Genomic DNA, 115343 nt, shown 5'->3' on the forward strand with positions numbered 1-115343 from the left:
TCGAGGTCGATCCGGTCCACGGTGCGGTGCGCCTGGCCGCATCCCTCGTCGACGCCCACTGACCCACTGACCGGCCCACCGGCCGAGACTTCTCGAAGGAGACCCATGAACACCGTCCTCACCGACCGACCCGGACACCTGATGGCCGCCGAGATCGCCGAACAACCCGACGTCTGGCGAAATCTGTTGCGCGACGGGCATGCCGAGATTCGAGATGTTGCTGCTCGGATCGCCGCGCGTCGACCACGATTCGTGCAGTTCGTTGCACGCGGCACCAGCGACCATGCCGCGCTCTACGGCAAGTATCTGATCGAGATCCGCCACGGACTGCCCGCCGGACTGGTCTCACCGTCGACGATGACGGTGTACGGCGCCCGCCCGGACCTGCGCGACGTGCTCTACATCGCGGTCAGCCAGTCCGGCGGGTCGCCCGATCTGGTGCAGTCGGTGCAGGTGGCCCGGGAGCAGGGAGCGCTCACGGTGGCGATCACCAACGCCGCGGCGTCACCGCTGGCCGACGCCGCGGAGTTCGACCTGCAGGTCCATGCCGGAGCCGAACGGTCGGTGGCCGCCACCAAGTCCTACACCGCGGAACTGCTTGCGCTGTATCTGCTCTCGGAGTCGATCCTCGGCCGCGACGGTGCTGCTGCTGCGTCGGCGCTACCCGATCTGGGGGACCGGGTCCTCGACGGGGAGGATCGGGTGCGAGAGGTGGCGCAGCGGTATCGGTTTGCGCAGCGGCTCGTGACGACCGGCCGCGGTTACTCGTATCCGACGGCTCGCGAAGCGGCGTTGAAATTGATGGAGACTTCCTACTTGTCGGCGCAGGCGTTCTCCGGCGCCGACCTGTTGCACGGGCCGTTGGCCACCGTCGACCCGCAGGTGCCGGTGCTCGCGGTGGTTCCCGAGGGTGCCGGCGGCGCGGCAATGCAGCCGGTGCTGGAGCGGCTCGCCGAACGCGACGCCGACGTGTTCGGAGTCGGGGCCGCCGAGTATGTGTCCGGGCTGACCGGTGGCTTCGTGTTGCCGACGGGAGCGCCGGATGCGTTGTCGCCGTTGCTCGAGATCATCCCCTTCCAGCAGCTTGCCCTGCACCTCGCGGTCGCCCGCGGCGGTGATCCGGACACCCCTCGCGGTCTGCGCAAGGTCACCGAGACGCTGTAGGGAGACCGCCGATGACTGTCATCACCGTCGCCGCCGGTCGCATCATCAGCGGCGGGCGCGCGCTGGAGCCCGGCTGGTTCACCATGTATGACGGCCGGATCGTCGCCGTCTGGGAGGGGGCGCCGCCGACCCTGCCCGACCGCGAATTCCCGGACGCCACCATCGTTCCCGGCTTCATCGACATGCACGTGCACGGCGGTGGTGGCACCGGCTACACCGACGGTGTCGCCGAGGAGATCGTTGCGGCGGCGGCTTTTCACCGAACACACGGCACCACAACCACTCTCGCCAGTCTGGTGAGCGCTTCGCCGTCGGCGCTGCTCGATCAGGTTGCCGCGCTGCGCGAGCAGGTCGAGGCCGGAGTGATCGCCGGCATCCACCTGGAAGGGCCGTGGCTCTCGCACGCACGGTGCGGTGCGCACGATCCCACCACGCTGCGCGATCCGGACCCGGAGGAGATCTCCGCGCTGTTACGCGCCGGGGGCGGCGCCGTCCGCATGGTCACCATCGCCCCCGAACTCGACGGCGGTCTCGATGCCATTCGCCGTATTGCCGACGCGGGAGTCGTTGCTGCGGTGGGACATACCGAGGCGACCTACGAGCAGACCCGCGCCGCAGTCGGCGCCGGCGCACGGGTGGGCACCCACCTGTTCAATGCCATGCGGCCGCTGCGCCACCGCGAACCCGGCCCGGTACTCGCGCTCCTGGGCGACGACCGCGTCACCGTCGAGCTCGTCGGTGACGGAGTGCATGTGCACCGCGACCTCGCGTCCTACGTCGAACGGGTCGCCGGTCCGCGGCGGATCGCGCTGGTCACCGACGCCATGTCGGCGGCGGGAATGTCGGACGGCTCGTATCGTCTCGGGGTGCTCGACGTCGACGTCACCGACGGTGTCGCCCGGGTCCGGGAGACCGGGGCGATCGCCGGCAGCACCGCCACCATGGACCTGCTGTTCCGCCGCGCCGCGCAAGGCCTGTCCGACGGCGGCCCCATCACCCGCGAGGCGTTGATCGCCGCCGTCGAGATGTGTTCGCGCACACCGGCCCGCGCGATCGGCCTCGACGGCGTCGGGGATCTGCTTCCCGGATACGTCGCCGATCACCTCGTGATCGACGCCGATGCCCAGCTGGTGGAGGTCGTCGTCGGAGGGCGCCCCGGGTCGATGGTACAGACCGGTGATGGAGCCCCCGGATCGGTGGTCGAGTGCCGCTGAGCGGTAGGGAGGGTTCCCCGGTTCGATGCTCGCGTGCCGCTGAGCGGTAGGGTTCCCAGATCGGTGGTCGAGGTGTGAGGAGCGTTAGCGACGAGCCTCGAGACCGGCTGCGGTGGTGCTGGTTTCGGTCCCCGGTGGCCCGGGGATGATGGTTGGTGCGGGTGGTCTCGAGGCCCGGCGCCTTGGGCGCCGTGCACCTCGACCATCGGGGGATGGTCGCCGTCGGTCGGAGGGCTGCCCAGATCGGTGGTCGAGGTGTGAGGAGCGTTAGCGACGAGCCTCGAGACCGGCTGCGGCGGTGCTGGTTTCGGTGCGAGTGGTCTCGAGGCCCGGCGCACGGGGGTCAGCCCGCCGGGGTTGTCGTCGGCGTCTCGGTGGTTTCTTCCGTTGTCTCCGTGGTGGTTTCCTCGGTCGTCGTCGGAACCTCCGTGGTCTCCGTCGCCGTCGGGGTTTCCACCGTCGTGGTTTCGGTGGTGGTCGCGATCAGGGTCTGCCACGTGGCCGAGGTGATCGGCACCGAAGTACTACCCAAGGACAATCGCCAGATTCCGGTCGAGTCGGTGGCCGAGGTGACCGACGACTGCGACAGCGAACTCTGATAGACCGACCGCGACAGCCCGTCATTACAGGTGAGCGACACCGAGCCGGTGGTCTCCTGCGACGGCGCCTGGCACGTCACCGACTGATTGTTCTCGGTGAAGCTGAAGCTGCCGATGGAATCACCGCTACCGCTGAAAACGGTGGGCGACGGTGCCGCCGACGACGAGCTGCTCGCGCTCGAACTGGTGTCGGATGATGTCGTGGTGCTGCTCGCCGCCGAGGTCTCCTCGCTCGAGGTCGGGCCCGCGGCCGAGGTGTCGGTTCCCGATTCGGTGCCCGACGCGGCTTCGGTGGTCTGGCCCTCGGTCGGCGGGGTGTTGCCGTTGGATTCGGCCATCTGCGTGACCTCCGGCGCGGCGGCCGTCTCGCCTGCCCGGGCGAGCCCGTTCTGTGCCGCGGCCTCGTCGCTGCGCGCTGCCAACGGCACGTTGAGTGATGCCGGCGTCGGCAGCGCCTCGGTCAGCGGCGGCTGACCCGACAGATCCAGCAAGCCGCCGACCGTGCGATCGAAGAGCTGACGGGTATCGGGATTGAGTAGCGTCAGCAGCGCGGCAGCACCGGCGGCCGGCGTATTCGCCTGGGCCGGAGCCTGATTGATCACGGTCGTGGTGTTGTTGACGACGGTGACGTTCTGGGTGTTGTAGGCAACGCGGGTGATGTAGTTGACCTGATAACCCTGCCAATGGGTTCCGCGGATTCGGTATCCGCCGATGGGGGCCGAGGCGGCCGGCCCGAGCGGATTACCGCACTGGCAGCGGACCCGGGGAACGCCGGCGCTGTCGACGAGAACCGAGGTGCCGGCCTGCAGCACATCCTGGAACGGCACCGCCGAACCGCCGGTGTAGCTGTAGTTGGTCACCCAGGTGTCGGCCGAGAGGATCACCGGCGTCAGGGTGTCGAGGTAGTAGGGGATGGCCTGCGTGCTGATCCCGTAGACACTCGCCCACGCCGCCGCCTGGGAGGGGTGTTGCGCGAGGAAATTACCCAGACCGGCCGGGTCACAGGTGGTAGACCCACCGACGTACAGGCCCGGCGTGGTGCCGCTGACCAGTCGCGTGCCCTGATCCGGCGCGCCGGTCTGCGCGCTCAGGCGCAGACCGTTGTCGAGTGGCTTGTTGGTCAGATTCGGCTGCGCCATGAACGGCGCATCACCCGGTGCGTCCGCGGACGTCAGCGACAGGAAGGGGATGTGGAACTCGCCCTTCTTGTTCTTGAGCACGATCACCACGACCGAGGCGAACACGAGCGCGAGCACCGCAACGATCGCTGCGAGGATCAAGGTGAGATTGCGGCGATTACGCGGTTGCGGTTCGGGCGGCACGGCGCCGAACGGCATCGACGGATACGTGGGTGGCCCCGGTGGGTAGTACGACATCTGCTCGGTCTCCTACGAACGCCCGTGCCCGGCGCGATCGCCGCACGGATCGGTGGTGGTGTGTTCCCCGAGCCACAAGTATTGTGAGCGGCTCTGAGCAGGGGCAACCGCGTTCGGGCGGATTCGGTCGGCTGATCGGGAAATCCACCCGAACGGACTACACCGACGTAACAGGCGTCCGATTCGTCGCGATGAACACCGACCGATGCCGCCCCGACCTCAGGCCGGATCGCCGAAATCGAAGAGCGCGGCCATCGTCGTCCGGCCGTCGAGCGCCTCGCGGATGATGTCGGCGTGGCCACTGTGATGGGCGGTCTCGCGCAACATGTGCAGGGCCATCTTGCGTACCGTCCACCACTCTCGCTCGGGCTGCCATGGTGCGGTCGCCTGCGGGATCAGTTCGTCGAGTGAACCGACCTCGGCGATCACCGCGTCGTAGGCGAGCGCGGCATCCCGGTAGGCGGCGAGCCACTCCTCGAACGTCTCGCCGTCGGTGAGCTCGTATCCGTGCTCGAGATTGTCCATGTGGATCTCGGCGTTCGGGTCGCGGTCGAGGATGGTCTGCGTGTGCTCGCGCTGCACCATCGTCAGGTGCTTGAGGAGACCGCCGAGGGTCAGTTCGCTCACGGTGCTGCGGCGGCGGGCCTGCTCGTCGTCGAGATCGCGCAAGGTCACCAGGAACATCGCGCGCTGATCCTCCAACAGGGTCAAGACGTCGGCCTTCTCGCCGGTGACATCGACGGAGAGGGTGACGGAGGTGTAGGTGCCGGCCATGATGGTGCCTTTCGGAGTGGTTCGCGGTCACCACCGAAGCTACGAACCAATGCGGACATATCCGGTCCGCATTTTCTCGGGAAGGGAAATCTGTTGCCGGGAGGCCGCGCGACGCGCACCATGCCCTCATGCCCGAGTCCTCCTCGTACTCCGATGAACCCGCCGAACTGTCTGCTCTGCGCCGCAAGCCGACTCGCGGTGGCGACCGCGCGTTGCTCGACGACGTCCTCGATTCGGTCCTCGTCGGAACCCTCTCGACCGTCGTCGACGGGTGGCCGTGGTCGGTGCCGTTGCTCTTCTCCCGCGACGGTGACGACATCCTCATGCACGGATCGATCGCGGCAGGCGCACTGCGTCATGTGGCCGAGGGTGCGCCGTCGACGTTCACCGTGTTCGTCCTCGACGCAATCGTGGTGGCCGACAGTCTCTTCGACCATTCCGCGAACTATCGGTCCGCGGTGGTGCGAGGTATCCCCGAACGCGCCGACGACGACCTGGCCGCACTGGAAGCCTTGTCGGACAAGCTGATCCCGGGCCGCGTCGCCGAGACGCCGTCGATCACCGGCAAGGAGCGTGCCGCGACGGTCGCCCTGCGGATGCCGATCGTCGACGGTCAGTGGATCGCCAAGGCCCGCAGTGGAGGTCCCGGTGTCGACACCGACAACTGGACCGGCGTCGTGCCCGTCCGCACCGTCTACGACGACCCGATTCCCGCGACGGGCACCGAGATCCCCGAGTCGGTGCGGCGCCTGGCGAGCGGAGGCCGACGACGACGGTGACCTGTGATGACGGGGCCGGTACTACCTCTGCCGCAGGACGAATCGCTGGATCTTGCCGCTCGGTGTCTTGGGCAGCGCGTCGACGAAATGCACGCTGCGCGGATAGGCATGCGCGGCGAAACCCGTCTTGACCAGCTGCTGCAGCTCGGACTCCAGGGCGTCGTCGCCGACCACACCGTCGGCGAGCACGACGAAGGCCTCGAGGACCTCGCCGCGCAACTCGTCCGGCCGGCCGACGACGGCGACGTCGATCACCGACGGATGCGTGATCAGCACGCTCTCGACGTCGAATGGTCCGATCCGGTAGCCGGCCATGATGATCACATCGTCGTCCCGAGCGCTGAAGAAGTAGTTGCCGTTCTCGTCGACCCGGCCCGTGTCGCCGGTCAGATACCAACGCCGGTCCTCGGTGAACCGGGCCGCGGTCTTCTCCGGGTCGTCGAGGTATCCGGTGAACCACAGTGCCGGACTGGCCGATACATCGATCGCGATCTGTCCGTCGACGATGCCGGTGGCGAAACCGGGCATCGGTTGGCCCATCGATCCGGGGATCAGCGGTCGCCGCACTTCCGGGGCCCAGTGGTTGTTGATGAACATGCCGTGTTCGGTCTGGCCGTAGTGGTCGCGCACCTCGGTTCCCAATGCGCCTGTTGCCCAATCGATCACATCTGGCGTCAGCGGCTCGCCCGCCGACGACGCATGCCGTAGCGAAAAGCCCTCGATCGCACCGCTTTTGCTCAGCGCGCGATATACCGTTGGGGCGGCGGCGAAGTTGGTGACGCCCAGCTCGCCGAGAATGCGAGCGCTCAGCTCCGGCGTGAAACCGGCCTGCAGCAAGATGTTCGGGCGTCCGGTGGCCAGCGGACCGAGGATGCCGTAATACAGGCCGTAGGCCCAGCCCGGGTCGGCGGCATTCCAGAACACGTCGTCGTCGGTCACGTCGAGACCGAAACGCATGTACGTGACGAACGCCGCCAGTGCGCGCACCGGCACCGGAACCCCCTTGGGCGCGCCCGTGGTTCCGCTGGTGAACAGCAGGATCAGGTGCCCGTCGCCGCCGACGGCCACCGAATCCTCCCAGGGCGCACTCGCGGCGAGCAGGGTGTCGAAATCGTGGGTGCCAGACGCGCTCTCGGCCGGACTCCCGGCACCGGCGACCACCGTGGTCAGGCCCTCGATTCCGTCGAGTTTGTCGACCTGACTCGCCTCGGTCACCACGATGTCGGCGTCGCCTCCACGTAGCCGCATCTCGATCGCCGGTGTCGCGAACGCCGTGAACAGCGGGATGTAGACGGCGCCGAGGCGGGCGAGTGCCAGCAATGTGACCACCAGCTCGACGCGCTTGCCCATCAGCACACCGATTCGCGAACCGCGCTCGACGCCGAGCCCGGCCAGGGCGGTCGTGAACTTCCGTGACTGAGCGGCCAGGTCGCCGTAGGTGATGCGGGTGGTGACGAGGTCGTCGCCGCTGGTGCCGACCGTCACGAAAGCGACGGCATCCGGGTCGTGCCGGTCGACGAGCAGGGTCGCGGCATTCGCGTCGTTCGCGCCGAACTCGGCCAGCAACGCGGCCACCTCGGCCTCGGCGGAGGGATGCGCGGGAGCGGTCTGGGTCATGGTCTCACCTGGGCCTCATGAGTAAGCTGAATCACAGTCGCACGCATTGTCTGCCGCGACCAACGATGTGTGCCACCCCCCGAAGAGGGGGCGCACACGACCGGAGGAGGTGACCGAGATGCCCGAATCTCTCGCGGCGCCGGTGACCGACGCGCTGCGCCGATTGCGCCGGGCCAGCGGCGTCTCCCTCGCCTTCGGTGGTGTCGTGCAGAGCGGGCACGGACTGCGTCTGAGCCACTTCGTCGGCCACACGGTCGGTGCGCTCAACGGCGTTGCCGTCGACATCGGGCACGGACTCGGCGGCAAGGTGGTGGCCACCAACCGGCCGATGGTCGTCGACGACTACCTGAAGACGCCGCGGATCACTCACCGCTACAACGCGGTCATCGCGACGGAGGGTCTGCGGGCGATGGCCGCGGCGCCGGTGATCGTCGACCGGACACCGGTGGCGGTGATCTACGGCGCGTTGCGCACCGACGATCCGCTCGGCGACCGGGCACTCGACGCCCTCGCCGTGGAGGCTCGCACGCTCGAACAGCAGATCGTCGCCGCCCGGACGTCGGTGGAAACCGTGACCGGGCAGCCCGAGGCCGACGCGCTGCGCGTTCGGCTGACCGAGGCGTATGCACAACTGCGTGACCTCGCGCGCTCGGTCGACGACGCCGAGGTCGCCGCCGCGATCGGTCGCATCACCGACGGGCTCCTCGACGCCGCGCCCGATCACGAGTCGGTGGCGTTGACCCGCCGCGAGCAGGACGTGCTGGCGCTGGCCGCGCTCGGCTATCCCAACGCACGAATCGCCGACTCGCTGGGCATCGGCGTCCAGACCGCCAAGGGCTATGTGAAGGACGCGATGCGAAAGCTCGGTGCCACAAGCCGATTGGAGGCAGTGGTGATCGCGCGGCGCTCCGGTCTGCTGCCGTGAGTGTCATGAGCGTCCCGGGCCGCCTCGTCCGCCTGGCCGGCCCGGGCGATGCGGCGGTCGTCGGTCGGCTGCTGTTCGACTTCAACACCGAGTTCGAGAGTCCGACCCCGAGTGCCGACGAGTTCGCCGGCCGCTTCACCCGTCTGCTCGCCGGTGACGACGTGCTCGTCGTGCTGGCCGAGTCCGACGGGGAGCCCACCGGATTCGCCTACCTGACGCTCCGCCCGACCCCGTACGGCGACGGGCCGCTCGCGCAGTTGGAGGAGTTGTACGTCGTACCCGCGTTCCGGGACGGGGGCATCGGCACCGCCCTGCTCACCCAAGCTGTCGACGAGGTGCTGGACCGCGACGCGATCGAGATGCACATCAACGTCGACGAGATCGACACCGACACCCGACGCTTCTACGAGCGGCTCGGGTTCACCAACATCGAGCCCGGTGAGGACTACCGGATGCTCTGTTACCTGCGGGAGCTCTGATGGTCTGGCTGCGGCCGGCGGTCACCGGCGAAACGGCGGCGTTCCGGTCTGCTGCCGTGAGTGTCGATGGCCGGTAACACCTCGACTCCGGGCGCGTCGGTGGCGTCGCGCACGCTCGCGTTGCTGGGTACGTTCGATTCCACTCATCGGGTGCTCTCGTTGTCCGAAATGGCCGCGCGTGCAAGTCTTCCGTTGCCGACGGCGCATCGTCTCGCGGGCGAGCTCGAGCGGTGGGGTGCGCTGGTGCGCCGGCCCGACGGCCGGTACGTGATCGGCAGACGCCTGTGGGATCTCGGGCTTCTCGCGCCGATCCAGTCGGGGATTCGGGAGGTCGCCGAACCATTTCTCCACGACCTCTACGCCGCGACCACGGCGACCGTGCACCTGGCCATCCGGGAGGGTACCGCCGCGCTGTATCTCGACCGCATCTCCGGAAAGGAGTCGGTGCCGGTCGTCAGCCGGGTCGGCGGGCGGCTCCCGTTGGCCGCCACCGGCGTCGGGAAGGTGTTGCTCGCCTACGCCCCCAACGACATTCGCGAGGAGGTGATGGCCTCGCTCACGCGGATCACCCCGCACACCATCGTGAACCCGAAGCTCCTCGACGACCAGCTGCGCCGCGTTCACGACGAGGGCTACGCGACAACCGTCGAGGAGATGACGCTCGGCGCCTGCTCGGTGGCTGTCCCCGTGCGCGGTCCCGACGGCGTGGTCGCCGCCCTCGGCATGGTGGTGCCGTCGATCAGCGGTCGGCTACCGCGGATCGTCGCCGCGTTGCAGGTTGCCGCACAAGGGATCGGGCGCTCGCTCGGGGCGCCCACCCTCATTGGCGGTGTCCCATCGCCTGGTGGTCGAGGTGCGGAGGAGCGTTAGCGACGGAGCCTCGAGACCTGTTGTGTTGCTGCTGGTTCCGGAGTTGCGGAGTTCCAGCGTCGGCTTGCGGTGGTCTCGAGGCGCTCCGGCTCGCTGCGCTCGCGCGGGGCTCCTCGACCATCGGGGAGGAGCAGGGTGTCTCGACCAACGGAAAAGGGCGGGGCTCCTCGACCATCGGAAAGACGCGGGGTGTTTCGACCATCGCGGGGCGGCCGCCCGGCAGATCAGACCGAGGGCCAGCCCGTGTATCCCTCGGCGAGATAGGCCGATCCGGCCTCGGAGGCCGTCAGGGTTTCGAGTTCGCCGAGCTGGCGGCGCTCGTCGAAGTCCGATGCGTCGGAAGCCTTGTGCAGCATCGTCGTCATCCAGTACGAGAAGTGCTGAGCCTTCCAGACGCGGGCGAGTGCACGGTCGGTGTAGGAGTCCAGTGCCGTCTCGTCGTCCGCGAGCAGGGTTCGCTCGATGGTCTCGGCCAACACCCGGACGTCGGCGAGGGCGAGGTTGAGCCCCTTGGCGCCCGTCGGGGGAACCGTATGTGCCGCATCGCCGGCGAGGAGCAACTTTCCGTCGCGCATCGGGGTTTGCACGAAGCTGCGGAACGGCAGCACGCTCTTGTCGATGATCGGACCTTCCTGCAACGCGAAACCGTCCTGTCCGGCCAGCCGGCGCTGCAGTTCGGCCCAGATCCGGTCGTCGGACCAGTCGTCGGGATTCTCGGCCGGGTCGCACTGGAAGTACATGCGCTGCACCGACTCCGTGCGCTGACTGATCAGCGCGAAGCCGAACGGGGAACGGGTGTAGATCAATTCGGGTGCGCTACGCGGAGCCTCGGCGAGGATGCCGAACCAGGCGAACGGATACTCGCGGAACAGTCGCTGCGGGTTGGCGACGAGGTCGCGGCAGATGCTGCGCGAGCCATCGGCGCCGACGACGAGGTCGGCCCGGATCTCGTGGCGCCCATCGGCATCGGTGTAGGCCACACGAGGGGCGTCGCGGTGGTCGGTGACCGCGGTGTCGGCGATGCCGTAGCGGAGGTCGCCGCCGTCACGAACCCGTGCGGCGTGGAGATCGATGAACACGTCGGTCTGTGGGTAGAGCCAGCATGAGGCGCCGACGAGTTTCTGGAAGTCGATGCGGTGGCTGACACCGTCGAAGCGCAGGTCGATGCCCTGGTGTTCGTGGCCGTCGGTGAGGACGCGGTCGCTGACCCCGGATTCGACGAGCAACCGGACGCTGTCCCGCTCCAGGATTCCGGCGCGGTGGGTGGTCTCGATCTGCTCGTAGGTGCGGGTGTCGAGGACGATGCTCTCGATTCCGGCCCGATGCAGCAGGTGCGAGAGCATCAGGCCGGCCGGACCGCCGCCGACGATCGCGACCTGCGTGCGGGTGGTGCTGGTGAAGGTGGACATGTGACTCCTCTGGTTGAGCACACGGTAGAGAGAGCGTTGTCACAACCACCAGACCGCACTTCCACTCAGTGAAAGCACATGCCGATGTGCAGCAGAAGCGGGTGTCACGACTGGGCAGCTGCGGCACACTGGATTGTGACCCGCGGCACACAGCAGTGATTGCGTGGACATCTCAGGAGGCGTGAATGATCACCTACGACAAACTCTTCATCGGCGGACAGTGGGTAGCCCCGGCATCGGGTGAACAGATCGAGGTCGTGTCGTCGAGCACCGAGGAACAGATCGGTGTGGTGCCGGCTGCGGTCGAGGCCGATGTGGACGCCGCGGTCGCCGCAGCGCGGGCGGCGTTCGACGATCCGCAAGGTTGGGCGCGCTGGGAACCGTCGCGCCGTGCCGATGCGATGGAACAGCTCGCTGACATCCTCGAGACCAAAGGCGAGGAGATGGCTCGCCGGGTGTCGGCGCAGAACGGCATGCCGATCGCCATCTCGAGTCAGCTCGAAACCGGCGTCCCGCTGACCCTGCTGCGGTACTACGCGGGGCTGGCACGTGGGTTCTCCTTCGAGGTCGAGCAGGACCACCTGTTCGGCGGGACGACGCTGGTGCGCCGGGAACCGGTCGGTGTGGTCGGGGCGATCGTCCCGTGGAATTATCCGCAGGCACTCGCGGCGTTCAAATACGGTCCGGCGCTGGCCGCCGGCTGCGCGATCGTGCTCAAGCCGTCACCGGAAACGGTGCTCGACGCCTTCTTGTTCGCCGAGGCCGTCGCCGAGAGCGACATCCCCGACGGCGTCGTCAACGTGGTGCCCGGTGGCCGGGAGACCGGCGCCTACCTGGTCTCGCACCGCGACGTCGACAAGGTGGCGTTCACCGGGTCGACCGCGGCCGGCCGACAGATCGCGGCCACCTGCGGGCAGCTGCTGCGCCCGGTGACCCTGGAACTCGGCGGCAAGTCCGCCGCGATCGTCCTCGACGATGCCAATCTCGACCTGTCGGTGATGGGGGAGCGACTCTTCGAGAGCCTGCTGGTCAACAACGGCCAGACCTGCTACCTCGGAACCCGAATCCTGGCCCCCGACAACAGGTATGACGAGGTCGTCGACACCTTGGCGGCATTCATGAGCAGTCTGCCGGTCGGCGATGCGCTCGACGAGTCGACGATGATCGGCCCGATGGCCAGTCGCACTCATCGCGATCGGGTGGAGGGCTACATCGAGAAGGGCAAGGGTGACGGAGCGCGCGTCGTGGTCGGCGGTGGTCGCAGCGAACGTGACCGAGGCTGGTTCGTGCAACCGACCCTGTTCGCCGACGTCGACAACCACTCGACCATCGCGCAGGAGGAGATCTTCGGTCCGGTCCTCTCGGTGATCCGCTACTCCGACACCGACGACGCGATCCGGCTGGCCAACGACTCCGACTACGGTCTCGGTGGTTCGGTGTGGACCTCCGATCCCGACCGCGGCAAGGATGTGGCGCGGCGGGTGCGCACCGGAACCATCGGCATCAACCGGTACATGCCCGATCCGGGCGCGCCATTCGGTGGCGTCAAGGACAGCGGTATCGGACGAGAACTCGGGCCGCAATCGATGGAGGCCTACCTGGTGTACAAGTCGATCTACGCCTGAGACCGGCACGTCCGGCCCGAGTACGAATACAGATTCCACAAAGTTGGCCCAAAAACCCCGATTTTCGGGGTCCGATGCCCGCTCACGTGGAATCTGTATTCGTATGGCGCGCATTGCGTCGCCCCAATGGCTGTTCTCAGTGGTCGCGCAGCGTCTCGATCAGTTCGTCTTTCTTCATCGACGAGTATCCGGAGATGTCGAGTTCCTTGGCCCGCGATCGGAGTTCATCGACGGTCCAGTCCTCGTATGAGCCGGAGCGACCGCCCTTGGAGCCCACCGATGAGCGGCCCTCGTTGGCGGCGGCATTGGCGATCCGCGCGGACTTCTCCTTGGAGTTGCCCTCATCGCGGAGCTTTTCGTAGAGCTCGTCGTCCTTCACCGACGGGCCGGGATCCTCTTGCTGCGGCATGGTTTTCTCCTTTCGTGCAATCCACGGTACTGACGGAGTGGGTCGCAATGCCCGGAAAGTTCGGCTTTGGGCGTGTTGAGTCCACTCCCTGACGGTCTTTCCCACTTACCCTGGTCCCCAAACAGCGGGTTGACGAGGGAGGACAGCGGGCGTGGGCAAGAAAGACGGGGCGGGCAAGAAGGATCGGGCGATCAAGCGACTCGAGGCGGAGATCGGCCGCCTGACCAAGGAGCTCGCCAAGGTCGAGAAGGCCGCGCGCAAGCGCATCAGTCGCGCCGAAGGTGATGTGGCGGCGTTGCGCGCCGAGGTGTTGAAGGTCGTCGGCCTGGGTGGCGACAAGCAGGAACCGGTAGCTCCCGCAGAGGCACCGACAGCGCCCGCCAAGACGCCGACAGCGCCGGCCACGACCGCGACGGCGCCCGCCAAGACGCCGACAGCGCCGGCCACGACCGCGACGGCGCCCGCCGCGACAGCGCCTGCCAAGTCCGCGACGGCGCCCGCCAAGAAGTCCGCACCAGCCAAGAAGCCGGCAGCGCCGACCAAGGCGCCCTCACCCGAGACGTCCGGTCGCGGCCCGACAGTCGCCGAACTTCGAGCGCAGGCGAAAGCCAAGGGCATCAAAGGCTATTCGTCGATGACCAAGGCCCAACTCCTCGAAGCCCTGAAGTAATACCAGGCGCTGTGTCGTTCAGGGCACTGGAGTAGTGCCCCGCCTTACACCCCGGAGATGCCGTACGCGTGGATCTTTCGGTACAGCGAGCTGCGCGAGAGTCCCAATGACGCGGCTGCGCGGACCCGGTTGCCGTCGCATTCGGTGAGTGCGACGATGATCGCGTCGCGTTCGTTGGCCTCGAGCGTCGTCAGCGCGCGAGTGGTGTTCGCCCGGCAGTACCCGGGCAGGTCGTCGGGCTGGATCTCGCCGATGGGCCGCCTGCGCAGCGCCTCGGCGAGGGCCTCACGGAGTTGCGGGATGTTGCCGGGCCACGAGTAGGCGGCGAGGATGCGCATGGCCTTCGGGCTGATCCGGCTGTTGCGTTGGGGCGCCAGGGCTTTGACGACGCGCACCACGATCGTGTGGAGGTCGATACCCCGCAGCCGCAGCGGCGGTATGGTGACGGACTGACCGATGCCTGGAAGTGAGACCGCCGAGGGATGGTCGTCGGTGGGCGGCTCGATGGTGACCGCGAGAAAGTACCCCGCATCGGTGGCGGTAGCCACCAGGTCGGTCAACGTGTCCACGGTGATGGCGGAGACCTTGTCGAGATGGCGGATCACCAGCAGTGAGCAGTCGTCCACAGCCTTCTCGGGTCCGGCGACCTGTTCGCCACGTTCGACGCGTTGTGCGTCGATGACGACCACCGGTGCGTCGCCGTAGACCTCGTGGAAGGTCTCGGCGATCAGGCTCAGTCGTCCCGAGCCCGGCTCGCCGATGACCAGCACCCCGGTTCCCGATTCGAGGGCGGCGAGTGCCTCGGCGCGGGCGGCCTGCCATGCGGGACTGCTCGCCGGTTCGCTCCGCGCGATCGGCGTCGACAGCGACCGAAGTGGTTGCAGCCGAACCGAACCCGACGGCACCCCGGCATCCTCGTCGAGCAGCAGCACCATACCCACGGTGTCGCCGTTGTAGGTGATGGCGGTCGATCGCAACCGAATGCTTCGTCCGTCATCGAGGGTGACCCGACGAGCGCCCGGATCGTGGCGAGACATCAGGAAACGAGTGAACTCCACCACGCGTTCCTGATCGGCCGGCGAAAGCATTTCTCGTGCACGCTCGTTGGCCATCACGGTGTCGGCGCCGGTGAGCTGGGGCGTCGCGCTGCCGACGGCCATCACCGCTTGGCGCGGACGGGAGTCGGCGCGCAGATAGGTCTCGAAGAGTGCGCGCTTGGCCTGGCTGCGGTCGAGCAGCAGATTGCGGCCGATGTCGGCGGCGGCCGAGCGAATCAGCGCGTCCACCAAGGGATTCCAGGTGTCGGCGAGCATGCTGGCGTCGAGGACTCCGGCGACGCGGCCGGTCAGCGGGTCGAAGACCGGGGCACCGGCACAGGCGAACTGCACGAGCGACTGATTGAAGTGTTCGTTGCCCACCACGGTGACGGGTGCTCCGACCTCGAAAACCGTTCCGACGCCGTTTGTTCCGACGTCGCTTTCGTCGAAGCAGAATCCGCGCTGGAAGTCGACGCGGTCGAGGACGCGCCCGACGGCCGTGGAACAATCGCGGCGGTCGACGATGCGTGCTTTGGCGTCGGTCAGGGCGATGGTAACCGGCACGTCGGACATGTCCCGGGCGAGGCGCTCGATCACCGGTTGCGCGCAGCGAGCCAACCGGGAGTCGAAGTCGATGTCCTCGAAGTAGGCCACGGTGTAGTGATCGGCATCGACGCCGGCATCGTGGCTGCGCTCCCAGGATGCCGCGACCACGTCGTCGACACCCGCGGCACCCGCCGGCCCGTACTCGAGAAAATCGGCCCGGGCGGCGGCGATGCGGAGCTGCCGCTCACGGATATCGGTCATCGTCGTGCGTCCTCCTCCCGTCGGCCCCCTATTGTGACCTGCCCCACAACGGTCGATTATGCAACGCCCTCAACTGCGACGACACCGTTCAACGGGTCAGGAATGGTGTCCCAATTTGGGACACCCGAGACTGCCCGGACACTCTCGACACTGGCTGGCGAACGTGAGGACCGTCACAACCAGGAGGAATGATGGCAACAACCACACTCGACGCAGCCGTGATCGGCACGGGAGTCGCCGGCCTGTACGAGCTGCACATGCTGCGCGAGCAGGGGCTCGAGGTGCGGGCCTACGACAAGGCGTCCGGCGTCGGCGGCACCTGGTATTGGAACCGCTATCCGGGCGCGCGCTTCGATTCGGAGGCCTATATCTACCAGTATCTGTTCGACGAGGACCTCTACAACGGGTGGAGCTGGAGCCAGCGCTTCCCCGGGCAGGAGGAGATCGAACGGTGGCTCAACTACGTCGCCGACTCGCTCGACCTGCGCCGTGACATCTCGCTGGACACCGAGATCACCAGTGCGGTCTTCGACGAGGACCGCAACCGGTGGACACTGACCACCGCCGACGGCGACACCATCGACACGCAGTTCCTCGTCACCTGCTGCGGGATGCTCTCGGCGCCGATGAAGGATCTGTTCCCCGGACAGTCCGACTTCGGTGGTCGGCTCGTGCACACCGCGCGTTGGCCCAAGGAGGGCATCGACTTCGCGGGCAAGCGCGTCGGCGTGATCGGCAACGGCGCGACCGGAATCCAGGTCATCCAGTCGATTGCCGCCGACGTCGACGAGCTGAAGGTGTTCATCCGCACCCCGCAGTACGCACTGCCGATGAAGAATCCGTCCTACGGTCCCGACGAGGTTGCCTGGTACAAGTCGCGATTCGGTGAACTGAAGGACACCCTGCCGCACACGTTCACCGGATTCGAGTACGACTTCACCGACGCCTGGGAGGATCTCACCCCCGAGCAGCGGCGGGCGCGGCTCGAGGACGACTACGAGAACGGTTCGCTGAAACTCTGGCTCGCCTCGTTCGCCGAGATCTTCTCCGACGAACAGGTCAGCGAGGAGGTTTCGGAGTTCGTCCGGGAGAAGATGCGCGCCCGCCTCGTCGACCCGGAACTGTGCGATCTGCTGATCCCGACTGACTACGGCTTCGGCACGCACCGGGTGCCGCTCGAGACCAACTATCTCGAGGTCTATCACCGCGACAACGTGACCGCGGTTCCGGTGCGCGACAACCCCATCACCCGCATCCGGGAGAACGGCATCGAGCTCGCCGACGGCACCGTGCACGAGTTCGACGTCATCATCATGGCGACCGGATTCGACGCCGGCACCGGTGCGCTCACCCGCATCGACATCCGTGGTCGCGACGGCCGCAGCCTCGCCGACGACTGGAGTCGTGACATCCGCACGACGATGGGCCTGATGGTGCACGGCTACCCGAACATGCTGACCACCGCGGTGCCGTTGGCGCCGTCGGCGGCGCTGTGCAACATGACGACCTGCCTGCAGCAGCAGACCGAGTGGATCAGCGAGGCCATCCGGCACATGCGCGCCACCGGCAAGACGGTCATCGAACCGACTGCCGAGGGTGAGGAAGCCTGGGTCGCCCACCACGACGAACTCGCCGACGCGAACCTCATCTCCAAGACCAACTCCTGGTACGTCGGGTCGAACGTGCCCGGCAAGCCGCGTCGGGTCCTGTCCTACGTCGGCGGCGTCGGCGCCTACCGGGATGCCACGCTCGAGGCCGCCGCGGCCGGCTACAAGGGTTTCGCACTGTCCTGACGGACAGTGTGATCCAGATCATATCCGTGGAAGGATAAAGCTATGACCAGCACATTCTCTTCACTCGATGTCTCCGCGTTCACCAGTGCCGCCGATCGGATTCTCGCCGAAGCCGTCACCGGGGACGCCCGCGTGCCCGGCGTGGTGGCGATGGTGACCGACCGTGACCGCACCGTGTACTCCGGAGCTGCGGGCCAACGCAGCCTGGGCGGGTCGGCTCCGATGACCACCGACGACGTGTTCGCGATCTTCTCCACCACCAAGGCGATCACCGCGACCGCGGCGCTGCAGCTGGTGGAGGAAGGTCTCCTCGACCTCGACGCGCCGGCGAGCACCTATGCGCCCGCCATCGGCACCCTGCAGGTGATCGAAGGCTTCGACGACGCCGGCGAACCGATCCTGCGGGCACCGAAGTCGGTGCCGACCACCCGCCAATTGCTCACGCACACTGGCGGATTCGGCTACGACTTCTTCGACGAGATCTACAACCGGCTCGCCGAGGAGAAGGGGCAGCCCAGCGTCACCACGGCCAGCCGGGCGGCGCTGATGACTCCGCTGCTCTTCGATCCGGGCGAACGGTGGCAGTACGGAACCAACATCGACTGGGTCGGTCAGGTGGTCGAGGGGTTGCGCGGGAAGCGACTCGGTGAGGTGTTCGCCGAACGCATCTTCGCCCCGCTCGGGATCGAGAACATGAGTTTCATTCTGCGCGAGGACTTCCGGTCGCATCTGACTGAGATCCACGCGCGTGATGCCGACGGTTCGCTGACCCCGATGGGTCTCGAACTACCGTCGCCGCCGGAGGTGGACTTCGGTGGACACGGCCTGTACGGGACCGTCGGTGACTACATGAAATTCATCCGGATGTGGCTCAACGACGGTGTGGGAGAAGGTGGTCGGGTTCTCAAGGCCGAGACCGTGGAGATGGCGCTGCGCAATCATCTCGGTGATCTGCCGGTCACCATGCTGCCGGGCGTCATCCCGTCGCTGTCCAACGACGCGGAATTCTTCCCGGGACAGTCGAAGTCGTGGTCGTTGCCGTTCATGATCAACAACGAGACGGCGCCGACGGGCCGCCCGGCAGGTGCCCAGGGATGGGCGGGGCTGGCCAACCTCTTCTACTGGATCGACCGGCAGAACGGGTACGGCGGATACTGGGCCACCCAGATCCTGCCGTTCGGCGACCCGACCTCGTTCACCAAGTACATGGAGTTCGAGACGGCCTTCTACGACGCCCTGAAGCCCTAACCCCTGCACGGGCCGGCCCCGGGGCCGGACGTCCGAGGAGTACCGGTGCGGGTTACCCCGCACCCTGGCCCGCCATGCCATCCCCGGCATGGCGGGCTGATCACTCATGCCCGAGTCCGGGCACTGCCACACCTTCTTCCCTTTCCGAAACCACTTCTCTTTTCCCGAAACCAAAGGATGAGCCCCATGTCCGCCTCGATGAAGACCTTCACGATGCTCGAGATCGGCAAGACCGCGATCGTCGAGAAGCCCATACCCACCCCCGGCCCCAACGAGGCCCTGGTGAAGACCACCGCCTCACTGATCTGCACGTCGGATGTGCACACCGTCAAGGGCGCGCTGCCCGTCGAGAACGGCCGCACCCTCGGACACGAGTCGGTGGGCGTGATCGCCGCACTCGGCTCCGCGGTCACCGGCTTCACCGAGGGGCAGCGCGTCGCGGTGAACGCGGTGACGCCGTGCTTCGAATGTTCCTACTGTCAGCGTGGTTTCACCAGCCAATGCGGTGGGCTCCTCGGCGGCTACAAGTACACCGCGCAGGTCGACGGCAACATGGCCGAGTACTTCCTGGTGCCGGCGGCGCGGGGGAATCTCGCCCCGATTCCGGACGAGTTGAGCGACGACGCCGCGGTGTACGCCTGCGACATGCTCAGCACCGGACTGATGGGAGCCGAGCACGCGCAGATCGAGATCGGGGACACCGTGGCGATCTTCGCGCAGGGGGCGGTCGGATTGTGCGCCACCATCGGGGCGAAACTGCGGGGTGCGGGGCGGATCATCGCCGTCGAGTCGCGCCCCGAACGTATCGCTCTGGCACAGCGTTTCGGCGCCGACGACATCGTCGACTTCACCGCCGGTGATCCCGTCGCGCAGATCATGGACCTCACCGGCGGCGTCGGGGTGGATTCCTCGATCGAGGCGCTTGGCTTCCCGCAGACCTTCGAGGCCGCGTTGGCCTGCCTCAAGGCCGGTGGCACGTTGTCGAACATCGGCTATCACGGCGAGAACCCGGCGCCGCTGCCACTGGATCTGACGGCGTGGGGACTGGGCATGGGAGACAAGACCATTCGGACCGGATTGTGTACCGGTGGTAGTGACCGGATGTCGCGGCTGTTCACCCTGATGACGACCGGCAAGGTCGACCCGACGGTGATGACGACCCATCGCTTCGGCTTCGACGACGTCGAGGAGGCATTCGTCATGATGGCCGAGAAGCGCGACAACATCGTCAAACCGCTGATCACCTTCTGACCGGGGCATCCGGGTACGGGAGAAGCCGGGGCGCGGTCGTTGTCACCCCACCGCGGTCAGCCAGAATGGGAACGTGACGAGCGACCCCGACGGCTGGCAACGACTGCGCACCGTCATCGACGGACCGCTGCCGGAGATCGCGATCCGGTTCTCCCGGTTCCTGACGTCGCAGTGTCCGCACGATGCTCTGGTCATCTTCACCCGCGAGTGCACCGGACGGCCCCGCAAGGTCGCCGGCGACCCGGCGATCGTCGACCGGGTCACCATCGCCGAACTCGATGCGATCAAGGACGAGACGGTCGTCGGTGAGGTGATCGAGCGTGACGCGGTGGTCGGGGGCGCGTCACGTCGGGTGCGGGTGGTGCGCGACGAGACCGACACGCTGCTCGTCCTGGTGCCCAAGCGGGCGTTGTCGGGGTCGCCGAAGTTGTTGCGCGCCTGGTTTGCGATCGTCGCGGTCTCGATCCGCCAGCAGGTCGCCCAGGCCAGCCCGGATTATCTCGCCGAGTCGCGGGCGGCGTCGAGTGAGCGGGCGCGCACCATCACCCAGCTGACCGAGACCCACGAGGACACCCTCGCGGCGATCCTGACGACGCTGCGTGCCCGCGACCTCGACGATCGGACAGCCCGCACCCGGGCCGCCGACACCGCGTCGTCGGCGCTGATCGCGTTGCGTACGGTCGGCGACGCCGACCACAAGCTGGCGACCGAGGCGCTGGGCACCGCGTTCTCCCGGTTGCGGGCCGAACTCGAACCGGTGCTGAGGCACGTCGACGCCGAGGTGGACTTCGGTGGACCGACCGCCGACGGCCGGTCGCTGCCCGGGGAGATCGCGCATGCCGCGCGGGCGATCGTTCGCGCCGTTGCGGTGGCGGTCGTCGCCCAGGCGCACCTCGTGCGGGTGCGGATCTCCTGGGATGCGGAGGGCGACGATCTGGTCGTCGATGTCCGTGACCAGGGCAGCGGCGAACTCGACGGCGACGCGTTGCGGCGCCAGCTGGCCGGACGGCTGCAGGCGCTCGACGGGCGCCTCGAGGTCGAGACGATCCCCGGGTGGGGCAGTCGGGTGTCGGCGCACATCCCGCTGCAGACTCCCGACGCGCGACCCGGGGAGGATTTGCTGTCGTCGCTCAATCCGCGGGAGGTCGAGGTGCTGGGTCACCTGGCCCTCGGCCGGCGCAACAAGTCGATCGCCACCGATCTCGGTGTCAGTGAGTCCACGATCAAATTCCACGTCACCTCGATCCTGCAGAAACTGCAGGTCTCCAACCGCGGGGAAGCCGGTCTGCTCGCGGCTCGGGCGGGCATCACGGCCGACTGATCGCCCTTGGCGGTCGAGTGCGGCTGTACTTTCGTCTAGGTAGAACCATCCATTCGGGCGGATGCATGTGTTCGTCGACGCCACAAGACTTGGGACGGGACTACTACGACTGCATGGCGCAGTCCAGCGTTGTCCCCAACCAGAGTCGTATCGAGAGGATCGAGAAGCGGATATGTCGGAGCAGACGGTCAAGGGAGTCATCTCGCGGAGCAAGGGTGCTCCGACGGAGCTCGTCGATGTGGTGGTCCCCGACCCCGGGCCCCGCGATGTGATCGTGAAGATCCAGGCATGCGGTGTCTGCCACACCGACCTCGCCTACAAGCAGGGCGGGATCAACGACGAGTACCCATTCCTGCTCGGGCACGAGGCGGCGGGCATCGTCGAGACCGTCGGGTCCGACGTCAGTCACGTCGAGGTCGGCGACTTCGTCGTCCTCAACTGGCGTGCGGTGTGCGGTGAGTGCCGCGCCTGCAAGCGGGGCCGTCCGTGGTATTGCTTCAACACCTTCAACGCGTCGAAGTCGATGACGCTGACCGACGGCACCGAGCTCACCCCTGCCCTGGGCATCGGCGCGTTCATCGAGAAGACCCTCATCCACGAATTGCAGTGCACCAAGGTCAATCCCGAGACCGACCCGGCAGTGGCCGGACTACTCGGCTGCGGTGTGATGGCCGGTCTGGGTGCGGCCATGAACACCGGCAACGTGGGTCGCGGGGATTCGGTGGCCGTCATCGGCTGCGGTGGTGTCGGTGACGCCGCCATCGCCGGCGCGCGGCTGGCCGGTGCCACGACCATCATCGCGATCGACCGCGACCCGGCAAAGCTGGAGTGGGCCACCGATCTCGGTGCCACCCACACCATCAACGGTGCCGAGGTCGACGACGTGATCACCGCCGTGCAGGATCTCACCGACGGCAACGGGGTGGACGTCATCGTCGACGCCGTCGGCCGACCCGAAACCTACAAGCAGGCCTTCTACGCCCGTGACCTCGCCGGCACCGTGGTGCTCGTCGGCGTGCCGACCCCGGAGATGACCCTCGAGCTCCCGCTGGTCGACTTCTTCTCTCGCGGTGGCGCATTGAAGTCCTCCTGGTACGGCGATTGCCTACCCGAGCGGGACTTCCCGATGCTCATCGACCTCTACGAACAGGGGCGTCTCCCGCTGGAAAAGTTCGTCACCGAACGTGTCGGCCTCGGCGACGTCGAGGACGCGTTCTCGGCGATGGAGGCCGGCAAGGTGCTGCGTTCGGTGGTGGAACTCTGATGCCCCTGCAGATCGAGAACGTGGTCACCTCAGGCACTTTCAGCCTCGACGGCGGCACCTGGGACGTCGACAACAACATCTGGATCGTCGGTGACGACAGCGAGGTCGTCATCATCGACGCGGCGCACAAGGCCGCGCCGATCCTCGACGCGGTCGGCGGACGCACCGTCAAGGCGATCCTGTTGACCCACGGGCACAACGACCACATCACCGTCGCACCGGAGTTGTCGAAGGAGACGGGTGCACCGATCCTGCTGCATCCCGGCGACGACATGCTGTGGAACGACACCCATCCCGACGTAGGCCACGGCGATCTCGCCGACGGGCAGGAGATCGAGGTCGCGGGCACCGCGCTGACGATCATCAACACCCCGGGGCATTCGCCGGGCTCATCGGTGATCTACGCGCCGGAGGCCGGCGTGCTGTTCAGCGGTGACACCCTGTTCCAGGGCGGGCCCGGCGCGACCGGGCGCTCGTTCTCGAGCTTCCCGACGATCATCGAGTCCATCAGGACCAAGATCTTCACCCTCGACCCGGAGACCAAGGTCTACACAGGTCACGGCGACGGCACCACCGTCGCCGCCGAGGCGCCCCATCTGGAGGAATGGATCAAGCGCGGCAGCTGAGGTCGGGGCCCTGCGGGCCAGATGATCACGATCTATGGAGTGGCTCACAGTTGCTTGCCAGACTATTGGTTGCATGCGCAAACACTGTCACTATTAGGCAATGCTAACCTCACTTGAGAGACTCTCCCCGTGGGCGATCGGGGTCTTCCGAATCGTCGTCGGCTTCCTGTTCTTCTGCCACGGCACGTCCACGCTGTTCGCGTGGCCGGTGGCGCCGTACAGCGGTCAGACCGCGGACTTCGGTGCCTGGCCCTCGTGGTGGGCTGCGGCCATCCAGTTCGTCGGCGGGCTGCTGATCATGCTCGGCGTGGGTACCCGCGTCGCGGCGCTCATCGGATCGGGATCGATGGCCGTCGCCTACTTCTGGAAGCATCAGGGCGACGGTCTGCTGCCCATCCAGAACGAGGGCGACTCGGCAGCGCTGTTCTGCTGGGCATTGCTGCTGCTCGTCTTCGTCGGCGCCGGCCAGCTCGCACTGGGATCGGTGTTGTCGCGCAAGGGTTCTGCGTCGGGCGAGGCAGGAGTGGCCGAGCCGGCCTGAGGCGTTTTGCCTGGTGATCGGAATCAGCTGCGGCGCAAGTGGTCTCTAGGCTCGCCGCACGCGGCTCGCACCTCGACCATCGAATGGGATGTTGCCCGCGTGTGGGCGAGTCCATCCCCCGATGGTCGAGGTGCTCGGCGCCCCGGGCGCCGAGCCTCGAGACCCGCCGCACCGATGGGAATCCGGGCCCACCGACGACCGGCGTCAGCCGCGGAAACCGAAGCGTGAGTTGAGTTCTGCGGCGGCACGCTGCACAGTGGCAGCGAGGGCGGGGGCGTCGTCGGGATCGAGGCGGTATCTCGGTCCCGACACGCTCAACGCGCCGATCACGGCGCCGCTGTGATCCCGGATGGGTGCCGCGACCGCCACGAGTCCGAGTTCCAGTTCTTCCTCGGCGATCGCCCACCCGCGGTCGCGGATACGGGCGAGATCGGCGAGCAGGGCGTCGATCTCGGTGATGGTGTGTTCGGTGTAGCCGGGCAGTCCGGCGATGAAGGTGGCGCGCACCTCGTCGTCGGATAGCGCGGCGAGCAGGGTCTTGCCCGACGACGTGGCATGCGCCGGGGAGGTCTGACCGATCCAGGTGTGCAGAGCGACGCTCGAGGTGCCCTGTGCCTCAACGATGTTGACCGCCTGCGTGCCGCCGAGTACGGCGATGTTGGCGGTCTCGCCGAGTTCCGCGGCGAGCATCTCGCAGATCTCCTGCCCCTGTTTGGACAGGTCGAGGGTGGCGCTGGTCGAACTGGCCAGACGCACCACGGTGAAACCGATGCGATACTTGCGGCCGCCAGGCTCCTGCTCGACGAAGCCGCGTGCCTCCAGCGAGCCGATGACACGGGAGACCGTCGACTTGTGCACGCCGAGTTCGGCGGCGAGTTCGGTGACGCCGGCCGCCCCGTGTTGCCCGATGAGCTCGAGGATCTGCAGGGCCCGGTCGACCGACTGGACGGCGCCGGAGCCGGAGTTCTCGGACGGGTTGCTCTCCTTGGTGGGCATGACCCGACCAACTCTAGCCGACCACCCCAGCGGGGGATCGAACACCGAGGTCACAGGGTCTACTTCCGGATGCGCGACATCGCGGGATCCACGGAGACGTCGGGGCCGAGTACCGCCCGATAGGTGGTGCGCTGGTAGGCGACGGACACCTCGACGCCATCCTCGAGATCAGCGGGCAGCCACGCGTAGGCCAGGCAGGCCCGCTGGGTCGGTGACCAGGCCGCGCTGGTGATGTAGCCGACGACCGCACCGCCCACCGATACCGGTTCCTTGCCGAGGACGACGGCCGTGGGATCGGTGAATCGGAGGGTACGCAGGCGAGTCGTCGAGACACGTTCGGCCAGTGCACTCTTGCCCACGAAGTCGTCCTTGCTCATGCGCACCGCGAAGCCCAGGCCGGCGGCATCGGGGGTGTGCTCGGTGGTCATGTCGGTGCCGGCCGACCGGTAGCCCTTCTCGATCCGCAACGCGTTGAACGCTATTCGGCCCGCAGGGATGATCCGGTGCTCGTGCCCGGCGGTCATCAACAGATCCCACAGGCCACGCCCGTACTCGGCGCCGGTGTAGATCTCCCAACCGAGTTCGCCGACGTAGGACACCCGCATCAGCGTGACCGGAATCGGGCCGATCGTCGTCTGTACGCACCGGAAGTACCTGAGCCCCTCGTTGGTGAGGTCGGTGGGTGTCAGTGGCGCCAGCACCTCCCGCGCCGATGGCCCCCAGAGGCCGAGGCAGCAGGTGGCGCCGGTGATGTCGCGCAGCGTCACGCCGTCGGTGGGCAGGTGTCGGGCGATCCAGTCGAAGTCGACGGGACCGTTGGCGCCGACCTGGAAGACGTCGTCGGCGAGCCGGGCGACCGTCAGATCCGAACGGACACCACCCTTCTCGTCGAGCATGAGGGTGTAGGTCACCGATCCCACCGACTTGTCGAGATTGTTCGTGGTCAGCTGTTGCAACAGATCGAGAGCCCCTGGCCCGGACAGCTCGTAGCGGGTGAGCGGGGTCATGTCGTACAGGGCGACGTGGCTGCGGGTGTGGGCGGCTTCGGCGACCGAGATCGGCGACCAGTGCCGCGCCGACCACGAATCCCGTTCCGGTATCCCGAATCCGCCGGCGACGAGGTCGTCGAGCAGACCTTGGTTGGCCTCGAACCATGCGGGCCGCTCCCAGAAGCCGGCTTCCCAGAACTGCGCGCCGAGTGCGACCTGACGGTCGTAGAACGGGCTGGTCCGCACCTGCCGCGGCGCCGTGCGCTGATCGTGCGGGTGGATGACGTCGTAGACCTCGACGAAAGACTGTGAGCTTGTGGCGAGGATCGCGTCGTCGGTCAGCCCGGCCTCCTCGAAGCGGTACAGATCGAACTCATGGGTGTCGACGGAGGCGGCACCGTCGATCATCGACTCGGCGACGGTGCGTGCGATGCCCGCGGAGTGGGTCACCCACACGGCCTCAGCGACCCAGAAGCCGTGCAGTTCACGGTGTTCGCCGACCACCGAATGGCCGTCGGGCGTGAACGAGAAGATCCCGTTGAAGCCCTCCTCCACCTTGCCGGTGGCCAGCTCGGGGAGCAATCGGGTGCTCTGCTCCCACGCCTGCGTGAAATCGTCGGGGGTGAACATCACCTTCGACGGCATCTCCTCGAGGGAGATCGTGGACTCGTGGTCGAGGGCGGAGACATCGGTCGGCATCGGGCGGTGACCGTAGTAGCCGATACCCAGCCGGTCGCCGTGCTCGCGGTAGTAGAGATCCTGATCCTGGTGACGCAGGATCGGCAGCGATGCCTCGGCGACAGCCGAATTGACGCCCTTCCGCGAGGCCAGCGGAGTGGTGTAGGCGTACTGGTGGGCCATCGGCACCAACGGGATCGTCAGGCCCACCCGGCGGCCGAACTCCCGGCCCCAGAACCCGGTGCAGCACACGACGATGTCGGCGTCGAAGGTCCCGGTGGTGGTGCGCACACCCCGGACCGAACCGTTGGACTCGATGACGTCGACGACCTCCTGATGGCCCACGAACCGTGCGCCCCGTTCGGTGGCGCGAGTGGCCTGCGCCTCCACCGCGCGCAACGCCTTGGCGAGTCCGTCGCGCGGCGTGTACAGCCCACCGAGGATCAGGTCGGGGTCGAGTAGCGGATACTTCGCGACACATTCTGCGGGGGTGAGCAACTCGTGGTCGACACCACGGGATGCGGCCCACCCGGCCTTGCGGTGCAGATCACCCCACCGGACGTCGGTGGTCGCCACCTCGAGTCCGCCGACGTGGTTGAAACACCATCCGTCGGGATGGGTCAGCCCGGAGAACTTCTCGCACGTGTAGGCCGCCAACTCGGTCATCGTCTTCGACGGGTTGGTCGCGAAGACCAGTCCCGGTGCGTGCGAAGTCGATCCGCCGGTGGCGAACAACGGTCCGCGGTCGACGACGGTGACGTCGGTCCAGCCGCGCCCGGTCAATTCGTCGGCCAGCGAGGTGCCGACGATCCCGGCGCCGACGATCACGACTTTCGGTGTGCTCATGGGAGGGTTCTTTCGGGTCGGGGTCAGCTGAAGACGACGGTGCTGGTGCCGTTCATCAGAACGCGATTCTCGCTGTGCCAGCGCACGGCTCGCGAGAGGGCGAGTGCCTCGGCATCGCTGCCGACGGTGGCCAGACGTCGCGGGTCGTGGGTGTGGTCGATGCGGATCACCTCCTGCTCGATGATCGGTCCCTCGTCGAGGTCGGGGGTCACGTAGTGCGCGGTGGCGCCGACGTACTTGACGCCCCGCTGGTGGGCTTGGTGATAGGGCTTGGCGCCCTTGAAGCCGGGCAAGAATGAGTGGTGGATGTTGATCGCCCTGCCACGCAACGCAGTACACGTCTCGTCGGAGAGGATCTGCATGTACCGGGCCAGTACGACGAGATCGGCGTCGTACTCGTCGACGAGTCCGAGCAGTCGGGATTCGGCCTGCGCCTTGGTATCCGGGGTGACCGGCACGTGATGGAACGGCAAGCCGGCAGAGACCGCCATCGGCTCGAGAGCCGTGTGGTTGGACACGACCGCGACCAGGTCGCCGCCGAGGGTGCCCGAGCGCCAACGGAACACGAGATCGTTGAGGCAGTGACCGAGCGTCGAGACCATCACCAGAATGCGTTGCGGCGCGTGATCGGTGATCGTGAACTCGGCGTCGATACCGGCCGCGAGATACTCGAAGGCGCGGGTCATCTCCTCGGCGCCGGCCTCGCGCGCGCACACGAACTCCGTGCGGACGAACAACGTGTGGGTGAGCGGGTCGTCGAACTGCCGGTGATCGGCCACCTCGCATCCGTGGCTGTAGAGAAATGACGAGACGGCATGCATGATGCCGCTGCGCGACGGACAACGCAGGGTGAGGATGAACGTGTCAGACATGGCCGGGTCCTTCTGTGCTGGTGCAGTACTCCGCTGCCGCGTCGGTGTGGCAATACTCCGCTGCCGCGTCGGTGTGGCAATACTCCGCTGCCGCGTCGAGCAGCCAGTGGGCGAGGTAGTCGGCGAAGGAGGAACGCACGAGCAGAGCGAATCCCGACGCCGGGTCGTCGCCGGAGCGATGCAGGATGACCCCGGTCTGCGCGAGCAGGGTCTGCGCGGCTTCGTCCGGGCCGAACGATTCCGGTGCGAGGTCGATCGCGCAGCCGTGTGCGAGGACGGTGCGCGCGTGCTCACCCGCCAGGAGCAGGCGGGTGCGCTGCCCGCTGGCATCCATCAGAAAGGTGCCGGGTTGGGCGTCGCCGAGTCGCCCGGTGACCTCGGCGAGGTACTCGTGGCCGGGGATCCCGGGCCGGCACAGCAGCCATTCGTCGGGGCCCAGCCAGATCGCCACCTCGCCCCGGTCACCGTCATCACCGTCGCCATCCGCACCGCCGCGACGGACGTGGCAGGCTGCCGGCAGATCCAGACGCGCGATCGCGTTCGCGTCGGTGGTCCGGACCACCACCTGCGCGACAGGTGACTCGCACACCTGCACCGCAGGGGCCAGGGCGGCGAAGGCGCTCGCCCAGCCGTGCAGGGGCGAGCGAGAAGTACAGGTGTGCTCAACCATCACGACGAGCTCCTTCCGGATCGACGAAAACCGTTGTGGTGACCTCGACTTCGACCAGTCGATCACCGATTGGCACATCGAGGAGGGCGCCGATCCGCTCGCGTCCACCCTTGACCAGGGCGAGGGCGAACGGCCGACCGAGTTCGGCACTGCGGTAACTCGAGGTGACATGCCCGAGCATCGCGACCGGCGGTGCCGGCAGCGTGCGGTCGGCGCGGTGGGCGATGATCTGCGAACCCTCCGGGAGCTTCGTGGCGCTGTCGGTGGGCAGCAATCCCACCAGGTGCTTGCGGTTCGGGTCCTGATTCGACGGCCGGTCGAAGGAGCGTTTGCCGAGGAAGTCGGCCTTCTTCTTCGACACCACCCAGCTCATCCCGAGATCATGCGGGGTGACGGTGCCGTCGGTGTCCTGCCCGATGATCGGGTACCCCTTCTCGGCGCGCAGCACGTGCATCGTCTCCGTGCCGTACGGGGTGATGCCATACGGTGAGCCCGCGTCGATCAGTGCACGCCACAGGGTTTCGGCGTACTCGGCGGCCACGTTGACCTCGTAGGCGAGCTCACCGGAGAAACTCACCCGGCCCAGTCGCACGGGGACCCCGTCGAAGGCGGTGTCGCGCCAGTCCATGAAGGCGAACGCCTCATTGGTGACGTCGAGGTCGGGGAATACCGCGCCGACGACCTCACGCGAGTGCGGCCCGACCACCGGGAACGTGGCGACATGGTCGGTCAGCGACGTCGTGAACACCTGCAGATGCGGCCACTCGGTCTGATGCCACTCCTCCATCCAGTCCAGGATCTTCGCGGCGTTGCCGGTGGTGGTGTAGACGGTGTAGCGGTCCTCGGCGATCCGCATCACCGTGCCGTCGTCGAGGACCATCCCGTCGGGCCCGCACATGACGCCATAGCGCACCTTGCCGACCTTCAGGGTGCTCATCAGGTTGGTGTAGAGCAGATCGAGGAAGACCGGTGCGTCCGGGCCGGCCACGTCGATGACCCCGAGCGTGGATCCGTCGAGAATGCCGACTCCCGAACGGACGGCACCACATTCGCGCAGCACCGCCGATTCCATGTCCTCGCCGCCGCGCGGGTAGAACCGCGGACGCTTCCACTGCCCGACGTCCTCGAAGATCGCACCGCGCTCGATGTGCCACTCGTGCAACGGGGTCCGGCGGATCGGATCGTAGAGGTCGCCGCGGTTGCGTCCGGCCAGCGCGGCGAACGAGACCGGCGTGTAGGGCGGACGGAAGGTGGTGGTACCGGCGTCGGAGACGTCGATCCCGAGGAGTTCGGCGACGATGCCGGAGGCGACGATCCCCGACGTCTTGCCCTGATCGTGGCCGGTGCCGATGGTGGTGTAGCGCTTGACATGCTCCACCGACCGCATACCCGCGCCGACCGCTCGCTCGACGTCGGCGACGGTCGCGTCGCGCTGCAGGTCCACGAAGGACGACTCCGGCTCCGACTGCGGCACAAGCCAGTACACGGCCGTCGCGGCCGGGGTGCGGTCGGCGGTGCGCGGTACACCGCGGTACTCGGGCAGCACCGCACCGAGGGCACGCAGCGCGGTGAGACCGGCCCGCCTGCCGTCGGTCAAACAGGAGCCGGTGGTCAACAGTCCGGCTGCGGCACCGGCAATATCGGTATTCGGGAGGGTGCCGGTGGGCAGGAAGGCGGCGGCGTCGGCGTCGAAGGCGATGGCACCCCGCAGCTGACTCCACAGGTGCGCCGCCGGATTCCAACCACCCGACACCAGTACGGTGTCGCAGCCAATGATGGTGCCGTCGAGCAACTCCACGGCCTCGACGGACTCGTCGCCGATGGCGCGCACCACCGCATCGGAGGTGCGGAGGTCGATACCGAGATGTGTGGCGCGCTCGAGCAGATCCGACGAGACGTGCGGCCGCACGTCGACGAGGGCCGCGATGTGCACACCCGACTCGGCGAGGTCGAAGGCGTCGGCGTACGCGGAGTCGCAGGCGGTGAACACCACGGCTTCTCGGCCGACGAGTACCCCGTACCGGTGCAGGTAGTCGGCGGCGGCTCCGGCGAGCATCACGCCGGGAAGGTCGTTGGTGCCGAACACGATCGGACGCTCATGCGCACCGGCCGCGATGACGATCCGTTTCGCTCGGATGCGGTGCACGCGTTGCCTCGAGATCCGGGTCGCTGCCCCGAGAAGAGAGGACTCGCCGAGATGATCCGTGCGGCGTTCCACCGCCAGCACGAAGCCATCGTCGTAGCCACCGAATGCGGTGGTGCGGACGAGTCGGGTGGTGTGCGGGTGTGCGTCGAATTCGGCGACCGCGTCGGCGACCCACGGGGCGCCGGGGGTGGCGCCCCCGGGTTCGGGGCGTTCGTCGACGAGCATGACCCGCGCGCCGGCGCGTGCGGCCATCACCGCCGCCATCAGACCGGCGGCACCGGCGCCGACGACGAGCAGCTCGGGATGGTGATGCAGCGAATCGTAACGGGCGGTGTCGATGTCGGCGGACAGCTTGCCCCATCCGGGGACGCCATGCGCGACGAGCCCGGGACAGAGTTCGATCATGGTGGCCGGCACCATCGGTTCGCTGTAGGGGGCGTCGATCCCGACCTGGGCGGTGGCATCCTCCGACCACGAGCCGGTGATCCCGCGGACCCGACCGAGATTGACGCTGCTGGTGATGGTGCGGACGCCGTTGGCCAGCAGTGCCGAGGCGAGCGTGTCGCCGGCGTAGCCGGTGTAGGTGACGCCGTCGAAGACGAAGTCGATGGGTCGGGTGCGGTCGATGCGGCCGCCGGTGGGGGTGCGGAGATCGGTGAGTGAGTGGGTCATCGGCGTGGCCCGGGAGCTGAGGTCGACACCGGGGCGGCGGCCGGCGTGCCGGTGAACCGGTAGGTCACGGTGTCTCGGGTGATGGTGAACCACCGTCGGCAACCGGCGCTGTGGCACCAGCGTTCGGCGAGAACACCTTTCGGGTTCGGACGGAAGAACAGATAGTTGGCCCACTCGTCGTTGTCGAGGGTCTGCGGCTGCGCGGGATACTCGACGCCCGCGGCGGCGCCGTAGTGGAACTCGGTCTCCTCGCGCGGCCCGCAGTGCGGGCAGGGAATCAGTTGCATGGGGTTCTCCGGGCTTGTGTGGAGTCGATGGTCTGCGCTGGTGGGTCGGTGGGCTAGTGCGCCACGGCGGCCGCGCCGTGCTCGTCGATGAGTCGACCGGTGGTGAACCGGTCGATGGTGAACGGGGCGTTGATCGGGTGCGGCGCGCCGGTCGCGATGGTGTGGGCCAGGCACCAGCCGACAGCGGGGGTGGCCTTGAATCCTCCGGTGCCCCAACCACAATTGACGAAGAGGTTGTCGTAAGGGGTGGCGCCGAGGATCGGGGAGGCGTCGGGGGTGACGTCGACGATGCCGCCCCAGGTCCGGAGCAGCCGGGCGCGGGCGAAGATCGGGAACAGCTCGACGGCGGCGGCCATCTGTCGTTCGATGATGTGGAACGCGCCGCGTTGGCCGTAGCCGTTGTAGGAGTCGACGCCCGCACCCATCACGAGTTCTCCCTTGTGGGCCTGGGAGACGTAGACGTGCACCGCATTCGACATGACGACGGTCGGATGGACGGGTTCGAGGAGCTCGGAGACGAGGGCCTGCAGCGGATGGGATTGCAGCGGCAAGCCGAAGCCCAGTTGATCGGTGAGAGTGGAGGTGTGCCCGGCGGCGCACAGGGCGACGGTGCCCGCCCCGATGCGCCCGCGTGAGGTGTTGACCGCGGTCACCTTGCCGTCGGTGGTCTCGAACCCGGTGACCTCGCAGTTCTGGATGATGTCGATGCCTGCGGTACTGGCGCTGCGTGCGAATCCCCAAGCGACCCAGTCATGTTTGGCGATCCCACCGCGCGGCTGGAAGGTCGCCCCCATGACCGGATAACGAATGTCGGCGGAGGTGTTGACGATCGGGCAGATCTCGGCGACCTGCTTGGGGTCGAGCCAATCGGCGTCGATTCCGTTGAGCCGGTTGGCCTCGACTCGGCGAACGGAGTCGCGGACGTCCTGCTCGGTGTGTGCGAGGTTGAGAACGCCCCGCTGACTGAACAGGATCGGATATCCGAGCTCCTCTTCGAGACCCTCCCACAGTTTCAGTGCGTGTCCGTAGATGCCTGCGCTCTCGTCCCACAGGTAGTTGGAACGGATGAGGGTGGTGTTGCGGGCCATGTTGCCACCGGCAAGCCAACCACGTTCGAGGACCGCGACATTGGTGATGCCGTGATTGTGGGCGAGGTAGTGGGCGGTGGCGAGCCCGTGACCGCCGCCGCCGACGATGACGACGTCGTAGGTGGGTTGGGGCTCGGGGTTGTGCCAGAGGAAGTCGGGGTGCTCGGGTAATCCGGCGCCGGGAGCGGAGCGAGCGGGCCGAGTGGAGCCGGCGCCGGGAGCGGAGCGAGCGGGCCGTGTCGGTTGGGCGCCGGGAGCGGAGCGAGCGGGGTCGGGGGTCATGGTGTCCTCAGAAATCGATGACGACGGGGGAGATGGGTTCGGAGCAGCAGAGCAGGATCTTGCCCTGCTCGATCTCGCGGTTGCGGATGCCGCCCTGATGGTTCATGACGACGTCGCCGGAGACCTTGGTGACCTTGCAGGAGCCGCACAGGCCGACGCCGCAGGTCGAGGGGAGGGTGACGCCGGCGGCCGCGGCGGCGGCGAGGATGCTGCTGCCCGCGGTGACGTTGACGCGGCGGGCGCGGCGGGTGAAGTCGACGGTGATGCCGGGGCCGTCGTCGTCGGTGGGCGTGGGCAGGACGAAACCGAAGCTCTCCTCGTGGATGTGGGCGAGACTGGCGCCGGATGCGATCAGCGCGGACCGGACGCCGCTGCGGAATTGTCCGGGGCCGCAGAGGAAGACCTCGCGGTCGGCGAGGTCGGGGCACATGCGTAGGAGGGTGGCGGCGTCGAGGCGCCGGGGAGCGGTTGCCGACGGGTCGTCGAGGTGTGCACGGGTGAGGGCGAAGGCCACGTCGAGTCCGGGGTGGGCGACGGAGAGTTGTTCGAGTTCGGCCCGGAATGGGATGTCCTCGAGGGTGCGGGCGCTGTGGATGAATACGATGTCGGTGTGCTCGCCGGAGCGGTACGGCCCGGACGTGGTGCCGTCGGTGGCGGCGCGGATCATCGACATGATGGGGGTGATCCCGCTACCCGCGGAGATGAACAGGTAGCGTTCGGCGCCTTTGCCCATGTAGCTGAATCGGCCGAGGGGACCGCTGGCGGTCATCGTCATGCCCGGTGTCATGTTGTCGTGCAACCAGTTCGACACGTGGCCGCCGGTCTTGCGTTTGACCGAGATGGACAGGGTGTCGGGGCGGGTCGGCGGTGAGGAGATGCTGTAGCAGCGTTGCACGGTGCGGCCGTCGATGGTGACCCCGATGGTGAGGAACTGTCCGGGGTTGAACACGAAGGTGTGGGGTTCGACGGCGCGAAAGGTGAACGTCGTCATGTCGTGGGTCGCCGGGGTGCGTTCGACGCAGACCAGAAGGTGTTCGTCGCTCATCAGGCGCTCTCCGGAATCTGTGACACCGGTTGCGCCACTTGATGTGTGACGCCCAGTGTGGTGCGCAACGCGGTGATGTACCAGTTGATGAAGGCCTCGACCTGGACCTCGGACGGGCCGTACGGGCCGGGAAGGTAGGCGGGGTCGGCGATGCCCTGGTGGGCGAGGGCGACGAGGTCGGCGTCCTGCTGGTTGGTGATCTCCCAGACGCCGGTCAGCCGGTCGAGGTCGTAGTCGACGCCTTCGACGGCGTCGGCGTGGACCAGCCAGGTGGTGCGGACCAGTGTTTGGTCGGGGGCGAGCGGGATGGCCGAGAAGAGCACGGCGTGGTCGCCGGTGATGTGTAGCCACATGTTGGGTTGCAGGTGCATCGAGAGGCGACCGAGTCGGCGATCGGGAAGGGCGTCGGCGAGCGGGCGGGTGCAGGCGACGGTGCCGTCGAGGGTGAACGATTCGCCGGCAAGATCCATCGGCTCACGCTCGATGTGGAAACCGGTTGTGCGCGTGTCGAGTTGAACGATCCGATCATAGGGTAGTCCGCGTCGTCGCCACAGGTCGGTCATCTCGTCGGTGGCCTGACGATATCGGGCGGTGGCGGGACGGAGCCGTTCGGGGATGGCGTCGGAGTCGGCGAAGCCCCAGATCGGGAAGAACACGTTGAGCAGTTCCGGATGCCCACCGCAGTGATAGCACTCGCGGTTGTTCTCCATCGTGAGTTTCCAGTTGCCGTTCTCGATGAGATCGGTCTGTTTGGCGACCTTGGCGTTCCCGAGACCGTGGGGTTCGAGGTAGGGCGTGACGATCGCGGCGACCTCGTCGATGTCGGCGGGCGGCTCGTCGGCGAGGCAGATGAAGATCAGCCCGGCGATCGTGCGGAGCGCGACCGGCCGGAGTGAGAAGCACTTCTTGTCGAAGCCGGGCGCCTGCGCGTCGGCGAACATCAGCCGGCCGTCCATACCGTAGGTCCAGGAATGGTAGGCGCAGACGATGGTGCCGGTGCTGCCGTGGTCGTCGGTGAGCAGCCGGGCGCCGCGGTGCCGACAGACGTTGTGGTGGGCACGGACGACCTGCTCGTCATCGCGGGCGATGATGACCGAACTGCGGCCGAGATTCACCGTGAGGTAGTCACCGGGCTCGGCGATCTCGGCTTCGGTGGCGACGAAGATCCACCGCTTGGCGAAGATCTCGTCGAGGTCGCGGTCGAACCACTCCCGGTCGACGTAGAACGGGGCGGGCAGGCTCTCGCCGACGACGCGCTCGTCGAGGAGCGCTCTGGCGGCCGGGTCGAGTCGGTCGGATTCGGCTCCCGCCTCGGCGGCGCCCGCGACCATGTTTGCGGTCATGGGAGATGAATGCCTCTCTTGGCCAGTGATTTTCACGTGGGAATCGATATGTGGATATGCGCGCCGGGTGGGCGGGCTCCGCGAACCACCCCAGCTACCGCATCAACGTCTGTAGTTGCACTATGCGCAACACCGCGCACGTGATGCAACAAGTGTGCGGTCTATGGCAGACGATGTCAACCGCATCGGAGATGGCCTTTTCCGAGGCCGTCCGACTTGTCGGATCGAGCAATGTTGTGCCGGGCGCATGCCACCGATTTCGGTCCGCAAACCACTAGCCTGACGGGATGAAGCGGGGAGCGCTGACGCGGCTGGTTCCGCCGGCATTGGCCGGCTATCAGCGCTCGTGGCTGCGGGCCGACCTGGTCGCGGGATGCACCCTCGCGGCCGTGGCGATCCCCGAATCGATGGGCTACAGCGCCATCGCGCATGTGCCGGTGGTTGCCGGTCTGTACACGATCATCCTGCCGACGATCGTGTTCGCGCTGATCGGCTCGTCCCGGCTGATGGTCGTCGGCGCGGACTCGGCGACCGCGGCGCTGCTGGCATCGGGTATCGCCGGGCTCGGTGTGGCAGGGCTGGTGCCGGACTCGCAGGCGTGGCTGCAGTGGGCGTGCCTGATCGCGATCGTCACCGGTGGACTGCTCGCGGTGGCCCGGTTGCTGCGCCTGGGATTCCTCGGCGACTTCTTGTCCACCTCGGTGCTCATCGGATTCCTCGCGGGCACGGGTGTCACCGTCATGACCGGCCAGGTCCCCGCAATGCTGGGACTGTCGAGCACCGACGGCTCGATCTGGTCGCGGTGGTGGGCGATCCTCACCCATCTTGGCGACATCAATTGGGGAGCGGTCGGATTTGCCGCGGTCACCTTGGTCGCGCTGCTGGCGGGCGGGCGCCTGATGCCCCGTTTCCCGGCCGCCGTCGTGGTGGTCATCGGGTCGATCGTCGCCGTCGCGGCCTTCGGATGGTCCGCGCACGTTCCGGTGGTCGGGTCGGTCCACGGTGGCCTCCCGTCCTTCGGATGGCCGGGCGGAATGGGCTCGGGAGGAATGGGATTGGGGGAGATCGCGAAGGCCACCACTGTCGCATTCGGCTGTGCGCTGGTGATTCTCGCCCAGAGCGCTGCGACCGCACGCAGCTTCGCGCAGCGGCACGGGCAGAACGCCGACATCAACCGTGACGTCCTGGGGCTGTCGGGGGCCAATCTGGTGGCGGGCTTCTCCGGCACCTTCGTCGTCAACGGCAGTCCCACCAAGACGCAACTCCTCGACGACCAACGCGGCCGCACCCAGGTCGCGAATCTGACGATGGCGGTGATCGCGTTGCTGGTGGTGGTATTCGCCACCGGTGTGCTGGCCCGTCTGCCGCATGCGGTGCTGGCGGCGATCGTGTTCCTGATCGCGCTGCGTCTCATCGATGTCCACGGGTTCGTGCGGATCTGGCGGGTTCGGCGGGTCGAGTTCGGTATCGCGGTACTCACCGCGGTCATCGTCGTCGTGTTCGGTGTGCAGGTCGGTATCGTCGCGTCCATGGTGGTCTCGCTGCTCGAACTGGTTCGACGCCAATACCGGCCCGAACGTTTCGTGCTGGGCGTCAGCGGTGGCGGCCGGCCGCGGTACGAGTCGGCGACGCCGGGCAGTCAGTCGCTGCCGGGCCTGATCGTGTTCCGGTACGACGCGGAGCTGTTCTACGCCAACGCCGGTCGTTTCTCCGACGACGTCATGCATCTGGTCAAGCAGGCGCCGGACCCGGTGCGGTGGCTGGTGCTCGACGCGTCGGCGATGACCGATGTCGACTATTCGGCGTCAACGGTACTCACCGATCTGATCGGCTATATCCATTCCCGCGGTGCGCATTTCGCGCTCGCCGGTGTCGATCCCGAGTTGCAGCAGACACTGCGCACCGATGGGATACTCGCCGAGTTGAATCCCGACCACATCTTCGCCTCACTCGAGGATGCGCTGCGCGCCTACCTGCAGGCGCATCCGGAGTCCGCGCCGCCCGGTTACGATCCGTCCGCGCTCGACCTCCCACCGGAAACCCGGGGACAATGATGCGTTTCTCGTCGGTGGTGCAGGCGTCGGCCGCGGTTGCGGCGACCCGCTCACGCACCGCGAAAACCGCTGTGCTCCGCGAACTCCTCGCCACCGCCGCCGACGAGGTGGGTCTTGTGGTGGCGTGGTTGTCGGGTGAGATTCCGCAGGGCCGCCTCGGAATCGGCTGGCGCACCGTGCGAGGAATCGATGTGGCGCCCATCCCCGACGAGGAGTCGCTGCTGACGGTGTCAGAGGTCGACGACACCTTCACCCGGTTGGCAACGACGTCGGGAGCCGGGTCGGTCGCTGCCCGAGCGGAGTTGCTGGGCAACCTCTTCGGCCGCGCCACCGCCGACGAACAGAACTTCTTGCTCCGGTTGCTCACCGGCGAACTGCGGCAGGGCGCGCTCGCCGGTGTGATGGTGGAGGCGATCATCGCCGTGTCCGAGCAACCTGCGCCCCTGGTCCGTCGAGCGCACATGCTCACCGGATCACTGTCGGAGACCGCGACATCGGCGATCGACGGTGGCCGTGCCGTCTTGGAGGGCATCGGTCTGCAGGTGGGGCGGGCGGTGTCGCCGATGCTGGCGACACCCGCGGAGGATCTCGACTCGGCGTTGGCCAGTCTCGGACCGGATCTCGTCGTCGACCACAAACTCGACGGAGCCCGCATCCAGGTGCATCGCGACGGTGATGAGGTGGCCGTGTTCACCCGCACCCTCAACGACGTGACGGCACGGGTACCGGATCTCGTTGCCGCAGTGCGGGAGCTGCCGCTGCGATCGGTGATCCTCGACGGCGAGACCCTGACCCTGTTCGACGACGGCCGGCCCCGTCCGTTCCAGGAGACGATGAGTCGGTTCGGGTCAATGGTGGAGGAAGATCCGGGGGTCGACAGTGGTCCGCGGTTGTTGCGACCGTTCTTCTTCGATTGTCTCCATCTCGACGGCGAGGATCTGATCGACCGCCCCCTCGTCGAGCGGCTCGACGCGCTGGATTCGTTTGCGCCACATCTGCGGATCACATCGGTGCGCAATCCGACGCCCGAGCAGGCCCGGCACACCCTCGAGGCCGCATTGGCCGCCGGTCACGAGGGGGTCATGGTGAAGTCGTTGTCGGGTCCGTACGCGGCCGGTCGACGAGGTAAGGCCTGGCAGAAGGTGAAGCCGGTGCACACCCTCGACCTCGTCGTCCTCGGCGCCGAATGGGGGTCGGGGCGTAGGACCGGATACCTCTCGAACATCCATCTGGGAGCGCGTGATCCCGATGGGGGTCCGCCGGTGATGGTCGGCAAGACCTTCAAGGGGCTCACCGACAAACTGCTCCAGTGGCAGACCGAGGAGTTCCCGAAACACGAGGACCACCGCGATTCGTGGACGGTCTACCTGCGCCCCGAGATCGTCGTCGAGATCGAACTCGATGGTGTACAACGCAGTTCGCGGTATCCGGGCGGGGTGGCCCTCCGATTCGCCCGCGTCCTGCGGTACCGCCCCGACAAGACCGCCGATCTCGCCGACACCATCGATGCGGTGCGCGGGCTTCTGCGATGAGCGTGTGGGCCGATTCCAGCTCCGGCACAGGCGGTCTCGAGGCTCGCCGCACGCGGCTCGCACCTCGACCAGCGATTGATGAATCGGGCCGTTCCCCATCCCGGTGGTCGAGGTGCCGAGGAGCGCCAGCGACGAGCCTCGAGACCCCGTGTGCCGAAGGGATTCCGGGCCACGGGCACGACCATCCCGACCATCGGGTGGGGATTATCGCTATGGAGTTCTCAAACAACAGATGCGGTCCCGGCCTGGCCGGGTGCGGGGAATCAGGTTGTGGGGCAGCGTGGGTCAGGCTGCTACGTCGTCGAGTCGCATGCTTCTGCGGTGATAGGACGGTATCGGTCGGCGTTTCGGGTCGATGCTGGCGGGTGGGATCAGCCAGGGGTGTCGGTCGAATCCCATGATGATGTCCCATCCGTGGTGGTGCACATCGTCGTGGCAGCTGGTGCAGAGTAGGCAGCCGTTGTCGAGGTCGGTGGGCCCACCATCGGCCCAATGGTGCAGATGGTGTCCTTGGCAGCGTCCGGCGTGCGCACCGCATTTGATGCACCCGCGATCCCGCACCAACAACGCTTTGCGCTGGCCGAGGGTGAAGAAGCGTTTCGCCTCCCCAACACTGAGCGGTACACCGTTGGGATCGAGCATGATCTTGGTGATCGTGGTGTCACACGACAACAGTTTCGCGGTGGCTTCGGTGATCGCACCCATGTTCTGCAAATCCCCGCCGAGTGCCGGGTTGTCCGCCGACCAGGTCCACAACAGTCCGCTGGTGGGTTTGGCCGAGAACGTGGTGTCGGCCAAACCTTGTGCCGCCAACTCCACGATCGTTTCGAACGCGGCGGCGCAGATCTGTTCGGGTGTCCGGGGGTCGGGTGACCCATCCGGCTGAGGCTTCGGCGCCGACAAGGTTTCCATCAAAGTTCTGGTTTTCTCCCCGGCGATGATGTCGAGGTTCGCCGAGATCTCCAGTCGTCCGTCGTCGGTGATGCGGTCGGTGTAGGAGTTGATCGTCTTGTCCTCCGCGGCCGGTAACCCGCCCGGCGTCTCCGCGGCGAGCTCGTTACCCAACTGCCGCGCGTAGGTGGTGATCTCGGCGGGGGTGAAGCCGGCGAAGTAGTGCGACAAGAGTTTCCGCAGGAATTCACACCGTTGCACGGTGTCGAGGGGTTCGGGGCATCGGGTGTCGATGTGCGCCAATCCGCGGACGATGGCATCACTGTGTTCGGAGGAGATGGACCCGTCCGCGGCGTGCGCCAACAACAGATCCACATCGGTGGTGGCGGCAACCCGCACATACCGGGCAGCGACGGCCGGTGCGCAACCCATGCTGATCAACAGTTCCCGCAAACGGGTGGTCTTGTGATCGGCCACGCCCAGCCGGTCCATCTCGCCGGTGAGGGTGGTGGCGTGGTGATCAACCAGGTTCCGCAACAACAGGACTTGTTTCATCGCACCGAAAGCTTGTGGCCCGGTCATCTCCGGATTCCATTGCAGGTCACTCAGTTGGGTGACGATGTCGGCAAAGAGTGCTTCGGCGTCAAGAGCTTCGGTGGTGTCGATCATGGGCCCCTCCCCAGTGGCTGATCGGTGTGGTGGCTCCATCGTACTCGAACATTTGAATTAAGGCAAGGGTGTTCGATGGTTCTGTGGAGGGAAAGGTGTTTGTGGACAACGGGTTTCGGGGGTGGGCTGGCGGAAGTTTTCTGTCGGTGGGGTGTGGTAGGCGGTGCGGTTTTTCGTTTGTCTTGCTCTCGATGTGGTTGGGAAGCTTGTTGTCTCACCGGGTCTCGAGGCTCGCCGCACGCGGCTCGCACCTCGACCATCGGGGGAAAGACTATCGAGCACAGGGGTCTCGACCATCGGGGGAAGACTATCGAGCACAGGGGTCTCGACCATCGGGGGGAAAGGCTATCGAGCGGGGGGAAAGGCTACCGAGCATCGGGAGAGGGGTTGTCGAGCATCGGGGAACGGCTCTCGCGGATCGGGGGGGAGAGTGCTCGACAGTTGGAGCGGGAGCCGCAAGTCAGTTGAGGGGAACCGTGATTCGGGTGCGAACTCGACGTTGGATGTCGCTGATCTCGCGAACGCCTTCGCTGAGCATGCTGCGTTCCAAGGGGCTGAGATCGCTGAGGACGATGACGTCGCCGGGGGTGTGGCCGGCGCGGAGCTGGGTGATCTGGTGACGAAGCCGCAGGCGTTGGGTCATGGCGAAAACCTCATGCAGCAGTGAGGCTTCGGCGGAGGTGAGGGTGCCGACGTCGACGGCGCTGTGCAGGCGCGCAGGGGTGGGAGCCGAGGTGATCCCCGCAGTCAGGCCGGCCCAGCGTGCGAGGTTCACGATGGGTGCGATGACGTGCGCCTTCAGGTCAACGGTCCCGCCGCGACGGGACAGGACGTCGCGCAGGCTCCGTACGCGCGGCCGCAGCGACAGCGCGTTGAGCAGTTGCAGGCGTAGGGCTTCGGGATGGTCGGCCGGCATCGACGAGAACGCCGAGGGCGCGGTGTGCAGGCTTTCGGGGCCGAGGATGACGCGGCCGTCGATGAGCAGCGACGACATGATGAGACCGTGGTCGGCGAGTGGTGCTGTCAACCATCGTCGTGCTGCGAGCAGCCAGTCGTCGCAGGAGCGGGAGAAGCTCGGCGAGAAGGCGACGGCACCGTTGGTGTCGGCGGGCAGACCGCAGTCGTCGAGGATCGTGTGTGTGCGGCGGGCCAGCGCACGGAACTCGTCCGCCGAACGGTCGCCGTCGTCGATCCAGCTGAGAGCCGAGTCGACGTCGGAGGACGGCATCGCCTCCCGCCGCGCCACGCTACCCAGGGTGATCCAGGCGAAGCCCGACAAGTCGGGGTGATCCTCTAGCGCGAGTTCGACGGCACGGCGGGCAGTGGTGTCGATGATCAACGACAGCACACCGCACGTGGATTCCGCATCGAGGCCCGCGCTCACGAGGTCATCGGCCAAACGTGGCATGGCCTGGGTTGCCGATGCGAGTGCGGCGACATCGGTGGCATGAGCGATCCGTCGCTGCAGTGAGCCGCCACGGCTCGCGGCGACCAGCAGATCGGTCTCCTCCAATACCCCGATGGCGCGGCCCCGCGGAGAACACACCGGCATGTGACGAACGCCGGCCTCCAACATCTCCAGCCAGGTGGTGATCGCGTAGCGTCCGGCGTCGACGGAGCGGGCCGGTGCGGTCATCACCTCGGCGACCGGCACATCCGGTGACCGTCCGGCACCGACGACACGGTGGGTGACGTCGCTCTCGGTGACGATTCCCAGTGTGCCGTCGGGCAACTCGATGAGCGCACACGATTGGCCGGCTGCACCCATCGCGCGCACCGCCTCGACGACGGGGGTGTGCGGAGCGACGAACACCGGAGCGTCGCGGATCAACGACGACACCCGCGTCGTCGACGACCAGCCTGCGGTGGGTGCGGGCCGGGCGGAGATCGACTGCCAGGCCGACTCGGCGAGGAAGGTCAGTCCCGACCTTCTGCCGAGCACGGCCCGCACCTCGTCGGCGGGCAATGCGATCGCCGACGCCGGCTCGGCAGCACGCGCGACGAACCGTGCCTCACCGCCGATGATGAGTGGTATGTAGCCGAACAATGCTCCAGGGCCCAGGGTTTCGAACACCTCCGGGCGATCGAGTTCTGCCCCAGGAGCCGTCAGCTCGACCCGTCCGGCGCACACCATGAACACCGCATCCGCGGAGCCGTGACCGTATTCGGCGATGACCTCCCCGGCGCGAAATCGACGGACGCTCGCGCCCGCGGCGATCCGGGCCAGCTCATCGTCGGCCAGTTCCTGGAAAGGTGAATGGGCTCCCAGGAATTCGACGGTGTCGGAGTCCTCGGCCCCGGCCATCACTCAGGTACCGGACCGGATCAGGTCGGCGCACTTCTCGGCCATCGTCATCACCGTGATGTTGGGGTTGACGATCGGTAGGTTGGGCATCGCCGAGGCGTCCACGACCCGTAAACCGGTGACACCCTTGACCTTCAGGGTCGGATCGAGCACCGCCATCGGGTCGTCGGCGGCACCCATTCGCGCAGTGGCGGCCGGGTGGTAGACGGTGTTGTGGGTCTTGTGGAAGTAATCGATGATCTCGTCGTCGGAGGTGACGTCGGGGCCGGGGGCGAGTTCGCGGGCCACCCATTCCCGCAGCGGTGACTGCTCGGCGATGCGGCGGGCGAGCTTGACGCCGGCGAGCATGACGCGCTCGTCGTGGCCGTCGGGATCGGTGAAGTAACGCGGGTCGACCTTGGGCCGGTCCCGGAAATCCCGTGACCGCAGACGAACGGTCCCGCGTGATCGGCCCTGGGTGACGTTGGGGGTCAAGCAGAATCCGTTCTCGGTGGTCGGATAGCCCCAGCGCAGGGTGTTCATGTCGAAGGGCACACTGCCGTAGTGCATCATCAGATCCGAATGGTCCAACCCCTCCTGGGTGGTGGTGAACAATCCGATCTCCCACCACTGGGTGGAGTCGGTGACCATCGGGCGAGAGGCCTCCCAGAACACCAGTCCCTCGACGTGATCGTCGAGGTTCTCGCCGACCCCGGGGGAGTCGACGCGAACGGTCACGCCCATCTCGCGCAGATGCTCGGCCGGGCCGATCCCGCTGAGCATCAACAGTTTCGGAGTGTCAATGGCACCGGCGGTGACGATCACCTCGCGGTCGGCCGTCACTTCGTCGTATCCGGTGAGGTCGGGTCGTTGGAATCGCACACCGGTGGCGCGCAGCGAGTCGTCGATCAGGATCTCGCTGATCCAGCTGTCGGTGAGCACGGTGAGGTTGGGGCGGGTGCCGAGAATGGGATGCAGGTAGGCGTGTGAGGTCGACATGCGCTCGCCGGCTTCGTTCGCGTTGATCTGAAACCATCCGGCGCCGTTGAGATGCCACTGGTCGCGATTGAACTGCACGGTGGGTAGACCGACCTTCGCGGCGGCGTCGAGGACAGCCTGGCCGCACGGATCGACCGGCGGGACATCGCGCAATCGGACCGGTCCGTCGTGACCGTGCGGATAGCCCTGGTAGTCGCCGTCGGCGACGTTGTTCTCGACGCGGGAGACGTAGGGCAGCACGTCGTCCGGTCCCCAGCCGGTCGCGCCGGCCGCCTCCCAGTCACGCAACCCCTGGGCCAACGGCCAGAACGCGATACACGAGTTGTGCGAGGAACACCCGCCGAGCACCTTGGCGCGGGCGTGCCGCATGAAGCTGTTCCCGCGTTCCTGTGGTTCGACCGGATAATCCCAGTCGTACCCGGAGTCGAGCAGGTGCATCCACTCCTTGAGTACCAGGATGTTGGGATCGTCGACGTCGCTGGGCCCGGCCTCGATCAGGCAGACCGTGACGGCCGGATCCTCGGAAAGGCGTGCGGCGAGCACACATCCGGCGGTCCCGCCACCGGCGATGACGTAGTCATAAGAGGTCATGAGCGTGCTCAGATCCTTTCGGGGGTGATATGACGAGGCGGGATACGACCGGCAGAACAGTCGCTCACAGTCCGCCGCCGATCTCGTCGGCGGTGGGCAGCCTTGTTGCGGTGGAATGGGATTCGAGTACACCGATGTGGCGACGGCCGACGGTGAGGTACCAGACGAAACCGACGCCGAAGATGATGCCGATGTAGACGAAGGCGCCCCAGGTGTTGTACCAGGGTTCGCCATAGATCTCCGAGCGTGGCCACGCCAGGTTGAGTGCCATGCCCACACCCCAGACCACGGCGACGATGTTCACCAGCAGGCCCCACCGGCCCATGGTGAAGTATCCGCCCTCGGCGAGGTCCTTCGGCGGCCATTCCCCGCGAAACCGCTTGGCCAGCAACGGCCCGGTGACGAGGAGATAGGCCAGGTAGATCATGATGATCGCGATGGAGGTCAGCACGGTGAAGATCTTGGGCTGACCGACGTTGATGACGAGAATGAGGACGGCGACGATCCCGATCACCAGCGACGGGATCACCGGAGTTTGCCGGACGGGATCGACCTTGGCGAGTTTCTCGCCGAAGGGCAGGGCATTGTCGCGGGCCATCGCGAACATCAGCCGAATGGCCGCGGTGTGCACCGCCAATGAGCAGACGAAGACCGCGACGACGATCGCGACGAGGAAGACCTTGCTCGCCGGCCCCCACATCACCTGCTCGACGATGTACTGCAGGCCGCCGGACGCGTCACCGAGTTTCGGATCGGACAGGTTCGGCGCGGCCATGATCGCGAATACCAGGATGGCACCACCGATGACGAACGAGGCGAGAATGGCGCGCAGGATCGCCTTGGGTGCGGTTCGGCGGGGTTCGACGGTCTCCTCACCGAGCGAACTCGCGGTGTCGAAGCCGTACATCACGTACCCGGAGGCCAGCGACGCGACCAGGAACGCACCGAGATAGCCGCTGCTCTCGCCTGCGCCGTAGCCGTTGGTGGAGAAGAAGATCTGCGGACCACGAGTGATGTTGCAGGCCAGAATGATCGCGATCAACACCGCGGCGATCAGCTCGACGAATACACCGACGGAGTTGATCAATGACATCAGCCGTACGCTCCAGGCGTTGATGGCCGTGGTCAGTGCGATGAGGATCGCGCCGAGAATGACCGCATTGACCGCGTAGTCCGTGGCATCGTCACCGCTGCCGTAGATCTGGAAGCCGCTCCACAGTCGGGGCAGATTGAGTTGCATCGCCAGGGCGACCGCCGCGAGGGTGACCACCGATGCGGTGAACATCAACCAGCCCGCCGACCATCCGACGCGTTGGCTGCCGAGTCGCTTGGCCCAGTTGTAGACCGATCCGGCCACCGGATACTTCGCGGCGAGTTCCATGAAACACAGTGCGACGCAGAGCTGTCCGACGAAGACCATCGGCCACGACCACAGATAGGCCGGTCCGGCGTTGCCGAAACCGACGTAGAACAGCTGGAAGGTGCCGGTGAGGATCGAGATGTAACTGACGCCCGCGGCGAAGCTGGCGAACTTGCCGATGGAGCGGTCGAGGGACTCCTTGTAGCCGAAGTCGGACAGGCCGTACGATTCGTCCGCCGAATCCTTCGGCGCACCAGTGGGAGCTGTACTCATTGATCGTCCTTCTGTTGATCATCCTCGTGCGGAGTGAACCACTGCGACGCCGACGGCGCGGTGTTGTGCCAGATATGTTTGGTCTCTTGGTATTCCGCGAGACCGGTGGGACCGAGTTCACGTCCGTTGCCGGACTTCCCGAATCCGCCCCATTCGGCTGCCGGGGTGTAGTAGCCGAAGTCGTTGAGCCACACCGTCCCATGGCGCAGCGCGCGCACCATGCGTTCGCCCAGCGCGGCGTCGGAGGTGCGCACCCCGGCCGCCAGCCCGTAATCGGTGTCGTTGCCGAGGGTGAGTGCCTGCTCCTCGGTGGTGAATCGCTCGACGGTCAGGATCGGCCCGAAGGTCTCGTCGCGGACCACCGACATCGTGCGGTTGCAGTGGTCGAAGATGGTGGGCGCGAACCAGTATCCGCCGGGTGCGAGTCCCTCACGCTCGGGATGTCCACCGCCGCAGCGCAACTGTGCGCCCTCGGCGATGGCCGACGCGACGTGGGCGTTCATCTTGTCCAGCTGGGTCTGTGACACCAGGGGACCGGTCTTGGCGGCCGGGTCGAGCCCGTTGCCCATGACGATCTGGTCGGCCCGGGCGACGAGGGCGTCGACGAAGTCGTCGGCGATCGATTCGTGGACGATGAGGCGCGTTCCTGACGAACAGACCTGGCCCGAGTGCAGGAACACCCCGGCGAGTACCTGTTCGACCGACGAGTCCCAGTCGGCGTCGGCGAAGACGATGTGCGGGTTCTTTCCGCCGAGTTCGACGGCGACCTTGGTGACGTGACGCGCGGCGGTCTCGGAGATGATCCGCCCGGTGGCGAGCCCGCCGGTGAACGAGATGAAATCGACCTCGTCGGTGTCGGTGAGTGCGGCACCCAGCGACGAACCGGCTCCCTGAACGAGATTCAGCACACCTGCAGGCACACCGGCCTCCTCGCACAACCGGACGAACGCGATGGTGCTCAGCGGGGTGACCTCGCTGGGCTTGGCGACCATTGTGCAACCGGCGGCCAACGCAGGGGCGATCTTCCACGAGATCTGCAGAAGTGGATAGTTCCACGGTGCGATCAGCACACAGACCCCGATCGGTTCGCGCACCACCCGACTGATCACCCCGGGCACCCCGGTGTCGACGGCCCGATCGGCCTCGGTCTCCACCAGACTTGCGTAATAGCGGAAAACCGACTCGACGTCGTCGATGTCGATCTCGCTCTCGGCCAGTGTTTTTCCGGTGTCGAGGGTCTCGATACGGGCGAGTTCGGCCTTGTCCCGGACGAGGAGATCGGCGATGCGGCGTAGCAGTGCGGCGCGTTCGGCGACCGGGGTGGCCGGCCACCGGCCGTCGTCGAAGGTGGTGCGGGCGGCCGCGATCGCCGCGGTCACGTCCTCGGGGGTGGCCTCGTCGACCCGGATGAAGCTCTCACCGAGCGCGGGGTCGATGATCTCGCGGGTACCGCCGTCGGCGGCGTGATGCCACCGCCCGGCGGTGAACAGTTGGGCCTCGCCCAGAAGCGGTGATGAAAAGGTGTCCGACGAGACGGATTGATCGGTGGTGCTCACGTGAAGTGGCCTCTCCGCGTTGGTGGATGGTGTTCTCACGACTGATGACGAAGACGGGGGTGACGAAAGACGGGATGAACATGACGAGACTGCGAACACGAACGAGTGCGTGGGACGCGCCCACGGTGGCGGTCAGGGCTCGCACGGGCGCGTGGACGTGCGCGAGCCCCTACGGACGGCGGGTCACAGTGTTGCTCTGTGCGCAACTCTGCGCACCTGTTGCAACAAGTGTTGTGCCAGCCCGGTGTTCTGTCAATAGGTGAGGAACCCATGGCTGCGCCGGCTCCCGTCACCGAGAGGACGTGAGCCGGTCTGGGCGCCATGATCAGCGCAGCGGGAGCTCGGCGACGATCGAACCGGGAGACGTTGCGCCGGCGGCGGGTTCGACACTGAAGCCCAGCGCCGTCGCGTCGCCGATATGGGGGATGACCGCAGTCGTCGATGGTGCGACGTCCTTGTCGGTCATCGTGCCGGCCAGGGTGGCGCCCTGCGGGCCGAGTAGCCACATTTGATAGACGGTGCCGGGCTGAGGTGGTGGCACGTCGTTCATCACGAGGACCGCCGCGTCGGCGCGCTCGGAGTAGGTCACCGACGCCCGACCAGTGGCCACCGACCCGGAGCTCGTCCGAACGTCCTTGGCGCTGAACACCTTGGCGGCGGTGGGCTGTTCGGTGGTGGTCTTGCTCGACAGTCCACTGCCGATCGCCCACCCGATGGCCCCGACCGCGACGGCGACCACCGCGGCAGCGGCGAGATAGGCAATCCGACGTCCGGTCCGGGTGACGTCGGGAGCGGCCGCAGCACCGCCCGACGCGACGGACTCCGGGGCATCCGAGCGTGCGGGGTCGTCGGTCGATCGCGGGCGGATCTCGCGGACACCGGCGGTGCTCGGGTGGGCGGCCTCGCGGGCCTCGGCGGTGGCCGCAGCCAACAGTCGGTCACGCAGCTCGGCGGGCGGGGTCATGGCGGTCGACGCGCTGACCGCGGCCATCGTCTCCCGGGTCGCGGCCACGAGCGCGTCGAACTCCGCGCGCACCGCGTCGTCGGCCTGCGCACGCCGGCGTCGGACCGAGTCCAGTTCCGCCGGCGACAGGGCATCGAGTCCCATCAGCGGCGCCATCGCGAGCAACTCGTCGTCAGACATCCCGATCCCCCAGGCATTCCCGCAGACGCGCCAAACCGTCCCGGATGCGCGACTTGATCGTCGGCAGTGCGACCGAGAGCTGCTCGGCGACCTCCCGGTACGTCAGCCCGCGGTAATAGGCCAGCGACACCGACTCGCGTTGGATGTCGGTGAGACTGCCCAGGCAGTTGATGACGCGTTCACGTGCCTCGCGGACCTCGACGGCGTCGGCGACCTGATCGAAGCTGATCGTCGCCGTGGCCTGGCTGTAGGTGGTCTCCCGCCGATCGCCGGCGACCTCGGAGCGCACCCGGTCGACCGCGCGTCGGTGCGCCAGGGTGATCAACCAGCTCAGCGCCGACCCGGCCGCCGGATCGAACTTGTCGGCCGACCGCCACACCTGCAGGAACACCTCCTGCGTGGTCTCCTCGCTGTATCCCGGATCGCGCAGAACGCGAAGGACCATGCCGTACACGCGATCCCCGGTCCGGTCATAGAACTCGGCGAAGGCCGCCGAGTCGCCGTCGGCGATCCGCGCCAGCAGATCCGGCAGTGCCGCGTCCTCGCGGCCGTCGGTTGCCGTCACCTCGACGCCTCTGATCTCATCGCCGATCACCCTAACCCGCGGCAGGGGGCCACTCAACGATTCGGGTGTCCGGCTCGCCCGGAGATCTCCCGGTGCGGTCGCCGACGGGCCGGGCAACGGTGACACCGGGCGGCCGTCCGGCTGTGTCATCGTGCGGCCTGACGGCCGGGCCACCGCCAACCCGGAGGTCATGGCGTGGCGCGGGAGTCGGCCGTTGGCGTCGACGAGGGCGGCAGCGGGAAGAAGTACGAGGTGCGTTGCTGGTACTCGGGATAGCCGGGTCGCGTGCTCATCGACTTCTCCAGCAACCGGGCGCCGGTGGCGAATACGAGGAAGTAGGTCATCACCACCGGTGACAGGACGGTGAGCACGCCGGGACACGGGACGAGCGTGGGACCGGTGGTCATCGCCCCCGATGTCGCCGCCAGCAGCCAGATGCCCCACCACACCGACGCGTCGCCGAAGTAGTTGGGGTGACGCGTCCACGCCCAGAGTCCGCGATCCATGATCGCGCCCTTGTTGGCGGGGTCGGCCTTGAAGGCGCGCAGTTGCGCATCGCCGATCGCCTCAAAGCACAGCCCGAGCGTGAACAGCGCGATGCCGAGGCCGCCGACGATCCATGCGAGTGCGGGGGTGGGGCCGGCGACCGCCGACACCTGGATCGGCAGCGACACGAACCACTGCGCGGCCCCCTGCGTCGCGAAGATCTTGCGGGCGACGACTGTGAAACCGTTGCCGCCGGAGCGTTCCAGCATCTCGGTGTAGCGCGGGTCCTCACCCTTGCCCTTCGATTTGCCGACCATGTGCCAGGCCAGTCTCAGCCCCCACACGCTCACGCCGAGCGCCAGCAGCCAGCGGCGCGTGGGGTCACCGCCGCCGAGGATCAGCGACAACCAGGCGACGGCGACGAATCCGAGGCCCCACGTGACGTCGACGACGTTGAAACGCCCGATCCGATAGCCGATCGCGAAGGTGACCGCCTGCATCACCGCGAGCAGGACCAGCGACGACAGCGTCAGGACGAGAAATCCCGACCAACCGGTCATGACCGCTCCCGGGGAGCCGTGCCGGCCGAGCTGCGGGTGAACAACAACTGGTGGACGTCGAGGTACCCCGCCCGGAATCCGGCCTCGGAGTAGGCGAGATAGAACTGCCACATCCGCATGAAGGTGGCGTCGAAGCCGAGGTCGGCGATCCGGCGCCGACGGGAATCGAAGCGTTCGCGCCAGAGCCGCAGCGTTTCGGCGTAGTGCGCGCCCATCGACAGCGAGTCGGTCAGCCGCAGCGTCGTGTGCTTGTCGGTGACGGCGCGCAGCGCGGGCAGCGAGGTGAGCTGACCGCCGGGGAAGATGTACTTGTGCACCCAGGTGTAGGTGTGGCGGGAGGCGCGCATGCGATCGTGCGGCATGGTGATGGCCTGGATCGCGACCTTCCCGCCGGGCGCGAGGGCGCGGTCGATGGTGGAGAAGTATGTCGGCCAATACTTTTCACCGACGGCCTCGATCATCTCGACCGACACGACGGCGTCGTAGGTGCCGTCGACCTCGCGGTAGTCGAGGAGATCGATCTGCACCTTGTCGGCGAAGCCGGCGTCGGCGACGCGACGCAACGCCAGCTCGCGCTGCTCGGAGGACAGGGTGACCGAACGGACCGTGGCCCCCCGGGCCGCGGCGCGTAGGCACAGTTCGCCCCAGCCCGTTCCGATCTCGAGTAGGCGCGTGCCCTCCCCGACACCGGCGAGATCGAGCAGCCGGTCCACCTTGCGGCGCTGGGCATCGGCGAGATCATCCCAAAGTGGATGCAGCACGGCATGTTCGGCCGAGACCCCGGGGTCGGCGAACAGTGCACTCGAATACGTCATCGTCTCGTCGAGGAAGGTGGCGAACAACTCGTTGGACAGGTCGTAGTGGCGCGAGATGTTGGAGCGGGTGTTGGCCGTCGTGTTCTCTTCGTCCTCGGGATGTTTCGGCAGCACCACCCGGCGCAGCGCCTGTAGGGGTCGGGGGACCAGCCGCGCGACCCGAGAGGCGAACGGGGTGAGGACGCCGACGAGGTCATCGGTGCTCCAGTCGCCGGCCATGAAGGACTCGCCGAATCCGATCAACCCGTGAGACCCGACCCGACGCGCGAAGTCGGTGGGGCGCCGAATGATCATGCGCGGCTGCACATCGTCGGTGCGACGGCCGCCGCGGGTGCCGTCCGGATACTCGATGCGCACGTCGAGCCCGGCGGTGGCGTGCCGGAACAGCCAGGACGCCGCGGCGCCGCGGACCCGCGCGGATCGGCCGGTGGGGATCGCGGCGGCGTCGGGCCAGCGTCCGGCGTCGGGTGGGGTGACCTCGGAATCGTCAGGCCGATGGATGTGGGTGCTCATCGGTGTCCTTTCGTCGCGGTGGAGGCGAGAGTGGAATGAACGGGATGATCGGGGCGCGGTTGGACGGGAAGACGGCGAGCCCATAATCCGATGCCCTGCAGCCGGATTCGGGCGGAGACGACGAGCGGGGCGAGCGGCGTGCGCAGTTGGGCTCCGACGATCGCGCGGGTGGTCGCCGGGCGGGCATGTCCGGTCAGGGCGGCGACGAAAGGTTCGGCTCCCGGACGGTCGAGGATGATCGAGACCGCTACGCGGCCTTGGCCATCCGGCTCGGGGACGCGTAGCCGATAGCGACCGGAGACGTCGTGGAACGGTGAGACGTAGAACTCCTTGTCCACCTCCGCACGGCCGTCCGCGTCGGGCGTCACGATGTAGCAGTGGCGCTCGCCATAGGTGTTGTGCACCTCGGCCACCACATGCGCGAGGGTGCCGTCGGCGTGGTGGCACCAGAAAACACTGAGCGGATTGAACGTGTATCCGGCGACGCGCGGTGAGAGCAGGGCGCACACCGGGCCGTCGGCGGGTGTGACACCCGCGCCGCGCAGATGGTTGTCGAGTCGCTGCCGCAGCGACTGCCCGGGCCGCATCGGCTCCGGGAAATGGTCGGCGGAACGGACGTCGGCGGCCAGGCGCAGCAGACCACGGAACCGGGGTGGTTCGTCGACGTCGATGAGCCACGAACTGCTGCGGTAGGTGAACGTATGGCGCAGCGGTGAGCGCCGGGTGTGGGTGATGCGCGTGGCGACGACGGCCGGCAACGGGGTCGCGGTGGATGCCGGGCGGGTCATGTCGGATCATCCTGGAGAGCAACGGATTGCGCGGCCATTCGGTGTAGGGAGCCGGCCGCCCGGCGGGCGGCGCGCTCGCCGGACGCCGCGCCGTCCTCGTGGAATCCCCACCCGTGGTAGGCGCCGGCGAACACGATGCGGTCGCTCTCGATGTCCGGGAGGAGTGCTTGTGCAGCAACCGATTCGGTGGTGTAGATCGGGTGCTCGTAGGTCATCTCGGCGAGAATCGTCGAGTCGTCGACGAGGTCGGTGCGGCCGAGGGTGACGAGCATGCGGGGGTCGGCGGTGGGCAGTCGCATCAGACGGGTCATGTCATAGGTGACGGCGACGCCGGAACCATCGAGCGCGTCGGTCGGTGCGTGGTCGGCGCGGATCTGGTAATTCCACGACGCCCAGGCCCGGCGGGCGCGCGGCAGCAACGAGATATCGGTGTGTAGGACAGCGGGTTTCGCGCAGTAGGAGATGGCGCCGAGGACCCGTCGCTGTGCGGCGGTCGGGTGGTCGAGAGCGGTGAGGGCCTGGTGCGGATGGGTCGCGAGGACGACGGCGTCGAACCGCTCGGTGGGATGACCGTCGGCGGTGACCGCGACCGCGGTACCGAGATCCTCGACGGAGCGCACCGGCGCGCCGAGGCGGATGCGACCGCGATGGGCACGCAGGTGGTCGGCGACGGCGTCGACGTAGGTGATCGAACCGCCGACGACGGTCCGCCACGTGGGTGACCCGAACACCGACAGCATCCCGTGGTGGGAGAGGAAGGTGAACAAGTAGCGCGCCGGATAGGCCTGCGCGGTGCGCGCATCACACGACCACACCGCGGCGATCAGCGGGAGCAGGAAGTTGTCGACGAAGTAGTCCGACAGCTTCTCGCGGGCGACGAACTCGGTGATCGGCTCGTCGGAGTCAGGGGTGTCGAGGACCTTGCGCGCCGCGCGATGGAAGCGCACGACCTCGCCGAGCATCCACAGATAGCGGCCCCGGGTGAGGGTGCGCGCGGTCGGGATGAGCCCCGAGAGACCCAGGGCTCCCGCGTATTCCAGACCGGTGCGCTCGGAGTGCACCGACATCGACATGTCGGTCTCCTGGGTCGGCACCGCGAGCTCGTCGAAGAGCCGCAGCAGAGTGGGATAGGTGCGGTCGTTGTGGACGATGAACCCGGAGTCGACGGCGACGGTGCCGCCGGCCCCGGGCGGCGTGATCGAGTGCGTGTGGGCGTGACCACCGAGACGGTGATCGGCCTCGTACAGGGTGACGTCGGCGTCGGCGGAGAGTCGGTAGGCGGCAACCAGACCCGCGACGCCACTGCCCACCACCGCGACTCGGTGGGGACGGCCGGTGTGGGGTACCGGTGGACCCGAGGTTGTCATGCCCGAAGTTCGGACTCGACGGCCGTTCGGATGGGTCAGTACCGCTGCGGTGGGGGCGGGGCGGCGATGTAGCCGGCCTGCCGTTGGTCGGCGTCGACGATCTCGGCGCCGAGTGGCAACAGTGACAGCGGCACCATCTTGAAACTGGCGATGCCCAGCGGGATGCCGATGATGGTCAGGCACATCGCGATGCCGGAGGTGATGTGCCCGATGGCCAGCCAGATCCCGGCGAAGATCAGCCAGATGATGTTTCCGATGGTCGACGCCGCACCGGCCTGTGGTTTGCGCACGACGGTCCTCCCGAACGGCCACAGGGCGTAGTTGGCGATGCGGAAGGATGCGATGCCGAACGGGATCGTGATGATCAGGATGCAGCAGATGATTCCGGCGACGACGTATCCGATCGCCATCCAGAACCCGCAGAGCACCAACCAGATGATGTTGAGGAGTGTGCGCATACGCCCATTGTCCGCTGTCGTGGATGATCGTGGTGCAACGTCGGGCAACCGTCGGCCGCCATCTCGACGAACAGGGCCCGAGCCTGCGGGGTCTGCCCGATGTCATGCGTGGTGTCGTCGGCCCTGGCTAACCTGTGCCCATGGCCCCCGACGCCGAGCGTGCACGTGTCACCGTGTGGTGGGTCATCACCACCGTCGTCCTGGTGATCCGTCTGCTCGCGACGATCGCGGTGATCCTGCTCGCCATCGGCTGGGCGGTCGCGGCGATCCGGGATTCGATGAACAACATTTTCTTGTGGCCGGCCGTCGGGAGTGCGGTCGCGCTGCTGATCAGCACATATCTCTACAGTTACCTGCGGGCGAGGTACCCGCGCCGCAACGCCTGGCTTCCGTGACCCCCCAGGTCGCGGTGACCCCCATCGCGGGTGCCTTCGATGTTGTTCGGGCTGATGACAAGGCCGCCTGTAGCCCGCGTCACACCAGAGTTGGCATAATCGACAGCACAGAGGCAATCGAGAGAAGACCTATGACCGAACTCGGCTCGTCGCGCATCCGGCGTGCCTATGAGGATTTCCTCTCCGGCATCACACCGCCCTCCGACGCGGTGCGTTCCGTGGTGCGTGATTCGTGGTCGAGGTCGTTGTCGCGCGGGGTCGATCCGATCGAGGCGCTCCCCGAGGACGACACCAGCGCGAGCATGACGATGGCCGAGTTCACGCGATACCGCGAGGCCCATCCGATCACGTCGGTGCGCCCGCTCGTGCAGTCGTTGATGCTCGACGACATCGCCGACTCCGGCGTCGTTGTCGCACTCACCGATCAGGTCGGACGACTGCTGTGGGTCGAGGGCAGCACCGACGCCGTCGACCGTGCGAGCCGCATCAACTTCGTCGAGGGCTCGGTGTGGAGCGAGGACGTCGTCGGCACCAACGCACCGGGCCTGGCACTCGCGGTCGGCAAGGGTGTGCAGGTGATCGGACCGGAACACTTCGCGGGCTCGGTGCAGGACTTCAGCTGTGCCGCCGCGCCCGTCCACGACCCGGTGACCGGACATGTCATCGGCGTCATCGATGTGACCGGTGGCCGCGAGGTGGCCGCACCGTTCGCCCTGGCCGCCGTCCGTTCGGTGGTGGCCGCAGTCGAACGCGAACTGCAGTCCCAGGCGGTCAACCTGGCCGACCCGGCGACCTTCGCGTCGTCGCAGGACAAGGGTGATGCGCGGCTGACGGTATTGGGCGACAACAATTATCGATGGCATCGGGAGGGTGATCCGGCCGGAGAGCGGACGCTGTCGCGCCGGCACGCCGAGATCCTGTTGCTGCTGCAGGAGTATCCCGAGGGCCTCAACACCGAACAACTCGCCATGCACCTGGCCGGCGACGGCATCGACCCGGTCACCGTGCGCGCCGAGATCTCGAGGCTGCGCCGTGATCTCGGCAACGACGTGGTCACCTCGCGGCCCTACCGCCTGACCGTCGACATGACCTCCGACGTCGCCGACCTGCGCCGGCGTATCGCCGAGCGCGGCGAACTGCCGTCGGTGATCGACGAACTCGGCCGCGGTGGACTGCTGGTGGAGTCGACGGCGCCGGGCATCACCGAGATCTTCGAAGTGGTCCGTGAGGATGTGCGGTCGCGGGTGATCGCCGAGGGAGATGTCGGGGCCCTGCGGACCTGGACGTCATCGATCCACGGTCGCGATGATCTCGTCGCGTGGCGTCGACTCGAGCACCGCCTTCCCGTGGGACATCCCGACCGCGCCGTGGTCGGCGGGCGAATCAGGTTGCTGGACAAGCGATACGGGGTCTGACCCGGCCTGTGGCGCGAGGCGTCCGAGGATGTGGCCACTCCGCGTCATGGAGCCTTGTACGAATACAGATTCCACATGAGCGGACCGCCGACCCGAAAATCACGGCGTGTCGCGCCGGATCCGTGGAAGTTATATTCCGCATCGGCGTGCCCGCGGCCCTCAGGGCTGCGCGTCGGGCATCGAACCGATGAGCAGCAGCGCCGCCGCGATGGTGGTCACGATGCACAGCACCACGAGCAGCAGCCCGACGCCCAATGTGACGAGCGGGTGCGGTTCGGACTCGTCGCGAGTACCGGCCGTGCCGCGTTGTGCGGGATCGTTCTGAGCGAGAACCATCGTGGCACCACCCTCCTGGCAGCTCGATCTGACATATTGCAGATACTGAATCAGATTACGAAAACTGGATCTTAGTGGTTGTGGGCACCTTCCACGACTTGAGTACCGCGAATCGCCCTTTGCACACCAGGCAATCGGTGCGAATTCCTCTTTTCGGCGGACCCAACGTCGGGCCAACGGTGAGTGGATCAGGCCTGCCACTCACGGCACCTGACCTGCCGTTTCGTGGCGATGCAACGTTGCGAACGCGTCTGCAACGTGGCTGCAACCACAGCCCTCCTACTCTGTGGAACAGATCACACCGGCTGCCGTCGCGGCTCGGTGTGACATCCCGCAACTGGCCGACGCCTGTTACTGCACTGAGGAGCTGGACACACATGACTGTTTACGCGAAGCCGGGTACCGAGGGTTCGGTGATGAGCTTTGAGTCGCGTTACGACAACTGGATCGGTGGTCAGTGGACCCCGCCGGTGAAGGGTCAGTACTTCGAGAATCCGTCTCCGGTCGACGGCAAGACGTTCTGTGAGGTCGCCCGGTCGACCGCCGAGGACATTGATCTCGCACTCGATGCCGCGCACAAGGCCGCACCGCAGTGGGGCAAGACCTCGGTCGCCGAACGTTCGCTGGTGCTGCTGCGCATCGCCGATCGTCTCGAGGAAAACCTCGAGAAGATCGCCGTTGCCGAGACCTGGGACAACGGCAAGGCGGTCCGCGAGACCCTCGCCGCCGACATCCCGCTCGCCGTCGATCACTTCCGCTACTTCGCCGGCGCCCTGCGCGCCCAGGAGGGATCGATCTCGGAGGTCGACGAGGACACCGTCGCCTACCACTTCCACGAGCCGCTCGGTGTGGTCGGCCAGATCATCCCGTGGAACTTCCCGATCCTCATGGCCGTGTGGAAGCTCGCGCCCGCGCTCGCCGCAGGCAACGCCGTCGTCCTCAAGCCGGCCGAGCAGACCCCCGCGTCGATCCTCTACGTCATGAGCCTGATCGCCGACCTGCTGCCCGCGGGCGTGATCAACATCGTCAACGGCTTCGGTGTGGAGGCGGGCAAGCCGCTCGCATCGAGCAACCGCATCCGCAAGATCGCCTTCACCGGTGAGACCACCACCGGCCGGCTGATCATGCAGTATGCGTCGGAGAACCTGATCCCGGTCACCCTCGAGCTCGGCGGCAAAAGCCCCAACATCTTCTTCAACGATGTGATGAGCGCCGACGACGGCTTCCTCGATCGTGCGCTCGAGGGCTTCTCGATGTTCGCGCTCAACCAGGGTGAGGTCTGCACCTGCCCGAGCCGCGCGCTCATCCAGGAGGACATCTACGACGACTTCATCGGCAAGGCCGTCGATCGTGTCTCGAAGATCAAGCAGGGCAACCCGCTCGACACCGACACCATGATGGGCGCCCAGGCCTCCAACGATCAGTTCGAGAAGATCAGCTCCTACCTGGCCATCGGCAAGGAAGAGGGCGCGAAGGTCCTCATCGGTGGCGAGCCGGCCGACCTCGGCGGCGACCTCTCGGGCGGCTACTACATCAAGCCGACGGTGTTCGACGGCCACAACAAGATGCGCATCTTCCAGGAGGAGATCTTCGGCCCGGTGCTGGCCGTGACCACCTTCAAGGACTACGCCGACGCCATCCACATCGCCAACGACACCCTCTACGGACTCGGTGCCGGTGTGTGGAGCCGTGACGGTGCCACCGCCTACCGTGCGGGCCGCGAGATCCAGGCCGGCCGTGTGTGGACCAACACCTACCACGACTACCCGGCCCACGCCGCGTTCGGTGGCTACAAGCAGTCCGGCATCGGACGCGAGACCCACCTGATGATGCTCGAGCACTACCAGCAGACCAAGAACCTCCTGGTCGGATACGCTCAGAGTGCGAAGGGATTCTTCTAAACCGAAGAGGTGCAACGATGACCACCGAACAGAACGTTCCTGATCGGGTGGTCGCCACAGACGCCGCCGTGCAGCTCCTGACCAAGTTGTCGGAGCTGCACGGCGGACTCATGATCCACCAGTCCGGTGGATGCTGTGACGGTTCCGCCCCCATGTGCTACCCCGTCGGGGAGTACCGAGTGGGCCAGCGCGACGTGCTGGTCGGCGAGATCGATCTGCCCGAACCCATTCCGGCAGTACGGGTCTGGATCAACGGCGATCAGTTCGAACTGTGGAAACACACGCAGTTGATCCTCGACGTGGTGCCCGGACGGGGCGCCGGATTCAGCCTGGAATCCCCCGAAGGAGTGCGATTCCTCTCGCGGGCAAGGGCTTTCAGTGAGGACGAGAATGCCGTGCTGTCGGCGAACCCGCCGTTGACCGGTGCGGCGGTCGGCGTCTGATCGTTTCCGCGACGTACCAATCGGCATGTGCCCGTTGGCTCGCTCGGCGAGCCGGCGGGCATTCGTCGTGTCGAGAGGATGTCTGTCGTCTCATCGGGGGAAATGTCCGAAACCGGCAATGGTCGATATTTGCCGCTGTTACCGTCGAGGCTGTTGCGTAGTGCAACCAAGTCCACCAATGGCGATGTGACGGAGGCGAATTACCCGATGAAACGTGTGATGACCAGTGCCCTTGCGGTCGGAGCGGTCGTGGGTGCCGCATCCCTGATGGTCCCGGCAACGGCGTCGGCGGCGCCGGTGTCGTCGGCGAACTGCGCGAGGATCGCGACACCGACGGCGCCGAACGGATGGGGGAACAGCTTCGGTGACGAACAGGGTCAGGCAGGCAAGATCACGGCAACCAACGTGAGCGACGACGACGGATCACTGGAGTTCGCGACGAGTCCGCAGGTACCGCGTCAGGCGTCGTACCACTCGGCGGGGAAGCTGCCGTTGACCCAGCTGGCCGGAAAGCCGTTGACCTTCCAGAAGTCCACGGGCAATGCGAACTGGCAGATCCGGGTGACCGGCGCGAACACAGGTGAAGGGAATGGCTTCGCGACGCTGGTCTGGTCGGCTTCCGACGCAGCGGGTGCGCCTGACGCCGCATCGTCCGATCAATGGTGGGCAACCCGCTCCCTGGGCACGATCCCGCGGGGCCAGACCGGCACTCTTGCCGAGCTGACCACCGCCGCCAACTCCGGCGGAAAGGCCACGGTCGTCGAGGATTACGGCATCTCCAGCCAGCCAAACGGCGGCACCGGCACCGTGCACGTCGACAACGTGACCTTCAACGGCTGCACGACCAACTTCGCGGTCCGGAGCAGCAACGGCTCGCTGGGCGGCATTCAACTCCCGAGCTTCGGATCGTCGTAACCCGGATCGTCGTAATCCGGCGTCGTAATCCGTTGTGACGCTGGGGTGTCAGTCAGCATCGAGCCACCAGCCCCGCACCATGCCGGGTGGCCGGCCGGGTTCGATGTAGTGCTCGGTGCCGAAGGCGAACGGGAACGCCTCGACCGGGAGTGCCAGTAGCTGACGGACGTCGCTCTGGCTGGCGTGGCAGGCCAACGCTTCGCGTTTGGCCGTCACGTCGTCGCCGAGATCGACGGCCCAATGCAATTCGGCTTCCGGTGTGCCGATCGGATTGCCGTCGTCGCCCGGAGCATCCGGGTTGAATCCGTCGGTGTTGTTCTCGCCGGTGAGGCCCATCTCGGCGGCCAGGACGAACAGCTGGCGCATGAGGTCACGATTCATCGTGACCTCCAGGTAGCGCGGTCGCTTGACGGCGAGTTCTGCTGCGGCGCGGGTGGTGTGGTGCAGCATCACGTGATCGGGATGACCGTAGCCGCCGTGCCAGTCGTAGCCGACGACGACGTCGGCGCCCTCCTCGTCGAGGATGCCGGCAAGTCGGCGAGCCGCTTGCTCGACGGGCGCGCGGGAGAAGACGCCGTCGGTGCCGTTCTGGGTCCACCCGGTCATCCCCGAATCGGCGTATCCGAGCCACGCCACGCGCGCGGTGCCGGTGATCGCCGCCGACGCCTCGGCTTCACCGCGACGTCTCATGGCCACCGTTTCTCCGGGAGCGAGATCATCGGGCACGTCGCCGTCGCCGTGCTCTCCCGGGTCGCCGTCGGTGCAGTAGACGACGACCACCCGGTGCCCCTCACGTGCGGCGCGGATCATGCTGCCCGCGGTGGCCGTGGCCTCGTCGTCGGGATGGGCGTGGACGAAGACGATGGTGCTCATGCGCTACAGCATCTCAGGTCGGGGCCCGCGGGGTGCTCGTCGCAGTACGCTGCTTGCAGCACTGCCATGAACTCACACCCGAAGCGCGTGCTGGTATGCGCAGAAGATTCGGAAAGTTGTCACCATGCCCAACTCCCAGCCGCCTGCAACGGTGGATGCCATCGACGGGAGCATCCTGGCCGCGCTCGCCGATGATCCACGAGCCACCGTCCTGGCGATTGCGGATCGGACACAACTCTCGCGGAACACCGTGCAGGCCCGGCTGTCGAAGCTCGAGCAACGGGGAGTGCTGCGCTCCTTCGAGCGCAGTATCGATCCGGCGGCGCTCGGTTACCCGCTCACCGCATTCATCCTGACGAATGTCACCCAGAGCCAATTGACGCCGATCGCGTCGGCACTCGGTGACGTTCCCGAGGTGGTCGAGGTCCACGGGCTCAGCGGGATCAGCGACCTGCTCGTGCATGTCGTCGCTCGCGATGCGGACGATCTGTATCGAATCGCCGGCCAGATTCTCGACATCCCCGGGGTCACGCGGACGACCACCGCGCTCGTGATGCGAAAACTGGTCGACTATCGGTTATCCGGGCTCTTGGAGCGGTTGACCGCGGACTGACCCCAACCGGCAAGCAAGCAACCGGTTTCGAGGCTGTTGCACATACTGCTCACCGACGATCCGGCCTTCCGAGGGATGGTGTGCACAATGCTGAGATCGCACGGCGCCGCTTGATTGATGTGCGCGCCGGTGGTCGACTGGGGGACGAGTTCTGCACCCAGAGCCGGGTAAGGATGCCACCCCATGAAGTCAGCTCAGATCGTCGATCCGACCGAGCCCTCCGCCGACACCGTCACGCCGGACGCCCTCCGCAGCATCGAGGAGCGCGTGCTGTGGTTGTCCACGGCCATCATTCATCACGCGAATCGTGTACGCCCCAACCCGTCCGGGCTGAAGGTCGGAGGTCACCAGGCCTCGTGTGCATCGATCACGTCGATCATGACCGCGCTGTGGTTCGAGCAACTCACCGACGCCGACCGCGTCTCGGTGAAACCGCACGCATCGCCTGTGCTGCACGCGATCAACTACCTCTTGGGCGACCTCGACGAGCGCTACCTGACGACATTGCGTGAATTCGGTGGGCTCCAATCGTATCCGAGCCGCACCAAGGATCCCGATCCCGCCGACTACTCCACGGGATCCGTCGGCATCGGCGCCACGGCACCGATCTGGGGTGCCATCGCCCGTCGCTACGTCGACGCCAAGATCGGCCCGGCGGGCAAGGGACGCCAGTACTCCTTGGTCGGCGACGCCGAACTCGACGAGGGCGCGGTGTGGGAAGCCATTCTCGACCCGTCGGTCCGTGACCTCGGTGAGATCGTGTGGATCGTCGACCTCAATCGGCAGTCGCTGGACCGGGTGGTTCCCAACATCGCGGCCGGGCGGCTGGCGAGCATGTTCGAGGCCGCCGGCTGGCAGGTGATCACCGTCAAATTCGGCCACCTCCTCGAGACTTTGTTCACCCGTCCGGGTGGCGACGCGTTGCGCGAGCGCATCCTGAGCATGCCCAACGCGGAGTACCAGAGGCTGTTGCGTTGTACCGCGCAAGAATTGCGGGCGCGGATGCCCGGTGACGACGAGCGGGCGCCGGAGATCGCCACTCTCGTCGCGGAACTCGATGATGCGACCCTGACGGCTGCGATCCGCAACCTGGGCGGCCACGACCTCGACGCGTTGCGTCAGGCGTTCGCCGACATCGACGACACCAGGCCGACGGTCATCATCGCGTACACGATCAAGGGTCATGCGCTGCCCACCGAAGGACACCCGCAGAATCACTCGTCGCTGTTGACGGTGGAGCAATTCGACGAGTTGGCAACGACGATGGGGATGGATCCCGGACATCCGTGGGCTCGATTCGACCCCGAGACCGACGCGGGACGGATGTGTGTGGAGACCGCACGTCGACTGACTCGCGCGCCGATTCAGACTCATACTCCGCCAACGGTTCCCGACGACCTCGGACGGACACCGGGCGGAACGTCGACCACGCAGGCGGCCCTGGGTAGGGCCCTGCTCGCCCTGACCCGCGACGCACCGGAGGCGGCCCAACGCATCGTCACCGTGAGCCCGGACGTCAGCTCGACGACGAACCTCGCCGGATGGCTGAACAAGGTGGAGATCTGGTCACCGGCCGAACGACGAAACTGGTTCGACGACGACGCCGAGACGATCATGCACTGGCGGGAGAAGCCGACCGGTCAGCACATGGAACTGGGGATCGCGGAAACGAACCTCGTCGGGCTGATGGGTGAGCTGGGAGCCACATGGAGCCGGTGGGGCCAGCCGCTGTTTCCCATCGGGGTGATGTATGACCCGTTTGTGGAGCGGGCTCTGGAACCGTGGTCCTACGGTATCTACGCCGGCGGCCAATCGATCCTGGTCGGTACCCCGTCGGGTGTCACACTCGCCGCGGAAGGCGGTGCCCACCAGTCGATCACGACTCCCTCGATCGGCATGGAACAACCCGGCTGCGCCAGCTGGGAACCCGCATTCGTGATCGACACCGAATGGACGCTGCTCGCGGCGATGCGTCTGCTGGGGCGCCCCGATGGGAGTTCGGCGTACCTGCGCCTGTCGACCCGACCGGTCGATCAGACACTGGCGGCGGTGCCCACCGATCCCGCGGCCCGGGAGCGTCGGCGCCGTCAGGTCATCGCCGGTGCCTATCCGCTGCGCCGGGTCGCCGCTCCGGTGGTCACCCTGGTCGGCATGGGCGCGTTGATGACCGAAACCCTGGCAGCTGCAGAACGTTTGGCTGCTCAGGACATCGCCGCCGACGTCGTGTGTGTCACCAGCCCGGGCCTTCTCTTCGAGGCACTTCAGGCACGGCGTGGCCTCGCCGAGGCACCCACCTGGATTCTCGACCAGGCGTTCCCGGCCGATCGGGCCACCCCGATGGTCACCGTCCTCGACGGTCATCCGCACACCCTGGCATTCCTCGCCGGTATCCGCGGAGTCACCGGTGCCGCGCTCGGCGTCAGCCGCTTCGGCCAGGTCGGTTCTCTCGATGACGTCTACCGCCACCACGGCATCGACACCGACAGCATCGTGCGGGCCGCACTCGACCTCCTCGGCTGAACCGAGATCAGATCGTCTCGGACCGCACCATCGCCAGTCCCAGGCCGACGGCGCCCAGCACACCGACGAAGACGGCGACACCGCTCCAGCCGAAAGACGAGAACACCAGGCCGCCAACGGCTCCCACCACTGAGCTGCCGAGGTAGTAGTGGAACAGGTACAACGACGACGCCTCGGCGCGATGGGTGGTGGCCCGCGCCGACACCGCGCCGCTCGCCACCGAGTGCGCCCCGAAGAAGCCCGCGGTGAACAGGAACATGCCCACCAGCACCGACCAGAGATGTTCGGGGACAGTGACTCCCAGGCCGGTGAGCATCACCACGATCGAGGCGGCCAGCACTGTCCGGCGGCCGATGCGGTCGGCGAGCCGGCCGGCCAGCGCCGAGGAGGCGGTGCCGGCGAGGTACATGAAGAAGATCGACGCGATCACCGCCTCACCGAGGTCGAACGGGCTCTGCAGCAACCGATAGGTGAGGTAGTTGTAGACCGTCACGAAGCCACCCATCAACACGAAACCGATGAGGAACAGCGGTAGTAGTCGGCGATCGGCGAGGTGCGACAAGAGGTTTCGCGCGGTGACCGACGGGGATACCCGACGCGGGGTGAAGAATCGGGAGGCCGGGATCGTCCGCCAGAAGAGCAGCGCGAAACCGAGTGAGGCCAGACACGCGATCTCCAGTGCCCACTGCCATGACATCACATCGACGGCGAACCCGGGGATGAGCCGGCCGACGAGACCGCCGATGGTGGTGCCCGCCACGTAGCGACCCATCGCGGTGCCCAACGAGCGACCCTCCACCTCCTCGGCGAGGTAGGCCATCGCCACCGCAGGCACCCCCGCGCACAGAACGCCCTGGAGGGCGCGCCCGGCGAGCAGGACGTCGATCGACGGCGACCACGGCAACACGACGCCGATCGCCGACGCGGCGACCGCGGAGATCACCATGACCCGTACGCGCCCGAAACGTTCCGACGCGACACTCGCCGGGATGATCGCGATCGCGAGGAAACCGGTGGTCAGAGAGACCGCGAGCGCCGACGTCGTCGGCGATGTCCCGAAGTGCTCCGACAGATGCGGTAGCAGGGCCTGCACGTAATACAGGGCCATGAACGTCGTCATACCGGCCGCGAACAGGGCGACGGTGGCGCGCCGATAGCCCGGTGAGCCCAGGGCGTGACGGGTCTGGGGAAGCGCGGGTGCGGCGATGCCGTCTGTTGTGGTGCTCACTGTTCCAGCGTGAGCCCGACTCTCCACATGCTCAAAATGAATCTTTGTAGACTTGTTTATTCACTAATGAATAAGCGCAGCTAGCATGGCATGGTGCATGACGAGATCGAGTGGTTCATCACCATTGCCGAGGCCGAGAACCTGACGGCGGCCGGTGAGCGGCTCGCCGTCTCGCAGCCGACCCTGTCGCGATTCGTGGGCAGGCTCGAGCGAGAGGTCGGCGTTGCGCTGTTCGACCGGCATGGCCGACGTCTGGCGCTGAACGCCTACGGCCGTGTCTACCTCGAACGGGCGCGTCGCGCGCACGCACAACTCGACGCCGCACGCCGGGAAATCGACGACATGCGACGACCGACGCGAGGTGTGGTCCGGCTGGCTTTCCTGCATTCGTTCGGCATCAGCCTGGTGCCGCAACTCATCCGGGCATTCCGCGAGCGCAATCCGGGTGCGGGATTCACCCTCGCGCAGGACTCCGTGGCCACCGTCGTCGAGCACATCGAGACCGGCGACGCCGATCTGGCCATCGTCGCGCCGCGGCCGATGCGGACCGACATGGCGTGGCAGCCGATCGCGCAACAGAATCTGGCGCTCGTCGTGCCGCGTGGTCACCGCTTTGCCGGCCGGACGAGTATCGGTCTGGCAGAGGCCGCCGACGAGGAGTTCATCGTCATGCAACACGGATTCGGCATGCGCCGGATCTTCGACGAGCTGTGTGCGTCCGCCGACATCACCCCGACCATCACGTTCGAGTCGGCCGAGCTCGCGACGATCGCCGGGCTGGTCGGGGCGGGCCTGGGAGTGGGTGTGGTCCCCGTCGACGATGCGAACCGGGTCGCCGACGTCGTGTTCGTCCCGCTGGCTGGTGAGACACGTGAGATCGGGTTGACGTGGTTTCGACCGCGACCACTTCCGGTGGCGGCTGAGCGGTTTCGGGTGTTTGTCGGAGAGTTTGCCGCCGGTGGTGCGGAATCGGCAGCGGGGCAGTAGGTCTCGAGGACGGTGCATTCGGGCGGTTTGTCCGATAGTTCGGATTGACTGGTGGGCAAGGTAATTCGGTCAACCGAGGTCCATCGGCCGAGCGGCGCAATGGTGTCATACTCGCGTGGTGGGGTGAGTTCCCCGCGAGGTGATCAGGGAGGTAAGGCCAGTGAACGCTCCGTTGGACCCCGTTGCGAGTGCGCGGCTCGCCGAGAGTGGTCGGCTCTTCACCTCGGATTTGTCGATCGACGAATTCGTCCTGGTCGAGTCGGCGGGATTCGAGCCGCTGGGTCTGGTGATGGGGACGTCGGTGTATCACGTCGGCATCCAGACCGCGTCGATCCGGCAGAGCACGGAGATGCAGGTGCTCACCTCTGCGATGTACAACGTCCGCGAGAACGCCATGGCGCGGATGCAGGCCGAGGCCGACGCGCTGCACGCCGATGGGATCGTCGGTGTGCGACTGGAATGGCGGCCGCACGGCGCCTCGCCGGAGCACATCGAATACCTGGCGATCGGCACCGCGGTGCGGTTCACCGCGAAGCCCGGCGCCTATCGTCGTCCCGACGGGCGGGCGTTCAGCTCGCATCTGTCGGGTCAGGACCTGTTCAAACTCTCGCAGGCCGGGTACGCGCCGGTCGCGTTCACCTTGGGTAACTGCGTGTATCACGTTGCAGTGCAGGGATTCATGCAGACGCTCAAGCAGATGGGCCGCAACGTGGAGATGCCGCAGTGGACGCAGGCCTACTACGAGGCGCGAGAACTCGCGATGACGCGCATGCAGTCCGAGGCCGAGCGTGACGGGGGTACGGGCATCGTCGGGGTGCAATTCTCGGTGTCCGAATGGGTTTGGGGGCCACACACATTGGAGTTCTTCGTGATCGGTACCGCAGTACGGCGAACCGGAGAGCCCACCCCGGTGCGTCCCTCGCCCGTCCTGTCCTTCTGATCATGACCATCCCTGACTCCGAGAGGTTCGACGTTGATTCCGCGACAAGGGTTCTCGCGGCGGTGCTGACATCGCCGGCGGGCGCGTGTACGGCCATCGGAGCGTTCGCCGATGTGCCCGGACTCGTCTATCGGGCCGAGCAACCCGCCAGGCTGCTCCGTGCCGCCAAGCCGCCGGTGCTACGTGCGGGGGAGTGGGAGTTCGTGGCGACGGGGCCGGGCGCGGCACCGATGGAACTGCGCCACACCGTACGCGGCATCACATTGCAGACCGAGCGACCCGCGCCGTCGGACGCGGCACGTCGACTCGCCGTCGAAGTGCTCTCCGCCGCACAGCAACTCGGCTCGGAGACCGACATCGCCGTGCACTCGGCGCTCTACGGTCTCGCCGCGATCGTCTGAACGCTCCGGCGGGCGGCGAGGACCTTGTCGGCCAGGTCGTCGGGATGGATGTTGCGTCGTGGGCGTACGGCGTCCATCGTCCGCAGGCGTCCGGCGAAGCGAGACAGTGCCCGGCGGTCGGCCGCCGAGACCGTGATCCCCAACATCTGCGCGGCCACCGGATGCTGGATCGCGCGCACCGCCCGGGTCGGAAGCTGCTGGAACAGCCAATAATCCGGGCGCAGCAACTGATCCCGATACCAGTCGAGGCCCGGTACCGGATCGAGTTCGGTGGCCAGCGCATGCGTGAAGTAGTCGCCGAAGTCGTCGAGCGAGGCGGGCATCTCCCGTGCCGAGATCCCGTACCGCCGATACCACTCGCAGGTCTCGTCGTAGAGCCGACGCTTGTCGTCGGCGTCGAGACCACCGAAGAACACCTCGACACAGGTGAACAGGGCATCCACGTAGGTGGCGTGCTCGAAGAAGAACACCGACGGATTCAGTGCGTGATACGCACGTCCGTCCGGTCGGCGTCCGCGAAACGAGTCGTGGCTGTAGCGGATGAGGCGCACCTCGTCGAAGCCGGCGTCGTATCCCGACCGGATGATGCACGGCACGGTGCGCTGTTTGTGCACGAACACCCGTCGCGGAACGATGGAGAACTCGTGCGTCGCCGCGGCGATCGACGGGTGCAACATCTGCAACGACACCGCTCGGCAGATCGACATCACGAAACGTCGATCGGCGAGAAAACGCCACAGCAGCGATGTCTCGTCGAGTCGAATGCGTGCGGCACCGGAACGTGCTGACGTCATCGTGGCCCCCCGACCTCGTGTGAGTGTGTCCACGATAGCGCGAGACCGGGCCGAGATGGCGCGAGCCGGGGCCGCGATCGACGATGTGCGGCAATCGGGACACCGCGCGGCGGTAAGCTCACCGGCATCGACCCGGGTGCACCCGAGACCGACACGGCAACCGAGACAGGGCACGACGATGACCCACTGGTTCGACCACGCCATCGTGGCCACCGGTCGTCTGCCGCTGTTCCTGTTCCTCCTCGCGTTCATCGCGACATTCCTGTTCATCCGGATCAGCGTGCGGCTCATCCGCGCGCAGGTGCGCTGGTGGCCGGGCAACGTCACGCCCGGCGGGATGCACCTGCACCACGAGTTCTTCGGAGTCATCGCGATGCTGTTGTCGGGGTTCGGTCTCGTGGCGCTCTCGCGCTTCGACACCCCGATCGCCGACTGCGTGCTCGCGGCGATCTTCGGAATCGGTTGCGCGTTGGTGCTCGACGAGTTCGCACTGATCCTGCATCTGCGAGATGTGTACTGGGAGAAAGAAGGCCGTTCGTCGGTCGACGCGGTCTTCGTCGCGATCGCGATCGGGGTGCTGTTTCTCCTCGGATTACGGCCATTGGGCTTCTCCGACGCGGCCACCGAGATCGCCGCAGGCCCCGACCCGGGTACCCGGATCGCCGCCGCGGTGATCGTGACCGCCAATGTGGTGCTGGCGGTGATCACCCTGATGAAGGGCAAGCTGTGGACCGGGCTGATCGGGATGTTCATCCCGTTCCTGTTGTTGTTCGGGACCTTTCGCGTGGCCCGTCCCCGATCGCCGTGGGCGCGCTGGTTCTACGCAGGCAAGGAGGGCAAGCTCGACAAGGCGATCCGCCGTGAGATCCGCTACCGGGAGCCGCTGATCCGCTGGAAGATCGTGGTCCAGGAGGCGCTCGCCGGTCGCTTCGGCGTCCCCGACCTCCCGCCCGTGCTCCCGGTGACCCCGGCTCCCGTCCCGCCGAGGGTCGCCGCGCCCAACGCGGTGGCGACGGCCATCCGATGGCGACGGACCCGTCGCGAACTGCGTGTGGTGCCGACCTGGCGTCTGCCGGTGATCCTGGTGGTGCTCGCGGTGATTGCCGCGATCCTGTGCATCACCCTCGACGAATCGCTGGGGCTGCAGGTGGATTCGGGGACCTTGGCCACGGTGTTGGGGGTCATCGCGGGAGCAATGGCCACGCTGACCGGTCTGGTGTTCACCGCGGTCACCCTGGCGATGCAGTTCGGGGCGTCGCAGATCTCGGTGCGTGTCATCCCACGGCTGCAACGCGAGCCGGTGATGCGCTGGTCCATCGGATTCTTCCTGGCCACATTCGTGTTCAGTGTGATGGTGGCGATGGACCTGGCGCTGGCCGAACCCGACGACACCACGCCCGGGGTGTCGACGGCGATCGCGGCGTTGCTGACCGTCGTCTCGGCCTTCCTGTTCATCGCGCTGGTGGCCAAGGTCGGCACCGTGCTCAACTCTGCGCAACTCATGCGCTGGATCGCCGCCGACGGCCGCTCGGCGATCCGCCGCCAGTTTCCCGACGAGGTTGCCGCAGAGGAGGTTGCTGCAGAGGAGGTTGCCGCAGAGGAGGTTGCCCCGGAGCAGGTTCCGGAAGACGGTACGCACGACGCTGTGGTGCCCGTCGGCCCGCCCGCGGTGGACTCCGGGCATCCCGACGATGCGCGCCGGATCATTCACCTCAAGGAAACGGCGACCCGCGGCCGCGTGCTGTTGGCGGTGAACGTCGCGAAACTACAGCGATATGCCGTCGCCGGGCACGTGCGTTTCGATCTGCTGGTCGCCGTGGGCGATCACGTCCCGCACGACGTCGGGGTGATCGCCGTCAGCGGTGACCGCCGCAACTCGATCGCCGCCCACAAGGTGTTGCGCTGCTTGCTCTTCGGGGACACCCACCAGCCGTCGGTGAGCCCTGCGGCCGCGCTGCAATCGATCTCCGACATCGCCCTCAAGGCGATCTCGAGTGCGGGCAACGACCCGAGCACCGTCGTCCTCGCGCTCGACCACACCGAGGACCTGCTACTGATGCTGGCGCCCCGCGTGCGTGCGGACCTGCTCTCCACACGAGCCACCCTGGTCGGTGGGTACCGACGGAGCTGGGCCGACTACGTCGCCATCGGCACCGACGAGATCCGTCGGCACAGTCACGGGCAGGCGCAGGTCCACCGCCGTCTGCGCGCGCTGTACGAGACACTCGCGCGCCGCTGCCCGGACGATCAACAGCCACCGATCACCGAACGTCTTGCGGCGCTGGACGAACAGATCGACCGCGAGTGGCAGGTCCCGCTCGACCGCAGGCTCGCGCTTGCCCCCGATCGCCAGGGCTACGGGTCGGAGCGGGGATCGGTGGGCTGAGTGGCCGCGCTCTCCGACATCGACGGCTGCGGCGGGGAGCTCGTGCATTCACGCCGACGCGACGTTCTCGGTGTCCGCGGTAGCTCGAATGCAGCGCCGCCTCAAGCGGTCTCGAGGCTCGCCGCACGCGGCTCGCACCTCGACCATCGATGCACGAAACCGGGCGCGGGTCACATCCACGCACGGTGATCGGCCGCTTCAAGGGGTCTCCAGGGAGGTGAAATTCAGTGCGCGGTCACCGATTCGGTCAGGAATGCGCTGGCGCGCCGGACGGCCGGGCGGGCGTCGGGCGTGAGTCGGCCGAACATCTGGAAGACGTGGCCCTGACCACGCCAGGCCTCGATCTGCGCGTCTCCGCCGGCGCGCACCAGTGCCTGGTGGTAGTCGCGCGCGTCCTGGCCCATCACCTCGAGGCTGCCGTATTGGATCAGCGTGCGCGGCAACGTGATCCCGTCGTCGAGTGGGATGCGCATCCGCGGGTGGTCGGGATCGGCGTCACCGGTGTAGAGACGCAGGATCTTCTGCGCCGCAACGGCATCGATGATCGGATCGCGCGCCCCTGCGCGTTCGTGAGCGACGGCGGTGGCGAAGCTGGGGTCGTAGAGCGGGGAGAACAACACCATGGCGCTGGGTTGTGGGGTGCCGGTTCGGTGATTGTCGGCGAGCAGATCCAGCGCGAGATGACCGCCCGCCGAATCCCCTGCCACGACGATGCGGTCGGCGTCGATGCCCTGGTCGAGCAGCCAGTGATAGCCGCGGATGGTGTCGTCTCCGCCGGTCGGCCACCGGTATTCGGGACCGAGGCGATAGTCGAGGCTGAACGCGAGGAAACCGGTCTGCCTGCTCAACCGCGCGACCAGACCGCGATGTGTGCGCGGTGAACAGACCACGTATCCCGACCCGTGCAGGTAGTAGATAATTGGCCGATCACGCCCGCGGGTCAGGCCGGGACCGTGGGTGTCGACCGTGCCCACCCACTCGCCGCGCACCTGGCCGTCACCGTGACGGGTGGCGATCGGGAGCACCGCGGTGCCCGCGGGGACCGGGCACATCGCGGCCAGCGAGCGGTTCACGCCCGGCCGCGTGGCCCGCAGCATCCGGACCGCCACCGGAGAGGGGCCGTAGCGGGTGGCCGCCATCAGCGGTCGGCTGACCCGGCTCAGATAGCTGTTGAGGGCGTGCGACCGGCGCGAACCCGGACCGACGTGGGTGTCGGGGTGCGGTGGTGCCGCAGGATCGGACAGGTCAGGGGCGACGGTGTTCACGAAATCGACAGTAGGACGACGGACGGCCCGGCATGAGCGGATTGGGCGCTGTCGGCGGCTGGGAGGGCGCTGTCGGCGAGGAGATGGGCGCTGTCGGGGACGGCGTAAGGCAACACTCGTTGTGCGCCATACGCTGCGACGTCGGCGTCGATGTGGTAGCCGGATTTCGATACTGGGCACCGCGCGTGAGAAAATACCTGACAATGCTTAGCGAGCAGGGTGGTTCCTGCCTGGCAACGACTGCCGGGTCCAGGTGTCAGCAACGGCGCTGACCTCAGGGGACGCCACCGTCCGATCGTCGGAAGAGCCAGGTCAGCCCATGGTTTCGGCACTTCCGGGGGCACAGTCGACGGTGCCGCGTCCGCACAGACGTATACGGGTCAATCGGTGCGCAACGTCGCGCGCGAAGTGAGGCAGATTATGAAGCATGCTCCTGGTCCCACAGGGCTGTACGACCCCATCCACGAGCACGACGCCTGCGGTGTCGCCTTCGTCGTCGACATGCACGGCCGACGCAGCCGGGACATCGTGGACAAGGCCATCACCGCGCTGATCAACCTCGAGCACCGCGGAGCCGCGGGTGCCGAACCGAACACCGGTGACGGCGCCGGCATCATGATCCAGGTTCCCGACCGCTTCCTGCGCGAGGTCGTCGACTTCGAGCTGCCCGCCGAGGGCGGCTACGCCACCGGTATCGCCTTCCTGCCGCAGGGCTCCAAGGACGCCGCCGAGGCGTGCGAGTCGGTCGAGAAGATCGTCGAGGCCGAGGGGCTGCGGATGCTCGGCTGGCGCGAGGTGCCGGTCAACGAGAACGGTCTCGGCGCACTCGCCCGCGACGCGATGCCGACCTTCCGTCAGGTGTTCATCGCGCTGCCCGAGGGCACCCCCGATCCCGACGGCATGGTGATCGAACGCCGGGCCTTCGTGGTGCGCAAGCGCGTCCAGAACGAGCTCGGCACCAAGGGTGCAGGCGCCGACGGCCCGGGCCGCGAGACCGTGTACTTCCCGAGCCTGTCCGGCAAGACCTTCGTCTACAAGGGCATGCTGACCACCCCGCAGCTGCGCGAGTTCTATCTGGACCTGCAGGACTCGCGGGTCGAGAGCGCGCTGGGCCTGGTGCACTCGCGCTTCTCCACCAACACCTTCCCGTCGTGGCCGCTGGCGCATCCGTTCCGGCGCGTCGCCCACAACGGCGAGATCAACACCGTCACCGGTAACGAGAACTGGATGCGGGCGCGCGAGGCGCTCATCGACACCGAGTTGTTCGGTGACGACGTCTCGCAGAAGATCTTCCCGGTGTGCACGCCCGGTGCCTCCGACACCGCGCGCTTCGACGAGGTCCTCGAGATGCTGCACCTCGGTGGTCGCAGCCTGCCGCACGCGGTGCTGATGATGATCCCGGAGGCCTGGGAGCGTCACGAGTCGATGAAGCCCGAGCACAAGGCGTTCTACGAGTACCACGCCACGTTGATGGAGCCATGGGACGGACCGGCCTCGGTCTGCTTCACCGACGGTACCGTCGTCGGCGCCGTCCTCGACCGGAATGGCTTGCGCCCCAGCCGGATCTGGGTCACCAAGGATGGACTGGTCGTGATGGCCTCGGAGGTCGGCGTCCTCGACATCGACCACGCCGACGTCGTGCAGAAGATGCGGCTGCAGCCCGGCCGGATGTTCCTGGTGGACACCGCCGCCGGCCGCATCGTCGACGACGAGGAGATCAAGGATCAGCTCGCCGCCGAGCACCCGTACCAGGAGTGGCTCGATAACGGCCTGGTGCACATCGACAACGTCAAGGCGTTGCCGCACCAGCACATGTCGCATCACCGGGTCACCCTGCGGCAGTTGACCTTCGGCTACACCACCGAGGAGCTCGACCTGCTGGTGGCGCCGATGGCGCGCACCGGTGCCGAGGCGATCGGCTCGATGGGCACCGACACCCCGATCGCGGTGCTCTCGGCCCGGCCGCGGATGCTGTTCGACTACTTCCAGCAGATGTTCGCCCAGGTCACCAACCCGCCGCTGGACGCGATCCGCGAGGAGATCGTCACCGCGATCGGCGGGACCATCGGCTCCGAGGCCGATCTGCTGCACCCGAGCCCGCAGTCGTGTCGGCAGATCGTGCTGCCGACCCCGGTTCTCGACAACGACCACCTCGCCAAGCTCGTCCGGATCAACGACGACCCGAACCTCCCGGACTTCCGCAGCGCCCACATCCACGGCCTGTACCCGGTCGCCGAGGGCGGCGCCGGTCTGCGTGCGGCCCTCGACGAGGTCCGCACCAAGGTCAGCGCGGCGATCGCCGACGGGGTGAACCTGATCATCCTGAGCGACCGCGAATCCGACGAGACGCTGGCCCCGATCCCGTCGCTGTTGCTGACCGCGGCCGTGCACCACCACCTGGTGCGCGAGCGCAAGCGCACCCGCGTCGGACTGATCATCGAGTCCGGTGACTGCCGTGAGGTCCACCACGTCGCCACCCTCGTGGGATTCGGTGCGGCGGCGGTCAATCCGTACATGGCCTTCGAATCGATCGAGGACATGGTGGAGCGGGGCGCGTTGGGCGACATCGACTTCGAGACCGCCCGCGCCAACTACATCAAGGCCGCGAGCAAGGGCGTGCTCAAGGTGATGAGCAAGATGGGCATCTCCACCCTCGCCTCCTACACCGGCGCGCAGCTGTTCCAGGTCATCGGCATCAACCAGGACACCGTCGACGAGTTCTTCACCGGGCTGCGCAGCCAGCTCGGCGGAATCGGTCTCGACGAGATCGCCGCCGACGTCGCCGCCCGACATGCGTTGGCGTTCAACGACCGTCCCAGCGAGCGGGCCCACCGCGAACTGCCGGTCGGCGGCGAATACCAGTGGCGCCGTGAGGGCGAGTACCACCTGTTCAACCCCGACACGGTGTTCAAGCTCCAGCATTCGACGCGCACCGGTCAGTACAAGGTGTTCAAGGAATACACCAAGCTCGTCGACGACCAGTCGCGCAAGCTCGCGACGCTGCGCGGTCTGTTCGACTTCAACTTCGGTGACCGCGACCCGATCCCGATCGACAAGGTCGAATCGGCGCGCGAGATCGTCAAACGCTTCTCCACGGGTGCGATGAGCTTCGGCTCGATCTCGGCCGAGGCGCACGAGACCCTCGCGATCGCGATGAACCGGCTCGGTGGACGCTCGAATTCCGGTGAGGGCGGCGAGGATCCGCGTCGCTTCCACCATGACGAGAACGGTGACTGGCGCCGCAGCGCGATCAAGCAGGTCGCGTCGGGCCGTTTCGGTGTGCACTCGCACTACCTGAGCAACTGCACCGACATCCAGATCAAGATGGCACAGGGCGCCAAACCCGGCGAGGGCGGCCAGCTGCCGCCGCACAAGGTGTACCCGTGGGTCGCCGAGGTGCGAGGCTCCACCCCCGGTGTCGGGCTGATCTCGCCGCCGCCGCACCACGACATCTACTCGATCGAGGATCTCGCCCAGCTGATCCACGACCTGAAGAATGCGAACCCGCAGGCGCGCATCCACGTCAAGCTCGTCAGCGAGATCGGCGTGGGCACCGTCGCCGCGGGTGTGTCCAAGGCACACGCCGACGTCGTGCTCATCTCCGGGCACGACGGTGGCACCGGCGCCTCGCCGCTCACCTCGCTCAAGCACGCGGGTGCGCCGTGGGAGATCGGTCTGGCCGAGACCCAGCAGACGTTGCTGCTCAACGGTCTTCGCGATCGCATCTCGGTACAGGTCGACGGTCAGCTCAAGACCGGACGCGACGTGGTGGTCGCCGCGCTGCTCGGCGCCGAGGAATTCGGGTTCGCCACCGCCCCACTGGTGGTGTCGGGTTGCATCATGATGCGCGTGTGCCACCTCGACACCTGCCCGGTGGGTGTGGCCACCCAGAATCCGTTGCTGCGTGAGCGTTTCACCGGCAAGCCGGAGTTCGTGGAGAACTTCTTCCTCTTCATCGCCGAGGAGGTCCGCGAGTTGCTGGCCCGTCTGGGCTTCCGCACCCTGCAGGAGGCGGTCGGCCACGTCGAGGCCCTCGACACCGGAAAGGCGCTGTCGCACTGGGGTTCGGCGAAGGCCGGCAAGCTCGACCTGTCCTCGGTGCTCGCCGAGACGGAATCGCCGTTCATGAACCAGGACCTGTACTGCTCCGGCGTGCAGGATCACGGTCTCGACAAGGCTCTCGATCAGCAGCTCATCGCGCAGAGCCGGGAGGCGATCGACCACGGTACCCGGGTGAGCTTCTCGTCGAAGATCACCAACGTGAACCGCACCGTCGGCACGATGCTCGGCCACGAGGTCACCAAGGCCTATGGCGCGCAGGGTCTCCCGGACGGGACGATCATGATCGACTTCACCGGCTCGGCGGGCAACAGCTTCGGTGCGTTCGTGCCCAAGGGCATCACGCTGCGCCTCGAGGGCGATGCCAACGACTTCGTCGGCAAGGGACTCTCGGGCGGCCGCATCGTGGTGCGTCCGGCGCGCAACGCCCCGGACGGGTTCGTCGCCGAGGAGAACATCATCGCCGGCAATGTCATCGGGTTCGGTGCGACGGCGGGCAAGATCTTCTTGCGCGGTGTGGTCGGCGAGCGGTTCTGTGTGCGCAACTCGGGTGTCACCGCGGTCGTCGAAGGCGTCGGCGACCACGGCTGCGAGTACATGACGGGCGGTCGTGTGGTGGTCCTCGGCGGCACGGGGCGCAACTTCGCCGCGGGCATGTCCGGCGGCATCGCCTACGTGTACGACCCGCAGCAGAACTTCGCCGACAACCTCAATCCCGAACTCGTCGAACTCGAACCGCTCGACGACGACGATCTCGAGTTCCTCGCGGGCATCATCACCGAGCACCGCGACGAAACCGAATCACCGGTCGCCGCAGCACTGCTCGAGCAGTGGGAGACCACGCAGACGCAGTTCGCCAAGGTGATGCCGCGCGACTTCAAGCGTGTGCTGGCAGCCGCCGCGGACGCCGAGCGAGATGGACGAGACGTGAACGAAGCGATCATGGAGGCCGCACGTGGCTGACCCCAGAGGATTCCTCAAGCACACCGAGCGGGAGTTGCCCGACCGTCGTCCGGTCGACCTGCGCCTGCTCGACTGGAAAGAGGTCTACACCGACTTCGACAAGGACCACCTGCAGACACAGGCCAGCCGGTGCATGGACTGCGGTATCCCCTTCTGCCACAACGGCTGTCCGCTGGGCAACCTCATTCCCGAGTGGAATGACCTGGTGTACAAGGATCGGTGGGACGACGGGATCGAACGTCTGCACGCCACCAACAACTTCCCGGAGTTCACCGGGCGGTTGTGCCCGGCGCCGTGCGAGGCGTCGTGCGTGCTCGGCATCAATCAGCCGCCGGTCACCATCAAGCAGGTGGAGGTCGAGCTGATCGACAACGCCTGGGACAGTGGACTGGTCACCCCGGTGCTGCCGACCGAGCACACCGGCAAGAACATCGCCGTCGTCGGGTCCGGGCCCGCGGGACTGGCCGCCGCACAGCAGCTCACCCGCGCCGGTCACACCGTCTACGTCTACGAGCGGGCCGACCGCATCGGCGGCCTGCTGCGCTACGGCATCCCCGAGTTCAAGATGGAGAAGCGCCACATCGACCGTCGTCTCGAGCAGATGAAGGCCGAGGGAACGGTGTTCCGCACCGGTGTCAACGTCGGGGTCGACATCACCGTCGCGCAGCTGCGGGAGGACTTCGACGCCGTCATCCTGGCGATGGGCTCGACCATCGGTCGCGATCTGCCGATCGAGGGCCGCGAACTCGACGGCATCCACCAGGCGATGGAGTTCCTGCCGCAGGCCAACCGCGTACAGCTCGGCGACACCGTCGACGGCCAGATCACCGCGAAGGGCAAGAAGGTCGTCATCATCGGCGGCGGCGACACCGGCGCCGACTGCCTCGGTACCTCGCTGCGTCAAGGCGCCGAGATCGTGCACCAGTTCGAGATCATGCCGCGTCCGCCGCAGGAGCGCGCCGAGTCCACCCCGTGGCCGACCTACCCGTTGATGTACCGCGTCTCCTCGGCCCACGAAGAGGGCGGCGAGCGGGTGTTCTCGGTCAACACCGAGATGTTCGTCGGCGAGAACGGCAAGGTCACCGGCCTCAAGGCACACGAGGTGGTCATGCGTGACGGCCGCTTCGAGAAGGTCGAGGGCAGCGACTTCGAGCTCGAGTGCGACCTGGTGCTGCTCGCGATGGGCTTCGTCGGACCCGAACGCACCGACCTGCTCGACAAGCTCGGCGTCGAATACGACCAGCGCGGAAACATCAAGCGGGATGACGAGTTCCGGGCGGTCGGCCAGGAGAACGTCTTCGTCGCCGGCGACGCCGGCCGCGGTCAGTCACTGATCGTGTGGGCCATCGCCGAGGGGCGTTCGGCCGCGGCGGCCGCCGATCAGTACCTGGCCGGTCGCACCGACCTGCCCGCTCCGATCTACCCCACGCAGGTCGCCCAGCGCTGAGGCACACGATCACGACGACCGGTGGTCGGCGGTCCCGCACGGGGCGCCGGTCACCGGTCGAGTCGTCTGCGGAGGCAGGCTCACCAGGCGGAGATCAGTTCGACCGGCCTTCGAGGGCCTTGGTCATCTCCTTGGGCACCGAGTCGGCGAGGCGGTTGAAGATGACCGCGAAGATCGGTTCGGCGATGGCGCCGAATCGCTGGAAATCGACGGTGGCCGCATAGGTGATCGAGGTACGGCCGTTGCCGGCGTCGGTGAACGAGAGGTCGTCGGTCGTCGTGGCGGTCTTGTTGGAACCGGTGAACACGACGTGGTCGGGGTCGTCGCGGGTGAGTTCGTAGGTGAGCTCGGTGGAGATGCCGTACAGCGTGGTCTTGTTGCGCCAGGTGGTGCCGAGACCGATTGGGCCCCGGGTGTTTTGCGTGCATTCGACGGTTCCCGGATCCCATTCCGCGGCATTGGCGAAGTCGCGGAGATAGGTGACGACCTGGTCGCGGGGACGGTCGACGGTGAAGGTGCGCGAGACGTTGACCACAGCATGGCTCCTTTGTCCGATAAGCGGTGTCGTTCACCGGTATTTCGTCGCCGAAGGGTTTGCGGACCGTCTCCCCGGTCCTAAACTCGTTCGGGTATTGGTCGGTGGTCGCGGGTCTGCGGGGACCCGGCCGATGGCCACGATTGAAGGGGAGGCGCTCGTGCGCAAGCTGTTTGTGATGGTCCTGACCCTGCTCATCGCGGCGATCGGCGCGGTCGCGGCGGGTGGCACGGCGCACGCCGCCGACTGTCCGCGGCTCTATGTCATCGCGGTACCGGGCACATGGGCCGACGGACCCGGACTGCTCGGCGACGTGACCTCCGGCCTCGGCGCCGACACCCAGGTCGCCTACGTCCGCTACGACGCGACCGCATTCCCCTGGGAGAAGGCGATCTACGGCAAGTCCAAGGCGCAGGCGGTCTCGAACGTGACCGGCCTCGCGGTCACCATGTTGCGACGCTGCCCGGCCACCAAGATCGCGCTGACCGGCTACAGCCAGGGTGCCGACGCCGCCGGCGACTTCGCCTCCGAGGTCGGCGCGGGCACCGAGCGGGTGCGTCCACAGCAGGTCGCCGGGGTGGTGCTCCTCGCCGATCCGCGTCGTTCGTCGAAGGATCCGCTGGTGGGACCCCCGCTCACCGGCCAGGGCAGTGGCGGACCCCGCATCGGCGGCATGGGATGGCTGACGCCGGTCACCCGGCAGATCTGCGTGCCGAGCGACCTCTACTGCAACACCCCGCGCGACTACTACGTCACGCGCGTCGTCGGCTACCTCGCCGAGACGAGTGATCCGACGCCCAGCCAGTACGGCCAGTACCAGCTCGAGGCGGCGGCGATCGTCAACGAGATGCTCACCCAGGGTGGCCCCGGGCGGATCGTGCAGGAGTTGAGCAACGCGCGGGCGCGTGAGCAGATCATCGAGTTCAATAAGTTCATCCAGTCGGGATCGCACGGTGACTACGCGACGTTCCAGGTCAAGCCGGGAGTGACGGCGGTGCAGTGGGCGCACGACTACCTCGCCGGACTGGCGTGATCTTCGCCACGTCGTGATCTTCCGCAGGTCACCGGGTCGCGCGTCGCTACCAGGACGGTAACGATTTCCGTGTCATCATCGACGTACACGGGTGTGGTTGCGAGTTGGAAAACCGCCGCTACAGTAAGACGAAGTCAGTATCCGTTGTATTGATTCAGGGAAGCGTTGAGTCATGAAGTTGGCTGAGACACTCCACGGACCCCGTCGACCCGCCCGGCTCGGGGCGCTGTCCATCCGACGCACCCGCCGTCAGGCACGAATATTCCCGGCCGAAGCCGAACGACTGATCACCGCTGCTGAACTCCGTCGGCTCCACGGCTGAATCGACTCCACGGCTGAGCCGGGGCCGACCGCCGTTGCGCCCGGCCGGTGGGACTCACCCCGCCGAGACACGCGCGGACTGCCCGCCCAATTCGACGACGTCGCCGACGACGAGCTGACGACCGCGTCGGGTCTCCACGTCACCGTTGACACAGACCAATCCGTCGGCGATGACCTCCTTGGCCTCCGCACCGGAGTCGATGAGGTTGGCCAGCTTCAGGAACTGGCCGAGCCGGATGACCTGATCACTGATCGCGACGTCGAACACACCGCCATCCTGGCAGACGGCAAGCGTTCCCGGCGAGCCGAACCGCGCACTAAGGTTGTCTGTCATGGCGGTCGAGACCGGAGTGCAGCAGGCCCCCGACGACGAGAAGCAGCACGGATCGGTGCCGCCGGATCGGACAGCGGCCGAACGCCGTTCGGCTGATCTGCTCGACCAGATCCGGCATCCACGGGGTTTCGGGCACAACGCGCCGCGGATCGCCGGCACCGTGGTGGGCGTCATGGCGGCAATTGCGTTGGCGTCGAGCGTTTTTCCGTTCTTCCGGCATTGGATTCACGTTCCTCGTGACTACGTCGACAACTACATCGTCGCGATGCCGGAGACGAGCTTCGCATGGGCTTATGTGCTGGCATTGGTGGCGATCGCACTCGCCGCCCGCAAACGCATCGCCTGGTGGATCTGCGTCATCCTGCTGGTGCTGTTCATGCTCACCAACGCACTGCTCCTGATCCCGGCGATCGGCTCCGATCTGGACATGACCCGCACCGAGCGGATCAACACCGGGATCGGGCTGGCGATACAGGTGGCCATCCTCTTCTTCCTGGTTCTCACGTTCCGGCAGTTCTACACCCGGGTCCGCCGCGCCGCGTTGCTGCGTGCGCTCGGTGTGCTGATCACCGGGCTGGTTGTTGCCACCATGCTGGGCTGGGGTCTGGTGGTGCTGGTACCCGGCAGCCTGGAGTCGGGGGAGCGTCTGCCGTATGCGTTCAACCGCGTCGTCGCCTTCGCGACCATCGATCAGCGCACCTTCGACGGCCACCACACCCATCCGTGGATCAACGGGCTGCTGGGACTGTTCGGGGCTCTGGCCCTGATCGCCGCCGCGATCGTGCTGTTCCGGTCTCAGCGGCTCAAGTCGCTGATCACCGCGGAGGACGAACGACTGATCCGCGCGCTCATCGACCGGTTCGGCGACGACGACTCGCTGGCCTACTTCTCCACCCGCCGCGACAAGGCCGTGGTGTTCTCGCTCGACGGTCGGGCGGCGATCACCTATCGCGTCGAACTCGGCGTCGGACTGGCCGGCGGTGATCCGATCGGCGACCCGGACTCGTGGTCTGGGGCGATCGCGGAGTTCCTGACGCTGTGCGAGCGGTACGGCTGGCATCCGGCGGCGATGGGCGCCAGCGAGCGCGGCGCCGAGGCATACGACGCGGCGGGCTTCGGCACGCTCAACATCGGTGACGAGGCGATCATCCACACCCGCGACTTCACGCTGTCGGGACCGGCGATGAAGAGTGTGCGCCAGGCGGTCACCCGTAACCGGCGGGCCGGGGTCACCGTACGAATCCGACGGCACAGCGAATTGTCGGACGCACAGATGGCCGAGGCGATCGCCCGCGCCGACGCGTGGCGCGACACCGACGAGGAACGCGGCTTCGCGATGGCACTCTCGCGACTCGGCGACCCCGCCGATGGCAACTGCCTGCTTGTCGAGGCGATCCAGAACGAGGGCACCGACGACGAGAAGGTCATCGGCTTGCTGTCCTTCGTCCCGTGGGGTCGGCGTGGGGTCTCGCTCGACCTCATGCGCCGCGACCGCAACGGCGTCAACGGCGTGGTGGAGACGATGGTCGTCGAGCTGTGTCAGCGTGCCGAACAGGTCGGCGTCACCGACATCTCCCTGAATTTCGCGACGTTTCGCGCCTTCTTCGAGCATGGCGGGCAGATCGGTGCCGGACCGGTGATGCGGGCGAGTTACTCGGCGTTGATGTTCGGCTCCCGGTTCTTCCAGATGGAGTCGCTCTATCGCTCCAACGCGAAGTACCTGCCGGATTGGCAGCCGCGGTACCTGTGCTTCGAGGACGCCCGGATGCTCCCGCGTGCCGGGCTGGCGAGCATCGTCACCGAGGGTTTCGTGCGGCTGCCGCGCTTCGGCCGCAAGGAACAGTACGAAGCCGGCGAGCCGTCGGTGCCGCAGGGAGTCGACGTCGACGCGCTCGTCGCGCAGTTCGCCGAGGAGGCCGATCAGCAGGCGGTCTCCGTGCATCGGCCCGAGCAGGTCCGGGTTCGGATGGCCAAGCTCGATCGGCTCATCGCCGAGGGCTTCGACCCGTACCCGCCGGCCGACGCGCCCACCCACACCATCGCCGCGGCCCGGGAACTACCGCAGGGCACCCAGGTCACCATCGCCGGCCGCATCACCCGGTTGCGCGACTTCGGCAAAGTGATCTTCGCCGACCTCCACGACTGGTCGGGGCAGGTGCAGTTGCTCATCGAGGATTCCCGGATCATTCCGGGCACACCGGATTTCGGCTCCGATGTGGACCTCGGCGATCTCGTCGAGGTGCGTGGCATGCTCGGCGAGAGCCGCAAGGGCGAGTTGTCGGTGCTGATCGACGCGTGGCGGATCAACGGCAAATGCCTGCGTCCGCTGCCCGACAAGTGGGCCGGTCTGACCGACCCGGAAGCCCGTGTGCGCCAACGCTATCTGGACCTGGCGACCAACGCCCGCAGCCGGGACCTGCTCAAGACCCGCAGCGTCGTCGTCAAAGCGCTGCGCGACTTCCTCGCCACCCGGGATTTCCTGGAGGTGGAGACGCCGATCCTGCAGCGAATCCACGGCGGCGCCAACGCCACCCCGTTCCAGACGCACATCAACGCCTACAACCTCGACCTCTATCTGCGTATCGCACCCGAGCTGTACCTCAAGCGGCTCTGCGTCGGCGGGGTGGAGAAGGTCTACGAGATCGGGCGGAACTTCCGCAACGAGGGCGTCGACTTCAGCCACAACCCCGAGTTCACCAGCCTCGAAGCCTATGAGGCGCATAGTGATTACCTGAAGATGCTGGATCTGACCCGCGAGATGATCCAGTTCGCCGCGACCGCGGCGCACGGTGAGCCGGTGATCTACCGGACCGGTGACGACGGCACCGTCGAGCGCATCGACATCTCCGGTGACTGGCCGGTCAAGACCGTGCACGAGGTGGTCTCCGAGGGTGCCGGTGAGGAGGTCACGCCGGAGACGAGCGCCGAGGACCTGCGTCGGATCTGTGATCGGCTGGAGATCGCACACCGCCCCGACTGGGACGCGGGGGCGCTGGTGCTCGAACTGTATGAGCACCTCGGTGAGGACCGCACGACGTTCCCGACGTTCTACATCGACTTCCCCACGTCGACCTCGCCGCTCACCCGTGCCCACCGCAGCCGCGCGGGTGTCGCCGAACGGTGGGATCTCGTCGCCTGGGGCGTCGAGCTCGGCACCGCCTACACCGAGCTCACCGATCCGGTCGAACAACGCAAACGGCTGACGGCGCAATCGATCCTGGCCGCCGACGGTGATCCGGAGGCGATGGAACTCGACGAGGACTTCCTCGAGGCCCTCGAATACGCGATGCCGCCCACCGGCGGACTCGGCGTCGGCGTCGACCGCGTCGTCATGCTGATCACCGGTCAGTCGATCCGCGAATCGCTGCCGTTCCCGTTGGTCAAGCCCGACGAGGGATAACCGTCGTCGACGGCGCCCGGTTTCACGCCGACGGCGCTTGTCTCAACGCCGAGAGCGCTCGAGGACGCGTCGCGAAGGCGCTGTCGGCGAGGTGATGGGCGCTGTCGGCGGGTTGGAGGGCGCTGTCGGCGGAGTAGGGGTCATTACCTGTTGGTTGCGGTTACACCTATGCTGGTCGGCATGAGTGAGCTCACCTTCACCCCGACCGCCGACCTGGTCGACGAGATCGGTGCCGATGTCCGTAGCTGCGACGTCCAGTTCACCCAGTACGGCGGCGTGCGCGAGTTCGTCGGCCGCGTGAGCACCGTGCGCTGCTTCCAGGACAACGCCCTGCTCAAGTCGGTGCTCGGCGAATCCAACCCGGGGGGTGTCCTCGTCGTCGACGGCGACGCGTCGGTGCACACCGCACTGGTCGGCGATCTGATCGCCGAACTCGGCCGGTCCAACGGCTGGGCCGGCATCATCGTCAACGGCGCGATCCGCGACGCGAAGACGATCGGCGGGATGGGGATCGGTGTGAAGGCACTGGGCACCAACCCGCGCAAGTCCACCAAGACCGGTGCAGGTGAGCGCGACGTGCCCATCGACCTCGGCGGCATCACCTTCGTCCCCGGCGACACCCTCTACTCCGACGACGACGGCATCGTGCTCGTCGCCGCCGTCTGACCGTCACACCCACCTCCCGATCGCTGACGAGGAGCGCACAGATCATGGCCCGACCCACTCCCGAATACTTCGCCCGTCTCGGTGCGCTCGTCGCCATCGACAACGCCGCCGACCGGCCCACCCGCCCGGTCCTCGAGGCGTTCAGTGGTGTCGAGATGGCCACCATCCCGGTCGGGACCGCCGCCGACCTCGAGACCGCCGTGGCCCGCGCCCGCGTCGCCCAGGAGGGCTGGGCCGCGCGCAGCCCGCAGGACCGCGCCAAGGTCCTCGACAAGTTCTCCAAGCTGGTGCACCGCAACGCGGCGTCGCTGATGGACATCGCGCAGGCCGAGACCGGCAAGGCGCGCGTCTACGCCCAGGAAGAGGTCATCGACGTCGCGCTGACCGCGCGGCACTACGCCACCGCGGGCCCCAAGATGCTCGCCGACCGCAAGGTCAAGGGCATCATCCCGGGCGCGACGAGTGTGCGGGTGCGATATCAGCCCAAGGGTGTCGTCGGCGTGATCAGCCCGTGGAACTATCCGCTGACCCTCGCGGTCTCCGACGCGGTGGCCGCGCTGCTCGCCGGCAACGGTGTGGTCATCAAACCCGACAGCCAGACCCCGTACTGTGCGCTGGCGCTGGCCGAACTGCTCTACGAGGCGGGCCTGCCGGCCGAGTTGTTCGCTGTTGTACCGGGACCGGGAAGTGTTGTCGGACAAGCGATCGTCGCCACCACCGACTACGTCATGTTCACCGGCTCGTCGGCGACCGGCGCCACGCTCGCCGAGCAGGCCGGCCGACGTCTGATCGGCTTCTCCGCCGAACTGGGCGGCAAGAACCCGATGATCGTCACCGCGGGCGCCGACATCGACCGCGCCGTCGAGGGCGCCGCCCGCGCCTGCTACTCGAACTCCGGGCAGTTGTGCATCTCCATCGAGCGCCTCTACGTCGACGCGATCATCGCCGACGAGTTCATCGAGAAGTTCGGTGCATTCGTCCGCGGCATGCGCCTGGGCGCCACCTACGATTTCAGTGCCGACATGGGCTCGCTCGCCTCAGCCGCCCAGGTCGACACCGCCCAGGCACACGTCGACGACGCAGTGGCCAAGGGCGCCACGGTGATCGCGGGCGGCAAGCGCCGCGCCGACCTGGGACCGTTCTTCTTCGAGCCGACCGTGCTCACCGGCGTCACCGATGCGATGGAGTGCTTCGCCAACGAGACCTTCGGTCCGGTGGTGTCGGTGTACCCGGTCGACTCGATCGACGAGGCCATCAAACTCGCCAACGACACCGACTACGGACTCAACGCCAGCGTGTGGGCGGGCAGCAGTGACGAGGCCCAGCGGATCGCCGAGAAGCTGCGGGCCGGCACGGTCAACATCAACGAGGGCTATGCCGCGGCGTGGGCGTCGACGGCAGCCCCGATGGGCGGCATGGGCATCTCCGGCGTCGGGCGCCGGCACGGCGAGGAGGGCCTGCTCAAATACACCGAGCCGCAGACGATCGCCGAGCAGCGGTTCATCGGCATCGATCGCGCACCCGGCATCCCGCAGGGCCTCTACCGCGCGGCGACGCCGTTCGCGATGCGCGCCCTGAAGTATCTGCCCGGTCGCTGATCGGATTCTCAAGCACTCGAACACCCGGGGTTCCGGCCCCTCCCGGGCCTGAAATCCCCTGATCAGCCGACACGCACACGGCGTGCCAATCCGGTTGGATGCAAGAGTGTTCGCGAGTGTGCGCCGACGTTCCGGCGTCTGGCTGGTCGTGGTGATCGGGGTCGTCGTCGGAGTGGTGGCGGCGTCGTCGGCATCGTCGACGACGGTTGCGCCGGTCGCACGGGTGGTGCCCGGGCCGGTTGCCGCGCCGCCGATGCCCCGTGCCCAGCAGCTCGTCCTGAGTTTCACCGGTGACAACATCCTGGGCACCGACGACAAGTTCTCCACGGCGACGTCGTTGCCGACGGTGTGGGCGGACAACGGGCGGCGGCCGGACTACTTCTTCCAGAACGTCAAGGCGCTGTTCGATGCGGACGATCTGACCGTCGCCAACTTCGAGGTGGCGCTCACGCGCCGCGGCACGCAGCGCTACAAGGGGGAGGGCGAGGTCTATCACTTCCACGGTGATCCGGCGCTCGCGGCGACGTTGCCCGCGGGCGGGATCGACGTGGTGACCGTCGCCAACAATCACACCTTCGATTACGGCCAGGTCGGTTTCGATGACACACTCGCCGCGCTCCGGGGTGTCGGCGTGGAGTACTTCGGCACCGGTGACGAGAGCGAGGGGTCGGGGTACGACCTGGACAACCTGACCACGATCAAGGGCGTGAGGTTCGGCTTCGTCGGATACCAGGCGTGGACCGACAGCGCACAGATGCGTCGAAAACTGGTGTCGGACATCAAATCCCTGCGAGCCCGCGGCGCCGACGTGGTGATCCCGTTCATGCACTGGGGCATCGAGAGCGAACACGAACCGTACGGTGTGCAGACCGAGCTCGCCCATCTCGCGATCGACGCGGGCGCCGACCTCGTCGTCGGAACCCATCCCCATGTCATCCAGTCCATGGAGATCTATCGGGGCAAGCTGATTGCATACTCGTTCGGCAACTTCGCCTTCGGTGGCAACAGCAACCCCACCGACAAACGCACCTTCATCCTGCAAACCCGCTTCGACATGGCCGGTACCGCGGTGCGCGGTGTCGATTTCCGGGTGATCCCGACGCGGGTGTCACGTACGGAGTCCTACAACGACTACGTCCCGACGCCGTATCCGCAGGCGCAGGCGGCGCAGGTCCTGACGTTCATCAACGGGCTCTCCCCGACGCTGAACGGCCGCGCCGCCAATGCGTTCGTGCCGGTGAACCCGAACAATGTCCCGACGACCCCGACACGGCCGGGTGGGGTGGGCGGACCGGGCTGAGGGTCAGCGAGACGCCCAGCCGTTGGCGTTGCCCGCCTGCGACCACTCACGGTCCCACAAAACGTCGTGGATGCGCGCGACCCGGCGTCGAACCAGGGTGACCCCACTCATCACCAGCGCGAACATCGCACACCAGGCCAGTACACCCACCCAGACCGCACCCAGAACGCGTTCGGTGGGGCCGGGGTGATCCTGGAGCCGGGTGCCGTCCGCGGTGGTCCATGCGGGGGTGGTGGAGCCGTCCTTGGTGCCGCGGGGCACCGACGTCGAATCGGTGTGCACGCCCGAGGAATTGCGCCACGAGACGGTGGCGGTGGTCTCGACGGCGGTCGGATCCGAATCGGAGACGCTGACGACCGTGGCGGAGATGGGGATCGCGGCGTCGGCGCGGTCGGTGACCGAGCGATAGGTGGCATCGGCCGCCCACACGCTCAGTGGGATCGCCAGGAGAAGGATGACGACGGATGCGACGACCGCGGCGGCGATCATCCGATCGCCGCGTCGCATCAACGGATTGTGGGACCACGGTAGATACGCGGCCCTCCGCCGATACGACATCCGGTTGTCCATCATTACCTCGCGATCGCGAACACATTCACCTTCCACAATTCGCTTCGGTAACGGTTTTGACAAACGCGAAAGCCCAGGTAACGACGAAGTGTGAGCAACCCAACACCGCTCGCATGCTCACAGGCTTCTCCCAGTCGTCGTCCAGTCGGGGTGGAGAACCGGACATCATTCTTGAACCCGATGCAGTGCGCTGCCATGAACGAGGCCAGTGCACTGGCGGGGCGGATCGCCCGGCGTACGTCCACCCGGCAACACACGCAGTGAGCAACGGCGAGACGTGAAGGTCTCGCGACAGGAGGAATGATGACCGCAATTCTGGATCGGCCGAGTTCGTCGCCGCCATCCGACGACGCCGCCCCACCGAGCCATCGGCGCACCGGGCGACCGATGCCGTGGAGCAAGCTGAGCCTGACCGGCTTGCTGACCATCACCGGAGTTCTCTATCTGTGGAACCTCTCGGCCAGCGGCTACGCCAACACCTTCTACGCCGCGGCCGCCTGGGCCGGGTCGCAGAGCTGGCGTGCCTGGTTCTTCGGCGCGCTGGATCCGTCGAGCTTCATCACCGTCGACAAGCCGCCGGCCTCGCTATGGGTCACCGGGTTGTCGGTGCGGATCTTCGGGATGAACTCCTGGGCGGTGCTCGCGCCGCAGGCGATCATGGGCGTCGCGTCGGTCGCGTTGATGTACGCGACGATGCGCCGTGTCATCGCCGATCCCCGCCAGGGCACCGCGGCCGGCCTCATCGCCGGCGCCGTGCTGGCGTTCACCCCGGCGGCCGCCCTGATGTTCCGCTTCAACAACCCCGACGCGCTGCTGGTGCTGTTGATGGTGGCCGCGGCCTACTGCACGGCGCGGGCGATCGCGACCAACTCTGGCCGCTGGCTGGCCCTGGTGGGTGTCGCGCTGGGCTTCGCGTTCCTCACCAAGATGATGCAGGGCCTGCTGGTGCTGCCGGCATTCGCGCTGGCCTACCTGCTGTTCGCGAACAACGGCTGGCTCAAGCGGATCGGGCAGTTGCTGCTCGCAGCGGTGGCGCTGGTGGTGTCGGCGGGCTGGTTCGTGCTGGTCACGATCCTCGTCCCGGCGAGCTCGCGGCCCTACATCGGGGGCTCCACCGACAACTCGTTCATGAATCTGGTGCTCGGCTACAACGGGCTGGGTCGCATCAGTGGCGGTAACGGCCCGGGCGGTGGCGGTGGTCCCGGTGGCGGGCAGGCCGGCGGCTCCTTCGGCGGTTCGACGGGTCTGAATCGACTGTTCGGCTCGGAGATGGGCAACGAGATCTCCTGGCTGTTGCCGGTGGCGCTGTTCGTGGTGGCCTTCGGGGTGTACCTGATGATCCGCAGCTTCCCGATCTTCAACTACCGCAACGGTGTTGACCGCGTCGAGTCCGGCGCCATCGTCACCTGGGGTGGCTGGCTGCTGGTGACCGGGATGATCTTCAGCTACATGAGCGGCACCATCCACCCGTACTACACGGTGGCGCTGGCCCCGGCGATCGGCGCGCTCGTCGGTCTGGGATCGGTGTTCGCGTGGCGTCGGCGGGCGCACTGGGACGGACGAATCGCGATGGCCGCCATGATCGGGCTGGCCGCATGGTGGGCCATCGTGCTGCTCAATCGCAACGACTGGGGTCCGGTGTGGTGCCGATGGCTGATCGGTGTGGTGGCCGTCGTCGCCGTGATCGGTGTGATAGCCGGAAGCGTGCTGGGCCTGAAGAAGGTCGTGGCCGCCTCGGTGCTGGCGGGTTCACTCGCCGGATTCGGTGGTACCGCAGCCTTTTCGATCGCGACCGCGACCACCGCACACAGCGGGTCGATCCCGACCGCGGTGCAGACCTCCTCGGCCGGTGGCGGCATGGGCGGACCCGGTGGCATGGGCGGCTTCGGTGGCTTCGGCGGACGAGGTGGGCAGCACGGGTCGACGCAGGGTACCCAGGGAACCCCGCCGTCGGGGACCACGTCCCACAACGGTTCGACCCAGAACGGTTCGGCCCAAACCGGTTCGGCCCAGAACGGTTCGGCCCAGAACGGTTCGGATCAGCAGGGACGACGTGGCGGTGGCATGGGCGGTTTCGGTGGCGACGTGTCGTCGAACAGCGATCTGGTCAAGCTACTGCAGTCCACCAGCACCACCTGGGCGGCGGCGACCAACGGATCGCAGTCGGCGTCGGGGATCGAGATCGCGACCGGCAAATCGGTGATGGCCATCGGCGGCTGGAGCAACGACCCCGCGCCCACGCTCGACGAATTCAAGAAGATGGTGTCGGAGGGCAAGATCGCCTACTACATCGGCGGATCGGGCGGCGGTCCCGGCGGCAATTCGGAGATCTCGACCTGGGTGTCGCAGAACTTCACCGCGATGACCGTCGGCGGGCAGACGGTGTACAAGCTGATCTGATCCCCTCGGTCTGATCACGCCCGCCAGACCACGCCCGCCAGACCACGGCAGCCGCGACCGAATCGGTCGCGGCTGCCGTGCTGGTGGGCCCGGGTGGATTGCTCATTCCATCGTGTAGTGAAAGGTGATCGGGTAGCCGTCGTCGCTGTGGCCGGCCAGGTCGATCTCGGCGTGTCCGCGCATGGCTGCCAGACCGCCGGTGCCGAGGCCCTCGACGATCTCGACGGTCTCGTGCACGCCGGTGGCGTTGTGGAAACCGTTGTGCCGCAGCACGAGACTGCCCTCGTGGCCATCGATCGATCCCTCGAACGCCTCGAAGCCCGCAGTCGGGGCGTCGGCGCCCTCGATGTAGGTGAGCAGGTAGGCGAGGGTGCCCGTGCCGGTGACGTCACCCTGGTAGGAGTAGGCGACGTCGGCGCGGCTGAACCCCCGCGCCGGGTAGGTGACGCCGCTGATCTCGACGGTGCGGTCGTCGGTGGTGTAGATCTTCTCCTCGTTCCACGAGATGACCTGGAATGTGGCTGTGACGGAGTGTGTCCGGGAAGTCGATGAGGTGCTCATGGCTCCAGGGTGCGGTTGGGGTGCGGGTGTGGTCTTGTACAAACGCGACATCGGTTCGACACTGGTTGTGATGAGCGAGGACGGAAACGAGGGCTTCACCACGCAGCCCGTGCTGGGCCGCGGGCCACGGGCGATCATCGGGCCTGCCGCCGCGATGCCGTTCCGGGTGTCGCGTCTGCGTGCGCCTGCCGATCTCGCTCGCTGGGTCGACTACTTCTGGATCGTGCGCTGGTCCACCGTCGAAATTCATGAGCAGCAGGTCATTCCGCAACCCGTGGTGCACGTGGCGGCCGAGGACGGCAGGCTCTGGGTGCATGGCGTGGGGGAGAGCAGGTTTTCGCGGACGCTCACCGACGACGGCCAGGTGTTCGGCATCGCCTTCCGTGCCGGTGGATTTCGGGGATTTCTCGACGGTCCGGTGAGTGCGTGGACCCGATCGGTGCGCACGGTGGCCGACGTGCTCGGCGTCGATGACCGTGAGGTTGCGCGGCAACTCCTCGACCCCGACGTGGGCGACGACGAGTTGGTGACGATCGCCGTCCGGTGGCTCGCCGAGCGTGATCCCGTCGACGACCCGGTGATCGACGAGGTTGCCGCGCTCGCCGAGGCGGCCGAACACGACCCGTCCATCACTCGTGCCGAGCAACTCGCCGCACAGGCGGGCGTGAGTTTGCGGACGCTGCAGCGGCAGTTCGGTGAGTACGTGGGCATCGGACCGAAGTGGGTCATCCAGCGGTTCCGGATACTCGATGTCGCTGCGATCGCCAATGCGGGTGGAGACGTCGACTGGGCCGACACGGCGGTGCGTCTGGGATTCAGCGACCAATCGCATCTCACGCGCGCGTTCAGTCGCATCGTCGGGAAACCCCCGGCCACCTACGTCCGGACCGAACGGACCGGGGGCAGCGAACGGTGAGCGGGTTCGATGAGCGCCGGACGCGCTACTGTCGAGCAGTGCGCTGCCGCCGGAACGGCTTCGGCGGTCCTGGACGGGAGGCATGATGACGGACGACAGCAATACCGGCGAGACCGGAAGAATCAGTGAATTCGGCAGGGACGGATATGTTTTCGATGTGATCGACTCCGGTCGTGTGGGGTCGGGGGAGGTGCCGGGAGCCGACATCCCGATCGTGCTGCTGCACGGATTTCCCGAACGCGCCGCGTGCTGGAACCTGGTCACCCCGATCCTGAATGAGCGCGGCTACCGCACTGTCGCCCCTGATCAGCGCGGATACTCCCCGCGGGCGCGTCCGGCCGCCGTCCGTGATTACCGGATCTCCGAGCTCGCCCGCGACGTCATTGCCTTGGCCGACACGCTGGACGCACCGAAAATTCATCTGGTGGGCCATGATTGGGGATCGGGAGTGGCGTGGGCCGTCGCCGCCGACTATCCCGATCGTGTCGCCACGCTGACCGCACTCGCGGTTCCGCATCCGGGGGCCTATCTGCGCGCGATGCCGCGTGGTCAGCTGTTGCGGTCGTGGTACATGGGAGTGTTCCAGATCCCGGGATTCGCGGAATGGGCGCTGAGCAAAGGCATGTCCAACCCGAGGGCGGCACGATTCGGTCCGCCCGGCTTCGCCGAGCAGCTGCAGACCGACATCATCGACTACGGTGCACTGACCGGCGGACTCAACTGGTATCGCGCACTGAAGTACGGCGATCGCGGACTGATGAACCGCAAGGTCACGGTGCCGACCACCCACATCTGGAGCGACGGAGACGTCTACCTGTCCCGGGCCGGCGCCCGCGGTTGCGCCCAGATGGTGGACGCCCCTTACGACTTCATCGTCCTCGAAGGAGTCGACCACTGGATTCCGCAACGCCGCCCGGAACAGGTGGCCGAGGCGATCCTCGCTCGCATCGCCTGAGTCGCCGGCGCCGCGCTGGTGGAACTTGCCTTCAGTGGATGGTCGCGGTTGATATGAATACAACTTCCACCGGAGCGGGTATCCGACCCCGATTTTCGGGGTTTTCGGCCCAATTCGGTGGAAACTGTATTCGCGGTCGCGGCTTGCACCCGCCCGTCGGTTCATGACGTTCGGCCCTTCCGTCCCGATGGCCGTCCCGCCCCGAGAACCGTTGCACCGATGGGTGCCCGGTCCACCGTGACCCGAATCCAGCATCGGCGCGGGTGGTCTCGAGGCTCGCCGCACGCGGCTCGCACCTCGACCAGCGGGGGACGACGATCCCCTCGAATGATGCTGATGCTCTCCCCATCCGACGATCGGACACTCCCCACCCGATGGTCGAGGTGCACGGCGCCGCAGACGCCGGGCCCCGGGACCCGTTGCACCGGATTGTGTGGAAGGAAAGGTGCTTGTGGACAACAGGTTTGGCTGGTGGGCTGGCGGCAGTTGTCTGTCGGTGGGGTGTGGTAGTGGGTATGGCTTTCGCTGTGATCGGGGGGATGATGAGCCGCCAGGCGGAGAGCCGCGAGATCGCTTGTACCGATGCTGGTTTCGGCTCCGCGCTGCTAGCTCCCCTCCGCGACTACGCTCGCCGCAGGATCTCTCCAAGCGACCCCGTGCTGTCGGCGCGTGTGCGTTCCGAGTCCTGTAGCGCTTTCACGCCGAGATGTGCACCGGCGATGATGAGCGACAGGACGGCCATCGGCACCCCGGCGAGGGTGAGCAACCCCCAGAAGAAGGCCCAATTAGCAAGGCCGACAAAGGCTACGACGAGAATCACCGGGACCACCAGCCACGAGACCCAACACCGCATGACGATCGCCGCCACGATCGGGGGCAGGGCGAGCGCCAGACCCAATTGGATCAACGGCCACGGTCCGAGCGCGGAGAAGGTCGTATCCGCGCACGTGGCACCGGGTCGGGTGCCCGTCTCCTCCAGTACGCCGCCCTTGCCGCATCCCAGGGACACGAAACCGACCGGCTGATACGCCGCCCAGATCACGAATGCCAGAGCGCCCACGGCGATTACGCACCACAGGCACCGAACCGCGGCCATGGTCGGTCAGCTCCGCCGATGCCGAAGTACCTCGATGAGGAGCAGTAGGACGGCGAGTAGGCCGCCGCCGACGACGACCGGCACACGAACGGGATAGGGGAGCTCCGTGGGGGCGCCGGCGCGCAGCTGCGCGAAAGTGGCTCGCTGAGCATCGGATTCGGCGACGACGTCGACGATCGCCGTGCTGTGGGATTCCGCGGCGCTGTCGGATTCTGCGGATGCAGGCTGCTCGGAAGCCGAGGGGGTGGACGCCACGGCTTCGGTGGTGGGTTCGGCGGCGGCCGGCTCGTCGAAGGGAAGCTCGGGTTCGACAGCGGCACGGGCCGGTGTCGGCTCGGGTGCCGGTTCAGGTGACGGGGGAGCCGACTTGGGTGGCGCCTTCTTGGCCGGCGCGGTGCCCGCGCTCGGTGACGGCCGCTTGGTGGGCGGCGCCTTCTTCGCCGGCGCCTTCTTCGCCGGCGCCTTCTTCACTGGGGCTTTCTCGGCGGTGGCCTTCTTCGGAGCGGACTTCTTCACCGCGGCTTTCTTTGCCGGCGCCTTTTTCGCGGGCGCTTTCTTCGCGGGGGTCTTCGTGGCCGCCGGCTTGTCGGTTGCGGCCTTGTCGTTTGCGGCTTTGTCGGCGGCGGTTTCCTCGGCGTCAGCGGCCTTCGGCGGAGCCTTCTTGGCGGGTGCCTTCTTCGCGGGGCTCTTCTTCGCGACCTTCTTGGCCGGTGTGCTGTGACCGGCCGCGCCGGAACCCGTTTCCGGCTCGCCACTCCCGGCCGTCCGGCCGTCGGACGATGGGCGCGCCTTGTTCGGGTCCGGGTCGGTCATGGTGCGGTCGCTCCCTCGCATGTCGCTGACGTGGCGAAACCAATCCTAGACATGACACACACCGGACACGGACACCCCGGACACAGCACCACGCCGTCTCACGACGCCGTCATGGCGCCGACATTGCTCAGGACCGGACGCCGAGCCTCGCGAGGATGTCGGCGTCGATCGCCCCGAGTTCGTCCTCGATCGCGCGGTGCGCGGTGCGACGCTGTCCCGACGCCATCGCCTCGGCGGCGTCCACCGCGATGGCGAGGTTGTCCAGACGCTTGCCGATCGCGTCGACGAAGGCCTTGGCATCGGCGGTGGTGTCCTGGGCGGCCACCTTGTCCAGGGAGGTGCGGGCGGTGGCAATCCGCGCGGCGAGGCTCGCACCGTGTCCGGAGAACTGACGCAGCACGTCCGGCGCGACGCCGACCCGTTCGGCCTGCATCGACGAGAATCGACCCCGTGCGGCCACCGCGGCGCGATACACAACCGGCGCGACGATCGGGGCGACGAGCCGTCCGACCGTCAGATAGCGGCGCACGCTCGCCGGGCTGTAAGGCTTGGCGTCGGCGGCAGCCTTCGCCTTCGCGGCCACCGTCTTGGCTTCGGCCTGCGCGACCTTCACCTGCGCCTTGCTCGCCTTGCGGTCGGCCTTGGCGGCTTTCTTCGCAGTCTTCTGCTCGACCTTGAGCTCTTTGCCCCGCAGCTTGTGCTCGGCCTTGCGGCGTTCCTTGGCGGCCTTGCGGCGATCCTTGGATTCGAACTTGGCCTCGAGCTTCGCCTTGGCCTTGAGTGCTTTGGCCTCGGCCCGCCGTTCGGCACGGCTTCTACCGTCGGACGAGAACACACCCATCGGGGCACCTTTCGCTGGGACTGCCGAGTCTTTGTCCACCTGTACGAGTCCACCTACACGATCGCTACATGACGCGCGCGACCGCGATGGTGAACCCACCGACACAAGCATTACATAGGCTCGGAAACAGACTGTGACGGGCGATACCGCACAACCGGGGACTGCAGGAGGTGACGACGACGGTGGTGAGCCTGCTGCACGCCCGGGACCTCGCCGGGTGCGAGCATCGCCTCGCCCTGGATTCCGCGCACCCCGAGATGACCCGAGACCGTCCGCAGACACCCGAGGCCGCGCGTCGCACCGAGGCTGCGGCGTTGCATCGGGATCGTGTCCGTGACCTGCTGCGGGCCATCCACAGCGACCAGGAACCGAACACGTTCGTCACCGTCGGCCCGGGCTCCTCGGCACAGCGGGCGGCGCGGACGTTGCAGGCATGCGACGAGGGTGCGCACTGGATCTGGAATGCGACGCTGCCGATCGACCCCGACCATGGTCGTCGGGGACATTCGGAACTTCTCGTCCGCGTCGACGACGGCTATCTCCCGATCATCGTGGTGAATCATCGGGCGTCGTATCCGGCCAAGCCGCGACGCGGTGCGCCCGCCGAGGGCACGGTGGCGCTGTTGACCAGCCCGCTGTGGGGATGGCTGCCGACCCCCGACCCGCACCGCACCATCCGCAACCACCGTCGTGACCAGCTGCGGCTGGCCCATCTGACCCAGATGCTGCTCGACGAGGGGCTGGCCCCGACGCATGACGAGCCGGACCTGTGCGCCGGGGTGATCGGCCTGGACATCGATTGCATCGTCGTGCACCGCATCGGAACGACGCTGCCCGACTACCGGTCGGTGTTCGAGCGGCGACAGGCCATCGCCGCGGGGTCGGTGCTGACCGCGCCGCGCCGGGTCTCCGAGTGCCGCAGCTGCCCGTGGTGGGAGAAATGTGGTCCCGAACTCGAGGCGCGCCGCGACATCAGCCTCGTGGTCTCCTCGGGGCAGGCCGACACCCTGACCGAGGCGGGAATCCGGACCGTCGACCAGCTCGCCCGGTACGAGGGGCCGGCGCCGCAGTCGTGGCCGTCGAACGTGGCCTTCGACGACGCCGTGGTCAACGCGATCGCCTGGCTCACCGACGTGCCCCTGGTGCGCCGGGTCGAGCGACCCCTGGTGCGGCGGGCCGACGTGGAGGTCGACGTCGACATGGAGAGCTACGGCGAGGACGGCGCCTACCTATGGGGCACGCTGCTCACCGACAACGTCGACCGCGACCGGCCGGTGCGCTATCGGCCCTTCGTCACCTGGCACCCACTCCCGACCGCCGACGAGGCCCGCTCATTCGCCGAGTTCTGGGCGTGGCTGAAAGCCGAACGGCAGGCCGCGCACGACAGCGGGAAAACCTTTGCCGCCTACTGTTATTCGCAGCAGGCCGAGAACCGGTGGTTGCTCTCCTCGGCCAATCGGTTCGCCGGCGCACCAGGTGTCCCCACGCGCGCCGAGGTCCAGGCGTTCATCGATTCGTCGGAGTGGGTCGACATCTATGAGGCGGTGAGCGCGAATTTCGTGTGCCCGCAGGGCAAAGGCTTGAAGAAGGTCGCTCCCGTCGCCGGTTTCACCTGGCGCGACGACGAGGCCGGCGGCGCCGCGTCGATGGATTGGTACAAGGCGGCTGTCGCGCTCGGCACCACCGAACTCGATCTCTCCCAACGTGATCGGCTCTTGGCCTACAACGAGGACGACGTGCTCGCCACCAAGGTGTTGCGGGAATGGATGGACGGTGACTGGACCGATCCCGACCTCGCCCGGCGCGTCCCCTATCAAGAAGAGCTGTTGACGCTGCGTCGACGGTCAGAGGCGAGTCGAACGCAGGGCGTCGAGGAACGGCCCGGTGCCGACAAGCGCGACGGCACCGAGCAGTAGCAACAGGCCGGGCGAGATGTCGCGGAAGAAGCCGCCGACGCCGGCGAGGGTGACCTTCGGTTCCGCGGCGGGAGCCGCCTGCGGAGCCGTCGAGACCGGCCGTGGTGTGGTGGCGCGCGGTGCGGGTGCGCCCGGCGCGGGAGACGCCGCCGGGATGGAATTCGGTGTCGATCGGCCGGTGTGCGGAGCGGATGTCCCGGGAACCGCGCCCGCACCACCCGCACCTGCGGCAGGTGGTGCGACGGGCACGACCGGCGGCACCGGCGCGGCGGGTGCCGCGGGTGCGGGTGCAGTGGCCGTCGGCCGGGGACGCTCACGTTGCGGGTACACCACGTTGCCCGACGACGAGGTGGATGTCGACACGGTCGGTGGCGTGTAGGTCGGTGCGGGGTGAGGAGGGACCACAGCGCTGCTGCCGCCCGACGGCGACGACCCCGACGGGGATGACGAGGACGATCCGGACGAACCAGGCGACTGGCTGCCGCTTCCGGTCGGCTGCGTATGTGAGCAGCACGTGAACCAGATCCCGCCGCCGGTGGGGCCGGTCCCGCTCGGCGGCGTGGCAACGGCCACCCCGACCCCGGTGCCGACCATCATCATCAATGTGGCGAGCAGCGTGAGTAACGGCACACGTCGATGCCGACGCGGCGTCGGTGTGCGGTGCCGTCCCATCGCTGGTCTCTCCTGCTGTCGTCGGGTGGATCTCCCGATTTCTGAGTGATCCATCAATTCCCGCGCGGCCGTGTTTGCCTCGTATTCACCGATCTGTGTCTGTAGGATCACAGACTGATCACGGCCAATGGACCCCTGTCACATTGACTGTGATCAACACCACAAAAGCTTCAGGAGTGCTGGCTGTGCGGCTGAAGTAGTTCCCGAGGACGCGGCCGTGCAAAATTTGATGATAGCTGCCGTTGCGGAATCTCGGGTTTACGGTCTTTAATGTTTGCAAATGCAAGTTTCAGGTTTCGGAGAAGGTATGACGTCACGAGGCGATGAACGGCCCGCGGGTTCGACGACGGGGGCGCTCGACAAAGACAAGCCGGTCGACACCGACCCCGGCCTGTTCGCGCGCAGATTGGAAGAGCTGTTCCGCACGGTACCGGGGCCCAACGGCCGCGCGTACAGCGCAAAGGCGATCGCGGCGCGATCGACCGAGCGCGGATTCCGACTCGGCGAGTCCTACCTGAGCCAGTTGCGCTCGGGTAAGGCCAAGTCGCCGTCGTTCCGTACCGTCGAGGGGATCGCGGCCGCGTTCGGCGTGGACGTGCACTACTTCCTCGAGGATCGGGCGGCCCAACGCACCCGGGACGAGATCGACCTGATGCGCCTGCAAGCCGACACGAACGTCCAGCTCGCGGCGTTCCGTCTGGCCGGTCTGTCCAGCGATTCGGTGACCGTGGTCAACGAGCTCATCAAGGTTCTGCGCGAGCAGCAGGGGCTGCCGAAGGATCCGCCGGATATTGTGGCAGCGGGGTTGACCGAAGAGCAGGCCGATGCGCGGCTACGCGTCGTCGGCGGCAAGGAGATCGAGGACTGATCTCCGTCGTCGCCGCGGGCCCGCTCCGCCACGACGAGGAGGGGTGTCCGATGCGCAGTTCCCGCGAGATGTGGTCGCTGTGCCGTTCGGTACTCGCCCCGCTCGACCTCGATCTGCCGCTCGACGTCGATCAGCTCTGCGACCGCTTCGGCGAACGCAGGGGACGGCCGATCCGCCTCATCGCACACCCGCTTCCGGCGGGGGTGCCCAACGGCGTGTGGCTGGCCGCCGAAGACGCCGACTACTTCTTCCACCAGCTCAACACCACGCGCTGGCATCGCGATCAGATCGTCATCCACGAGTTCGCGCATCTCATCGCCGGTCATCAGATGCTTGCGAGCATGCCGGAGGTGCTCGCCGGGCTCAGCGCAGCCGACGCCGACTCGTCACTGCGCGGCACCTGCTACGACGACGACCGCGAACGTGAGGCCGAGACCCTGGCGTCGATGATCCTCACGTGGGCGGCCAAGGCCAGCGACGGCGTCGGGCACAGTTCCGCCGACCCGGAGATCCGCGGGCTCCAGCGCCTTCTCGGAGGCCACAAGGGGTGGCTGTGATGTCGGTGCATCCGGTGGCCGCCGAGGTTCTCGCCACGCGATGGCTGACGGCGCCGGCAGTGATCAACGTGCTCGCGCTGGTCATCTTCGCCGCGGCGTTGTGCTGGCGGATCGACCAACTCCGTCGGCACGGTGGTGGCTTGCAGGCCTTCGCCATGACGGTGGCGGTCACGGCGTTGACCCTGGCCTTCGTCGTCGACAACGACTCGGTCGCGCACACCCTCGACGACTGGTTGTTCGCCGGGGCCTCGCGGGTTGTCCTGTACGGCCTGCTGGCGCTGGGCGTGGCCGCCCTGATCGTCGTGTTCTTCTATCCCGGCCGCTCGGTGACCCGGGAGCGGCGCGCAGGCGTCGAAGCCCTCCCGCTCGTCGCCGCGCTGATCGGGCTGCAGGTCAGCCTGTCGTTCGTGCCCGAGGAGATGCGCGATGCGTCACTGAGTCATTGGACGCTGACCAACTGGGGTTACGCGCTGTTCTATCTGATCGCCTGCGGCTATCTGGCGTATGGGTTCTTCGCCTGCGTGCGCAGCGTCGCCAAGTATCTGACGCACGCAGACGGGTACATGCGCACCGCGCTGATCCTGCTGATCGCCGGGCTGGGGCTGCTGGCGATCGGCTCGGTGGTGCAGATCGTCTACGTGCTCGGCAACGCGACCGGCGTGATCGACGCGTCGTGGCTGTTGACCACCAGCCGATGGCTCGAGGTGCTCGGTGTCGTCGGGTTCCTGTTCGGGATCAGTTTCCCGATGCTGCGTTCGAAGTGGCAGGGACTCACCGCGAATCGTCGGCGCCGTCGGGCCGCGCAGGAACTGTTGCCGTTGTGGGAGCTGGTGGCCGACGCGGTCCCCGAAGTGGTCCTGCCCGATCCCGGGCGCATGTCGCCGACGGCGCTGCTGCATCGGCGGGTGGTCGAGATCCGGGACGCCCTCGCACAACTGAGCCCGTTCCTCTCCGACGCCTTCGACTACGCGGGTATCGATGTGCGAGCCGGGATGGTGCGGATGGCGGTGGAGCGGCGCAAAGCCGAGGGGGTGCGATCGGGGACGGTGCGGGCCCTGTTACCCGCTCTCGACGACGGTCTCGAGGGCGACGCGGCACCTCTGCTGGAGTTGTCCGCGGCCGTGGCCGCCCTCCCCGACATCGATGACGACGACGCCGGAGAGCATGGGGATGTCACGGTGGATTCCCTTGTCGGCGAACAGGATTCGCCGACCGATCCCCAGGGCCGGCGCGCCGCGCGCTGACCGGCCCCGAGGGTCGAACTGTCCTCAGCGCGGCGCCATGCGCAGTGCGCCGTCCATCCGGATCGTCTCGCCGTTGAGGTAGTCGTGGGCGACGATGAACTCGGCGAGTTGGGCGTACTCGTCGGGTTCGCCGAGACGCTGCGGGAACGGGATGCCCTCGGCGAGGGTCTTCTGGAACTCCGGGGTGATCCCGGCGAGCATCGGGGTCTTGATGGTGCCCGGCGCGATCGTGCACACGCGCACGCCGACCTGGGCGAGATCGCGGGCCGCCGAGATCGTCATCGCATGGACGCCGCCCTTGGACGCGGCATAGGCGATCTGACCGATCTGCCCCTCGAACGCGGCCACCGACGCGGTGTTGATGATCACGCCACGAGCGCCGTCGTCGCCGACCGCCGGTTCCTGCTGCATGCGGTTGGCGGCCAACCGCATCACGTTGAACGTGCCGATGAGGTTGATGTCGATGATCTTGCGGAACAGATCGAGATCGTGCGGGCCCTTCTTGCTCAGGATGCGTGACGCCCAGCCGACACCGGCACAGTTGACCGCGACGCGCAGCGGGGCGCCCGATTCGGCGATGGTTTCGATGGCCGCCGACACCTCGTCCTCGCTGGTGACATCGGTGGCGATGAAGTTCACACCGCCTGGCGCGCCGTCTTCGGTGGCCTTGTCGATACCCGCCTGCAGATCGAGGCCGAAGACCTCGGCGCCGGCGGCGGCGAAGCGGGCCGCGGTGGCCGCACCGAGGCCGGAGGCGGCGCCGGTGACGATGACGGAGGAGCCGGAGACGTCCATCTTTCATGTCCTTTCGGGTCCGGCCGGAGGTCGAACACCCCTGGCCGATCGTTCGTTCGGTGTTTTCCCGAACACCCTAGGACATGTCGTGGTCGACTGGCTATCGGGACCTGTCGGTGCGACTCGGCTGATCGGGTGTGTGATCAACCACGTGCTGATCGGGCTCCGGCTGATCGGCCACCTGCTGTTCGGGCGACCGGGCCGCCTCGTTCGCCCGGCGACGCCGATGGACGTGGCGGATGTAGACCGAGCCGACGCCGATGAGCACGACCACCGCGGTCACGGTCGCGATGACGACCGGGGTGCTCGCCGCCGTGAGGCCCTCGAACAGCAGCCAGCCGGCGAAGACGAAGAACAGCCCCGCGGCACCGAGGGAGATGACGCGCTCGGGCAGATGCTTACCGAGCAGCATGCCCACCACGATGGCCAGGGCGTCGGCGGCGACCATGCCGATCGTCGAACCGATCCACACGCCGACCCAGTCGTTGTCGGTGGCCAGGGTGATGGTCGCGAGCATCGTCTTGTCGCCGAGTTCGGCGAGGAAGAACGACGACATCACCGCCAGGAAGACCGAGGCGCCGACGCGGTCGGCCTTGGTCTTCTCGTCGTCGTCGAGGTCGTCACCGCGCAGCGTCCACAGGCCGAAGATCAGCATCGCCAGGCCGCCGCAGATCGACAGCATGTCCGACGGGATCGACAGACCCAGGAAATGGCCGAAGAACACCGACACCGCGTGGACGGCGGTGGTCGCCACGGTGATGGCACCGAGAACGATCCACCACTTGTAGCGCAGGGCGTAGGTCATGGCCATCAGCTGCGACTTGTCACCGAGTTCGGCGACGAAGATCACGCCGAAGCTCAGCAGGAGGGCAGCAATCATGAGGGCCACGTTAGCCAGACCTCAGTGCCGCCCGCAACGTCTCGCGCGGCCGTATTTCCGCAGGTAGGGGGCACAAAACCGAAAGTTTGGGTACCCTCAAAAATCGATCCGGCACACGGCTCGGAAGGCTTGGGCGGCTTACGCTGCGAGAAGCATCGCCAGCACCGCGGTGTCCGGGTCGGCGCCGGGGTCGATTCCGACCTGATTACGCAGGTTCACCACGGTCCCGTCGGCTTCGGCCTCGGCCCATCCGGCGCGGTGCTCGAGACCGAGTTCGGGCAGTCCGGGCAGCAGCACGCACCCCGAGGCCACCTGCGAACACTCCGGCAACGACGGACGGGTCCGTGATGGCGGGTGCAGCATCAGCAGGGCAGGCGGATTGGTGAGAAAACGCCCGGCCTCCAGGAAGCTGTCGTCGACCACGTTGCCGACGGCGACCATCATCCCGACGGCGTCGTCGGCGGCCTCCTCGGGTCGTTCCTCGACGACGCCGAAGATCGTGGTGGTGGGCAGGAATCCGGGCCGGCAGGCGATGCGGACCGAGGCCACCAGGGTCTGGGTCCATTCGAGGGTCGATTCCGGCCAGCGGCCGGAGATGAGGATGCCGTTGAGTTCGCCTTCCTGGTGAACCGGCGTGAGTCCGATCGCGGTGGACTGCATGGTGACTCCCTCCTGACGAGGTACTACTGAACCGGCTGGCGAACAACCGGTGAAGAAAATATCCACCCTTCCCAGCGCCGCGACAACTCGAATCACCCGGATGTGACGGTACTTTTACACTTCGCGTTCGCGGCCTGCTGCGGACCGTGTGCGCCGACGCCGCAGCGGGCTGGCGAGCACGTCCAGGCACACTGGTGGGGTGCGAAGAAAGACCGAGACACCTTCGGCGGGGAAGCCGAGTGCACCCCGCGGACCGCTGCGCCCGGTCGAAATAGCCTCGATCGCGATCTTCGGCGGGCTGGCCGTGGCCGCCGTCGTCATCGCCGCGGTCATCCCACTCGCCAGTGCGGTGCGCGTACTCGCCCCGGTGCCGCTGGCCCTGATCGCCGCCCGGACGCGTCCGCGCGCCACCGTCGCGGCGGCGGTCGCGACCACCGGGGTGGCCTTCGCGATGGCCGGCAGCGGTGCCGCGCTGTCGGTGTTCGGCTCGGCGGTCCTCGGTGGCATCATCGGCGAACTCAAACGACGCGGCCGTGGCGTGCCGGCGATGCTGGCCGCGGCCACCATCGTGGCGCCCGTCGTGGCCGCGGTGACCGTGCTGATCCTGCTGATCCTCAAGCCCCTGCGCGAGCTGGTGCTGGCCGCGTTGTCCAACTCCCTCGAGGGCGCGGCCCGGTGGATCGGGAAGATCCCGTCGATCGGGGACGGAATCGCCCACGGACTCACCAGCTTCCGCACCAGCATCGTCGACTGGTGGTGGTTGTGGATTCTGGTGTCGGGGGCGGTCGGCACCTTCCTGACCATCGTGGTGGCCTGGTGGATTCTGGGCGCGGTGATCGAGCGGCTCTCCGACGTGCCCAGCGAGGACACCCTCGACGCCGGTGACGCGGAGGTCACCATCGGTGACGACACCGTCATCGCTCCCTTGCCGATGACCCTGCGCGACGTCGAGTTCTCCTACGAACCCGTCGGTCGGCGCATCCTGCGCGGCATCGACATGACCATCGAGCCGGGCGAGTTCATCGCCGTCGTCGGCGCCAACGGCTCGGGCAAGTCGACGCTGGCCAAGATCCTGGCCGGACGACATCCTTCGGCGGGCACCCTGACCCGTCCGGGTGCTGCGGGCCTCGGTCGCCTCGGCGGTACCGCCATGGTGTTGCAGCGCCCGGAGACGCAGATGCTGGGCTCCCGGGTCGCCGACGACGTCGTCTGGGGTCTGCCCGCGGGCGCCGACGTCGACGTCGAGGCGCTGCTCGCCGAGGTGGGACTGGCCGGCCTCGGTGAACGCGAGACCTCGGATCTGTCCGGCGGTCAGCAGCAGCGCCTGGCCATCGCCGGGGCGTTGGCCCGCAATCCCGCGTTGCTCATCGCCGACGAGGTGACCTCGATGGTCGACCCGCAGGGCCGCGAGGAGATCATGGCGCTGCTCACCGCGTTGCCGCGCACCCGCGGCGTCGCCGTCGTGTTGATCACCCACCGTGCCTCGGAAGCCTCGGCCGCCGACCGCGTCGTGCACATCGTCGACGGTCGGGCGGTCCCCGAATCGCCGACGTGGTTCCCCGCCGCCGGACCGGGCGGCGAGGCGCGGCCGGAGACCGTCGGTGAGACCCACGCGATCGGCCATCGCGCGCCGCTGTTGCGGCTGACCGACGTCGGGCACACCTATCTCGCGGGTTCGCCGTGGGAGGTACGGGCCCTGAGTGCAGTGTCGTTGACGGTCGATCGTGGTGACGGCCTGCTGATCGTCGGTGGAAACGGTTCGGGGAAAACAACTCTCGCGTGGATCATGGCCGGACTCATCGCGCCGTCGGAGGGCACGTGCGAACTCTCCGACGACGGTGACTGGGCCAAGGTCACCGGCAAGGTCGGTGAGGTGGGGCTGGCCTTCCAGCACGCGCGCCTGCAGATCCAGAAGCAGAACGTCGGCGAGGAGATCATGGCCGCCGGCGGTGAGAAGGTCGGTACCACCGAGGTGGCGCGGGCCCTGGAGTCGGTGGGACTGCCGCGTTCGATCGCCGCCGCCCGCACCGACTCACTCTCGGGCGGTCAGATGCGCCGGGTGGTGCTGGCTGGTCTGCTGGCCCGCCGGCCGGAGGTGCTCGTCCTCGACGAGCCGCTGGCCGGTCTCGACCCCGGCGCTCGCACCGAGGTCATCGGCGTGCTCGCCGGATTGCGGCGGGCGGGTATGACGATCGTGATCATCTCCCACGACTTCGCCTCCCTCGGTGACGTGTGCGATCGCCGCGTCCACCTGGTGCGCGGTGTCCTCACCGAAGGCGGCACCGACCACGTCGACGATGGTCCCGCGCTCGACATCAACCCGCACGAGCCCGAGGTGACCGACGCCGCCCGGCCGACGCTGTTCCGCGGAAAGAGGTCTCACGAATGACGATGCGTACGGTGCCCTTACGTCAGGTGCCCGGCGACTCGGTGATCCACCGGCTGTGGGCGGGCACGAAGCTCCTCGTGGTTCTCGTGCTCAGCGTGATGACCTGGGTGCTGCCGTCGTGGCCGGCACTCGGCATGGTCGCCGCGGTGCTGGTGATCACCGCGCTGATCGCCGGCATCCCCTTGGGCGCGATTCCCCGACCGCCGTGGTGGTTCTGGGGGTTGTTGCTCCTCGGAGCGGCCGTCAATGCCGCGGTCAGTGTTGCCGCTGTGGTCGTGTTCGCGCGGGCCACCGCGTTGGGCCTGGTGCTGGTCGCCACCTCCATCCTGGTCATCTGGACGACGCCGCTGGCCGACGTCGCCCCCGCGATCGCGACGTTGATGCGCCCGCTGCGATGGCTGCGGCTGCCCGTCGACGAGTGGGCCGTCTCGATCGCGCTGTGCCTACGTGGCCTGCCGATGCTCATCGAGGAGCTACGTCTGCTGCGCGCGGCACACCGGCTGCGACCGACCGCGCCGGCCGACTCCGGACACCCGGCCGCCGAGATGGGCATCATCGACATGGTGGTCGCGGCGATGAGTTCGGCACTGCGTCGTGCCGAGGAGATGGCCGAGGCGATCACCGCGCGCGGCGGCACCGGCCGCCTCACCGCCTACCCATCCCGACCGCATCGGCGGGACTGGTTCGTGCTCGGCATCGTTGCTGTCGCCTGCGCCGGGGCGATCACGGCGACGGTGCTGCTCTGAGCGTCGGGAGTGCCACGGCGAGCCGGAACCCGTCGTCGACGTTCTCGGCGCTGACCTCGCCGCCATGGGCACGGACGATCTCGTGCACGATCGCCAGTCCGAGCCCGGCTCCTGCCGATGCCCCGGCGCCGCTGTCGTGGGGTGTGCGGGCGCGCTCGGACCGCCACCCGACCTCGAAGATCCGGCCGAGGTCCTCGGTGGCGACGCCGTCGCCGTGGTCGAGGACGTAGAGGATGAGGTGACCGTCCTCGACGCAGTCCGCGGAGACGAGGATCTCCGAGTCCGCCGGGGCGTGTTTGACGCTGTTGGTGAGGAGATTGACCACCACCCGGGTGAGTTCGTGCGCATCCGCCCAGACCATGTGCCCGGCGATGTCGGCTTGGATGATGGTGATGCCGCGAGCGCGGGACAGGTGTGCCACGTCCGCCACTGCGTCGGAGACGATGTCGAGCAACTCGACCGACTCGCACCGGAGCACCAGCGCGCCGCTGCGTAGCCGAGACAGCTCGAACAGATCATCCACCAGCCGGTTCATGGTGTCGGTTTGGGTGCGGATCGCCCGGAGGTACTCCACGGGCTTGTCGGCGACGCCCTCCTCCAGCCCCTCGGCGAGAGCCCGGATCCCGGTCAGCGGGGTCCGCAGATCGTGCGAGATCCACGCGAAGAACTGGCGGCGCGAGGCGTCGAGTCGCTCGATTTCGGCGCGTGCCTCGGCAAGCCGCGCCGAGGTGTCGGCCAGCTGCGCCGAGACCTCGGAGATCTCGCGTGACGCTCCTGCCTCGATGGACACGATCTCGCCGTCGCCGACACGGCGTGCCGTGTCGCGAAGAGTGCTCATCGACGTGCGGGCGATCCGTCCGACGGCCACCGCCGCGAGCACACTCATGGCGCTGGAGATGGCGACGACCCAGATCAATACCTGTAGATCGTGATGTGACACATACATTTCCGCGGCGATGACGATCACCGACCCGGCAATCGCGACGGGGGCGGTCAACACGACGACGGCGAACTGCGCGGTGATGGAGGCACGCCGGCCGAGTCGGATCGCAGCCAGTGCCAGCACGGACACGGCGATCGTCCACACTGCGGCGATCGCAATCACCGTCAGCACGTCGCGGTAGGTCAACCCCATCATCGGTCGCCGGCCACGGTGAATCGGTACCCTGCGCCCCACTCGGTGAGCAGGTGACGCGGGTAGCGTGGCTCCGGTTCGATCTTCTCTCGAAGCCGTCGCACATGAACGGTCACCGTGGAGGCGTCGCCGAACGCCCAGCCCCAGACCTCACGCAGGATGTCGCCGCGTGAGAACACGGTGTCGAGGTGCTGAAGGAAGAACAGTAGGAGCTCGTATTCCCTTGTGGTGAGCGCTATTTCGCGGCCATCGCGGAAGACCCGACGCCGCGCGGGATCGACCCCGAAAGGCCCGCTCGAGAACGCCGAGATCGGTTGGCGGCCATGACTACGGCGCAGCAGGGCGTCGATCCGCAACTGCAACTCGCGCAACGCGAAAGGTTTGGCGAGGTAGTCGTCGGCGCCGGATTCGAGTCCGGCGATACGGTCATCCACCGAATCGAGTGCTGTCAGCATGATGACCGGCGTCAGTGGGATGTCCGCGCGGATCTGGCGACAGAGCTGATCGCCGTCCACTCCGGGCACCATGCGATCGAGAACCACGAGATCCGGTGCTGCCGAACGTAACACGTCGCTGGCTCGCGATCCGTCGGCGATCTGGTGGACGGTGAACCCGGCGGCACGCAGGAAGTCACCCACCGCGACGAGTACCGCGGGGTCGTCCTCGACGACCATGATCTCGGCTCCTGCATTCACCGCACCGAGCGTAGTGCGTTCGCCGACCACGGTGGTCCGGACAACTCTTACGGTGCTGAAATCTTCTCCCGCAAGGCCGGTGTCGCTCACTACGTTCGGCTCAGTCGTCATCCATAGACGACGACATCGGCACACGCAAGACGCCGACCGAATGACTCCGCGAAGTACACGAAAGGGATCCCCATGAAGAAAACCCAGTTCGCCGGGCTCTGTGCCGCAACACTGGCCGCCGGCACGCTCGTGCTCTCCGCGTGTGACAGTTCGGGCTCATCGACGACGGCTGCACCCGCCGGCAGTTCGTCGATGTCGATGACCTCGACGATGTCGATGTCGCAGCCGATGGGGGCTTCCCGCGGTGGCACCTTCGCCGGCATGAACGGCAAGAACGTCTCCGGCAAGGTGACTGTCAACGGAGACAGCGTTGTGCTGACGGGATTCTCCTCCGACGAAGGCCCGGACCTCCACCTCTATCTGACGAACGGCACCGATGAGGCAGCCGTCGGCGCGGGTAAGCAGATCGGTCCGGTCCGTTACGACGCTGCCTCCCAGACCTTCATGGTCACCGGGGTCGACACCGCGATGTATCGCGACGTGGTCATCCACTGCGACAAGGCCAAAGCGGTCTTCGGTGCCGCCTCGCTGTCATGAGCGCCACCCGCCAGGTGCTGGGCTGGTTGCCGGCAACCGTGGTCCGGGTGGCGCTCGGTGTGCTGTGGCTCCATGAGGGCTTGCTGAAATACCAAGCGGGATTCGGCTCCGCCGACATCGGACTCGTCGTCGAAAGCGCGGCGTCGAATCCGCGTGTTCCGTCGTACTTCACCGCGTTCTCCGACCACGTGTTGAGCCACACCACCACCCTGTTCGGGTTCGTGATGCCCGCACTCGAGACGGCGCTCGGAGTCGTTCTCGTCCTCGGTGTGCTCACCCTTCCGGCAGCGCTTGGCTCGGTGTTCACATTGATGACGTACTGGTCCGCGGATCAACTCATCGGCGAGTACCCGATCATGGTGCTGCTGTCGGTCGTGGTCGTCGCCTTCCCGGTCGCGGCCTCGCAGTTGTCGCTGACCGCAGTTCTCGACCGGATCACTGCCACGCACACGTCGCGAATATGGCGATCACTGGCACCGGCGCGACGGTGGTTGTGAACTCACCGGTTGCGGGGGCGTCAGCTGGGGCACGACACCGAGAATTCCCATGCCGTTCCGGTGTCGTCGGTGTTGACCCGCACCTCGATCGTGCTGGATCGGCCGGCGGGCAGCGTGACCCGCACGCTGTCGTCTCCATCGCCGGCGAGCTGGTGCCGGTTGTTGTTCTGGCTTTCCGAGCCTTGCCAGCCGGTGGTGTAGATCTGCTTGCCCTCATAGAGGATGTCGAACTTGTCGGGGATCGAGTAGGCGTCGAAGGAGAAGGTGAAGGTCGTGGGACCGCTGTGGCCCAGTCCGATGGGGAAGTACGAGGGCTTTGCGCTGTAGGTGCCGTCCGCCGCACCTCCCGGGCACTGCTGAAGCGGGGCACGCTGCTCGTTGAGCGGTGCCGCGCCACGGTCGTCGTTCGGCGTCGAGGTCGGCGGGTGGCTATAGGCCGGGTCCTGGGTTCCGTCGGCCTGGGCCAGACCGGGAGCGGCGACGGCCAAAGCGGCTGCGGACAGGGCGGTGGCGCAGAGGGCGCGCACGGTGCGAGAGGGCACGAGTTCTCCTTCGAGGGAACGTCACGGTGAACAGAGCAGTGCGACGCTAACCGCCTCGGGCATATCGCCGATATCGGTCGTTCGGTCCATTCATCTCTGTTCGGTGTCGTCCGTTCGGCCGAAAACTGCTCTACGGCACCAGAATTGGGGGCACGACGATTTGCCGACGTCGCAACTCGGATCACTCCGAAGACGCCTGACAGCCTGTGTGTGATCCCGGATCGTTGATGCGTCATCATGAACTCATGCGGAGTTATTTGGTGTTGTTCGCTGGCTATTGCGCCCTGATGTCAGTGGTGATGGGCGCTGTCGTGATGGCAGTGGCCGCAGTATTCGGCGGCGCTGCGACCTGGGGTGTGACGTTGCTGGCGCCGATGTTCGCGGCGAGTGCCGCGGGCAGTCGGTTCATCGCGGACCACGACCGGCCGCCGAGCCGGCAAGAACGATGGTCCTTGACGAACCGGTCTTTCGTCATCTTGCTCGCCGGAGCGGTGGTGGTGGGTGGGATTGCACTTGCAGTTACGTTGTTCTGCCATCCCGCGGTCACGGCCGAGACATCTGCAAGATCGCACTGGATCGTGATGGTGGTGGGTGGGCTGGTGGTGCTGGCGGTGAGCTACGGCGCCATCTACATCGGCTACGGGTGGTACACCAGCAGGCAGTATGCGGCGGGGCGGAAGCGACGGGCGCGACAGGCCGCGCGACGTGGCGGTAAACGGTGAGAATCTTTCCGCGACAATGACGGTGGCCGAAATGCCAACGGCGGCCGACCCATGGAGGGTCGGCCGCCGTCGGCGGTGAAGACGAAGAACTCAGGCGGGGACGATGAGGCCCTTGCCCTGCGAGGTCGCCCGGCCGAAGCGCTCGGCGGCGTCGGCCCAGTTGACCACGTTCCACCAGGCCTTGACGTAGTCCGGCTTGACGTTCTGGTAGTCGAGGTAGAAGGCGTGCTCCCACATGTCGAGCATGACGACCGGGATGATCGCGGCGGGGATGTTGCCGCTCTGGTCGGTCAGCTGCAGGATCACGAGCTTGCCACCGATGGTGTCGTAACCCAGGATCGCCCAGCCCGACCCCTGCAGCGTGGTCGCCGCAGCGGTGAAGTGGGCCTGGAACTTGTCGAAGCCACCGAACTGGTCGTCGATGGCCGCGGCCAGGTCGCCCTCGGGCTTGTCGCCACCGTTCGGCGACAGGTTCTTCCAGAAGATCGAGTGGTTGGTGTGGCCACCCAGGTGGAACGACAGGGTTGCCGACAGTCCGTAGACCTTGCCGGCGATCGATCCGTCTGCACGAGCCTCGGCCAGCTTGTCGAGGGTGTCGTTGGCGCCCTTGACGTAGGTGGCGTGGTGCTTGTCGTGATGGAGCTCCATGATCCTGCCGGAGATGTGCGGCTCCAGTGCCGCGTAGTCGTACGGGAGATCCGGCAAGGTGTATTCAGCCACGGTAATCCTCTCTGCGCACATACCCCCTTGGGCACATGCCGTTCGGGTGTTGCTTTCACTATCGACGCGCGCGTGATCGCCCAGGGTGGACGCCGCCTCGCGGATACTTCCAGCCTTCCCCAGTGTTTGTGGGAATGCAACAAACACGGCCCAACAAAGTTCAAGCAGGGTTGAGGTATCGACGAGGTGCGGTCAATGAGAATCCAAGAAGCACAATGGATTTGCGGGATTCATACCGAGTATCGCTTCGCTGTGAGCGAATCACTCCGGATGGTGCGCCCTCACCAGAGGGCGAGCGCGACGAGCAACACGACGAGCGCGAAGATGCTCAGACCGATGCCGATGCACGACGAGCGAACGTTGTAGGTGGGGCGGGGAATCGACTGGCCACGCGTGAGCGACGGACGAAAATCGTGGGTCGCATCAGTGGCCATCGTCGTCCTTACGGGTATGCGGGTCGCGTGGTGGACCAGGCGCCTCGGGGCTGTCGAGTCGGACTTCTCAGTGACGGATATCACAGCCGTCTTCGACATCATAAACACACGGGCAGTTTGGGCTCAACTTCGCCCCCGGCGACCCGCGTAGACTCGACGGCATGTCGTGGCTTGACGAGCTCCTCACCTCCCGCTCCGGAAAACAGCAGCTGATCTCGGCCGATGCGGCGTTGCCGGGTCGTGCGACGCCGGTCCCGCTCGCCGCGGAGAACATCGTGTTGCACCACCCGATGCGTGGTGAATCCGCCGACGACGGTCCCGGTATCGGCGTCTTTCCCGACGGGCTCGCGGCGGTGGTCCTGGCCGGCGGCTGCTTCTGGGGTATCGAGGAGATCTTCTGGCAGGTTCCGGGGGTGTGGACCACCGCGGTCGGCTACGCCGGCGGTTACACACCCAACCCGACCTACGAGGAGACCTGCACCGCTCGCACCGGGCACACGGAGTCGACGCTGGTCGTCTTCGATCCCACGCAGGTCAGCCTCGAGAAGATCCTGCAGATCTTCTGGGAGAACCACGACCCGACGCAGGAGATGCGGCAGGGCAATGACATCGGCACCCAGTACCGCTCGGCGATCTTCACCCTCTCCGATACCGACGCCGAGACGGCCGCGGCGAGTGCGGCCACCTTCCAGAAAGCGCTCGACGCCGCCGGTCTGGGGCCGATCACCACCGAGATCGCAGCGCTCGAGCGGGCCGGTGACGGGCATTTCTACTACGCCGAGGACTATCACCAGCAGTACCTCGCGAAGAACCCGCACGGGTATCGCTGCCACGCGGCCACCGGCATCGCCTACCCGGCCTGATCCGCGGCGGTGCCCCCATCCATCACCGCGGGGCAGTGGAATCGCACACTGCTGCGTCGTCAACACCTGCTCGCCCGCGCCGACGAGGACGCCATCGAGGTGATCGACCGGCTCGTCGGCATGCAGTCACAGGACCCGAAAGCCGCCTTCTTCGGATTGCAGTGCCGCATCGAGGGTTTCGAACCCGACGAACTCGATGAGCTGCTCACCGACCGGGAGGTCGTGCGCATGGCGTTGCTGCGCGGCACCGTCTTTCTCCTCGACGGCGCCGATGCCCGCTGGATTCGCCCACTCACGCAGCCGGTCCTCGACGGCGAACTGCGGTCGGTGCACGCCTCGAAGCTCGCGTCGACCACCCCGGCGGCAGTGATCGACGATGCCCGGGAGTTGTTGCGCGACGGCCCGATCGGGGGCGACGAGCTCGGACGCGCTCTTGCCGAACGACATCCCGGGGAGAAGCCGTCGACGCTGACCGGGATGGCGCGATGTGCGCTGCCGCTCGTGCAGGTCCCGCCACGCGGACTCTGGCAAGGCAGTGGCCGCCCGACCTATGCGCTTCTCGACGACTGGATCGGTCCCGGCGAGCCGGCGCTCGACGGCGAGGAGGCGCGCCGCGAACTGATCCGGCTCTACCTGCGCGGCTTCGGCCCGGCGTCGGTCACCGCGATCGGAAAGTGGTCGGGGCTCAAGGGGTTACGTCCGCTCATCGAGCAGATGGAACGCGAGTGGGAACTGGCCGCCTACACCGGGCCGCAGGGGCAGACCCTCTACGACCTCGAGGGTCTCGATCTCGCCGACGAGGACGAGCCCGCGCCCGTCCGGCTGATCGCGCCGTTCGATCACGTCCTCGTCGCCCAGGGAGATCGGGCCCGCGTCGCCGACGACGACCTGTTCGCACGGACCGTCACCCCCAACGGACGCTCGCCGGGCTTCGTCCTCATCGACGGCCGGCTGGCCGGTACCTGGCGGATACCGCCCGGCACCGACACCGTGGAGACCACCCTGTTCGGCACGCCGACCCGTGCCGCGCGAACCGAACTCGACGCCGAGATCACCCGATTGCGGGAGTGGGTGCGTTGTAGCAACACCGATGTCAGCAACAACGGTGTCACTGTCCCGTCCGCGGATTCCGGTCGGTGATGCAGTAGTACCTGCCGACCGGGTCGGCCATCACCGTCCACGACGGGTACCGCGCCACGACGCGGGCGCCCCAGTCCTCGTGGCGGCCCACCTCGTCGTCGACCGATGTGGTGGCCAGGTCGAGATGGGCCGACGCGTTCCCGGGGCCCTTATTGGTATCGGTGCCCTTCTCGATATCGGCACCCTGGTCGGAATCGCCAGCGGAATCCAAGCGCTGCAACAGGATTCCGAGACTCAACGCCGGATCGCGGCGAAGCGCGACGAATTCGGCACGGGCCCGCTGCTGCGTCGGCCAGCCAGTCAACTGTGACCAGAAGACGACCTCGCGATCGAACAGCGGTGCCGGTACATCGATACAGATCTGGTCGATGATCGAGATCGTGTCCTCCGGCCATCGGATCGGGCGGGCGCGACGCGGTGAACCCACCGCGGGCACCAGGCAGAAGCGCATGCCGGCGGGGGAGTCGTAGACCAGATGGGTCGGGTGATCGGCGATCATCCTCGCCCCCAGTTCGCCCGCCTCGATCGCCGCGGCCCGGGGATCGTCGACGTGGATGTCGAGGTGGACGCCACCTGCACCGTCCTGCACCCGCTGCACCCGCAGGTGGGCGTCGCCGCTGAAGGGCTCGAGCGTGGCGAACTCGCGGTGCTCACCGCGTGGGGGTGACACCGTCGACCCGGTGATCGCGCGCCAATAGGTGACCTCGGTCCCGAAGTGCGACGCTCCGAAGTCCAGGAACGCCGTGAGCCAGCGGATCTGCACGTCAGCAGTCTAGGGTGCCGACCCAACGCGACCGATGCCCTACGCTCGGTGGGATGAGCCGTGGACCGCTGGGGCGGATTGCGAAGAAGCTGGCGCACAAGCGGTCGGACAAGGTCGCCGTGGTGCGCCTGGACGGGGTGATCGGCCACGGCGGGCCGGGGCGGCCGGGTTTGTCGACGACGAGCGTCGAGCCGGTTCTCACGCGTGCTTTCGACATCGAGCATCTGCGCGCGGTCGTCATCGTCATCAATTCCCCCGGCGGGTCGCCGACGCAGTCGGAATACATCGCCGAACGCATCCGGCAGCTCGCCTCGGAGAAGGGCGTGCGCGTCCTGGCGTTCTGCGAGGATGTCGTCGCCTCCGGTGGTTACTGGATCGCGTGTGCAGCCGACGAGATCTATGCCGCCCACACCTCGCTCGTCGGCTCGATAGGTGTCGTGTCGTCCGGGTTCGGGTTCGTCGACGTCCTCGGTCGGCTCGGCGTGGAACGGCGTCTGTACTCGGCCGGTGAGAACAAGGTGCGGCTCGACTCCTTCTCGCCGGAGAAGGCCGACGACGTCGAGTGGCTGCAGGGTTTGCAGCACCAACTCCATGACACGTTCATCCGGTGGGTGCGCCAG

100 protein-coding genes (2 of these 100 only partly in view) are annotated in these 115343 nt (G+C 67.2%); 51 read left to right on the forward strand and 49 right to left on the reverse strand.

Annotated features, from left to right (window positions below; translation table 11 throughout):
- The 3 genes from GOPIP_RS07765 to nagA form a co-directional block, all read left to right on the forward strand.
- Positions 1-62, forward strand: the end of a protein-coding gene (locus GOPIP_RS07765) for an N-acetylglucosamine kinase (RefSeq protein ID WP_006369053.1). The gene continues 859 nt to the left of window position 1, outside the view; 62 of the gene's 921 nt are visible here — the last part of the coding sequence; its start codon lies beyond the left edge, outside the window; its stop codon occupies positions 60-62.
- Between the two features lie 79 nt (positions 63-141).
- On the forward strand, positions 142-1164 hold the full coding sequence (locus GOPIP_RS07770) for an SIS domain-containing protein (RefSeq protein WP_202947065.1): 1023 nt from the start codon (positions 142-144) through the stop codon (positions 1162-1164).
- A gap of 11 nt (positions 1165-1175) precedes the next feature.
- Positions 1176-2378, forward strand: coding sequence for an N-acetylglucosamine-6-phosphate deacetylase (nagA, locus tag GOPIP_RS07775; RefSeq protein WP_006369055.1), 1203 nt, complete (start codon positions 1176-1178; stop codon positions 2376-2378).
- A 343-nt stretch (positions 2379-2721) separates the two neighbouring features.
- On the opposite strand, the gene GOPIP_RS07780 is transcribed toward nagA, so the two are convergent.
- A complete protein-coding gene (locus GOPIP_RS07780; protein ID WP_006369056.1) occupies positions 2722-4353 on the reverse strand; it encodes a DUF6777 domain-containing protein in 1632 nt (543 codons plus the stop codon).
- Positions 4354-4572: 219 nt separating this feature from the next.
- Positions 4573-5127 (reverse strand): DinB family protein, encoded by a 555-nt coding sequence (locus GOPIP_RS07785; RefSeq protein WP_006369057.1) that lies wholly within the window; start codon positions 5125-5127, stop codon positions 4573-4575.
- Between the two features lie 128 nt (positions 5128-5255).
- Here GOPIP_RS07785 and GOPIP_RS07790 point away from each other — a divergent pair, with 128 nt between their 5' ends.
- Complete coding sequence (locus GOPIP_RS07790) at positions 5256-5906, forward strand: pyridoxamine 5'-phosphate oxidase family protein (RefSeq protein WP_006369058.1); 651 nt, start codon at positions 5256-5258, stop codon at positions 5904-5906.
- A gap of 21 nt (positions 5907-5927) precedes the next feature.
- On the opposite strand, the gene GOPIP_RS07795 is transcribed toward GOPIP_RS07790, so the two are convergent.
- Positions 5928-7523: an AMP-binding protein gene (locus GOPIP_RS07795; protein WP_006369059.1), complete on the reverse strand. Its 1596-nt coding sequence runs from the start codon at positions 7521-7523 to the stop codon at positions 5928-5930.
- Positions 7524-7641: 118 nt separating this feature from the next.
- Between GOPIP_RS07795 and GOPIP_RS07800 the strand changes: the two genes are divergently transcribed.
- From GOPIP_RS07800 to GOPIP_RS07810, 3 genes are all read left to right on the forward strand, one after another.
- The gene (locus tag GOPIP_RS07800) at positions 7642-8448 is read left to right on the forward strand and encodes a LuxR C-terminal-related transcriptional regulator (RefSeq protein ID WP_006369060.1); all 807 of its coding nucleotides are present in this window, start codon (positions 7642-7644) and stop codon (positions 8446-8448) included.
- 5 nt (positions 8449-8453) lie between these two features.
- Positions 8454-8927, forward strand: coding sequence for a GNAT family N-acetyltransferase (locus tag GOPIP_RS07805; RefSeq protein WP_006369061.1), 474 nt, complete (start codon positions 8454-8456; stop codon positions 8925-8927).
- Positions 8928-8993: 66 nt separating this feature from the next.
- On the forward strand, positions 8994-9797 hold the full coding sequence (locus GOPIP_RS07810; protein WP_006369062.1) for an IclR family transcriptional regulator: 804 nt from the start codon (positions 8994-8996) through the stop codon (positions 9795-9797).
- A 224-nt stretch (positions 9798-10021) separates the two neighbouring features.
- On the opposite strand, the gene GOPIP_RS07815 is transcribed toward GOPIP_RS07810, so the two are convergent.
- Positions 10022-11206, reverse strand: a complete 1185-nt coding sequence (locus GOPIP_RS07815; RefSeq protein WP_006369063.1) for a 4-hydroxybenzoate 3-monooxygenase — start codon at positions 11204-11206, stop codon at positions 10022-10024.
- A gap of 185 nt (positions 11207-11391) precedes the next feature.
- Here GOPIP_RS07815 and GOPIP_RS07820 point away from each other — a divergent pair, with 185 nt between their 5' ends.
- The gene (locus GOPIP_RS07820; protein WP_006369064.1) at positions 11392-12831 is read left to right on the forward strand and encodes an aldehyde dehydrogenase; all 1440 of its coding nucleotides are present in this window, start codon (positions 11392-11394) and stop codon (positions 12829-12831) included.
- Positions 12832-12967: 136 nt separating this feature from the next.
- Here GOPIP_RS07820 and GOPIP_RS07825 read toward each other — a convergent pair whose 3' ends face one another.
- A complete protein-coding gene (locus tag GOPIP_RS07825; RefSeq protein ID WP_006369065.1) occupies positions 12968-13240 on the reverse strand; it encodes a DUF7218 family protein in 273 nt (90 codons plus the stop codon).
- Positions 13241-13391: 151 nt separating this feature from the next.
- On the opposite strand from GOPIP_RS07825, the gene GOPIP_RS07830 reads away from it, so the two are divergent.
- Positions 13392-13910: a Rho termination factor N-terminal domain-containing protein gene (locus GOPIP_RS07830; protein ID WP_006369066.1), complete on the forward strand. Its 519-nt coding sequence runs from the start codon at positions 13392-13394 to the stop codon at positions 13908-13910.
- Between the two features lie 44 nt (positions 13911-13954).
- Here GOPIP_RS07830 and GOPIP_RS07835 read toward each other — a convergent pair whose 3' ends face one another.
- Positions 13955-15754 carry a sigma-54-dependent Fis family transcriptional regulator gene (locus GOPIP_RS07835; RefSeq protein ID WP_006369067.1) on the reverse strand — a complete coding sequence of 600 codons (1800 nt, stop codon included), beginning with the start codon at positions 15752-15754 and terminating at the stop codon, positions 13955-13957.
- Between the two features lie 191 nt (positions 15755-15945).
- Here GOPIP_RS07835 and GOPIP_RS07840 point away from each other — a divergent pair, with 191 nt between their 5' ends.
- The 7 genes from GOPIP_RS07840 (at position 15946) to GOPIP_RS07870 (ending at position 23798) form a co-directional block, all read left to right on the forward strand.
- Positions 15946-17547 carry a flavin-containing monooxygenase gene (locus GOPIP_RS07840; protein ID WP_006369068.1) on the forward strand — a complete coding sequence of 534 codons (1602 nt, stop codon included), beginning with the start codon at positions 15946-15948 and terminating at the stop codon, positions 17545-17547.
- A 42-nt stretch (positions 17548-17589) separates the two neighbouring features.
- Positions 17590-18795, forward strand: a complete 1206-nt coding sequence (acmB, locus tag GOPIP_RS07845) for a methyl acetate hydrolase AcmB (protein ID WP_006369069.1) — start codon at positions 17590-17592, stop codon at positions 18793-18795.
- A 186-nt stretch (positions 18796-18981) separates the two neighbouring features.
- Positions 18982-20046, forward strand: a complete 1065-nt coding sequence (locus GOPIP_RS07850) for an NAD(P)-dependent alcohol dehydrogenase (protein WP_006369070.1) — start codon at positions 18982-18984, stop codon at positions 20044-20046.
- Between the two features lie 73 nt (positions 20047-20119).
- Positions 20120-21367: a helix-turn-helix transcriptional regulator gene (locus GOPIP_RS07855; RefSeq protein WP_006369071.1), complete on the forward strand. Its 1248-nt coding sequence runs from the start codon at positions 20120-20122 to the stop codon at positions 21365-21367.
- A 172-nt stretch (positions 21368-21539) separates the two neighbouring features.
- Positions 21540-22631, forward strand: coding sequence for an S-(hydroxymethyl)mycothiol dehydrogenase (locus tag GOPIP_RS07860; RefSeq protein ID WP_006369072.1), 1092 nt, complete (start codon positions 21540-21542; stop codon positions 22629-22631).
- Positions 22631-23257, forward strand: coding sequence for an MBL fold metallo-hydrolase (locus tag GOPIP_RS07865; protein WP_006369073.1), 627 nt, complete (start codon positions 22631-22633; stop codon positions 23255-23257). The genes GOPIP_RS07860 and GOPIP_RS07865 overlap by 1 nt, the downstream gene beginning before the upstream one ends.
- A gap of 100 nt (positions 23258-23357) precedes the next feature.
- Entirely contained in the window at positions 23358-23798 is a 441-nt protein-coding gene (locus tag GOPIP_RS07870) for a DoxX family protein (protein WP_006369074.1), read from the forward strand.
- A 204-nt stretch (positions 23799-24002) separates the two neighbouring features.
- Here the strand turns inward: GOPIP_RS07870 and GOPIP_RS07875 are convergent, their stop codons facing one another.
- The 9 genes from GOPIP_RS07875 to GOPIP_RS07915 are packed head-to-tail and all read right to left on the reverse strand — an operon-like array spanning position 24003 to position 35712.
- Positions 24003-24794 carry an IclR family transcriptional regulator gene (locus tag GOPIP_RS07875; RefSeq protein WP_014358372.1) on the reverse strand — a complete coding sequence of 264 codons (792 nt, stop codon included), beginning with the start codon at positions 24792-24794 and terminating at the stop codon, positions 24003-24005.
- A gap of 59 nt (positions 24795-24853) precedes the next feature.
- The gene (locus GOPIP_RS07880; protein ID WP_006369076.1) at positions 24854-27307 is read right to left on the reverse strand and encodes a GcvT family protein; all 2454 of its coding nucleotides are present in this window, start codon (positions 27305-27307) and stop codon (positions 24854-24856) included.
- Between the two features lie 23 nt (positions 27308-27330).
- Entirely contained in the window at positions 27331-28179 is an 849-nt protein-coding gene (gene purU / locus GOPIP_RS07885; protein ID WP_006369077.1) for a formyltetrahydrofolate deformylase, read from the reverse strand.
- Positions 28172-28849, reverse strand: coding sequence for a sarcosine oxidase subunit gamma (locus GOPIP_RS07890; RefSeq protein WP_006369078.1), 678 nt, complete (start codon positions 28847-28849; stop codon positions 28172-28174). Before GOPIP_RS07890 ends, purU begins: the two co-directional genes overlap by 8 nt.
- Positions 28842-31667 (reverse strand): 2Fe-2S iron-sulfur cluster-binding protein, encoded by a 2826-nt coding sequence (locus GOPIP_RS07895; protein WP_006369079.1) that lies wholly within the window; start codon positions 31665-31667, stop codon positions 28842-28844. The genes GOPIP_RS07890 and GOPIP_RS07895 overlap by 8 nt, the downstream gene beginning before the upstream one ends.
- A complete protein-coding gene (locus GOPIP_RS07900; RefSeq protein ID WP_006369080.1) occupies positions 31664-31954 on the reverse strand; it encodes a sarcosine oxidase subunit delta in 291 nt (96 codons plus the stop codon). The genes GOPIP_RS07895 and GOPIP_RS07900 overlap by 4 nt, the downstream gene beginning before the upstream one ends.
- A gap of 53 nt (positions 31955-32007) precedes the next feature.
- On the reverse strand, positions 32008-33324 hold the full coding sequence (locus GOPIP_RS07905) for a sarcosine oxidase subunit beta family protein (protein WP_006369082.1): 1317 nt from the start codon (positions 33322-33324) through the stop codon (positions 32008-32010).
- A gap of 7 nt (positions 33325-33331) precedes the next feature.
- Positions 33332-34369, reverse strand: a complete 1038-nt coding sequence (locus GOPIP_RS07910) for an FAD-binding oxidoreductase (protein WP_020172743.1) — start codon at positions 34367-34369, stop codon at positions 33332-33334.
- Positions 34369-35712: an aromatic ring-hydroxylating oxygenase subunit alpha gene (locus tag GOPIP_RS07915; RefSeq protein ID WP_006369085.1), complete on the reverse strand. Its 1344-nt coding sequence runs from the start codon at positions 35710-35712 to the stop codon at positions 34369-34371. Before GOPIP_RS07915 ends, GOPIP_RS07910 begins: the two co-directional genes overlap by 1 nt.
- Before the next feature lie 287 nt (positions 35713-35999).
- Between GOPIP_RS07915 and GOPIP_RS07920 the strand changes: the two genes are divergently transcribed.
- The gene (locus GOPIP_RS07920; RefSeq protein ID WP_006369087.1) at positions 36000-37766 is read left to right on the forward strand and encodes a SulP family inorganic anion transporter; all 1767 of its coding nucleotides are present in this window, start codon (positions 36000-36002) and stop codon (positions 37764-37766) included.
- The gene (locus GOPIP_RS07925) at positions 37766-39298 is read left to right on the forward strand and encodes an ATP-dependent DNA ligase (protein WP_026920418.1); all 1533 of its coding nucleotides are present in this window, start codon (positions 37766-37768) and stop codon (positions 39296-39298) included. The genes GOPIP_RS07920 and GOPIP_RS07925 overlap by 1 nt, the downstream gene beginning before the upstream one ends.
- Positions 39299-39583: 285 nt before the next feature.
- Here GOPIP_RS07925 and GOPIP_RS07930 read toward each other — a convergent pair whose 3' ends face one another.
- The 12 genes from GOPIP_RS07930 to GOPIP_RS07985 all read right to left on the reverse strand — a co-directional run bounded on the left by GOPIP_RS07930 (position 39584) and on the right by GOPIP_RS07985 (position 54617).
- Positions 39584-40858: an HNH endonuclease signature motif containing protein gene (locus tag GOPIP_RS07930; RefSeq protein WP_006369091.1), complete on the reverse strand. Its 1275-nt coding sequence runs from the start codon at positions 40856-40858 to the stop codon at positions 39584-39586.
- A gap of 460 nt (positions 40859-41318) precedes the next feature.
- A complete protein-coding gene (locus GOPIP_RS07935) occupies positions 41319-43163 on the reverse strand; it encodes a putative nucleotidyltransferase substrate binding domain-containing protein (RefSeq protein ID WP_006369093.1) in 1845 nt (614 codons plus the stop codon).
- Positions 43164-43166: 3 nt separating this feature from the next.
- Positions 43167-44732 carry a GMC family oxidoreductase gene (locus GOPIP_RS07940; protein ID WP_006369095.1) on the reverse strand — a complete coding sequence of 522 codons (1566 nt, stop codon included), beginning with the start codon at positions 44730-44732 and terminating at the stop codon, positions 43167-43169.
- 64 nt (positions 44733-44796) lie between these two features.
- Positions 44797-46365 (reverse strand): APC family permease, encoded by a 1569-nt coding sequence (locus GOPIP_RS07945; protein ID WP_006369097.1) that lies wholly within the window; start codon positions 46363-46365, stop codon positions 44797-44799.
- A complete protein-coding gene (locus tag GOPIP_RS07950; RefSeq protein ID WP_170320188.1) occupies positions 46362-47870 on the reverse strand; it encodes an aldehyde dehydrogenase family protein in 1509 nt (502 codons plus the stop codon). Before GOPIP_RS07950 ends, GOPIP_RS07945 begins: the two co-directional genes overlap by 4 nt.
- A gap of 376 nt (positions 47871-48246) precedes the next feature.
- Positions 48247-49065, reverse strand: a complete 819-nt coding sequence (locus GOPIP_RS07955; protein ID WP_006369101.1) for an anti-sigma factor — start codon at positions 49063-49065, stop codon at positions 48247-48249.
- On the reverse strand, positions 49058-49630 hold the full coding sequence (locus GOPIP_RS07960) for a sigma-70 family RNA polymerase sigma factor (RefSeq protein WP_006369103.1): 573 nt from the start codon (positions 49628-49630) through the stop codon (positions 49058-49060). The genes GOPIP_RS07955 and GOPIP_RS07960 overlap by 8 nt, the downstream gene beginning before the upstream one ends.
- A gap of 188 nt (positions 49631-49818) precedes the next feature.
- Positions 49819-50676, reverse strand: a complete 858-nt coding sequence (locus GOPIP_RS07965) for a DUF1295 domain-containing protein (RefSeq protein ID WP_006369105.1) — start codon at positions 50674-50676, stop codon at positions 49819-49821.
- On the reverse strand, positions 50673-52004 hold the full coding sequence (locus tag GOPIP_RS07970) for a class I SAM-dependent methyltransferase (protein WP_006369106.1): 1332 nt from the start codon (positions 52002-52004) through the stop codon (positions 50673-50675). The genes GOPIP_RS07965 and GOPIP_RS07970 overlap by 4 nt, the downstream gene beginning before the upstream one ends.
- Entirely contained in the window at positions 52001-52792 is a 792-nt protein-coding gene (locus GOPIP_RS07975) for a DUF1365 domain-containing protein (protein WP_006369107.1), read from the reverse strand. The genes GOPIP_RS07970 and GOPIP_RS07975 overlap by 4 nt, the downstream gene beginning before the upstream one ends.
- Positions 52789-54159 carry an NAD(P)/FAD-dependent oxidoreductase gene (locus GOPIP_RS07980; RefSeq protein ID WP_170320184.1) on the reverse strand — a complete coding sequence of 457 codons (1371 nt, stop codon included), beginning with the start codon at positions 54157-54159 and terminating at the stop codon, positions 52789-52791. Before GOPIP_RS07980 ends, GOPIP_RS07975 begins: the two co-directional genes overlap by 4 nt.
- A gap of 35 nt (positions 54160-54194) precedes the next feature.
- Entirely contained in the window at positions 54195-54617 is a 423-nt protein-coding gene (locus GOPIP_RS07985; RefSeq protein ID WP_006369109.1) for a YccF domain-containing protein, read from the reverse strand.
- A 140-nt stretch (positions 54618-54757) separates the two neighbouring features.
- On the opposite strand from GOPIP_RS07985, the gene GOPIP_RS07990 reads away from it, so the two are divergent.
- Together GOPIP_RS07990 and GOPIP_RS07995 are read left to right on the forward strand one after the other, a co-directional pair.
- A complete protein-coding gene (locus GOPIP_RS07990; RefSeq protein WP_006369110.1) occupies positions 54758-55012 on the forward strand; it encodes a hypothetical protein in 255 nt (84 codons plus the stop codon).
- A gap of 131 nt (positions 55013-55143) precedes the next feature.
- Positions 55144-56427 (forward strand): GAF domain-containing protein, encoded by a 1284-nt coding sequence (locus tag GOPIP_RS07995; protein ID WP_006369111.1) that lies wholly within the window; start codon positions 55144-55146, stop codon positions 56425-56427.
- 159 nt (positions 56428-56586) lie between these two features.
- Here GOPIP_RS07995 and GOPIP_RS29015 read toward each other — a convergent pair whose 3' ends face one another.
- Positions 56587-56763: a hypothetical protein gene (locus GOPIP_RS29015; protein WP_006369112.1), complete on the reverse strand. Its 177-nt coding sequence runs from the start codon at positions 56761-56763 to the stop codon at positions 56587-56589.
- Between the two features lie 377 nt (positions 56764-57140).
- Here GOPIP_RS29015 and exaC point away from each other — a divergent pair, with 377 nt between their 5' ends.
- From exaC to GOPIP_RS08010, 3 genes are all read left to right on the forward strand, one after another.
- Positions 57141-58664 carry an acetaldehyde dehydrogenase ExaC gene (gene exaC / locus GOPIP_RS08000; protein ID WP_006369113.1) on the forward strand — a complete coding sequence of 508 codons (1524 nt, stop codon included), beginning with the start codon at positions 57141-57143 and terminating at the stop codon, positions 58662-58664.
- 17 nt (positions 58665-58681) lie between these two features.
- Positions 58682-59107: a DUF779 domain-containing protein gene (locus tag GOPIP_RS08005; protein ID WP_006369114.1), complete on the forward strand. Its 426-nt coding sequence runs from the start codon at positions 58682-58684 to the stop codon at positions 59105-59107.
- A gap of 78 nt (positions 59108-59185) precedes the next feature.
- A complete protein-coding gene (locus tag GOPIP_RS08010; RefSeq protein ID WP_014358391.1) occupies positions 59186-60022 on the forward strand; it encodes a hypothetical protein in 837 nt (278 codons plus the stop codon).
- A 48-nt stretch (positions 60023-60070) separates the two neighbouring features.
- Here GOPIP_RS08010 and GOPIP_RS08015 read toward each other — a convergent pair whose 3' ends face one another.
- Positions 60071-60895: a PIG-L deacetylase family protein gene (locus tag GOPIP_RS08015; protein ID WP_006369116.1), complete on the reverse strand. Its 825-nt coding sequence runs from the start codon at positions 60893-60895 to the stop codon at positions 60071-60073.
- Between the two features lie 124 nt (positions 60896-61019).
- Between GOPIP_RS08015 and GOPIP_RS08020 the strand changes: the two genes are divergently transcribed.
- Together GOPIP_RS08020 and GOPIP_RS08025 are read left to right on the forward strand one after the other, a co-directional pair.
- A complete protein-coding gene (locus GOPIP_RS08020; protein ID WP_006369117.1) occupies positions 61020-61508 on the forward strand; it encodes an Lrp/AsnC family transcriptional regulator in 489 nt (162 codons plus the stop codon).
- A gap of 183 nt (positions 61509-61691) precedes the next feature.
- Positions 61692-64028 (forward strand): thiamine pyrophosphate-binding protein, encoded by a 2337-nt coding sequence (locus tag GOPIP_RS08025; RefSeq protein WP_006369118.1) that lies wholly within the window; start codon positions 61692-61694, stop codon positions 64026-64028.
- Positions 64029-64035: 7 nt separating this feature from the next.
- On the opposite strand, the gene GOPIP_RS08030 is transcribed toward GOPIP_RS08025, so the two are convergent.
- Positions 64036-65256 (reverse strand): MFS transporter, encoded by a 1221-nt coding sequence (locus GOPIP_RS08030; protein WP_006369119.1) that lies wholly within the window; start codon positions 65254-65256, stop codon positions 64036-64038.
- 90 nt (positions 65257-65346) lie between these two features.
- Between GOPIP_RS08030 and GOPIP_RS08035 the strand changes: the two genes are divergently transcribed.
- The 3 genes from GOPIP_RS08035 (at position 65347) to GOPIP_RS08045 (ending at position 67584) form a co-directional block, all read left to right on the forward strand.
- A complete protein-coding gene (locus GOPIP_RS08035; RefSeq protein ID WP_006369120.1) occupies positions 65347-66243 on the forward strand; it encodes a LysR substrate-binding domain-containing protein in 897 nt (298 codons plus the stop codon).
- A 160-nt stretch (positions 66244-66403) separates the two neighbouring features.
- Positions 66404-67183: a heavy metal-binding domain-containing protein gene (locus tag GOPIP_RS08040; protein ID WP_006369121.1), complete on the forward strand. Its 780-nt coding sequence runs from the start codon at positions 66404-66406 to the stop codon at positions 67181-67183.
- A 2-nt stretch (positions 67184-67185) separates the two neighbouring features.
- Positions 67186-67584 (forward strand): DUF5073 family protein, encoded by a 399-nt coding sequence (locus GOPIP_RS08045; protein WP_006369122.1) that lies wholly within the window; start codon positions 67186-67188, stop codon positions 67582-67584.
- On the opposite strand, the gene GOPIP_RS08050 is transcribed toward GOPIP_RS08045, so the two are convergent.
- Positions 67560-68378, reverse strand: a complete 819-nt coding sequence (locus GOPIP_RS08050; RefSeq protein WP_006369123.1) for an oxygenase MpaB family protein — start codon at positions 68376-68378, stop codon at positions 67560-67562. The two genes, GOPIP_RS08045 and GOPIP_RS08050, sit on opposite strands and share 25 nt — an antisense overlap.
- A 178-nt stretch (positions 68379-68556) precedes the next feature.
- Here GOPIP_RS08050 and GOPIP_RS08055 point away from each other — a divergent pair, with 178 nt between their 5' ends.
- On the forward strand, positions 68557-70764 hold the full coding sequence (locus tag GOPIP_RS08055; protein WP_006369124.1) for a DUF2254 domain-containing protein: 2208 nt from the start codon (positions 68557-68559) through the stop codon (positions 70762-70764).
- Positions 70765-70988: 224 nt separating this feature from the next.
- On the opposite strand, the gene GOPIP_RS08060 is transcribed toward GOPIP_RS08055, so the two are convergent.
- Positions 70989-72029: an alpha/beta hydrolase gene (locus tag GOPIP_RS08060; RefSeq protein WP_006369125.1), complete on the reverse strand. Its 1041-nt coding sequence runs from the start codon at positions 72027-72029 to the stop codon at positions 70989-70991.
- 420 nt (positions 72030-72449) lie between these two features.
- Between GOPIP_RS08060 and gltB the strand changes: the two genes are divergently transcribed.
- Positions 72450-77051 carry a glutamate synthase large subunit gene (gene gltB / locus GOPIP_RS08065; protein WP_006369126.1) on the forward strand — a complete coding sequence of 1534 codons (4602 nt, stop codon included), beginning with the start codon at positions 72450-72452 and terminating at the stop codon, positions 77049-77051.
- Positions 77044-78498 (forward strand): glutamate synthase subunit beta, encoded by a 1455-nt coding sequence (locus tag GOPIP_RS08070; protein ID WP_006369127.1) that lies wholly within the window; start codon positions 77044-77046, stop codon positions 78496-78498. Before gltB ends, GOPIP_RS08070 begins: the two co-directional genes overlap by 8 nt.
- Before the next feature lie 94 nt (positions 78499-78592).
- Here GOPIP_RS08070 and GOPIP_RS08075 read toward each other — a convergent pair whose 3' ends face one another.
- Positions 78593-79033 carry an SRPBCC family protein gene (locus tag GOPIP_RS08075; protein ID WP_006369128.1) on the reverse strand — a complete coding sequence of 147 codons (441 nt, stop codon included), beginning with the start codon at positions 79031-79033 and terminating at the stop codon, positions 78593-78595.
- A 133-nt stretch (positions 79034-79166) separates the two neighbouring features.
- On the opposite strand from GOPIP_RS08075, the gene GOPIP_RS08080 reads away from it, so the two are divergent.
- Entirely contained in the window at positions 79167-80066 is a 900-nt protein-coding gene (locus GOPIP_RS08080; RefSeq protein ID WP_006369129.1) for a cutinase family protein, read from the forward strand.
- 376 nt (positions 80067-80442) lie between these two features.
- Here the strand turns inward: GOPIP_RS08080 and GOPIP_RS08085 are convergent, their stop codons facing one another.
- On the reverse strand, positions 80443-80655 hold the full coding sequence (locus GOPIP_RS08085; RefSeq protein WP_006369130.1) for an RNA-binding S4 domain-containing protein: 213 nt from the start codon (positions 80653-80655) through the stop codon (positions 80443-80445).
- Positions 80656-80719: 64 nt separating this feature from the next.
- Here GOPIP_RS08085 and lysX point away from each other — a divergent pair, with 64 nt between their 5' ends.
- From lysX to GOPIP_RS08105, 4 genes are all read left to right on the forward strand, one after another.
- On the forward strand, positions 80720-84121 hold the full coding sequence (gene lysX / locus GOPIP_RS08090) for a bifunctional lysylphosphatidylglycerol synthetase/lysine--tRNA ligase LysX (RefSeq protein ID WP_006369131.1): 3402 nt from the start codon (positions 80720-80722) through the stop codon (positions 84119-84121).
- Positions 84122-84289: 168 nt separating this feature from the next.
- Positions 84290-84787 (forward strand): ribonuclease E activity regulator RraA, encoded by a 498-nt coding sequence (rraA, locus tag GOPIP_RS08095; protein WP_006369132.1) that lies wholly within the window; start codon positions 84290-84292, stop codon positions 84785-84787.
- A gap of 41 nt (positions 84788-84828) precedes the next feature.
- Positions 84829-86385 (forward strand): succinic semialdehyde dehydrogenase, encoded by a 1557-nt coding sequence (locus tag GOPIP_RS08100; protein WP_280110116.1) that lies wholly within the window; start codon positions 84829-84831, stop codon positions 86383-86385.
- Positions 86386-86491: 106 nt separating this feature from the next.
- Entirely contained in the window at positions 86492-87685 is a 1194-nt protein-coding gene (locus tag GOPIP_RS08105; protein WP_006369134.1) for a CapA family protein, read from the forward strand.
- Positions 87686-87688: 3 nt separating this feature from the next.
- Here the strand turns inward: GOPIP_RS08105 and GOPIP_RS08110 are convergent, their stop codons facing one another.
- On the reverse strand, positions 87689-88258 hold the full coding sequence (locus GOPIP_RS08110) for an Rv1733c family protein (protein ID WP_035727481.1): 570 nt from the start codon (positions 88256-88258) through the stop codon (positions 87689-87691).
- Between the two features lie 300 nt (positions 88259-88558).
- Between GOPIP_RS08110 and GOPIP_RS08115 the strand changes: the two genes are divergently transcribed.
- Positions 88559-90655: an ArnT family glycosyltransferase gene (locus tag GOPIP_RS08115; protein WP_035727589.1), complete on the forward strand. Its 2097-nt coding sequence runs from the start codon at positions 88559-88561 to the stop codon at positions 90653-90655.
- 102 nt (positions 90656-90757) lie between these two features.
- Here GOPIP_RS08115 and GOPIP_RS08120 read toward each other — a convergent pair whose 3' ends face one another.
- On the reverse strand, positions 90758-91216 hold the full coding sequence (locus GOPIP_RS08120; protein ID WP_006369137.1) for a DUF3224 domain-containing protein: 459 nt from the start codon (positions 91214-91216) through the stop codon (positions 90758-90760).
- Positions 91217-91286: 70 nt separating this feature from the next.
- On the opposite strand from GOPIP_RS08120, the gene GOPIP_RS08125 reads away from it, so the two are divergent.
- Positions 91287-92132, forward strand: coding sequence for a helix-turn-helix domain-containing protein (locus GOPIP_RS08125; protein WP_138944089.1), 846 nt, complete (start codon positions 91287-91289; stop codon positions 92130-92132).
- Between the two features lie 82 nt (positions 92133-92214).
- A complete protein-coding gene (locus GOPIP_RS08130; RefSeq protein WP_006369139.1) occupies positions 92215-93087 on the forward strand; it encodes an alpha/beta fold hydrolase in 873 nt (290 codons plus the stop codon).
- Between the two features lie 622 nt (positions 93088-93709).
- Here the strand turns inward: GOPIP_RS08130 and GOPIP_RS08135 are convergent.
- The 3 genes from GOPIP_RS08135 to GOPIP_RS08145 form a co-directional block, all read right to left on the reverse strand.
- Positions 93710-94147 carry a hypothetical protein gene (locus tag GOPIP_RS08135; protein WP_244421123.1) on the reverse strand — a complete coding sequence of 146 codons (438 nt, stop codon included), beginning with the start codon at positions 94145-94147 and terminating at the stop codon, positions 93710-93712.
- A 42-nt stretch (positions 94148-94189) separates the two neighbouring features.
- Positions 94190-94996, reverse strand: coding sequence for a hypothetical protein (locus tag GOPIP_RS08140; protein ID WP_006369141.1), 807 nt, complete (start codon positions 94994-94996; stop codon positions 94190-94192).
- A 127-nt stretch (positions 94997-95123) separates the two neighbouring features.
- Entirely contained in the window at positions 95124-95837 is a 714-nt protein-coding gene (locus GOPIP_RS08145) for a DUF6474 family protein (RefSeq protein WP_006369142.1), read from the reverse strand.
- 170 nt (positions 95838-96007) lie between these two features.
- Between GOPIP_RS08145 and GOPIP_RS08150 the strand changes: the two genes are divergently transcribed.
- Positions 96008-97753 carry a TM0106 family RecB-like putative nuclease gene (locus tag GOPIP_RS08150; protein WP_138944090.1) on the forward strand — a complete coding sequence of 582 codons (1746 nt, stop codon included), beginning with the start codon at positions 96008-96010 and terminating at the stop codon, positions 97751-97753.
- Here the strand turns inward: GOPIP_RS08150 and GOPIP_RS29405 are convergent.
- Entirely contained in the window at positions 97682-98425 is a 744-nt protein-coding gene (locus GOPIP_RS29405) for a hypothetical protein (RefSeq protein WP_138944091.1), read from the reverse strand. The two genes, GOPIP_RS08150 and GOPIP_RS29405, sit on opposite strands and share 72 nt — an antisense overlap.
- 307 nt (positions 98426-98732) lie before the next feature.
- Between GOPIP_RS29405 and GOPIP_RS08160 the strand changes: the two genes are divergently transcribed.
- The 3 genes from GOPIP_RS08160 to GOPIP_RS08170 are packed head-to-tail and all read left to right on the forward strand — an operon-like array spanning position 98733 to position 101094.
- The gene (locus tag GOPIP_RS08160) at positions 98733-99293 is read left to right on the forward strand and encodes a helix-turn-helix transcriptional regulator (protein ID WP_006369144.1); all 561 of its coding nucleotides are present in this window, start codon (positions 98733-98735) and stop codon (positions 99291-99293) included.
- Positions 99294-99343: 50 nt separating this feature from the next.
- On the forward strand, positions 99344-99850 hold the full coding sequence (locus tag GOPIP_RS08165; RefSeq protein ID WP_006369145.1) for a hypothetical protein: 507 nt from the start codon (positions 99344-99346) through the stop codon (positions 99848-99850).
- On the forward strand, positions 99850-101094 hold the full coding sequence (locus GOPIP_RS08170; RefSeq protein WP_006369146.1) for an MAB_1171c family putative transporter: 1245 nt from the start codon (positions 99850-99852) through the stop codon (positions 101092-101094). The genes GOPIP_RS08165 and GOPIP_RS08170 overlap by 1 nt, the downstream gene beginning before the upstream one ends.
- A 24-nt stretch (positions 101095-101118) precedes the next feature.
- Here GOPIP_RS08170 and GOPIP_RS08175 read toward each other — a convergent pair whose 3' ends face one another.
- The 3 genes from GOPIP_RS08175 to GOPIP_RS08185 all read right to left on the reverse strand — a co-directional run bounded on the left by GOPIP_RS08175 (position 101119) and on the right by GOPIP_RS08185 (position 103429).
- Positions 101119-101889, reverse strand: coding sequence for an SDR family NAD(P)-dependent oxidoreductase (locus GOPIP_RS08175; protein ID WP_006369147.1), 771 nt, complete (start codon positions 101887-101889; stop codon positions 101119-101121).
- A gap of 100 nt (positions 101890-101989) precedes the next feature.
- Complete coding sequence (locus tag GOPIP_RS08180; RefSeq protein WP_035727593.1) at positions 101990-102769, reverse strand: TMEM165/GDT1 family protein; 780 nt, start codon at positions 102767-102769, stop codon at positions 101990-101992.
- Between the two features lie 138 nt (positions 102770-102907).
- Positions 102908-103429 (reverse strand): hypothetical protein, encoded by a 522-nt coding sequence (locus tag GOPIP_RS08185; protein WP_006369149.1) that lies wholly within the window; start codon positions 103427-103429, stop codon positions 102908-102910.
- A gap of 199 nt (positions 103430-103628) precedes the next feature.
- On the opposite strand from GOPIP_RS08185, the gene GOPIP_RS08190 reads away from it, so the two are divergent.
- Together GOPIP_RS08190 and GOPIP_RS08195 are read left to right on the forward strand one after the other, a co-directional pair.
- Positions 103629-105818 (forward strand): ABC transporter ATP-binding protein, encoded by a 2190-nt coding sequence (locus GOPIP_RS08190; protein ID WP_035727487.1) that lies wholly within the window; start codon positions 103629-103631, stop codon positions 105816-105818.
- On the forward strand, positions 105815-106564 hold the full coding sequence (locus GOPIP_RS08195; RefSeq protein ID WP_006369151.1) for an energy-coupling factor transporter transmembrane component T family protein: 750 nt from the start codon (positions 105815-105817) through the stop codon (positions 106562-106564). The genes GOPIP_RS08190 and GOPIP_RS08195 overlap by 4 nt, the downstream gene beginning before the upstream one ends.
- On the opposite strand, the gene GOPIP_RS08200 is transcribed toward GOPIP_RS08195, so the two are convergent.
- Together GOPIP_RS08200 and GOPIP_RS08205 are read right to left on the reverse strand one after the other, a co-directional pair.
- Positions 106542-107699 (reverse strand): sensor histidine kinase, encoded by a 1158-nt coding sequence (locus tag GOPIP_RS08200; RefSeq protein WP_006369152.1) that lies wholly within the window; start codon positions 107697-107699, stop codon positions 106542-106544. The genes GOPIP_RS08195 and GOPIP_RS08200 overlap by 23 nt on opposite strands.
- Complete coding sequence (locus GOPIP_RS08205) at positions 107699-108373, reverse strand: response regulator transcription factor (RefSeq protein ID WP_006369153.1); 675 nt, start codon at positions 108371-108373, stop codon at positions 107699-107701. Before GOPIP_RS08205 ends, GOPIP_RS08200 begins: the two co-directional genes overlap by 1 nt.
- Before the next feature lie 204 nt (positions 108374-108577).
- On the opposite strand from GOPIP_RS08205, the gene GOPIP_RS29265 reads away from it, so the two are divergent.
- Together GOPIP_RS29265 and GOPIP_RS08220 are read left to right on the forward strand one after the other, a co-directional pair.
- Entirely contained in the window at positions 108578-109042 is a 465-nt protein-coding gene (locus tag GOPIP_RS29265) for a DM13 domain-containing protein (RefSeq protein WP_205741448.1), read from the forward strand.
- Positions 109039-109539, forward strand: coding sequence for a DoxX family membrane protein (locus GOPIP_RS08220; protein WP_006369156.1), 501 nt, complete (start codon positions 109039-109041; stop codon positions 109537-109539). The genes GOPIP_RS29265 and GOPIP_RS08220 overlap by 4 nt, the downstream gene beginning before the upstream one ends.
- A 20-nt stretch (positions 109540-109559) precedes the next feature.
- Here GOPIP_RS08220 and GOPIP_RS08225 read toward each other — a convergent pair whose 3' ends face one another.
- Positions 109560-110081, reverse strand: coding sequence for a hypothetical protein (locus tag GOPIP_RS08225; RefSeq protein ID WP_006369157.1), 522 nt, complete (start codon positions 110079-110081; stop codon positions 109560-109562).
- A 245-nt stretch (positions 110082-110326) separates the two neighbouring features.
- Between GOPIP_RS08225 and GOPIP_RS08230 the strand changes: the two genes are divergently transcribed.
- Positions 110327-110803 (forward strand): ABZJ_00895 family protein, encoded by a 477-nt coding sequence (locus GOPIP_RS08230; protein WP_020172699.1) that lies wholly within the window; start codon positions 110327-110329, stop codon positions 110801-110803.
- Positions 110804-110893: 90 nt separating this feature from the next.
- Here GOPIP_RS08230 and GOPIP_RS08235 read toward each other — a convergent pair whose 3' ends face one another.
- Positions 110894-111523 carry a superoxide dismutase gene (locus tag GOPIP_RS08235; protein ID WP_006369159.1) on the reverse strand — a complete coding sequence of 210 codons (630 nt, stop codon included), beginning with the start codon at positions 111521-111523 and terminating at the stop codon, positions 110894-110896.
- Positions 111524-111804: 281 nt separating this feature from the next.
- Positions 111805-111957, reverse strand: coding sequence for a hypothetical protein (locus GOPIP_RS29020; RefSeq protein WP_006369160.1), 153 nt, complete (start codon positions 111955-111957; stop codon positions 111805-111807).
- Between the two features lie 161 nt (positions 111958-112118).
- On the opposite strand from GOPIP_RS29020, the gene msrA reads away from it, so the two are divergent.
- A complete protein-coding gene (msrA, locus tag GOPIP_RS08240) occupies positions 112119-112820 on the forward strand; it encodes a peptide-methionine (S)-S-oxide reductase MsrA (protein WP_006369161.1) in 702 nt (233 codons plus the stop codon).
- A 9-nt stretch (positions 112821-112829) separates the two neighbouring features.
- Positions 112830-113960: a winged helix DNA-binding domain-containing protein gene (locus tag GOPIP_RS08245; RefSeq protein ID WP_006369162.1), complete on the forward strand. Its 1131-nt coding sequence runs from the start codon at positions 112830-112832 to the stop codon at positions 113958-113960.
- Here GOPIP_RS08245 and GOPIP_RS08250 read toward each other — a convergent pair.
- A complete protein-coding gene (locus GOPIP_RS08250) occupies positions 113929-114723 on the reverse strand; it encodes a VOC family protein (RefSeq protein ID WP_006369163.1) in 795 nt (264 codons plus the stop codon). The two genes, GOPIP_RS08245 and GOPIP_RS08250, sit on opposite strands and share 32 nt — an antisense overlap.
- Positions 114724-114776: 53 nt before the next feature.
- Here GOPIP_RS08250 and GOPIP_RS08255 point away from each other — a divergent pair, with 53 nt between their 5' ends.
- Positions 114777-115343, forward strand: the 5' portion of a protein-coding gene (locus tag GOPIP_RS08255) for a S49 family peptidase (RefSeq protein WP_006369164.1). 282 nt of this gene lie beyond the right edge of the window; only the first 567 of its 849 coding nucleotides appear in the window; its start codon is at positions 114777-114779; its stop codon lies off the right edge, out of view.

The organism is Gordonia polyisoprenivorans NBRC 16320 = JCM 10675, from assembly GCF_000241325.1.
Classification (GTDB): Bacteria; Actinomycetota; Actinomycetes; order Mycobacteriales; family Mycobacteriaceae; genus Gordonia; species Gordonia polyisoprenivorans.

Excerpts from the sequence above, each read along its gene's own strand:
- GOPIP_RS07770 (WP_202947065.1), top strand. The coding sequence starts at position 142 with ATGGCCGCCGAGATCGCCGAACAACCCGACGTCTGGCGAAATCTGTTG.
- nagA (WP_006369055.1), top strand. The coding sequence starts at position 1,176 with ATGACTGTCATCACCGTCGCCGCCGGTCGCATCATCAGCGGCGGGCGC.
- GOPIP_RS07780 (WP_006369056.1), bottom strand. The coding sequence starts at position 4,353 with ATGTCGTACTACCCACCGGGGCCACCCACGTATCCGTCGATGCCGTTC.
- GOPIP_RS07785 (WP_006369057.1), bottom strand. The coding sequence starts at position 5,127 with ATGGCCGGCACCTACACCTCCGTCACCCTCTCCGTCGATGTCACCGGC.
- GOPIP_RS07790 (WP_006369058.1), top strand. The coding sequence starts at position 5,256 with ATGCCCGAGTCCTCCTCGTACTCCGATGAACCCGCCGAACTGTCTGCT.
- GOPIP_RS07795 (WP_006369059.1), bottom strand. The coding sequence starts at position 7,523 with ATGACCCAGACCGCTCCCGCGCATCCCTCCGCCGAGGCCGAGGTGGCC.
- GOPIP_RS07800 (WP_006369060.1), top strand. The coding sequence starts at position 7,642 with ATGCCCGAATCTCTCGCGGCGCCGGTGACCGACGCGCTGCGCCGATTG.
- GOPIP_RS07805 (WP_006369061.1), top strand. The coding sequence starts at position 8,454 with ATGAGCGTCCCGGGCCGCCTCGTCCGCCTGGCCGGCCCGGGCGATGCG.
- GOPIP_RS07810 (WP_006369062.1), top strand. The coding sequence starts at position 8,994 with ATGGCCGGTAACACCTCGACTCCGGGCGCGTCGGTGGCGTCGCGCACG.
- GOPIP_RS07815 (WP_006369063.1), bottom strand. The coding sequence starts at position 11,206 with ATGTCCACCTTCACCAGCACCACCCGCACGCAGGTCGCGATCGTCGGC.
- GOPIP_RS07820 (WP_006369064.1), top strand. The coding sequence starts at position 11,392 with ATGATCACCTACGACAAACTCTTCATCGGCGGACAGTGGGTAGCCCCG.
- GOPIP_RS07825 (WP_006369065.1), bottom strand. The coding sequence starts at position 13,240 with ATGCCGCAGCAAGAGGATCCCGGCCCGTCGGTGAAGGACGACGAGCTC.
- GOPIP_RS07835 (WP_006369067.1), bottom strand. The coding sequence starts at position 15,754 with ATGACCGATATCCGTGAGCGGCAGCTCCGCATCGCCGCCGCCCGGGCC.
- GOPIP_RS07840 (WP_006369068.1), top strand. The coding sequence starts at position 15,946 with ATGGCAACAACCACACTCGACGCAGCCGTGATCGGCACGGGAGTCGCC.
- acmB (WP_006369069.1), top strand. The coding sequence starts at position 17,590 with ATGACCAGCACATTCTCTTCACTCGATGTCTCCGCGTTCACCAGTGCC.
- GOPIP_RS07850 (WP_006369070.1), top strand. The coding sequence starts at position 18,982 with ATGTCCGCCTCGATGAAGACCTTCACGATGCTCGAGATCGGCAAGACC.
- GOPIP_RS07860 (WP_006369072.1), top strand. The coding sequence starts at position 21,540 with ATGTCGGAGCAGACGGTCAAGGGAGTCATCTCGCGGAGCAAGGGTGCT.
- GOPIP_RS07865 (WP_006369073.1), top strand. The coding sequence starts at position 22,631 with ATGCCCCTGCAGATCGAGAACGTGGTCACCTCAGGCACTTTCAGCCTC.
- GOPIP_RS07870 (WP_006369074.1), top strand. The coding sequence starts at position 23,358 with ATGCTAACCTCACTTGAGAGACTCTCCCCGTGGGCGATCGGGGTCTTC.
- GOPIP_RS07875 (WP_014358372.1), bottom strand. The coding sequence starts at position 24,794 with ATGCCCACCAAGGAGAGCAACCCGTCCGAGAACTCCGGCTCCGGCGCC.
- GOPIP_RS07880 (WP_006369076.1), bottom strand. The coding sequence starts at position 27,307 with ATGAGCACACCGAAAGTCGTGATCGTCGGCGCCGGGATCGTCGGCACC.
- purU (WP_006369077.1), bottom strand. The coding sequence starts at position 28,179 with ATGTCTGACACGTTCATCCTCACCCTGCGTTGTCCGTCGCGCAGCGGC.
- GOPIP_RS07890 (WP_006369078.1), bottom strand. The coding sequence starts at position 28,849 with ATGGTTGAGCACACCTGTACTTCTCGCTCGCCCCTGCACGGCTGGGCG.
- GOPIP_RS07895 (WP_006369079.1), bottom strand. The coding sequence starts at position 31,667 with ATGACCCACTCACTCACCGATCTCCGCACCCCCACCGGCGGCCGCATC.
- GOPIP_RS07900 (WP_006369080.1), bottom strand. The coding sequence starts at position 31,954 with ATGCAACTGATTCCCTGCCCGCACTGCGGGCCGCGCGAGGAGACCGAG.
- GOPIP_RS07905 (WP_006369082.1), bottom strand. The coding sequence starts at position 33,324 with ATGACCCCCGACCCCGCTCGCTCCGCTCCCGGCGCCCAACCGACACGG.
- GOPIP_RS07910 (WP_020172743.1), bottom strand. The coding sequence starts at position 34,369 with ATGAGCGACGAACACCTTCTGGTCTGCGTCGAACGCACCCCGGCGACC.
- GOPIP_RS07915 (WP_006369085.1), bottom strand. The coding sequence starts at position 35,712 with ATGACCGCAAACATGGTCGCGGGCGCCGCCGAGGCGGGAGCCGAATCC.
- GOPIP_RS07920 (WP_006369087.1), top strand. The coding sequence starts at position 36,000 with ATGAAGCGGGGAGCGCTGACGCGGCTGGTTCCGCCGGCATTGGCCGGC.
- GOPIP_RS07925 (WP_026920418.1), top strand. The coding sequence starts at position 37,766 with ATGCGTTTCTCGTCGGTGGTGCAGGCGTCGGCCGCGGTTGCGGCGACC.
- GOPIP_RS07930 (WP_006369091.1), bottom strand. The coding sequence starts at position 40,858 with ATGATCGACACCACCGAAGCTCTTGACGCCGAAGCACTCTTTGCCGAC.
- GOPIP_RS07935 (WP_006369093.1), bottom strand. The coding sequence starts at position 43,163 with ATGGCCGGGGCCGAGGACTCCGACACCGTCGAATTCCTGGGAGCCCAT.
- GOPIP_RS07940 (WP_006369095.1), bottom strand. The coding sequence starts at position 44,732 with ATGACCTCTTATGACTACGTCATCGCCGGTGGCGGGACCGCCGGATGT.
- GOPIP_RS07945 (WP_006369097.1), bottom strand. The coding sequence starts at position 46,365 with ATGAGTACAGCTCCCACTGGTGCGCCGAAGGATTCGGCGGACGAATCG.
- GOPIP_RS07955 (WP_006369101.1), bottom strand. The coding sequence starts at position 49,065 with ATGTCTGACGACGAGTTGCTCGCGATGGCGCCGCTGATGGGACTCGAT.
- GOPIP_RS07965 (WP_006369105.1), bottom strand. The coding sequence starts at position 50,676 with ATGACCGGTTGGTCGGGATTTCTCGTCCTGACGCTGTCGTCGCTGGTC.
- GOPIP_RS07970 (WP_006369106.1), bottom strand. The coding sequence starts at position 52,004 with ATGAGCACCCACATCCATCGGCCTGACGATTCCGAGGTCACCCCACCC.
- GOPIP_RS07975 (WP_006369107.1), bottom strand. The coding sequence starts at position 52,792 with ATGACCCGCCCGGCATCCACCGCGACCCCGTTGCCGGCCGTCGTCGCC.
- GOPIP_RS07980 (WP_170320184.1), bottom strand. The coding sequence starts at position 54,159 with ATGACAACCTCGGGTCCACCGGTACCCCACACCGGCCGTCCCCACCGA.
- GOPIP_RS07985 (WP_006369109.1), bottom strand. The coding sequence starts at position 54,617 with ATGCGCACACTCCTCAACATCATCTGGTTGGTGCTCTGCGGGTTCTGG.
- GOPIP_RS07990 (WP_006369110.1), top strand. The coding sequence starts at position 54,758 with ATGGCCCCCGACGCCGAGCGTGCACGTGTCACCGTGTGGTGGGTCATC.
- GOPIP_RS07995 (WP_006369111.1), top strand. The coding sequence starts at position 55,144 with ATGACCGAACTCGGCTCGTCGCGCATCCGGCGTGCCTATGAGGATTTC.
- GOPIP_RS29015 (WP_006369112.1), bottom strand. The coding sequence starts at position 56,763 with ATGGTTCTCGCTCAGAACGATCCCGCACAACGCGGCACGGCCGGTACT.
- exaC (WP_006369113.1), top strand. The coding sequence starts at position 57,141 with ATGACTGTTTACGCGAAGCCGGGTACCGAGGGTTCGGTGATGAGCTTT.
- GOPIP_RS08005 (WP_006369114.1), top strand. The coding sequence starts at position 58,682 with ATGACCACCGAACAGAACGTTCCTGATCGGGTGGTCGCCACAGACGCC.
- GOPIP_RS08010 (WP_014358391.1), top strand. The coding sequence starts at position 59,186 with ATGTCTGTCGTCTCATCGGGGGAAATGTCCGAAACCGGCAATGGTCGA.
- GOPIP_RS08015 (WP_006369116.1), bottom strand. The coding sequence starts at position 60,895 with ATGAGCACCATCGTCTTCGTCCACGCCCATCCCGACGACGAGGCCACG.
- GOPIP_RS08020 (WP_006369117.1), top strand. The coding sequence starts at position 61,020 with ATGCCCAACTCCCAGCCGCCTGCAACGGTGGATGCCATCGACGGGAGC.
- GOPIP_RS08025 (WP_006369118.1), top strand. The coding sequence starts at position 61,692 with ATGAAGTCAGCTCAGATCGTCGATCCGACCGAGCCCTCCGCCGACACC.
- GOPIP_RS08035 (WP_006369120.1), top strand. The coding sequence starts at position 65,347 with ATGGTGCATGACGAGATCGAGTGGTTCATCACCATTGCCGAGGCCGAG.
- GOPIP_RS08045 (WP_006369122.1), top strand. The coding sequence starts at position 67,186 with ATGACCATCCCTGACTCCGAGAGGTTCGACGTTGATTCCGCGACAAGG.
- GOPIP_RS08050 (WP_006369123.1), bottom strand. The coding sequence starts at position 68,378 with ATGACGTCAGCACGTTCCGGTGCCGCACGCATTCGACTCGACGAGACA.
- GOPIP_RS08055 (WP_006369124.1), top strand. The coding sequence starts at position 68,557 with ATGACCCACTGGTTCGACCACGCCATCGTGGCCACCGGTCGTCTGCCG.
- gltB (WP_006369126.1), top strand. The coding sequence starts at position 72,450 with ATGAAGCATGCTCCTGGTCCCACAGGGCTGTACGACCCCATCCACGAG.
- GOPIP_RS08080 (WP_006369129.1), top strand. The coding sequence starts at position 79,167 with ATGGCCACGATTGAAGGGGAGGCGCTCGTGCGCAAGCTGTTTGTGATG.
- lysX (WP_006369131.1), top strand. The coding sequence starts at position 80,720 with ATGGCGGTCGAGACCGGAGTGCAGCAGGCCCCCGACGACGAGAAGCAG.
- rraA (WP_006369132.1), top strand. The coding sequence starts at position 84,290 with ATGCTGGTCGGCATGAGTGAGCTCACCTTCACCCCGACCGCCGACCTG.
- GOPIP_RS08110 (WP_035727481.1), bottom strand. The coding sequence starts at position 88,258 with ATGATGGACAACCGGATGTCGTATCGGCGGAGGGCCGCGTATCTACCG.
- GOPIP_RS08115 (WP_035727589.1), top strand. The coding sequence starts at position 88,559 with ATGACCGCAATTCTGGATCGGCCGAGTTCGTCGCCGCCATCCGACGAC.
- GOPIP_RS08120 (WP_006369137.1), bottom strand. The coding sequence starts at position 91,216 with ATGAGCACCTCATCGACTTCCCGGACACACTCCGTCACAGCCACATTC.
- GOPIP_RS08125 (WP_138944089.1), top strand. The coding sequence starts at position 91,287 with ATGAGCGAGGACGGAAACGAGGGCTTCACCACGCAGCCCGTGCTGGGC.
- GOPIP_RS08130 (WP_006369139.1), top strand. The coding sequence starts at position 92,215 with ATGATGACGGACGACAGCAATACCGGCGAGACCGGAAGAATCAGTGAA.
- GOPIP_RS08140 (WP_006369141.1), bottom strand. The coding sequence starts at position 94,996 with ATGACCGACCCGGACCCGAACAAGGCGCGCCCATCGTCCGACGGCCGG.
- GOPIP_RS08145 (WP_006369142.1), bottom strand. The coding sequence starts at position 95,837 with ATGGGTGTGTTCTCGTCCGACGGTAGAAGCCGTGCCGAACGGCGGGCC.
- GOPIP_RS29405 (WP_138944091.1), bottom strand. The coding sequence starts at position 98,425 with ATGGGACGGCACCGCACACCGACGCCGCGTCGGCATCGACGTGTGCCG.
- GOPIP_RS08160 (WP_006369144.1), top strand. The coding sequence starts at position 98,733 with ATGACGTCACGAGGCGATGAACGGCCCGCGGGTTCGACGACGGGGGCG.
- GOPIP_RS08165 (WP_006369145.1), top strand. The coding sequence starts at position 99,344 with ATGCGCAGTTCCCGCGAGATGTGGTCGCTGTGCCGTTCGGTACTCGCC.
- GOPIP_RS08170 (WP_006369146.1), top strand. The coding sequence starts at position 99,850 with ATGTCGGTGCATCCGGTGGCCGCCGAGGTTCTCGCCACGCGATGGCTG.
- GOPIP_RS08175 (WP_006369147.1), bottom strand. The coding sequence starts at position 101,889 with ATGGACGTCTCCGGCTCCTCCGTCATCGTCACCGGCGCCGCCTCCGGC.
- GOPIP_RS08180 (WP_035727593.1), bottom strand. The coding sequence starts at position 102,769 with ATGATTGCTGCCCTCCTGCTGAGCTTCGGCGTGATCTTCGTCGCCGAA.
- GOPIP_RS08185 (WP_006369149.1), bottom strand. The coding sequence starts at position 103,429 with ATGCAGTCCACCGCGATCGGACTCACGCCGGTTCACCAGGAAGGCGAA.
- GOPIP_RS08195 (WP_006369151.1), top strand. The coding sequence starts at position 105,815 with ATGACGATGCGTACGGTGCCCTTACGTCAGGTGCCCGGCGACTCGGTG.
- GOPIP_RS08200 (WP_006369152.1), bottom strand. The coding sequence starts at position 107,699 with ATGGGGTTGACCTACCGCGACGTGCTGACGGTGATTGCGATCGCCGCA.
- GOPIP_RS08205 (WP_006369153.1), bottom strand. The coding sequence starts at position 108,373 with ATGGTCGTCGAGGACGACCCCGCGGTACTCGTCGCGGTGGGTGACTTC.
- GOPIP_RS29265 (WP_205741448.1), top strand. The coding sequence starts at position 108,578 with ATGAAGAAAACCCAGTTCGCCGGGCTCTGTGCCGCAACACTGGCCGCC.
- GOPIP_RS08220 (WP_006369156.1), top strand. The coding sequence starts at position 109,039 with ATGAGCGCCACCCGCCAGGTGCTGGGCTGGTTGCCGGCAACCGTGGTC.
- GOPIP_RS08230 (WP_020172699.1), top strand. The coding sequence starts at position 110,327 with ATGCGGAGTTATTTGGTGTTGTTCGCTGGCTATTGCGCCCTGATGTCA.
- GOPIP_RS29020 (WP_006369160.1), bottom strand. The coding sequence starts at position 111,957 with ATGGCCACTGATGCGACCCACGATTTTCGTCCGTCGCTCACGCGTGGC.
- msrA (WP_006369161.1), top strand. The coding sequence starts at position 112,119 with ATGTCGTGGCTTGACGAGCTCCTCACCTCCCGCTCCGGAAAACAGCAG.